The organism is Kiloniella sp. (assembly GCF_048259265.1).
Classification (GTDB): Bacteria; Pseudomonadota; Alphaproteobacteria; order Kiloniellales; family Kiloniellaceae; genus Kiloniella.
Window position 1 is genome coordinate 576,716 of sequence record NZ_JBLXHT010000001.1, and the last position, 85,217, is coordinate 661,932.

General features: G+C 45.4%; 79 protein-coding genes and 1 tRNA gene (1 of these 80 cut by a window edge). 57 read left to right on the forward strand and 23 right to left on the reverse strand.

Annotated elements, in window-relative coordinates; genetic code table 11:
• Nucleotides 1–49, forward strand: the 3' portion of a protein-coding gene (locus tag ACN0QW_RS02745; protein WP_417428560.1) for a DUF2065 domain-containing protein. Its footprint begins 140 nt before the window's first position; 49 of the gene's 189 nt are visible here — the last part of the coding sequence; the start codon falls outside the window, past its left edge; it ends in the stop codon at nucleotides 47–49.
• A gap of 178 nt (nucleotides 50–227) precedes the next feature.
• A complete protein-coding gene (locus tag ACN0QW_RS02750; protein WP_417428562.1) occupies nucleotides 228–1,766 on the forward strand; it encodes a Do family serine endopeptidase in 1,539 nt (512 codons plus the stop codon).
• A gap of 83 nt (nucleotides 1,767–1,849) precedes the next feature.
• Here the strand turns inward: ACN0QW_RS02750 and serB are convergent, their stop codons facing one another.
• Nucleotides 1,850–2,743 carry a phosphoserine phosphatase SerB gene (gene serB / locus ACN0QW_RS02755; protein WP_417428564.1) on the reverse strand — a complete coding sequence of 298 codons (894 nt, stop codon included), beginning with the start codon at nucleotides 2,741–2,743 and terminating at the stop codon, nucleotides 1,850–1,852.
• Nucleotides 2,744–2,852: 109 nt separating this feature from the next.
• On the opposite strand from serB, the gene miaA reads away from it, so the two are divergent.
• The 9 genes from miaA (at nucleotide 2,853) to rodA (ending at nucleotide 13,372) form a co-directional block, all read left to right on the forward strand.
• Nucleotides 2,853–3,803 carry a tRNA (adenosine(37)-N6)-dimethylallyltransferase MiaA gene (gene miaA, locus ACN0QW_RS02760; RefSeq protein ID WP_417428566.1) on the forward strand — a complete coding sequence of 317 codons (951 nt, stop codon included), beginning with the start codon at nucleotides 2,853–2,855 and terminating at the stop codon, nucleotides 3,801–3,803.
• Nucleotides 3,804–3,937: 134 nt separating this feature from the next.
• Nucleotides 3,938–5,701, forward strand: a complete 1,764-nt coding sequence (locus ACN0QW_RS02765) for an acetolactate synthase 3 large subunit (protein WP_417428568.1) — start codon at nucleotides 3,938–3,940, stop codon at nucleotides 5,699–5,701.
• Nucleotides 5,702–5,798: 97 nt separating this feature from the next.
• A complete protein-coding gene (gene ilvN, locus ACN0QW_RS02770; RefSeq protein WP_299379296.1) occupies nucleotides 5,799–6,305 on the forward strand; it encodes an acetolactate synthase small subunit in 507 nt (168 codons plus the stop codon).
• Nucleotides 6,306–6,373: 68 nt separating this feature from the next.
• Nucleotides 6,374–7,393, forward strand: coding sequence for a ketol-acid reductoisomerase (ilvC, locus tag ACN0QW_RS02775; protein WP_299379290.1), 1,020 nt, complete (start codon nucleotides 6,374–6,376; stop codon nucleotides 7,391–7,393).
• Between the two features lie 350 nt (nucleotides 7,394–7,743).
• Nucleotides 7,744–8,781 (forward strand): rod shape-determining protein, encoded by a 1,038-nt coding sequence (locus tag ACN0QW_RS02780; protein WP_417428570.1) that lies wholly within the window; start codon nucleotides 7,744–7,746, stop codon nucleotides 8,779–8,781.
• 131 nt (nucleotides 8,782–8,912) lie between these two features.
• Nucleotides 8,913–9,794, forward strand: a complete 882-nt coding sequence (mreC, locus tag ACN0QW_RS02785) for a rod shape-determining protein MreC (RefSeq protein WP_417428572.1) — start codon at nucleotides 8,913–8,915, stop codon at nucleotides 9,792–9,794.
• Nucleotides 9,791–10,303 carry a rod shape-determining protein MreD gene (gene mreD / locus ACN0QW_RS02790; protein WP_417428574.1) on the forward strand — a complete coding sequence of 171 codons (513 nt, stop codon included), beginning with the start codon at nucleotides 9,791–9,793 and terminating at the stop codon, nucleotides 10,301–10,303. Before mreC ends, mreD begins: the two co-directional genes overlap by 4 nt.
• Before the next feature lie 10 nt (nucleotides 10,304–10,313).
• On the forward strand, nucleotides 10,314–12,212 hold the full coding sequence (gene mrdA / locus ACN0QW_RS02795; RefSeq protein WP_417428576.1) for a penicillin-binding protein 2: 1,899 nt from the start codon (nucleotides 10,314–10,316) through the stop codon (nucleotides 12,210–12,212).
• A 2-nt stretch (nucleotides 12,213–12,214) separates the two neighbouring features.
• Nucleotides 12,215–13,372, forward strand: a complete 1,158-nt coding sequence (rodA, locus tag ACN0QW_RS02800) for a rod shape-determining protein RodA (protein ID WP_417428578.1) — start codon at nucleotides 12,215–12,217, stop codon at nucleotides 13,370–13,372.
• Nucleotides 13,373–13,463: 91 nt separating this feature from the next.
• Here rodA and ACN0QW_RS02805 read toward each other — a convergent pair whose 3' ends face one another.
• Nucleotides 13,464–14,750, reverse strand: coding sequence for a nucleotide sugar dehydrogenase (locus tag ACN0QW_RS02805; RefSeq protein ID WP_417428580.1), 1,287 nt, complete (start codon nucleotides 14,748–14,750; stop codon nucleotides 13,464–13,466).
• Between the two features lie 221 nt (nucleotides 14,751–14,971).
• On the opposite strand from ACN0QW_RS02805, the gene ACN0QW_RS02810 reads away from it, so the two are divergent.
• Nucleotides 14,972–15,424, forward strand: coding sequence for a hypothetical protein (locus ACN0QW_RS02810; protein ID WP_417428582.1), 453 nt, complete (start codon nucleotides 14,972–14,974; stop codon nucleotides 15,422–15,424).
• Complete coding sequence (locus ACN0QW_RS02815) at nucleotides 15,400–15,855, forward strand: hypothetical protein (protein ID WP_417428584.1); 456 nt, start codon at nucleotides 15,400–15,402, stop codon at nucleotides 15,853–15,855. Before ACN0QW_RS02810 ends, ACN0QW_RS02815 begins: the two co-directional genes overlap by 25 nt.
• A gap of 64 nt (nucleotides 15,856–15,919) precedes the next feature.
• On the opposite strand, the gene ACN0QW_RS02820 is transcribed toward ACN0QW_RS02815, so the two are convergent.
• Nucleotides 15,920–16,477, reverse strand: a complete 558-nt coding sequence (locus ACN0QW_RS02820; protein WP_417428586.1) for a nitroreductase — start codon at nucleotides 16,475–16,477, stop codon at nucleotides 15,920–15,922.
• Between the two features lie 164 nt (nucleotides 16,478–16,641).
• Here ACN0QW_RS02820 and ACN0QW_RS02825 point away from each other — a divergent pair, with 164 nt between their 5' ends.
• Nucleotides 16,642–16,878, forward strand: coding sequence for a (2Fe-2S)-binding protein (locus ACN0QW_RS02825; protein WP_417428588.1), 237 nt, complete (start codon nucleotides 16,642–16,644; stop codon nucleotides 16,876–16,878).
• A gap of 307 nt (nucleotides 16,879–17,185) precedes the next feature.
• Nucleotides 17,186–19,828, forward strand: a complete 2,643-nt coding sequence (gene pepN, locus ACN0QW_RS02830) for an aminopeptidase N (RefSeq protein ID WP_417428590.1) — start codon at nucleotides 17,186–17,188, stop codon at nucleotides 19,826–19,828.
• Nucleotides 19,829–19,884: 56 nt separating this feature from the next.
• Here the strand turns inward: pepN and bluB are convergent, their stop codons facing one another.
• Nucleotides 19,885–20,523, reverse strand: coding sequence for a 5,6-dimethylbenzimidazole synthase (gene bluB, locus ACN0QW_RS02835; RefSeq protein WP_417428592.1), 639 nt, complete (start codon nucleotides 20,521–20,523; stop codon nucleotides 19,885–19,887).
• 191 nt (nucleotides 20,524–20,714) lie between these two features.
• Between bluB and cobU the strand changes: the two genes are divergently transcribed.
• The 4 genes from cobU (at nucleotide 20,715) to cobO (ending at nucleotide 26,891) form a co-directional block, all read left to right on the forward strand.
• Nucleotides 20,715–21,263 carry a bifunctional adenosylcobinamide kinase/adenosylcobinamide-phosphate guanylyltransferase gene (cobU, locus tag ACN0QW_RS02840; RefSeq protein WP_417428594.1) on the forward strand — a complete coding sequence of 183 codons (549 nt, stop codon included), beginning with the start codon at nucleotides 20,715–20,717 and terminating at the stop codon, nucleotides 21,261–21,263.
• Nucleotides 21,264–21,286: 23 nt separating this feature from the next.
• Complete coding sequence (gene cobW / locus ACN0QW_RS02845; RefSeq protein ID WP_417428596.1) at nucleotides 21,287–22,321, forward strand: cobalamin biosynthesis protein CobW; 1,035 nt, start codon at nucleotides 21,287–21,289, stop codon at nucleotides 22,319–22,321.
• Between the two features lie 120 nt (nucleotides 22,322–22,441).
• A complete protein-coding gene (gene cobN / locus ACN0QW_RS02850) occupies nucleotides 22,442–26,179 on the forward strand; it encodes a cobaltochelatase subunit CobN (RefSeq protein WP_417428598.1) in 3,738 nt (1,245 codons plus the stop codon).
• A gap of 67 nt (nucleotides 26,180–26,246) precedes the next feature.
• Complete coding sequence (gene cobO, locus ACN0QW_RS02855; protein ID WP_417428600.1) at nucleotides 26,247–26,891, forward strand: cob(I)yrinic acid a,c-diamide adenosyltransferase; 645 nt, start codon at nucleotides 26,247–26,249, stop codon at nucleotides 26,889–26,891.
• Nucleotides 26,892–26,946: 55 nt separating this feature from the next.
• Here the strand turns inward: cobO and ACN0QW_RS02860 are convergent, their stop codons facing one another.
• The gene (locus ACN0QW_RS02860; RefSeq protein WP_417428602.1) at nucleotides 26,947–27,843 is read right to left on the reverse strand and encodes a decaprenyl-phosphate phosphoribosyltransferase; all 897 of its coding nucleotides are present in this window, start codon (nucleotides 27,841–27,843) and stop codon (nucleotides 26,947–26,949) included.
• 27 nt (nucleotides 27,844–27,870) lie between these two features.
• Here ACN0QW_RS02860 and ACN0QW_RS02865 point away from each other — a divergent pair, with 27 nt between their 5' ends.
• The 5 genes from ACN0QW_RS02865 (at nucleotide 27,871) to ACN0QW_RS02885 (ending at nucleotide 31,928) form a co-directional block, all read left to right on the forward strand.
• Nucleotides 27,871–28,278 (forward strand): GtrA family protein, encoded by a 408-nt coding sequence (locus ACN0QW_RS02865; protein ID WP_417428604.1) that lies wholly within the window; start codon nucleotides 27,871–27,873, stop codon nucleotides 28,276–28,278.
• Nucleotides 28,272–29,588, forward strand: coding sequence for an FAD-binding protein (locus tag ACN0QW_RS02870; RefSeq protein WP_417428606.1), 1,317 nt, complete (start codon nucleotides 28,272–28,274; stop codon nucleotides 29,586–29,588). Before ACN0QW_RS02865 ends, ACN0QW_RS02870 begins: the two co-directional genes overlap by 7 nt.
• 44 nt (nucleotides 29,589–29,632) lie before the next feature.
• A complete protein-coding gene (locus ACN0QW_RS02875; RefSeq protein WP_417428608.1) occupies nucleotides 29,633–30,370 on the forward strand; it encodes an SDR family oxidoreductase in 738 nt (245 codons plus the stop codon).
• Nucleotides 30,371–30,480: 110 nt separating this feature from the next.
• Nucleotides 30,481–31,101, forward strand: a complete 621-nt coding sequence (locus ACN0QW_RS02880) for a flavin reductase family protein (protein WP_417428610.1) — start codon at nucleotides 30,481–30,483, stop codon at nucleotides 31,099–31,101.
• Nucleotides 31,102–31,169: 68 nt separating this feature from the next.
• Entirely contained in the window at nucleotides 31,170–31,928 is a 759-nt protein-coding gene (locus ACN0QW_RS02885; RefSeq protein ID WP_417428612.1) for a sulfite exporter TauE/SafE family protein, read from the forward strand.
• A 17-nt stretch (nucleotides 31,929–31,945) separates the two neighbouring features.
• Here the strand turns inward: ACN0QW_RS02885 and cbiB are convergent, their stop codons facing one another.
• A complete protein-coding gene (gene cbiB, locus ACN0QW_RS02890; protein WP_417428614.1) occupies nucleotides 31,946–32,938 on the reverse strand; it encodes an adenosylcobinamide-phosphate synthase CbiB in 993 nt (330 codons plus the stop codon).
• 123 nt (nucleotides 32,939–33,061) lie between these two features.
• Between cbiB and ACN0QW_RS02895 the strand changes: the two genes are divergently transcribed.
• From ACN0QW_RS02895 to ACN0QW_RS02925, 7 genes are all read left to right on the forward strand, one after another.
• Nucleotides 33,062–34,150, forward strand: a complete 1,089-nt coding sequence (locus tag ACN0QW_RS02895) for a sirohydrochlorin chelatase (protein ID WP_417428616.1) — start codon at nucleotides 33,062–33,064, stop codon at nucleotides 34,148–34,150.
• Nucleotides 34,151–34,201: 51 nt separating this feature from the next.
• Nucleotides 34,202–34,837: a precorrin-8X methylmutase gene (locus ACN0QW_RS02900; RefSeq protein WP_417428618.1), complete on the forward strand. Its 636-nt coding sequence runs from the start codon at nucleotides 34,202–34,204 to the stop codon at nucleotides 34,835–34,837.
• On the forward strand, nucleotides 34,834–36,078 hold the full coding sequence (cbiE, locus tag ACN0QW_RS02905; protein ID WP_417428620.1) for a precorrin-6y C5,15-methyltransferase (decarboxylating) subunit CbiE: 1,245 nt from the start codon (nucleotides 34,834–34,836) through the stop codon (nucleotides 36,076–36,078). The genes ACN0QW_RS02900 and cbiE overlap by 4 nt, the downstream gene beginning before the upstream one ends.
• The gene (locus tag ACN0QW_RS02910; RefSeq protein WP_417428622.1) at nucleotides 36,068–36,775 is read left to right on the forward strand and encodes a precorrin-2 C(20)-methyltransferase; all 708 of its coding nucleotides are present in this window, start codon (nucleotides 36,068–36,070) and stop codon (nucleotides 36,773–36,775) included. The genes cbiE and ACN0QW_RS02910 overlap by 11 nt, the downstream gene beginning before the upstream one ends.
• On the forward strand, nucleotides 36,775–38,643 hold the full coding sequence (cobJ, locus tag ACN0QW_RS02915; RefSeq protein ID WP_417428624.1) for a precorrin-3B C(17)-methyltransferase: 1,869 nt from the start codon (nucleotides 36,775–36,777) through the stop codon (nucleotides 38,641–38,643). The genes ACN0QW_RS02910 and cobJ overlap by 1 nt, the downstream gene beginning before the upstream one ends.
• Nucleotides 38,640–39,458 carry a precorrin-4 C(11)-methyltransferase gene (cobM, locus tag ACN0QW_RS02920; RefSeq protein ID WP_299379901.1) on the forward strand — a complete coding sequence of 273 codons (819 nt, stop codon included), beginning with the start codon at nucleotides 38,640–38,642 and terminating at the stop codon, nucleotides 39,456–39,458. Before cobJ ends, cobM begins: the two co-directional genes overlap by 4 nt.
• Before the next feature lie 170 nt (nucleotides 39,459–39,628).
• The gene (locus ACN0QW_RS02925; protein ID WP_417428626.1) at nucleotides 39,629–40,891 is read left to right on the forward strand and encodes a hypothetical protein; all 1,263 of its coding nucleotides are present in this window, start codon (nucleotides 39,629–39,631) and stop codon (nucleotides 40,889–40,891) included.
• A gap of 135 nt (nucleotides 40,892–41,026) precedes the next feature.
• Here ACN0QW_RS02925 and ACN0QW_RS02930 read toward each other — a convergent pair whose 3' ends face one another.
• The 3 genes from ACN0QW_RS02930 to ACN0QW_RS02940 form a co-directional block, all read right to left on the reverse strand.
• Complete coding sequence (locus tag ACN0QW_RS02930) at nucleotides 41,027–41,200, reverse strand: hypothetical protein (protein ID WP_417428628.1); 174 nt, start codon at nucleotides 41,198–41,200, stop codon at nucleotides 41,027–41,029.
• A gap of 90 nt (nucleotides 41,201–41,290) precedes the next feature.
• Complete coding sequence (locus ACN0QW_RS02935) at nucleotides 41,291–42,082, reverse strand: hypothetical protein (protein ID WP_417428630.1); 792 nt, start codon at nucleotides 42,080–42,082, stop codon at nucleotides 41,291–41,293.
• A gap of 176 nt (nucleotides 42,083–42,258) precedes the next feature.
• Nucleotides 42,259–42,528, reverse strand: coding sequence for a hypothetical protein (locus tag ACN0QW_RS02940; RefSeq protein ID WP_417428632.1), 270 nt, complete (start codon nucleotides 42,526–42,528; stop codon nucleotides 42,259–42,261).
• Nucleotides 42,529–42,771: 243 nt separating this feature from the next.
• On the opposite strand from ACN0QW_RS02940, the gene ACN0QW_RS02945 reads away from it, so the two are divergent.
• The gene (locus ACN0QW_RS02945; RefSeq protein WP_417428634.1) at nucleotides 42,772–44,541 is read left to right on the forward strand and encodes an ATP-binding protein; all 1,770 of its coding nucleotides are present in this window, start codon (nucleotides 42,772–42,774) and stop codon (nucleotides 44,539–44,541) included.
• A 38-nt stretch (nucleotides 44,542–44,579) separates the two neighbouring features.
• On the opposite strand, the gene ACN0QW_RS02950 is transcribed toward ACN0QW_RS02945, so the two are convergent.
• The 3 genes from ACN0QW_RS02950 to ACN0QW_RS02960 form a co-directional block, all read right to left on the reverse strand.
• Nucleotides 44,580–44,813 carry a DUF2164 domain-containing protein gene (locus ACN0QW_RS02950; RefSeq protein ID WP_417428636.1) on the reverse strand — a complete coding sequence of 78 codons (234 nt, stop codon included), beginning with the start codon at nucleotides 44,811–44,813 and terminating at the stop codon, nucleotides 44,580–44,582.
• Nucleotides 44,814–44,901: 88 nt separating this feature from the next.
• Nucleotides 44,902–45,699 (reverse strand): cobalt-precorrin-6A reductase, encoded by a 798-nt coding sequence (locus ACN0QW_RS02955; protein ID WP_417428638.1) that lies wholly within the window; start codon nucleotides 45,697–45,699, stop codon nucleotides 44,902–44,904.
• The gene (locus ACN0QW_RS02960; RefSeq protein WP_417428640.1) at nucleotides 45,696–46,802 is read right to left on the reverse strand and encodes a cobalt-precorrin-5B (C(1))-methyltransferase; all 1,107 of its coding nucleotides are present in this window, start codon (nucleotides 46,800–46,802) and stop codon (nucleotides 45,696–45,698) included. The genes ACN0QW_RS02955 and ACN0QW_RS02960 overlap by 4 nt, the downstream gene beginning before the upstream one ends.
• Nucleotides 46,803–46,944: 142 nt before the next feature.
• On the opposite strand from ACN0QW_RS02960, the gene cobA reads away from it, so the two are divergent.
• The 5 genes from cobA to ACN0QW_RS02985 all read left to right on the forward strand — a co-directional run bounded on the left by cobA (nucleotide 46,945) and on the right by ACN0QW_RS02985 (nucleotide 53,404).
• Nucleotides 46,945–47,793: a uroporphyrinogen-III C-methyltransferase gene (cobA, locus tag ACN0QW_RS02965; RefSeq protein ID WP_417428642.1), complete on the forward strand. Its 849-nt coding sequence runs from the start codon at nucleotides 46,945–46,947 to the stop codon at nucleotides 47,791–47,793.
• Nucleotides 47,790–49,154, forward strand: coding sequence for a cobyrinate a,c-diamide synthase (locus tag ACN0QW_RS02970; RefSeq protein WP_417428644.1), 1,365 nt, complete (start codon nucleotides 47,790–47,792; stop codon nucleotides 49,152–49,154). The genes cobA and ACN0QW_RS02970 overlap by 4 nt, the downstream gene beginning before the upstream one ends.
• Nucleotides 49,155–49,257: 103 nt before the next feature.
• On the forward strand, nucleotides 49,258–50,646 hold the full coding sequence (locus ACN0QW_RS02975) for an alpha/beta hydrolase (protein WP_417428646.1): 1,389 nt from the start codon (nucleotides 49,258–49,260) through the stop codon (nucleotides 50,644–50,646).
• Between the two features lie 291 nt (nucleotides 50,647–50,937).
• Nucleotides 50,938–52,092: a tRNA 2-thiouridine(34) synthase MnmA gene (mnmA, locus tag ACN0QW_RS02980; RefSeq protein ID WP_417428648.1), complete on the forward strand. Its 1,155-nt coding sequence runs from the start codon at nucleotides 50,938–50,940 to the stop codon at nucleotides 52,090–52,092.
• Between the two features lie 100 nt (nucleotides 52,093–52,192).
• A complete protein-coding gene (locus tag ACN0QW_RS02985) occupies nucleotides 52,193–53,404 on the forward strand; it encodes a winged helix-turn-helix domain-containing protein (RefSeq protein ID WP_417428650.1) in 1,212 nt (403 codons plus the stop codon).
• A 39-nt stretch (nucleotides 53,405–53,443) separates the two neighbouring features.
• Here the strand turns inward: ACN0QW_RS02985 and ACN0QW_RS02990 are convergent, their stop codons facing one another.
• Nucleotides 53,444–53,947, reverse strand: coding sequence for a DUF6653 family protein (locus ACN0QW_RS02990; protein WP_417428652.1), 504 nt, complete (start codon nucleotides 53,945–53,947; stop codon nucleotides 53,444–53,446).
• A 280-nt stretch (nucleotides 53,948–54,227) separates the two neighbouring features.
• On the opposite strand from ACN0QW_RS02990, the gene ACN0QW_RS02995 reads away from it, so the two are divergent.
• A tRNA-Met gene (locus ACN0QW_RS02995) sits at nucleotides 54,228–54,304 on the forward strand.
• A 94-nt stretch (nucleotides 54,305–54,398) separates the two neighbouring features.
• Here the strand turns inward: ACN0QW_RS02995 and ACN0QW_RS03000 are convergent.
• Nucleotides 54,399–55,334, reverse strand: coding sequence for a hypothetical protein (locus ACN0QW_RS03000; protein WP_417428654.1), 936 nt, complete (start codon nucleotides 55,332–55,334; stop codon nucleotides 54,399–54,401).
• A gap of 247 nt (nucleotides 55,335–55,581) precedes the next feature.
• Here ACN0QW_RS03000 and ACN0QW_RS03005 point away from each other — a divergent pair, with 247 nt between their 5' ends.
• The 4 genes from ACN0QW_RS03005 (at nucleotide 55,582) to ACN0QW_RS03020 (ending at nucleotide 60,232) form a co-directional block, all read left to right on the forward strand.
• Nucleotides 55,582–56,547 (forward strand): Gfo/Idh/MocA family protein, encoded by a 966-nt coding sequence (locus ACN0QW_RS03005; RefSeq protein ID WP_417428656.1) that lies wholly within the window; start codon nucleotides 55,582–55,584, stop codon nucleotides 56,545–56,547.
• Nucleotides 56,548–56,586: 39 nt separating this feature from the next.
• Complete coding sequence (locus tag ACN0QW_RS03010; protein ID WP_417428658.1) at nucleotides 56,587–56,952, forward strand: hypothetical protein; 366 nt, start codon at nucleotides 56,587–56,589, stop codon at nucleotides 56,950–56,952.
• A gap of 228 nt (nucleotides 56,953–57,180) precedes the next feature.
• Nucleotides 57,181–57,972 (forward strand): DUF3142 domain-containing protein, encoded by a 792-nt coding sequence (locus ACN0QW_RS03015; RefSeq protein ID WP_417428660.1) that lies wholly within the window; start codon nucleotides 57,181–57,183, stop codon nucleotides 57,970–57,972.
• Nucleotides 57,902–60,232: a hypothetical protein gene (locus tag ACN0QW_RS03020; protein WP_417428662.1), complete on the forward strand. Its 2,331-nt coding sequence runs from the start codon at nucleotides 57,902–57,904 to the stop codon at nucleotides 60,230–60,232. The genes ACN0QW_RS03015 and ACN0QW_RS03020 overlap by 71 nt, the downstream gene beginning before the upstream one ends.
• A 70-nt stretch (nucleotides 60,233–60,302) precedes the next feature.
• On the opposite strand, the gene ACN0QW_RS03025 is transcribed toward ACN0QW_RS03020, so the two are convergent.
• The 3 genes from ACN0QW_RS03025 to ACN0QW_RS03035 are packed head-to-tail and all read right to left on the reverse strand — an operon-like array spanning nucleotide 60,303 to nucleotide 62,922.
• Complete coding sequence (locus ACN0QW_RS03025) at nucleotides 60,303–61,136, reverse strand: alkaline phosphatase family protein (RefSeq protein ID WP_417428664.1); 834 nt, start codon at nucleotides 61,134–61,136, stop codon at nucleotides 60,303–60,305.
• Nucleotides 61,137–61,162: 26 nt separating this feature from the next.
• Complete coding sequence (locus tag ACN0QW_RS03030) at nucleotides 61,163–61,759, reverse strand: HD domain-containing protein (RefSeq protein ID WP_417428666.1); 597 nt, start codon at nucleotides 61,757–61,759, stop codon at nucleotides 61,163–61,165.
• Nucleotides 61,756–62,922: a gamma-butyrobetaine dioxygenase gene (locus ACN0QW_RS03035; protein WP_417428668.1), complete on the reverse strand. Its 1,167-nt coding sequence runs from the start codon at nucleotides 62,920–62,922 to the stop codon at nucleotides 61,756–61,758. The genes ACN0QW_RS03030 and ACN0QW_RS03035 overlap by 4 nt, the downstream gene beginning before the upstream one ends.
• A 120-nt stretch (nucleotides 62,923–63,042) precedes the next feature.
• Between ACN0QW_RS03035 and ACN0QW_RS03040 the strand changes: the two genes are divergently transcribed.
• Nucleotides 63,043–63,909: a LysR family transcriptional regulator gene (locus ACN0QW_RS03040; protein ID WP_417428670.1), complete on the forward strand. Its 867-nt coding sequence runs from the start codon at nucleotides 63,043–63,045 to the stop codon at nucleotides 63,907–63,909.
• A 21-nt stretch (nucleotides 63,910–63,930) separates the two neighbouring features.
• Here ACN0QW_RS03040 and ACN0QW_RS03045 read toward each other — a convergent pair whose 3' ends face one another.
• Nucleotides 63,931–65,316, reverse strand: coding sequence for a multicopper oxidase domain-containing protein (locus ACN0QW_RS03045; RefSeq protein WP_417428672.1), 1,386 nt, complete (start codon nucleotides 65,314–65,316; stop codon nucleotides 63,931–63,933).
• Nucleotides 65,317–65,642: 326 nt separating this feature from the next.
• Here ACN0QW_RS03045 and ACN0QW_RS03050 point away from each other — a divergent pair, with 326 nt between their 5' ends.
• Together ACN0QW_RS03050 and ACN0QW_RS03055 are read left to right on the forward strand one after the other, a co-directional pair.
• On the forward strand, nucleotides 65,643–66,770 hold the full coding sequence (locus ACN0QW_RS03050) for a M24 family metallopeptidase (protein WP_417428674.1): 1,128 nt from the start codon (nucleotides 65,643–65,645) through the stop codon (nucleotides 66,768–66,770).
• Nucleotides 66,771–66,839: 69 nt separating this feature from the next.
• Nucleotides 66,840–67,604 carry an aspartate/glutamate racemase family protein gene (locus tag ACN0QW_RS03055; protein WP_417428676.1) on the forward strand — a complete coding sequence of 255 codons (765 nt, stop codon included), beginning with the start codon at nucleotides 66,840–66,842 and terminating at the stop codon, nucleotides 67,602–67,604.
• A gap of 11 nt (nucleotides 67,605–67,615) precedes the next feature.
• Here ACN0QW_RS03055 and dtd read toward each other — a convergent pair whose 3' ends face one another.
• The 3 genes from dtd to ACN0QW_RS03070 form a co-directional block, all read right to left on the reverse strand.
• On the reverse strand, nucleotides 67,616–68,065 hold the full coding sequence (gene dtd / locus ACN0QW_RS03060; protein ID WP_417428678.1) for a D-aminoacyl-tRNA deacylase: 450 nt from the start codon (nucleotides 68,063–68,065) through the stop codon (nucleotides 67,616–67,618).
• Nucleotides 68,066–68,095: 30 nt separating this feature from the next.
• The gene (locus tag ACN0QW_RS03065; protein WP_417428680.1) at nucleotides 68,096–68,509 is read right to left on the reverse strand and encodes an OsmC family protein; all 414 of its coding nucleotides are present in this window, start codon (nucleotides 68,507–68,509) and stop codon (nucleotides 68,096–68,098) included.
• Nucleotides 68,510–68,648: 139 nt separating this feature from the next.
• Entirely contained in the window at nucleotides 68,649–69,137 is a 489-nt protein-coding gene (locus ACN0QW_RS03070) for a PAS domain-containing protein (protein WP_417428682.1), read from the reverse strand.
• A gap of 176 nt (nucleotides 69,138–69,313) precedes the next feature.
• Between ACN0QW_RS03070 and ACN0QW_RS03075 the strand changes: the two genes are divergently transcribed.
• Nucleotides 69,314–69,733 carry a secondary thiamine-phosphate synthase enzyme YjbQ gene (locus ACN0QW_RS03075; RefSeq protein ID WP_417428684.1) on the forward strand — a complete coding sequence of 140 codons (420 nt, stop codon included), beginning with the start codon at nucleotides 69,314–69,316 and terminating at the stop codon, nucleotides 69,731–69,733.
• Nucleotides 69,734–69,811: 78 nt separating this feature from the next.
• Here ACN0QW_RS03075 and mog read toward each other — a convergent pair whose 3' ends face one another.
• Complete coding sequence (gene mog, locus ACN0QW_RS03080; RefSeq protein ID WP_417428686.1) at nucleotides 69,812–70,381, reverse strand: molybdopterin adenylyltransferase; 570 nt, start codon at nucleotides 70,379–70,381, stop codon at nucleotides 69,812–69,814.
• Nucleotides 70,382–70,584: 203 nt separating this feature from the next.
• Between mog and ubiT the strand changes: the two genes are divergently transcribed.
• The 9 genes from ubiT to ACN0QW_RS03125 all read left to right on the forward strand — a co-directional run bounded on the left by ubiT (nucleotide 70,585) and on the right by ACN0QW_RS03125 (nucleotide 79,503).
• Nucleotides 70,585–71,292 (forward strand): ubiquinone anaerobic biosynthesis accessory factor UbiT, encoded by a 708-nt coding sequence (ubiT, locus tag ACN0QW_RS03085; RefSeq protein ID WP_417428688.1) that lies wholly within the window; start codon nucleotides 70,585–70,587, stop codon nucleotides 71,290–71,292.
• The gene (gene ubiU, locus ACN0QW_RS03090; RefSeq protein ID WP_417428690.1) at nucleotides 71,292–72,272 is read left to right on the forward strand and encodes a ubiquinone anaerobic biosynthesis protein UbiU; all 981 of its coding nucleotides are present in this window, start codon (nucleotides 71,292–71,294) and stop codon (nucleotides 72,270–72,272) included. Before ubiT ends, ubiU begins: the two co-directional genes overlap by 1 nt.
• Before the next feature lie 6 nt (nucleotides 72,273–72,278).
• A complete protein-coding gene (ubiV, locus tag ACN0QW_RS03095) occupies nucleotides 72,279–73,208 on the forward strand; it encodes a ubiquinone anaerobic biosynthesis protein UbiV (RefSeq protein ID WP_417428692.1) in 930 nt (309 codons plus the stop codon).
• 86 nt (nucleotides 73,209–73,294) lie between these two features.
• Nucleotides 73,295–73,750: a PAS domain-containing protein gene (locus tag ACN0QW_RS03100; RefSeq protein ID WP_299373554.1), complete on the forward strand. Its 456-nt coding sequence runs from the start codon at nucleotides 73,295–73,297 to the stop codon at nucleotides 73,748–73,750.
• 85 nt (nucleotides 73,751–73,835) lie between these two features.
• On the forward strand, nucleotides 73,836–75,158 hold the full coding sequence (locus ACN0QW_RS03105) for an acetyl-CoA hydrolase/transferase family protein (RefSeq protein ID WP_417428725.1): 1,323 nt from the start codon (nucleotides 73,836–73,838) through the stop codon (nucleotides 75,156–75,158).
• Nucleotides 75,159–75,333: 175 nt separating this feature from the next.
• On the forward strand, nucleotides 75,334–76,122 hold the full coding sequence (gene panB / locus ACN0QW_RS03110; protein ID WP_417428727.1) for a 3-methyl-2-oxobutanoate hydroxymethyltransferase: 789 nt from the start codon (nucleotides 75,334–75,336) through the stop codon (nucleotides 76,120–76,122).
• Nucleotides 76,123–76,496: 374 nt separating this feature from the next.
• Nucleotides 76,497–76,718, forward strand: coding sequence for a hypothetical protein (locus ACN0QW_RS03115; protein ID WP_299373566.1), 222 nt, complete (start codon nucleotides 76,497–76,499; stop codon nucleotides 76,716–76,718).
• A gap of 51 nt (nucleotides 76,719–76,769) precedes the next feature.
• Entirely contained in the window at nucleotides 76,770–77,126 is a 357-nt protein-coding gene (locus tag ACN0QW_RS03120; protein ID WP_417428695.1) for a hypothetical protein, read from the forward strand.
• Between the two features lie 73 nt (nucleotides 77,127–77,199).
• Nucleotides 77,200–79,503: a molybdopterin-dependent oxidoreductase gene (locus ACN0QW_RS03125; RefSeq protein WP_417428697.1), complete on the forward strand. Its 2,304-nt coding sequence runs from the start codon at nucleotides 77,200–77,202 to the stop codon at nucleotides 79,501–79,503.
• A gap of 64 nt (nucleotides 79,504–79,567) precedes the next feature.
• Here the strand turns inward: ACN0QW_RS03125 and ACN0QW_RS03130 are convergent, their stop codons facing one another.
• Entirely contained in the window at nucleotides 79,568–80,428 is an 861-nt protein-coding gene (locus tag ACN0QW_RS03130; RefSeq protein ID WP_417428699.1) for a trypsin-like serine peptidase, read from the reverse strand.
• 324 nt (nucleotides 80,429–80,752) lie between these two features.
• Here ACN0QW_RS03130 and ACN0QW_RS03135 point away from each other — a divergent pair, with 324 nt between their 5' ends.
• Both ACN0QW_RS03135 and ACN0QW_RS03140 read left to right on the forward strand, forming a co-directional pair.
• Nucleotides 80,753–81,676 (forward strand): OmpA family protein, encoded by a 924-nt coding sequence (locus tag ACN0QW_RS03135; RefSeq protein ID WP_417428701.1) that lies wholly within the window; start codon nucleotides 80,753–80,755, stop codon nucleotides 81,674–81,676.
• A gap of 395 nt (nucleotides 81,677–82,071) precedes the next feature.
• The coding region (locus ACN0QW_RS03140; protein WP_417428703.1) for a DUF5801 repeats-in-toxin domain-containing protein at nucleotides 82,072–85,217 on the forward strand (3,146 nt) is incomplete at its 3' end.

The window sequence follows — 85,217 nt, forward strand, 5'->3', positions numbered from 1 at the left end:
CTGTGCGGTCATCGGTGTTTTTCTGATCTGGGTTATCAGATCGGTTTAAGTCAGTGTTTTCTGACATAGAGTACCATGAGACAATAAAGGACGAAATGTCACGCGTAAGTCACAATTACGCCCATTTCCTCCTCCATCGTCAGAAGTAACATAGCTTGAATCTACTTGGTTTAAGCATAAGTATTCGTTACTCGCTAAATGCGAAAGAATAGTTGGAGAAATCGTAAATGATAAAAGAAGCGGATCGTACAAGTAACCGCGCTGTGGCGGTGGCGAAGACCGTAACCGCCAATCAAAATTCACAAGGTTACCAGAATTTACATAAATGGCTTGTCGGGGTGACTGTTGCTATTGGTATGCTTTCTATGGCTGCTGCGGCGAAAGCCCGTTCAGCGCCCGATAGCTTTGCTGATCTAGCAGAAGAATTGTTGCCTTCGGTTGTGAATATCATTACGACGCAAACCATTGAGCCAAGTGAGCAGGCCGAGGGTGAGCAACAAATTCCTCAGGGTGAAAACTTTGAAGAATTTTTCCGTGACTTCTTCGAAAGAAGAGGGGGCCGTGGTCCTCAACAACCTCGTCGCGGTGGTGCACAAGGATCTGGGTTTATTATTGATTCTGAAGGGCTGATCGTAACCAATCATCATGTGATTGATGGGGCCGACGAAGTTGCTGTTCGTTTACAGGACGGAACCGTTCTTGATGCCGAGGTTATTGGTACAGATCAAAAAACTGACCTGGCTTTGTTAAAGGTTGCTACAAAAATCAATTTACCGGAAACCAAGTGGGGCGATTCCAATAAATCCCGGATTGGTGATTGGGTTCTAGCTATTGGAAATCCTTTTGGTCTTGGTGGGTCTGTTTCTGCTGGTATCATTTCTGCCCATTCACGCGATATTCGTTCTGGCCCTTATGATAACTTCATTCAGACTGATGCCGCGATCAACCGTGGTAACTCTGGTGGGCCACTCTTTAATATGGATGGCGAAGTTATTGGTGTTAACTCGGCAATCTATTCACCCTCAGGCGGGTCCGTTGGAATTGGTTTTTCTATTCCTTCGGCGATGGCAAAAAATATCATTGAACAGCTTGAATCGCATGGTGAAGTCAGACGTGGTTGGCTTGGGGTACACATTCAGACTGTGACGGAAGAATTGGCCGAAGGTTTACGTCTGGATGAAGCTAGTGGAGCGTTGGTTGCGTCTGTTGCCGAGGGGGGGCCTGCTGATAAAGCTGGTATCAAGCAGGGCGATGTTATTCTCGAATTTAATGGCCGCAAAGTTCTTGAAATGCGCAAGTTGCCATTAATGGTTGCTGAAACATCAATCGGCCGCGAAGTTGATGTGGTGGTGTGGCGTAAAGGAAAACGTAAAACCGTTCAGGTTGACCTTGGTCAGTTGGATGATGATGTCGTTGCCGCGGTTGCGCCTTCACAGTCAGAGAAAAAAAATGAGCGTAAAACAAGTAAAGTTGATGACCTTGGTCTCTACCTTGGGAAGCTGGATGGCGAGACCAGACAGCGCTTTAAGCTGAATGACAGCGTAAATGGTGTCGTGATCACTGATGTGGTTCCCAACAGTAGCGCTGCTGAGAAAAGCTTACGTCCTGGGGATGTTATTGTCGAAGTGGATCAAGAAGAAGTGTCTGACCCGGGGCAGGTGGCATCACTTGTGAGTAAAGCCAAAGACGCTGGTTTTAGAGTTGTTACTCTACTTGTCTTTAAACAGGGTGAATATTCTTGGGTTGCGATCAAGCTTGATTCGTAATCAGAGAAATTCTTGTTAATAAAGGGCGTCTCTTTATCGGTGACGCCCTTTTTTTATTTCAATCAATTGCTGGGAGTAGCCTTTTAAGCGAAGTCTTCTTTGCTATAGCCTTGGTAATAAAGCAGGGCGAGATGATCAGTGTGTTTTACCTGATATTCCGCAGTGTCCTGTACGATAGGCTTTGCGTGATAGCCGACCCCCATGCCAACGGCGGATAGCATTGCGAGGTCATTGGCGCCATCGCCGACAGCACAAACATCGTTCAGGGTGATCCCCAATTTCTGAATAAGATCTTCGGTTGCTTCCAGTTTTGCTTCTCTTCCCAGAATAGGCTCTGTTACTGTACCGTTCAGTTTACCGTTTTCGATGTTAAGGGTGTTTGCACGGTCTTCGTTGAACTGGCAGAGATCGCGAATCTGGGCTGTGAAAAAGGTAAATCCACCAGAAACCAGTGCCGTATAGGCCCCGTGTTTTCGCATCGTTTTGACCAGTGTATCTGCACCGGGGTTTAATTTCATAAGACTGGAAATTTCTGTGAGTTCGCTCTCGGGAATATCCTTCAGCAGAGCAACTCTTTCTCTGAGAGACTCTTCAAAATTTAACTCTCCGTGCATAGAGCGTTCGGTAATTTTAGCTATCTTGTCGCCGATTCCGTGACGAAGGGCCAATTCGTCAATCATTTCTTGGGCAATGATGGTGGATTCCATATCTGCTACGAGTAGCTTCTTGCGTCGGTTAACTGTTTCCTGAATAGCAAAGTCAAAAGAGCTTCCGAGCAATTCCTGTGTTATTAGATCCTTGGCTTCTTTGGCTGCGAGGCCAAAGAAGAAGATGTCACATGCTTCTCCGTCAGAGAGCCAGTCCTGTTCTTCCAGTGACGCGCCATGTTCTTTGAGGCATGTGGAAATTGACTGAATAGTTGCGTGATCAAGCAGGGCGCTATTCGGACGGGCAACAAGGGTGGCAACAAAACGCATTGGGACGTAACCTCGGGTCTGATTTGTGGGTTTTGATTTGTTTTTGTAGCTCTTCAGATCAGGTTATAGTAGGAACCTGATAGACCTTGTTAAAGCAGAGAAGTCAGACGTGATCAACGATAAGCCTAAAGTAATTGTCATTACGGGACCGACCGCCAGTGGGAAATCAGCTCTTGGTGTAGATGCTGCCCTTGCTCTAGATGGTGAAATTATCAACGCGGACTCTATGCAAATATACAAAGAGCTGGATGTGATCACTGCCCGCCCAGATAAGGCGGATTTGGAAAAAGTTCCTCACCATTTATATGGCACGATTCCCGGTTCAAGCAGGTGTTCGGTTGAACAGTGGCGAACTCTTGCGATTCAGGAAATTGATAAGGTCCATAAACGCGATAAAATGCCCATTCTTGTTGGTGGGACGGGGATGTATATTCGGGCTCTGGAAAAAGGAATCGCAGAGGTTCCTGATATTCCGGATGTTATTCGTGAAAGAGGGCGGACGCGGTTGGCGCAGATCGGGGGAGAAGCTTTTAAGGCAGAGCTTTCATTGCTCGATCCTGAAATGGGGGAAAAACTCAACCCAGGTGATAGTCAAAGATTAGCGCGAGCGTGGGAAGTGGTCACCCATACTGGAAAATCGCTTTTGCATTGGCAAAGAGAAGCAGAGGGGAAAGTGCCGGATTATGATTTTATCCGTTTTGCTTTGGTGCCGCCCCGTGAAGAACTCTACGATAATTGTAACAAACGATTTGAGACCATGTTGGATCAAGGCGGCTTAAAAGAAGTGGAAAATTTGCTCGCTTTATCTCTTGATTCTTCTTTGCCGATTATGAAGGCCTTGGGCGTTCCAGAACTTGCTGAATATATCCAGGGGAAGATGAGTCTGGAGGACGCAATTTCGCGTGCGCAGCAAAATACCCGTCGTTACGGGAAAAGGCAGATGACGTGGATCAGAACACAATATAATGACGCTGAAATCGTAAATGAGAAATATTCGGAAAGGTTACAGGGTCATTTTTTTAATTTTATTCGCCAAAGCGGCTTGACCCCTTCTTGCTAAGAGGCTAGTTTTCGCGCTCGCAACCAAAAAAGAAGGCTAGAGAATCTTGGCCTTTTGCTTCTTTTCTTGCTACAGGCATTGGAGCTAGGATTGCACATCATTGAAAGCCAGTTTGTTTGAGAGGAATGAAACCAATGGCGACCGAACAGTTTACCGGCGCGGAAATAGTGATCAAAGCCCTGAAAGATCAGGGTGTGGACACCGTGTTTGGCTATCCTGGCGGTGCAGTGCTACCGATTTATGATGCTATCTTCAAACAGAACGACATTAAGCATGTTCTCGTTCGTCAAGAAGGTGGTGCGGTGCACGCAGCGGAAGGATATGCACGATCTACTGGTAAAGTCGGTGTCGTCCTTGTCACATCTGGTCCCGGTGCCACAAATGCTGTTACTGGTCTGACCGATGCTCTTTTGGATTCAATTCCTTTGATTTGCCTTACTGGGCAGGTTCCAACGCATCTTATTGGTAATGATGCGTTTCAGGAAGCTGATACCACAGGTATTACACGCCCTTGTACAAAACATAACTATCTTGTTCGTGATATTGAGACATTGTCTCGTACGATGCATGAAGCTTTTTATGTTGCGCAGAACGGACGCCCCGGCCCAGTTGTGATTGATCTGCCTAAAGATGTTCAACAAGGGAAGATTGATACTTATCTAGCGCCGGAAGACGTGAAACACAGAAGCTATCGTCCGCAAGTTAATGGTGAAGCTGATCACATTAACGAAGCTGTCGAACTTATTGCGAATGCAAAGCGGCCTGTTTTTTATGTTGGTGGCGGCGTGATTAACTCTGGATCTTCTGCATCCACGGTTTTGACTGAGCTTGTTCGTTTGACGGGCGCACCTTGTACAACGACGTTGATGGGTCTTGGGGCTTATCCGGGAACAGACAAACAGTTCCTTGGTATGTTGGGTATGCATGGTACGTACGAAGCTAATCTTGCCATGTATAACTGTGATGTTATGATCAATGTCGGTGCACGGTTTGATGACCGTATTACCGGCGTTATTGATGAATTCTCACCGGATTCCAAAAAAATTCATATCGATATTGATGCCAGCTCTATCAACAAGAATGTCATGGTTGATCTTCCAATTGTTGGTGATGCCGGGCGGGTTGTGGAAGAGATACTTCGGATATGGAAAGAAAAGAAACATTCCCTCGATGCCAAATCTCTAAAGGCCTGGTGGTCTCGTATTGATGAATGGCGTGCGAAAGACTGTCTTAGCTATGTACAGGACGGCCCCATCATCAAGCCTCAACATGCGATCAAGCGTCTCTATGAACTAACGAAAGATCGTAAGCCATATATTACGACAGAAGTTGGCCAGCATCAGATGTGGGCAGCTCAGTATTTCCATTTTGAGGAACCAAAAAAGTGGATGACGTCTGGTGGTCTGGGCACAATGGGTTATGGCCTTCCAGCTGCAGTCGGAGCGCAACTTGCGCATCGCGAAGATCTGGTGATTGATATTTCGGGTGAAGCTTCTTTCATGATGAACATGCAAGAGCTGGGAACAATTGCTCAGTACAGGCTGCCTGTTAAGATTTTTATTGTGAATAATCAATGGATGGGCATGGTGCGTCAGTGGCAACAGCTGCTGCATGGTAACCGACATTCTGAAAGTTATTCTGATGCATTACCAGATTTCGTGAAACTGGCTGAATCCTTTGGATTGAAAGGGATGCGTTGTGAAAAAGCGGAAGATTTGGATCAAATGCTTCAAGAGATGATTGATTCGCCCGAGCCGGTTATCTTTGATTGTCAGGTTGCAAAAGAAGAGAATTGTTATCCGATGATTCCATCAGGCGCAGCGCATTACGAAATGTTACTTGGTCCTGAAGATTCAGCTGCGAAGCCAATTTCCGAAGAGGGAATGGTCCTCGTCTAATTCTGGATTGATTCGTTTTCCGCATTGCTTTGGATGATAGCTCTGCGGAATAGATTGTGACAAAAACTATTAGTAGGATATGCGTCCCATGGCGCCGATGGATACAAATATTGAAAGCCGCACGATAGCGGTTCTTGTTGATAACGAACCTGGCGTTCTGGCCAGAGTTATTGGCCTGTTTTCAGGCCGCGGATATAACATTGAAAGCTTGACTGTGACTGAAGTTGACGTCGCACACGGGTTCTCACGAATTACGGTTGTAACATCTGGTACGGCCCAGATTTTGGAGCAAATTAAAGCCCAATTGGGGCGTCTTGTTCCTGTTCACCGCGTCCGTGATTTGACAAAGGAAGGGACTTCTGTTGAAAGAGAGCTTGCTTTGATCAAAGTTGCTGGCGCTGGTGAAAAGCGTGTTGAGGCATTGCGGATTGCGGATATTTTCCGTGCCCGTGTTGTTGATTCCAGCCATGATCACTTTGTTTTTGAAATGACCGGGCAAAGTGACAAGTTGGATGTCTTTGTTGATCTAATGCAGCCCTTAGGATTGATTGATGTCAGTCGGACAGGTGTTGTAGCCATTTCCCGCGGGGCGAAGGCGCTCTAGGCGATACAACCCACGAGATTTTCTATTTGATTTAGCTATGAATAGCTACAGTAAGGAAGGAATAAGCGATGCGTGTCTATTATGACCGTGATGCGGATGTAAATCTGATTAAAGGTAAGAAGGTTGTAATCGTTGGTTACGGTAGCCAGGGTCATGCCCATGCTAACAACCTCAAAGACAGCGGCGTTAAAGATGTGCGTGTAGCACTTCGTCCAAGCTCAAGCTCAGTTGCAAAAGCTGAAGCGGCTGGCTTTGAAGTTATGGCACCTGCTGATGCAGCTGCTTGGGCAGATGTCGTTATGATCCTGACTCCTGATGAAAATCAGGCAGCTCTTTATAATGCTGATCTTGTTGCAAACCTCAAAGAAGGTGCCGCAATCGTCTTTGCTCACGGTTTGAATGTTCACTTCAAGCTGATTGAACCACGTGCTGATCTTGATGTTTTCATGATCGCACCTAAAGGTCCGGGGCACACTGTACGTAGCGAATACCTCAAAGGCGGCGGTGTTCCATGTTTGATTGCTGTTCATCAGAACGCTTCTGGTAACGCACAGGAAATCGCGCTTTCTTATGCTTCTGCTATCGGTGGTGGTCGTTCTGGTGTTATCGAAACAACTTTCCGTGAAGAATGTGAAACTGATCTTTTTGGTGAGCAGGTTGTTCTTTGTGGCGGTCTTTGTGATCTGATTAAAGCTGGTTTCGAGACATTGACCGAAGCGGGTTATGCACCTGAAATGGCTTACTTTGAGTGCTTGCACGAAGTGAAGCTGATTGTGGATTTGATGTACGAAGGTGGTATGGCGAACATGCGTTATTCCATCTCTAATACAGCGGAATTTGGTGACTATGTAACTGGTCCTCGCATCATCACTGACGAAACGAAAGCTGAAATGAAGCGTGTTCTTGCTGACATTCAGTCTGGCCGTTTTGTACAGAAATTTGTTTTGGACTACCAAGCAGGCCAGCCAGAGCTGAAAGCCACACGCGGTTTGAACGCTGAACATCCAATCGAGGAAGTTGGCTCTCGCCTGCGTGCGATGATGCCGTGGATTGGTGCAAACAAGCTTGTGGATAAAGAAAAGAACTAATTTTCTTTATTCTTTTAAAGAAAAAGGCGGGTTTTCCCGCCTTTTTTTGTGTTTGATAGCGTTTGTTAACCATCTTTAAAGCTCTTTCTCTGCACGATGTGTCGGTGGGGGAATAGGTGTAAATACGGGTTGATAACAAGGAAATCGTGAAAGAGTAACTAAACTGCGATTTTCGACCTTTCACAAAACGTGAAAAGTGTTATTGTACCCGACCATCGGGACATTCTGTTTCGGGGGGAATTTTGTGACTTTCTCCAAACATTACGGGGTCGTACCTTGCAAGATAGGTTTTGCAAGAGTATCCCTCGCATTATTGTGTATGACGTTTGTAAATTAGGGATAGCTAATTCATGGTCTCTTTGTTTGGCATGTTTTCTACCGATATGGCCATTGACCTCGGTACCGCCAACACCTTGGTATATGTGAAGGGACGGGGCATTGTCCTCAACGAACCTTCAGTGGTTGCAATTGGTGAGAAAAAAGGCAAGAAACAAGTTCTTGCTGTTGGTGATGAAGCCAAGTTAATGCTTGGTCGTACACCAGGTAACATCCAAGCTATTAGACCATTGCGAGATGGTGTTATTGCTGACTTTGATGTCGCAGAAGAAATGATTAAGCACTTTATACACAAAGTGCATGGCCGCCGTTCATTTGCCCGCCCAAGAATTGTTGTCTGTGTTCCTTTTGGTTCTACAGCGGTTGAGCGTCGTGCCATTCAGGAATCTGCTGAATCTGCTGGTGCTCGTGAGGTCCACCTTGTCGAAGAGCCAATGGCTGCTGCGATTGGTGCTGGATTGCCTGTGACAGAGCCAACGGGTTCTATGGTCGTTGATATTGGTGGTGGGACAACGGAAGTTGCTGTTCTCTCTCTCGGCGGAATTGTTTATTCAAGATCTGTTCGCGTTGGTGGCGACAAAATGGATGAAGCTATTATTGCTTATATCCGTCGTAACCATAACCTTCTTGTTGGTGAAGCATCAGCCGAACGTATCAAAAAGGAAATTGGATCAGCTTGCCCGCCAGAAGATGGCGAAGGCATGACAATGGAAATCAAAGGCCGTGATCTTATGAACGGCGTTCCTAAAGAGTTGATCATTTCAGAACGTCAGATTGCTGAGTCTCTTGCCGAGCCTGTAGGTGGCATTGTTGAGGCTGTTAAGGTTGCTCTTGAGCATACAGCGCCGGAACTTGCTGCTGATATCGTGGATAAGGGCATTGTCTTGACAGGTGGCGGCGGATTGTTACGTAATCTTGATTATGTTCTGCGTGCCTCTACTGGTCTGCCTGTGTCCATTGCAGACGATCCCCTTAGCTGTGTTGCTATGGGAACGGGGCGCTGCCTCGAAGATTGGAAAACACTTCAGCACGTTCTCATTCAGATGTATTAAAATAAAATTTGAAACTATTTGATGCTTTCATCATTTTAAAAGTTATTTTTTAACTTTTTAGTGTATAGTATATAGAATAGTTTCAAAGGTTTGTGGCAATTATCTCATGTTGAATGTAACAGGAGCAGGACTTGAATAAGAGGATCGGAGCCATTAGTCATGTGACGACGCCTGTTCAGGCGTGGCTTCACGGTTCTGCCTATGCTGTTTTGATTGTTGTTGCTATCGCATTGATAATTCTGGCTAAAACAGGAAATGTTGGTGTTGAACGCGTCCGTACAGCGGTTGTTGACGGCGTATCTCCCTTGATGGAAATCGCCAATCGTCCTGTTGTTATGATAAGTGATACGATTGAAACTGCCCAAAATTATGTGGCGCTAAAATCCGAAAATGAAGAACTACGTCGTCAGAATGAAAATTTACGACGTTGGCAAATTACAGCAGCTAAATTGCAGGGTGAAAACGCATCTCTACGGGGCATGTTAAATCTTGCACCGAGACGAGCGCCAAATATAACGACGGCGATGGTTGTTGCTGATCAGGGTGGATCTTTTGTCCGTTCTGTCATTGTTAATGCTGGCAGCCTAGATGGCATAACCAAAGGCCAAGCAGCGATGACAGGTCTCGGTCTTGCTGGACGTGTGGCAGAGGTCGGTCGTCATTCTTCACGTGTTATTCTGTTAACTGATTTGAGCAGCCGTATTCCGGTTTTTGTTGGATCTTCCAGATCCCGGGCCATTTTAGCTGGAGATAACTCTCCTTCTCCATCCTTATTATACTTGGATGAAGGAACAGAAGTTAAAGTTGGGGATGCGATATACACCTCTGGCCAAGGTGGCGGTTTTGTTGTGGGCTTGCCAGTTGGGGTCGTTCACTCTTTGACAGATGTTTCGATCAAAGTGAGGCCTTATGCCGATTGGGGGCATTTGGAGTTTCTTCGTCTTGAAGATTATGGGCTGAAGCAAAACCTGGATATTCTGTACTCGGATAGCGGGGCCGAGAGACAAAAGTGAACCCAACCTTTTGGCAACGTATTGATGGACTTGCTCGATCTGCCTGTCCTTTCACGATTACGCTTTTACTCACAGTTTTATTCCTAGTTCCCTTACGCATTCCAAACTTGGCAGAGGTGGTTCCCTCTGTCTTACTGATATCAGTATTCTATTGGACATTATACCGACCAGATTTGATGCCGATATGGGCTGTTTTCGGTCTGGCTTTTATTCACGACCTGTTATCCGGTATTTTGTTGGGGGTTGGAGCTTTAATTCTTTTGTTGTTTTGTTTGGCATTAAATGGGCAGCGTAAGTTTCTTGTCGGTGCATCCTTTTCTGCGCTTTGGATTAATTTCTTTATTCTCTCCAGTTTGGCTTTTCTATTTCAGTGGGTCTTAATATACTTATTGGAACCGGGTATTCCTGATTACAGGCCAGTTATTTTTCAAAACCTGACAACAGTTGCTGTATACCCTGCTTTTTCATGGATTTTTGCCTTGATTCAGCGAACGTTACTCAAGGATTAGGAATTAATTTATGCCGATGGTTCACGAAGACCAGGACCGTCATAAAGGTTTTACGCGCAGAATACTGATGCTTTCTTGCGGAAAGGCTGCATTATTATCTGCTCTTGTTGGCCGTATGTATTATTTACAGGTTATTGAGGCCGAAAAGTATAAAACTCTAGCTGAAGATAATCGTGTAAATTTACGCTTACTTCCCCCAAGACGCGGTAATATCCTTGATCGTTTTGGTGTTGAAGTTGCAAACAATCAGCAAAATTTCAGGGTTGTTGTCGTCAAAGAGCAAACGCCTGATCTTATGGCAACCTTGGATGCTCTCTCCAAGCTAATCAAACTTTCTGAACATGATTACAAACGTATTCTAAGGGATGTGAAACGTAAAAGAGGCTTTGTGCCTGTTACTGTAAAAGATAATCTGAGTTGGGATCAGGTCAGTAGTATCGAAGTGAATTCTGCCGATTTACCTGGGGCTAGCATTGAAGTTGGAGAAACTCGTTTCTATCCATATGGAGCAGATATGTCTCATATTCTCGGATATGTGGCGGCAGTCTCTGAAAAAGAGCTAACAGGAGATCCGTTGCTCGAGTTGCCTGGCTTTAGAATTGGTAAAAGCGGTATTGAAAAATATCATGATAACGATATGCGTGGGCAGGCAGGTACCAGTGAATTTGAGGTGAACGCTTATGGTCGCGTAATACGAGAGCTCGCCAGAAATGAAGGCGGTAGTGGTCGTGAGATGATCCTGACTGTTGATGCTGGGCTGCAAACTTTTGTTCAGCAGCGACTAATGAGTGAGTTGTCTGCAGCAAGTGTTGTGATTGATATTCAAAATGGGGATGTACTCGCTATGGGCTCTGTGCCGGGGTACGATCCAAGTGCTTTTAATCTTGGCCTTAGTAGTAAACAGTGGAATGGGCTAATTAACAATCCGTATACGCCGCTGTCAAATAAAGCGATTTCAGGCACCTATGCTCCGGGATCAACCTTTAAAATGATTGTGGCCTTAGCTGCAATGAAAGAAGGTATCGGTGCTTTAAGTCATACGGCCTATTGTCCTGGCTTTATGAAGCTAGGGAATGCAAGGTTCCATTGTTGGAAGCGTGGTGGTCACGGCAATGTTAATATGATCGAAGGATTACAACATTCCTGCGATGTATATTTTTACGATGTTGCCCGCCGTATTGGCGTTGATAAGATCGCAGAAATGGCAAACAAATTTGGTCTAGGAGAAAAGGTAGGTATTGATCTCCCTGGTGAACGCTCGGGCGTTATTCCGACCAAAGCTTGGAAAGAGGCAAATATCGGCGAGCCATGGCAGGGTGGAGAAACGCTTGTAACTTCTATTGGGCAGGGGTTTGTTCTGGCAACACCCCTTCAATTAGGGGTTATGGTCGCTCGGATCGCTGCAGGCGGTAAAAAAGTAATTCCCCGTCTCGCACGAGGTTATAGAGAAGGCGAGAAAACTGTTGCTTATCCTGTTCCTGAGTTTGAGGACTTGGGTATTCCCTCAGAGCACATGAAGATGATTTTTCAAGGGATGGATGCCGTTTCTAACAATCCTCGTGGTACGGCTTATAAATATCGTATTAAAGATGAAGGCTGGGAATTGGCTGGTAAAACCGGAACTGCGCAAGTACGCAGGATTACACTGGCGGAACGACAAGCAGGTGTTTTCAAAAACGAAGATTTACCTTGGCGACGTCGAGATCATGGGCTGTTTGTTGCTTATGCGCCAGTTGATAATCCTCGTTATGCCTGTGCCGTTGTTGTCGAGCATGGAAGCGGATCGAAAAGTGCTGCTCCGATTGCCAGAGATATCTTGCGGGAGACACAAAGGCGTGATCCAGCAAATACACCGGCTGTTCCTTTGCAGTATACGGCTGAAGCGACCAATATGGCTGATGAGGTGTAACTATGGGACAGCAACCACATTACCTTGGCCGACATAATCCTGAAATAACTCTTGGTCAGAAATTATGGCAATTAAATTGGGGGATGATTATTCTTATCTGTATGATTGCCTCTATTGGCTTGGGGATGCTCTATTCTGCTGCTAACGCAAGCTTTGATCCGTGGGCGTCACGGCAGGCGATCCGTTTCGCGGTAGGCTTTGTTTTTATGATTATCGTTGCTCTCGTGGATATAAGGTTTTGGTTTCGCGTTAGTTATCTTTTTTATTTTGGCGCTTTGATACTTCTCGTCGGTGTTGAGATCATGGGGAGCGTCGGAATGGGAGCTCAGAGATGGATTGATCTGAAGTTTATTCAGTTACAACCATCAGAGTTGATGAAGGTCGCTATTGTCTTTGCTCTTGCCCGATATTTCCATGGTGTATCACAAGAAGATATCGGACGAATTTCCTTCTTGATTATTCCTTTAGCGATGGTTATTGCCCCTTCTGTCCTTGTGCTGCGGCAACCCGATTTGGGGACTACAGGTATGCTGGTGATGGCATCAGGGGCGGTTTTCTTTTGTGCTGGCGTTCGTCTTTGGAAGTTTGCAATAGTTGTCTTATCGGGACTTGCTGCGATCCCGATTGGGTGGCAATTTTTACACACCTATCAAAAAAACCGGGTTTTGATCTTTCTTAATCCCGAACAGGATCCTCTTGGAACTGGATACCATATTCATCAATCCAAGATCGCTTTTGGATCTGGTGGTGTGTTTGGTAAGGGCTTTCTTCAAGGATCACAAAGCCATCTAAATTTCTTACCAGAAAAGCAAACCGACTTTATCTTTACCATGCTTGCGGAAGAGTTTGGTCTGGTGGGCGGGCTTGTTCTGTTAGGCTTATACGTTCTTTTGATGGTTTATGGTCTGGCGATTTCACTGCGTGCGAGAAATCAGTTTGGTCGGCTGTTGGCGATTGGCCTAACCTTTAACCTCTTCCTATACGTTTTCATCAACATAGCTATGATTATGGGACTGGTACCAGTCGTTGGTGTTCCATTACCCTTAATATCATATGGTGGAACAGTCATGTTAACGGTTATGGTAGGGCTTGGTCTTGTAATGTCAGTGTGGTTACATAGAGACATAAAGATTTCCCGTCATGGCGTACATGATGAATAGCTTCCCGTCATAGCGCGCTGTGGCGCGTATGATCAATAGCTTTATGTCTCTGTGCTGAATGTTTGCTCTACTGGTGTTTCTAATATCTAACTTAGAGACACCAGTAGCCATAGCCGTTATCGAAGCGACGGTCTCTCCACATTCCCTTCATGTCAGCAATTAAGCCTGCTGGCTTTATGATTTGCTGGATATTAAGGTTTGTTAGTTCTTTGTAACCACTATGAGGAACCGCACCAATGACGCAGTCATAAGGTTTATCTGTTTCAAGAGACGATTTCAGTTCAATGTCAAAGAACTCTTTAGCTTCCAGAGGATCGGCCATTGAATCGTGGACATCTACTCTGTGTCCCAGTTCTTTTAAGTCCTGAACAATATCTATTATTTTTGTGTTTCTTAAGTCTGGTACGTCTTCTTTGAACGTTAACCCGAGAATAAGAGTACGCGGCTGATGCGTACTTGGATCTCTGGCGAGTATTGTGTTGTGAATGGCATTACTTACAGCTTTGCTCATTGCTTCATTTGTTGAACGGCCTGATAATATGACCTTTGGGTCATGTCCTGTTGTTGTTGCACAATGAGCGAGATAGTAAGGGTCCACACCGATACAATGTCCGCCAACAAGACCAGGTTGGAAGTTCAAGAAATTCCACTTTGTGCCCGCAGCCTCTAAAACATCATAAACTGAAATACCAAGCTTCTGGAAAATAACCGCGATTTCATTTACGAAGGCGATATTGATATCCCTTTGAGCGTTTTCAATTACTTTTGCTGCTTCGGCTGTTTTAATATTCTTTGCTAAAAAGATTTTATCGCCGTTCATTGTGCCGTAAATACTTTTCAGTACTTGTGCGACTTCCGGGGTCTGACCGGCAACAACTTTTGTGATGTTATCTACGGTATGTACCTTATCCCCGGGGTTGATTCTCTCTGGAGAATACCCAAGAAAGAAATCTTTACCACATTCCAAGCCCGATCCATTGGCGAGAATTGGGCCGCAAATGTCTTCTGTTACGCCGGGGTACACTGTACTTTCATAAACAACAATATCCCCTTTTTTTAAGAAACGGCTCACGGTTTCAGATGCTTTTTCTACTGGGGTAAGGTCTGGCGTATTATTCTTATCTACGGGTGTTGGCACAGTTACGATATGAACGTTGTGTCCACTGAGTTCAGCTTTGTCACTTGTTAGATGAAGCGTAGAGTTTCGTAAATCGGATGTTTCGATTTCGCCAGTACGATCAAAGCCTACACATAGTTCATTTATGCGACTTTGGTTTATATCAAAGCCAGTAACTTTATAGTGTTTTGATAAATGGACTGCTAGCGGAAGGCCAACATAGCCTAGGCCAATAATACTAATTGTTGGATTTTCTGTCATAATTCCAGCTTGAATATGTCAAATCTAATCTGTGTCCGTTGTAAGTGATCATGCATACCTAGGCAATATGAATTCAAGAGAGGCAGGAGTTGTTTGCGATAAATTTCTGCGGAACATTCCAAAAGTTTAATAGCAAAAGATTGATGCTTGACTATTTGTTTACCATTTTGGTGTTACTTAAAGTAGTGCGAATATGTCATGAAATCAAAAGGTTGTCTTAAATGGCAGAATATAAAGGTATCGAACGGCGTTTGGTTTTTCGTCTGCTTGATTATTGGGAGAAGAAGAAAGACGGTCGGAAAATGCCGAGTTTGGATGATATTAAGGCTTCTGAATTGGGAGATGACTGGGATTGGTGCTTTTTAATTTTGCTGGGCGATGAAGAAGAAAGTGCAACTTTTCATCATATTGGATCTTTGATCTGGCCGAATGATCGCACGCCTTTAGTGGGAAAAGAAGTGAGCGCGAGCCCTGATGAAAGTTTAGTTAAGCAAGCGACACGTTTTATGCCCAGAGTTCTAGAGTTGGGGGTGCCTGTCAGTGTTGGAGGTGAGTGCACTGATGGAGGTGATAAGCTTCTTTATCGAAGTACCTTAATGCCTTTGTCTTCTGATGATGAATTTGTTGATGCGCTCTTTGGCGGTGCCAATTGCCGAAAAGTGATGAACAAATAGGGATTAAAGCCACGATGTCTCAGGCTGTTTCTTTTGAAGTTGATACATATCAGAATAATCGGTGGGTACTGGAGTGTGTCCTTGATGATAAAGATATGGCGCTGTCTACAGCAAAAAGGCTGTATGATTCCAAACGTTTCTCTGCTGTGAGGGTTGTGCAGGAAACTTATGATGAAAATAGTAATTCTAGCCGCGAACGGGTTATTTTTGAAACGACTGTTGCTGATCGGGATAATCGAGCTGCTAAAGTACGTCAACCAGCGACGAAAGTTGACAGATCAGAGCGTCAGTCTCTAAAAAAACGACCCCGTAAAAAAACAGAACAGAAGCCCGTTAAGAAAAGTGGCCCCAGTCTTTGGGTGTTGCTTCTTCTTTTAGCAATAATCTCGGCCGGTGGCCTCGGGCTTCTGGTTTATGTGAAAAGCCTATAGCCTTCTTTATGTATGAATCCCTCGGAATTTATCGAGGGATTTGTCTGGAATGATTTTAGATTTGTTATTTCCAGTAAGTGGTGAAATCTTCCGGATCTGGGCGTTTACGCTCTTTTACTTCTCTCTCGACGCTGCCGACATATAAGAATCCGATAATATCCATATTGTCTTCTAAACCTAGTCCGGCTTTGACATTTGGATCATACGCGGCATTTCCGGTTAACCAGATTGCTCCATAATTCCGTTCATGGGCGGCAAGCATAATGTTCTGTGCTGCGGCGCCAGCAGAGAGAACGCGTTCGTTTTTGGGAACTCCTGGTTTTTCATCCGTCATTACAGAACAGACAACAATAACTAATGGAGCTAGTTTGGGACGGCTGCCTTCTTTTTCCAGTTGTTCTGCTGTTGCGTCTGGATTTCTTTTTCTGAGTGATTCAACAAACAGATCAGATAGTTTATTTCTTGCGTCATCTTCTATAACGATAAAACGCCATGGGCGAAGCCATCCATGATCTGGTGCGGTGACGGCAGCACGAAGCATGTAGTTGATGTCTTCTTTGCTTGGGGCCGGGTCTACCATCCACTGGGTGACGATGGATTTTCGAGATAAAAGAAATGACAAGGTGTTCTCCTAATAAGCTGTATTTCTCTAAATAAATGATAATTTTAACATTTACACCCTCTTTTTATTTTTCTTCATAAGAAGATAGGAAGGATTTTTTTATTCAAAATACATCATTAATATATTTGCAATCAATTCTCATTTACATTATGTATGAGGCGTGGATGAAAATCATTCTCAATGGCGAGAAAAAAATGTACGTTTGTATATGTAATGGTTTTACAGAAAAAGATGTAAAAAACGCGGTAGGTTTAGGTGCGTCTTCTGTTGCGGGCGTATATAAAGCAATGGATTGTTCACCGCAGTGCGGAAAGTGCGGTTGTGACATCAAAGATATGCTTGATGAAGAGAAATCGTTTAATGCACAGTTTGCAAAAATGAAACATCTCGCGGCTGAATAAATCAGCAATACCAAAAAAGATTTCATCTCAGTTTCTTCTTAGTGCGTTCGTGCGGCTTATACCGTGTTTTCACTAGATTTTCCGATATGCACATTTCTTATAAGTTTTTGAGAAAAGGAAACACTAAGAGATTTTTCTTTGGTTTTTTTTGGGTCTGAACAACCCATTATTAAATGATTCCAATAATCAAATATGCTATCTAACAATTTGGAACAGTGGTTTTAACGTTGCTGTTTCTTCTTTTGCCTAATAGTGTTAGGCAAAAGATTATATTGTATAAATTAAAGTTGTTTTTTGGTGAGGGATTATGAAAAACGCACAGGTGAAAGCTACGCAGTTAAAAGATTATGTAGCCCCAGCTTTCTTAGTAGACCATGTAGACTTGGCGTTTTTCCTTAAGCCTGAAGCAACGAAAGTTCACTCAAAATTAAAAATTAAACAAAATTCAAAGAGCAAAAAGCCTCTGGTTTTGGATGGGGATGAATTGCGTTTGGATTCTGTTGCTATTGATGGACGCGTGTTAAGCACTGATGAATATCAGCTTAATGAGTTTTCTCTTACAGTTCCTGACTTTCCGGCGGAGGGTGAACTGGAGATCGTTACCTTTATTAATCCAGTCCAGAATACAAAGCTTGAAGGGCTCTACCTGTCAGGAGGGAATTTCTGCACGCAATGCGAGGCCGAGGGTTTCCGTCGTATAACATTTTATCCCGATCGTCCCGATGTTATGGCAACATATACGGTGACAGTGCATGCAGACAAAGCAAGTTATCCTATCCTGCTTTCAAATGGGAACCTGATTGATCAAGGTGTCAATGAAGATGGAAGTCATTGGGCCCGTTGGGATGATCCCTTTCCTAAGCCGAGCTATCTATTCGCCCTCGTAGCAGGGGATTTGGCTTGTCACGAAGACGTTTTCAAAACACGCTCTGGTCAAGATGTAACCCTGAAAATTTTCGTTGAGCATGGGAACGAAGATAAGTGTGCCTATGCTATGGATTCCCTTATTCGTTCAATGAAATGGGATGAAGATCGGTTTGGATTGGAATACGATCTGGATATATTCAACATTGTTGCGGTTAGTGATTTTAATATGGGGGCGATGGAGAACAAAAGTCTTAATATTTTTAACTCCAAATGCATACTTGCAAGCCCTGATACTGCGACTGATATGGAATTTGAGCGTATTGAAGCCATTGTTGCCCATGAATATTTTCACAACTGGACAGGAAATCGTGTCACCTGTCGTGATTGGTTTCAGTTGAGCTTGAAAGAAGGTTTGACGGTTTATCGTGATCAGGAATTTACAGCAGACATGCGGTCTGCCCCTGTAAAACGAATTCAGGATGTGCGTACATTACGTGCGCGACAATTTCCCGAAGACTCTGGGCCTCTTTCTCACCCGATCAGACCGGAATCTTATATCGAGATAAATAATTTCTATACTTCTACTGTGTACGAAAAAGGTGGCGAAGTTATTCGTATGATGGCTGAGCTTCTTGGGAAAGATGGATTCCGAAAGGGGCTCGATCTTTACTTTAAACGACATGATAATCAGGCTGTAACCTGTGATGATTTCGTTGCAGCAATGGAGGATGCGAACAGGGTCGATCTTAATCATTTCCGTTTGTGGTATAGTCAAGCTGGAACGCCAGAAGTGGAAGCCAGTTGGTCCTATGACGTAGAAGAAAAAAGTTTTACGTTGACGTTAGATCAGCTTACGGCACCAACTCCGGGCCAGAAAACAAAACATCCTTTGCTGATTCCATTTACTGTTGGTCTTATTGGTGAGAATGGTGAAGAGCTGCCCTTAAAACTTCAAGGCGAGAGCGATGAAGGTCCGGTAACCAACCGCCGTACACTCCGCTTTGACCAGGAACGCCAAACCTTTAAGTTTATTGATGTTCATCAATGTCCAACCCCTTCTTTGAATAGAAATTTTTCGGCACCAATTAAGCTATCGACAAAATATACAACTGAAGATCTTGGCTTTTTAATGGGCCATGATAAAGATGCATTCAGTCGATGGGATGCGGCACAAACATATGCTTCAAGATTAATTCTTAAGATGGTGCAAACCATTCAAGAAGGTGGAAGCCCGGAATTTGATGTTCAGTACGCCGAAAAAGTTGCGTTGAATATTGCTGATAAGTCTCTTGACCCTGCGTTTTTGGCTCAGATGTTAACCTTACCCTCTGTGGATTATGTTACTGAACAAATGGAAGTCGCTGATTTCGCCGCAGTAGAGAAAGCCAAGTCTGTTTTCAAAGTGGGTATAGCACAGGCTTTGCTTGAACAGTTTAAAGGCCTGTATTTGGTTGCTAATGACAGCATACCTTATAGCCCGGATTCCATATCTGCGGGGCGTCGTGCACTTCGTAATGCAGCCCTTGGGTACTTGTCAGTTATTGACGATCCCGAGTGTTTAAAGCTTGTTGTCGAGCAATTTGATGCCTCTGACAATATGACGGACCGAATGGCTGCATTATCCTTACTTGCAGATATCCCTGGTCAGGAAAGAGAAAGGGCACTAAGCGCGTTTGAGGGGCGTTATGCTGATAATACTCTGGTGATGGACAAATGGTTTGCTGTTCAGGCTACATCAACAATACCAAGCGCCTTGGACGAAGTGAAGAAACTGCTCTCGCATTCAGCCTTCTCTTATAAGAACCCGAATAAAGTCAGAGCCCTTATCGGAGCATTTTCTGGTGCAAACCCTGCTCGTTTTCATGCTGAAGATGGTGAAGGTTACCGTTTCTTGGCCGATAGCATTGTTCGCCTCAATAGCATCAATCCACAGGTTGCCTCAAAAATTCTGGCACCATTGGGAAGCTGGCGACGGATGAATGCGACACACCAAAAAATGATGAAAATGGAGCTGCAGCGCATTCTGGATACAGAAAATCTCTCTAATGATGTTTATGAGATTGTGTCCAAATCTCTTTCCTAGATTTAGATAGTGTTTCGGTTTCGAATAGTAAAAATGCCTGCTTAAGCGGGCATTTTTTATTTGATAAGAAGTTTCCGGCAATCACCTAATCTGTCCTGCCAACCAAGAGTTACCAGCTCGGGCGTATCTTTTTCTTCGGTTGGGTAGCCTATGCAGCAATAGGCTACTAGTACCCATTTGTCGGGTACTTCCAGTGTTTTATTTACGGCATCTGGATCTATGATCGAGACCCAACCAAGGCCGATGCCTTTTGCGCGTGCAGCAAGCCAGAGAGTGTGGACCGATAAAACAGCTGAGTATCGTAACATCTCAGGCATGGACTGGTGTCCAAGCCCATGGCCTTGGTCGGTTTCTTCATGAGCGAAAACTGCCAGCTGTATTGGGGCGCGATCCATGCCTGATAATTTAAGGCTGGCGTATAACTGTGCTTTTTCTCCGTCATAACCTTCAAGAGCCTGTGCATTGGTGCGTTCAAAGTTTTCTTTGATTTCTTTTTTCTTAGCGTCGCTTTCGACCAAGACATAGCGCCAGGGTTGGCTGTTTCCCACCGATGGAGCAAGACAGGCGAGATCCAGTAGCTCATCCAGTGTGCCGTCAGGTAGCGGATCAGTTTTAAATTGGCGCACATCCCTGCGCCATTCGAGCAGCTCGGTTAATTTGTTGCAAAAATTATCGTTGAAATCTGGTTTGTTCATTGCACTTAAAGCCAATCGTCACTGGATGTTGCTGATAGAAAATGCATGGAATGTCGGGAACTGTCGATGGTTTTATTCATATTAACCGTTTTTGATATTTGCCTTGCAACAACTTTATGTCCAAGAGAAAAGAATAGATGATAATTTTTAGAAAGCGGTATGTTTCCTGTAAAGATTGAGAGTTCCAAGTGATGGTAGAAAAAAATACTGCACCTGCTCATTCGTTGATTTTGGGCGGGGCCCGTTCAGGAAAGAGCAGCTATGCCGAACAGATGGTTGAGGGGCAGGGTGGCCCCTGTCTTTACGTTGCGACTGCGAGGGTCTGGGATGATGAGATGGGGGACCGGATTGATGAACATAAAGAGCGTCGAGGCGAACAGTGGACGACCTTTGAAGAGCCACTGGATTTAGTGCAATGCCTGAAACGTATACAGAGGCCAGATGCAACTATTCTCGTCGATTGCCTAACTCTTTGGGTGACAAACCTGATGATGGAAGGTCGTGATCCTGACGTAGAAGGTGCACAATTGGTCGCGTCTTTGGCCGAGTTGTCTTGCCCTGTTGTGTTAGTTTCAAATGAAGTCGGGTTAGGAATTGTTCCCATGGACAAGATGTCCAGAGATTTCAGGGACTATGCGGGACGTTTACATCAGCGTCTTGCCGCAATAGTTCCTTCCGTAACATTTATGGTGTCAGGATTGCCAATGCAGGTGAAACCATCTGCGGTATGTGTTGACTAAATTTTAAAGCAGGATTTTAAAGTATGTCTCAAGCAGCAAAAATTCCAGCCACTGTTATTACAGGTTTTTTGGGTGCTGGTAAAACTTCGACAATACAGCATCTTTTGAAGACGGCTGGTGGTAAACGAATTGCGCTTATTATTAATGAATTTGGTGACCTTGGTGTTGATAGCGACATTGTTAAAGGTTGTGGCATCGAAGGGTGCAATGATGATGATGTTCTCGAACTTGCTAATGGATGTATTTGTTGTACCGTTGCGGACGATTTTATTCCTACGATTGAAAAGCTTTTAAATCGCGAAACACCCCCGGATCATATTATTATTGAAACATCAGGGCTTGCCTTGCCCAAGCCATTGGTCAAAGCTTTTAACTGGCCGGAAATTCGTACCCGCGTAACCGTTGATGGTGTCATTACGTTGGTTGATGGTCGAGCTGTCGCCGATGGTCTGTTTGCAACGAACCCTGAAGCAATTGCGCAGCAGCGTGAAGCGGATGAAAATCTTGATCACGAAAGCCCTTTGGAAGAACTTTTCGAAGAACAGCTCGCCTGTGCTGACATGGTTGTTGTGAACAAGCTAGATCTGCTCAACGAAGATGATATGGATACCGTCCTTGCGGCAATCCGGAAAGAAATTCGCCCTGAAGTTAAGATCGTGAAAATATCTCATGGTGAGATTAATGCGTCTGTTCTGCTTGGTCTGGAAGCTGCAGCTGAGGATGATTTGGATTCTCGGCCTTCACATCATGATGATGGGCACGAACATGACCATGATGATTTCGAAAGCTTTGCGGTTGAGTTGGGCGAGATTGCAAATCCTGAAGCCTTGATTGAAAAGCTGCTTCCGATTGTGGCAGAGCACGACATTCTTCGTGTGAAGGGTTTTGCTGCTGTGGCTGATAAAGATATGCGCCTTGTCATTCAGGGCGTGGGCAGTCGTTTCCAGCATTATTTTGATCAGGAATGGTCAGAAGGCGTTGAGCGCCGTTCTCGTTTAGTGATCATTGGTGATCATGATATGGATGAAGCGGCTATTCGTGCTGAGATCGCGGCCTAAATAATATAACACCGGGGCGGGATATAACTCTTCCGGTTCCGGTGTTGCATAACATAAGTATCAATCCAAAACTTAGAGATAAGTCAGGATTACGAGAACCCGAACCAAGAGAAATACTCTATGCATCTGTTACAAGCCCAACCCGGGGCAATCGCTGATGGATCCGAAGCAATCGACCTGGGGCAAACGCCGGGAGATATTGTTATTGTATCTGCGGCAGATACCGAACTGGCTAGTCTGGTTCAGGCGAGGCAGGTAATTGGCGATACTTACCCGTCTCTTCGGTTGGCAAATTTGATGCAGTTATCTCATAACATGTCAGTCGATCTGTATGTTGATGATATTATAGCCAATGCCAAGGTTGTTGTGGCGCGGATACTTGGCGGTGCGGGGTATTGGCCGTATGGTGTTGAGCAGCTCAGGGTAATTTGTAAGCAAAAGAAAATTCCGCTTGTGTTGTTACCGGGTGATGATCAACCCGATGCAGAACTTGCTGCTCATTCAACAGTATCGCGGGATGTTTATCACCGCGTTTGGCAATACCTCATTCACGGTGGGCCGGATAATTCTCGTAATCTTTTGTGCTATCTTGCGGGGTTGATTGATCTCGATTTTGATTGGGTGGAGCCCAAGCCATTATTGCGATCCGGTATTTACTGGCCCGGACGTGACAATCCTGAATTGGATAATTTGCGAAATGATTGGATAGCGGATGCACCTGTCGCAGCGATTGTTTTTTATCGCGCGCTTTTACAGGCCGCAAATCTGACGCCGGTTGATGCCTTGATCAAATCTTTACGGGAAAAGGGCATTAATCCCTTACCCATCTATTGCGCCTCGCTAAAAGAACCGATTTCGGCTGGTATCGTCAGTACACTGTTAAAAGATGCAGATACTGGGCTCATTCTGAATGCGACGGGTTTTGCGATTTCAACCCCCGGCGCGGCTCGAAAAGAGACGCCTTTCGATGTTGTTGATGCCCCTATTTTGCAGGTGATTTTCTCTGGTGGGAACGAGGCAGGGTGGCGAGAAGGCTTAAGTGGCCTTTCTGCTCGAGACATCGCAATGAATGTTGCATTGCCAGAGGTTGATGGACGTATCCTTTCCCGTGCTGTTTCATTCAAGTCAGAAGCCCGTTATGACGAGGTCACTCAAAGCTCTGTTGTCAGCTATCAGGAAGTAACGGACCGTATTGGTTTTGTTGCTGATTTAGCTGGGGCATGGTTGCTGCTCAGGAACAAAGAGGTTTCTGAACGCAAAGTTGCGGTGATTATGGCCAATTACCCCAACAGAGATGGCCGTATGGGGAACGGTGTTGGTCTTGATACACCTGCGGGCACAATACAGCTTCTACAGGCAATGCTTGATGCTGGTTATAATGTTTCTGATATTCCTGCGGATGGGAATGCGTTGGTTGAACGGATGGCAGAGGGGCCAACCAATGCGGCAATTGATGGTCGTGTCATTCGATCAAAGATTTCATTGACCTCTTATAAACAGTTTTGGGACACGCTACCCACTGCCGTAAAAACAGCCATCGAAGAAAGATGGGGCGCTTTTGAAAACGATCCTTTTTTTATGCCGGATGCTGATGCTTTTGCTGTCTCTGCATTTCATTGTGGCGAGATCATTATCTGTCTTCAACCCGCGCGTGGATATAATATCAATCCGGTAGAAACCTATCATGATCCCGATTTGGTCCCGCCTCATGGGTATCTGGCTTTTTATGCGTGGCTGCGACAGGAAGAAAAGGTTGATGCCATCATCCATATGGGCAAACACGGAAATATGGAGTGGTTGCCCGGGAAGTCGTTGGCGCTTTCTGAGGAGTGTTTTCCGGAAGCTGTGTTTGGGCCAACGCCGCATCTGTATCCCTTTATCGTGAATGACCCCGGGGAAGGCACACAAGCAAAACGACGTGCCCAAGCGGTAATTATTGACCATCTGACACCTCCGTTAACGCGGGCTGAATCTTACGGTCCCTTGGCTGACCTAGAGCAGCTTTGTGATGAATACTACGAAGCCGCAGGGGTTGATCCTCGCCGTCTGAAAGTTTTGCGAGACGAGATTCTCAAAATCACACAGCGGATCGGTCTGGACAAGGATTGTGGTATTGATCAGTCTGATGATGAAGATGCTGCGCTTTCAAAGCTGGATAATTATCTTTGCGAATTGAAAGAAATGCAGATCCGAGATGGCTTGCATATCTTTGGTCTGGCCCCGGAAGGGCGTCTTCTGGATGATTTGCTGGTTGCTTTGACTCGTTTGCCGCGGGGGGAAGGGAAAGAGGGCGATGCCTCTTTGATTCGCTCCTTGGCAAAAGACTTCAACTTTCCGATTGAATTTGATCCTTTGGATTGCCGTTTCGGTGATCTTTGGTCTGGGCCAAAACCTGATATTCTAACAGCAGAAGGCAGTTGGCGCACCAATGGAGATACCGTTGAGCGCTTGGAAATCTTGGCACAAAAGCTGGTGTCGGGAGAAGTAAGCGCTTTTGATGAGTGGGAGAATACGCGTCCCGTTCTTGTGGAGATCAAAAACTCAATCGGACCGATTGTAACATCTTGTGGTGTCGAAGAAATCAAGGGGACTCTTAGGGGGCTAAACGGACAGTTTGTTGAGCCCGGTCCTTCCGGTGCGCCGACACGGGGCCGACCGGATGTTTTGCCAACAGGACGTAATTTTTATTCTGTAGATTCCCGTGTTGTGCCAACTCCCGCAGCTTGGCACTTGGGTTGGAAGTCGGCAAATCTGATGATTGAACGCTATCGTCAGGAAAATGGATCTTGGCCTAAACGAATGGCGCTTTCGGCCTGGGGAACGTCTAACATGCGAACTGGTGGGGATGATATCGCGCAAGGCCTCGCTCTGATGGGGGTACAACCAAAGTGGGAACCAACCTCTCGGCGTGTTGTTGGGTTTGACATTTTACCTTTGTCGGTTCTTGATCGCCCACGTGTTGATGTAACCTTGCGTGTTTCTGGCTTTTTCCGTGATGCTTTCCCTGCGCAGATTGACCTGTTTGATTCAGCTTGTCGCGCGGTAGCAGCCTTGGATGAAGAAACCGAGAAAATGAATCCTCTGGCAGCGCGAGTATCTGCTGAATCAGCAGATCTGATTGCTAAGGGGCTAGACGAAAAGACAGCGATTAAACGTGCGGGATATCGTGTTTTTGGTTCTAAGCCCGGTGCTTATGGCGCTGGATTACAGGCATTGATAGATGAACGTGGTTGGGAAACCGAAGCGGATCTTGCTAAAGCCTATATCGGATGGGGTGGTTATGCCTATGGTAGCGGTGGCGCAGGAGAGGCGGAGCATGGTCTGTTCGAAAGTCGCCTGCGAGATGTGGAAGCGGTTATTCATAATCAGGATAATCGAGAGCATGACTTGCTGGATTCCGACGATTATTACCAGTTTGAAGGTGGCATAACTGCGGCCATTCGCCATCTTTCAGGCGAGCAGCCAACAGTATACCACAATGATCACTCGCGCCCGGAAAGTCCGCAGATTAGAACACTCCAAGAAGAAATCGGACGGGTCGTCAGAGCGCGTGTTGTTAATCCCAAGTGGATTGATGGTGTTAGGCGCCATGGCTACAAGGGCGCTTTTGAAATGGCGGCGACGGTTGATTATCTTTTTGCCTTTGCTGCGACAGCAAAAGTGGTTGAAGATCATCATTTTGATGCTGTTTTTGATGCTTATTTGGATGATGCGGATGTCCGCGAGTTTTTGGAGCAAAATAACCCCGCAGCTTTACGGGAAATGGCCGAGCGTATGATCGAAGCGCAGGATAGAAATTTGTGGAAAGCGCGATCTAACTCAGCACGCGCTCTTTTGGAAAAAATCGTTACCAGCTGAACAAGTAGAATTAAATAAACTGGTTTTTGGATTGTATAATGAGAGAAGATATTGGGGAGAAGATTAAATGAGTGATACAGAAAATAAACAGAGTGTGGAAGATTTTGACCGCGCGAATGAGAAGTCTAAAAAACGTAAGGCCGCCCGGGACAAAATGCTGTCGAACAAGGTCAACGAAAAGGGCTTGATTATTGTTCATACTGGTAAGGGTAAGGGTAAATCGACCGCTGCTTTTGGGTTGGCGACACGTGCCGTTGGTAATGGTATGAAAATAGGTGTTGTGCAGTTTGTAAAAGGGAAGTGGGAAACGGGCGAAAAATACGTTCTGGAAAAATTCCCTGATCAAGTTGAAATGTATGCACTTGGCGAGGGGTTTACTTGGGACACGCAAGATAGAGAACGTGATATTGCCGCAGCTGAAAAAGCATGGGCTAAGTCCAAAGAAATGATTGATGCTTGCCGCGGTGATAACCCGAAATACGACATGATTGTTTTGGACGAACTGAATATAACGCTGCGTTATGATCATCTTGTTCTGGAAGAGGTTATTGATTTTCTCGAAAACAAACCAGAAAATTTACACGTTGTCATTACAGGACGTAATGCCAAGGAAGAGATGATCGAAATCGCTGATCTGGTTACTGAAATGACTTTGGTGAAACACCCCTTTAGAGATCAAAACATCAAAGCCCAACGTGGTATCGAATTCTAAGAGATTTATTCAATCTTTTTGTTGTAATAAAGAGGCCCGATTATGGCCTCTTTTTTTATAAAGGTGCCTGCCCAGTAATGATCGTGTAGGCCGAAGCCCCGACCCATATGGCGATTGTAATCATAAGCTGAGGATCAGAAAAGAGAGCTTCTGTGGGGGACTCCCCTGCATTCGTTATTTCGACAATGTACCAATATCGGTAAATGCCAAACAGAACGATGGGAATTGTGATTGCGAGTTCCGGACGTGTGGTGACAACAAAAAGGCTATAGAATACCAACGCGCCGGTAGCTGCCATTTCTGCAAAACGATTAACGAGCGATATTGAATACGATTCCAAAACTTCCCGACCAGAAGTTCCGCTGTCCTGTAGTTCCTGTCGTCTTTTGATCGCCGCGAGAAAAAGCGCGAGGCAAAGAGTAGTGACAAACATCCAAGCTGAAACAGGAACATTCAATACGGTGGCCCCGGCAAAAACGCGGAGCACAAAACCTATGGCGATGGTAAAGATATCCAGTACGGGTTGGTGTTTAAGGTAAAAACTATATCCAATATTCAGAATGATATAGCCACAGAGAACAAGTGTTGCCCCGGGTAAATAGAAATAACCGGCGATTAGAATGCTATATAGGCAGACAAGCAGGATAAAAGCCTGTGGAATAGAAATCGCGCCAGATGCCAAGGGGCGTGTTTGCGATTTCTTAGGATGTTTTCGATCATTATCAATATCTTTTATATCATTAAGAACATAGACAGCAGACGATGCAATGCAGAATAAGAACGTGATAATGAGTGTGTTGGTTACGGCATTGGGGTTGGTGAATAACCCCGTAAACATTAACGGAGCCAAAACAAAGCCGTTTTTAACCCAGTGCTTGGGTCGCATTAATTTTGCAATGCTTAATCCGATATAGGGGTGACTTTTGTTTTGTTCTTGGTTCTTATTGTTCATATCTAATTTTCAAAACCGAAGTCTTCGATGAACCTTTTGTTGAGTTATTGTCTTTTTGCTGTTTTTGCGACGATCGCTAACATCGTCTCTCAGGATGTGACTTTGAGATTTTATTCCGGCCCCTTTGCCCTGATCATGTCTGTTGGTGTGGGGACGGCGATTGGTCTCGTCACTAAGTATTTGCTAGATAAAAGGTATATATTTCGTTACCGAACGAGTGGTATCGGGCATGAAAGTAAAATTTTTATGCTTTATGCGGTGATGGGTGTTTTCACGACATCTGTATTTTGGGCATTTGAGTTTGGGTTTCATTTTATTTTTGATGATAAAATGATGCGCTATCTCGGCGGTATAATCGGTTTGGCTATCGGGTATTGGATTAAATACCAGTTGGACAAGAAGTATGTGTTTATCATAAAGGGAATAAAATGCTGATCGGTGGTTGGGGGCAATATCCACTTGTTGAGGCAAAAGTATCAAGTCCCTTGTCTGGGGATGATTTACAGCGAACAATAAAAACAAGAGAAGATAAGGCCTATATCGCCCGGGGGCTTGGGCGTAGTTACGGAGATAGTTCTCTTTCTTCAACAATTATCTCGACCAGATATTTAAATAGGTTTCATTCCTTTAATGAAAAAACAGGCGTTCTTACCTGCGATGCTGGTGTTAGCCTTGATGAAGTTCTGGATACCTTTGTGCACAGAGGTTGGTTTCCATCTGTAACGCCGGGTACACGGTTTGTAACTATTGGTGGGGCAATCGCCAGTGATGTTCATGGCAAGAACCATCATACTGTGGGGGCTTTTTGCGACCATGTTCTGTCATTTCGAATTTTGATCGCCAACGGGGATATTCTCAATTGTTCACCATCTGAAAACAGAGATTTGTTTTTGGCAACTTGTGGCGGGATGGGATTAACAGGCCTGATTACCGACGCAACGATAAAACTATTAAAGGTTGAGAGTAGCTTTATTGAAGAAACGACCTGTAAAGCAAGGAACCTGAAAGAATGTCTAGAGCTTTTTGATGCACATAACTCCACCCCTTATTCGGTCGCTTGGATCGATTGCCTTAAACAGGGGAAAGATCTTGGTCGCTCTTTGCTGATGCTGGGAAGGCATAGTGGACAAGGTGGATATGATGATCTGAAAAAGACAGCACTTTCCATTCCCTTTAACCTGCCGGAAGTTTGTCTGAACAAATTGACGGTGGGAGCCTTTAATGCCCTGTATTATGGGCGAGTTCGAAAACCAATTCAGGAACACCATGTACATTATGGTCCCTATTTTTATCCCTTGGACGGTATAGGAAACTGGACGCGGCTTTATGGCGCTAAAGGTTTTGTGCAGTATCAGTTTGTTATTCCAAAGGATGCTGGTCTAGAGGGTATGACACGTGTTCTCGATAAAATCGCGAAATCCGGTGCAGGGTCTTTCTTGTCGGTCCTGAAGGTTTTTGGCAAAGGAAATGATAACCTTCTTTCTTTCCCTTTTGAAGGGTATACGCTGGCGTTGGATTTCAAAGTTAGCGCACAAACATTTGAATTGCTGGATCAGTTGGATGCAATTGTTCATGACTATGGGGGCAGGGTATATCTGACAAAAGATGCCCGCATGAGTGACCAGGTATTCAAAGCAGGATATCCCCAGTGGGAAGCATTTCAGTCTGTCAGGGAAAAGTACGGTGCTATAGGTACCTTTGCCTCATTACAATCAAGGCGGTTGGGTTTGGATGCCGGACGTTAGTATCCGGGCATTAGGATCAGGACATATAAGATATTGAGACGTATATGAAAAAAGTACTTATAATTGGCGCGACGTCAGCAATTGCAGAGGCAACGGCAAGGCTTTTTGCAAAACGTGGTGATCAGCTGTTTTTATTGGCTCGTGATCAGAAAAAACTGTCCGTTATTGCCGATGATCTGAAGGTTCGGGGTGCGCAGAATATTCACACGGGTGTGTATGATGCTACCGGGCAGCAAAGCAGTGAAGACATCTTTGATAAAGCCATAAAGCAACTTGATGGGATTGATATACTTCTCGTCGCACATGGCATTCTTCCTGATCAAAAGGCCTGTGAAATTTCTGTGGGAGACACGCTGAAGGCTTTTGAGGTCAATGCGACCAGTGTTGTGGCAATATTGACGTACTTTGCCAATGTTTTTGAAGCCCAAAAAAAAGGTTCAATTGCTGTTATCTCTTCTGTTGCAGGGGATCGGGGGCGACAGTCAAATTATGTCTATGGTGCTGCAAAGGGTGCGGTCTCAATCTTCTTGCAAGGTCTACGTCATCGTCTTGCCAAGTCTGGGGTTCAGGTTTTGACGATTAAACCGGGCTTTGTTGATACCCCGATGACAGCCGCTTTCGACAAAGGGGCGTTATGGGCGCAACCTGAACAGATCGCCAAGCTAATTATCAAGGCATTGGATCGGGAAAAGTCCGTTGTTTACACACCTTGGTTTTGGGGTGTCATTATGTTGATTATACGCTTTGTTCCGGATTGGATTTTTCACAAAACCCGTCTTTAGATTTTCTGGATTTTAAATTTTATGGACTTTAGATTTTTATAGGAACGTCCTAAGCTCCGTTACTTTCTTTATTACAGCTTTTAATCGCTGCTATTCATTCGGAGACATAGATGTTTTTTGTTCCCGGCAAACATAAAGACCATGGTTTGCCTTATAATCCTTTTAAAGCTTGTGTCCTACCGCGTCCAATTGCCTGGCTCTCAACGCAGTCAGCCGCGGGTGTTTGTAATCTTGCTCCCTATAGCTTCTTCAATGCTTTTGCTGACGCGCCGCCAATTATTGGTGTGGGCATAGCGCCGGATAATCGGGAAGAAGGCATAAAGGATACGCTGCGGAATATCATCGAAACGGAAGAATTTGTTTTTAATCTTGTTTCCTGGGAGCAGCGGACAGCAATGAACGAAAGCTCAAAACCTGCCCCAGCAGATGTGGATGAGTTTGAAGCGGCAGGTCTTGAGAAGCTTCCTTCTCAGGTGATCAAGCCTCCTCGTGTGAAAGGCGCACCAGTTCATTTTGAGTGTAAGTTGTTCAAGACTATGGACTTGCCGAAAGACGATGGTGGTAAGCACTATACTTTGGTGCTTGGGGAAGTGGTCGGAATGCACATCGATGAAGCTTATCTCACGGATGGTCTGGTTGATGCGGCCAAAATGAAGCCTTTGGCTCGGTTGGGGTATCAGGATTATTCAGTGGTAAATGAAGTTGTGCAGTTGGTGCGCCCTTCTGCGTAGGTTTAGCCTGTAATCGCTGGGCATCATCGTAATCGCGAGACGAGTTCAAATATAGGCAGGGTAGGGTGATGGCGTTTTTATTAGCACAAGTTCAGTTAGATGCTCTTGATCTGTTGTATGTACTGATTTGTGGTTCTATTGCTGGACTTTGTCGTGGATTTGCAGGTTTTGGCTTATCAGCGTTGGTGGTTACGTCCTTGACCCTTGTGCTCTTGCCTGTTGAGGTCGTGCCGATTGCGTTGTTGCTTGAGATGATCTCAAGTCTGGTGATGGCTCGGATGACGTGGACTGCCATCCATTGGGGGCTGTTGCGGTGGCTTTGTGTTGGGGCTGCGATTGGGGTGCCTGCAGGTGTTTTTTTGTTAAAAATAATACCTGCTGATCCGTTGCGTATTGCGATTTCATTAGGCGTTTTGATCGCAAGTTTTTTATTGTTTTTGGGCGCGCGCTTTAAAGTGAAAGAAAGCGGTGCTAAAAATCTATCCGTTGGCTTAATTTCAGGGTTTGCTAATGGTGCGGCTTCTCTAGGGGGATTACCTGTCGCTATCTATATGATGGCTGCAGCAATTCCTGCTGAGGCTGTCCGAGCGACGCTGAATTTGTATTTTCTGATACTTGATGCTTATGGAACAGGTACTTTGTTCTTCGCAGGGCTTTTAGATCAAGTCACCATTGCACGGGCGCTTCTTCTTGTCGTTCCTGTCACGCTGGGTATTTACCTTGGCAATTATATATTCCAACGGAGTTCAGCAACTCATTATCGTTATGTGGTTTTAGTGCTGTTGATGGCGCTGTCCATTTCTGGACTGATCAAATCTTTCATTTGATTTCTTGATAAACAGAATTAGAAGAGCAGAATTCCCAAACAAATGCCCAAAGAGAATATCATCCAAAAGCCCGCGCCGATGTAGAGTTTCAGGGCTAGCTTTATGTCTGCTGCTGTAAGGTCACTTCGTCCACCGTCCCCCATCCAGGGATCGTCAACAACATAGCCCGGATACTTCCGAGGGCCAGCAAGGGCAAAGCCAAGTGCACCGGCAACGGCTGCTTCCTGCCATCCTGCATTTGGGGATCTGTGCTTTCCCGCGTCACGGATCATCACCTTAAAGCCTCTGATCGCAGATGCTTTATGAATAAAAATCCCTGCAAGTACATAGAATAATCCAGCCAGTCTTGCTGGAATTAAGTTCACCAAATCGTCTAAACGGGCGGCAAATTTCCCAAAGGCTTCAAAGCGTTCGTTCTTATGTCCAATCATACTATCCAGAGTATTGATTGCCTTGTAGGCGCAAAGTCCGGGAAGGCCAAAAAGCGCGAACCAGAAAACGGGGGCAACAACGCCGTCAGAAAAATTTTCAGCCATGCTTTCGATGGCGGCGCGGCTAATCCCCGCCTCATTCAGGCTCTTGGGATCTCGTCCGACCAGATGGCTGATGGCTTTTCTACCTTCGTCCACGTCTTGTGAAAGTGCCGTCGCGACATTGTGAACGGCTGTTCCCAGACCTCTATAGGCAATAAGGCTGGACGCAAGGATGGATTCGATAATCCAGCCATGAGATACTTGCCCCAACGTACGGGAGAGTATAAGACCGATAGCAATGGTCAGAGCAATGATTCCGATAGAGAGTAAGGTGCCAAGAAGGATGCCGGTGATCCGGCTGTTCTTGGGGTGATTCATTCGGTGTTCACTGATTTCTATGGCCTTTCCGGTAATAACAACGGGGTGAGGAACATAGCGATACAACCAAGCAGGATCACCGATTAAGATATCTATGAAAATAGCTGTAATCAGGATCAGGATTGGTAAAAAAAGTGGTTCTTGGACCAAATACGACATTAACATGGCGCGAGAATGTTAGCAGTCTTGTTACAGGTCAAGTAGTCGTGTGTCATAATTTGATAAAAGTGTATCGCAGCAACGCCCCCTTGTTGCTAAAAAATAATGGATGAGGTGAGTATAATGACCGAAAACGGTCCTAAAATTGGTGTAATGGTTTGCGGACATGGCAGCCGTGATGAAGGCGCCGTCCGTGAGTTTGAATCCGTTGCCCGTGGAATTCGTGAACGCTTGCCTCAATACGAAGTCGATAGTGGGTTTTTGGAATTCGCGACGCCAATTATTCGCACTGGGTTAGATAATTTGCGCGAAGCCGGACATGATCTGGTCTTGGCTATTCCGGGCATGCTCTTTGCCGCTGGTCATGCCAAGAACGACATCCCGTCTGTGTTGCGGACTTACGAAGCACAGAACCCTGAAATGAAAATTGAATATGGGCGCGAGTTGGGCATTGATACCAAATTGATCAAAGCTGCTGCTGACCGCATTCAAGAAGCCGTTGATCAAGCGAACAAAGAAAACGGCGAAATGCCGATCAGCGAGACCATGCTGATGGTTGTTGGCCGCGGAGCATCAGACCCGGATGCAAATTCCAACGTCAACAAAGTAATGCGCCTTCTCTGGGAAGGGTTTGGCTTTGGTTGGGGCGAAGTTTGTTATTCCGGCGTGACTTTTCCGTTGGTTCAGCCGGGTCTGGAACATGCAGCAAAGCTTGGATACAAACGTATTATTGTTTTCCCTTACTTCCTCTTCACAGGCATTTTGGTTAAACGCATTTACGATTACACAGATACAGTGGCTGTAGCACATCCGGATATTGATTTTGTGAAAGCGCCTTATCTGTCTGACCACCCGCAGGTTCTTGATGCCTTTGCTGATCGCGTTCAGGAAATTCTGGACGGTGCTAATGTGATGAACTGCAAACTCTGCAAATACAGAGAACAGGTTCTGGGCTTTGAAGCCGAAATTGGCCTGCCGCAAGAAAGCCATCATCATCATGTTGAAGGTATCGGTACAGGCACAGCCGACGATCATTCACATGATCATGACCACTCTCACGGGCATTCCCACGATCACGACCACAGTCATTCTCATGGACACGGTCATAGTCACGACCATGGGCATGATCATGATCACCACCACCATCCTTATCCACATGCGGATCATCCTCTTGGCCCTGTGACCATGACGAAAGATGAAAAGAACTCCTGATTTAAAGGAATATTTGGGGAATTAAGGTTTTTAGGATCAAGGTTTTAAAGTATGCCGATTGAATATGACTATATCCGGGACCCACAAGAAATCTATCGTGAGTCATTTGCCCAGATAGAAGTTGCTGCTGATTTTGGTGGAATTCCTACGGATGTTGCTGATGTGGCTGTGCGTATTATTCATGCCTGTGGCATGCCGGAAGTAATTGACGATCTGGCCTGGAGCGATGATGTTGCGGCAAAAGGACGTGCTGCTTTGAAAGCGGGTGCGCCCATCATTGTTGATTGCCGCATGGCCCGGGACGGTATTATTCAAAGCAGGCTTCCGGCGGACAACCAGATCTTATGCCCCTTGATTGATGAACGTGTGCCACAAATTGCGAAAGAGATCGGTAACACGCGATCCGCTGCGGCTGTCGAGTTATGGAAAGAACATCTTGAAGGTGCTGTTGTCGTCATCGGAAATGCACCAACTGCGCTGTTCCGGTTATTGGAAGTTTTGCAAGATGGTGCGCCAAAGCCCGCTGCGATACTTGGATTTCCTGTTGGGTTCGTCGGGGCTGCTGAATCGAAGGATGCCTTGATTGCTGCCAAGATTGACGTACCTTACATGACTTTACGTGGTCGTCGCGGCGGAAGCGCTATCGCATCTGCTGCATTGAACGCAGTAGCAAAGGACAACAAATGATCTCAAAAACAAACACGGGTGCTTGGCTCACAGTATTGGGCATCGGGGAGGAAGGCTTGGATAGCCTGACGCCTGTCGCACGTCGTTTGCTTGATCAGGCAAAGGTGCTGGTTGGCGGAGAGCGTCATTTGGCAATGTTGGGCGAAGATCCGCGAGAACAAATAGTGTGGGGATCGCCTTTTTCAACAATGGTTGAGAAAATACTCGATCGCAGAGGCGAAGATATTTGTATCCTCGCGTCGGGTGATCCGATGTGCTTCGGTGTCGGTGCTACTTTCTCCAAACGCATTCCTGTTGATGAAATGCGGGTCGTTCCCGGTATCTCATCCTACTCACTTGCCTGCTCCAGACTTGGTTGGGCTATGATGGATGTTGATATGCTGACGTTGCATGGTCGCCCTTTGAGCCTGCTTCATCCTCACGTTCAGCCCGGTGCACAGTTGCTCATGCTGAGTGAAAATGGAACCACGCCAGCCGAAGTTGCCTCTTTGCTGACAGACCGTGGTTTTGGCGATAGTAAGATTACCGTTCTTGAGCATATGGGTGGAGAGAAAGAACAGGTACTGGACGGTGTTGCGCACTGCTGGTCCTATCCGGCCTGTGCTGATCTAAACACGATTGCTGTCGAGTGTATTGCAACACATCGTGCCGAAGTTTTGCCAACTGTTCCGGGATTGCCTGATGATGCCTTTGTGCACGATGGGCAGTTGACGAAAAAGATTGTGCGCTCATCGACCCTATCAGCCCTGATGCCGATGGCGGGGCAAGTTCTTTGGGATCTGGGCGCTGGTTGTGGATCCATCTCCATCGAATGGATGCGTGCCGCACGTGGAACGAAAGCTGTTGCGATCGAACGCGATCAAGATCGTCTTTCAAGTATTGCAGCGAATGCACAGGCTTTGGGAACGCCTTTTTTGTCTATCAAAGAAGGTGAACTGCTTTCTGTTCTTGGTGATTTGATGAAAGAAGAGCAACGCCCTGATGCCATTTTTGTTGGCGGAGGAGCCACATCCGAAGGACTGTTTGATATTTGCTGGAAAGCTTTAAAACCCGGCGGTCGCTTTGTTGCTAATGTTGTGACGCTGGAAGGCGAAATGAAACTCTTTGAATGGCATAAAAAAGTAGGGGGAGAGCTCAATCGTATTTCGATTAGTCAGGCATCCCCCATTGGACCTTATCATGGCTGGCGGGCAGCGATGCCTGTAACCCAGTTTGCAGTGACGAAAAGATATGACGGGTAAACTTTATGGCGTCGGCATTGGGCCCGGCGATCCAGAGCTTTTAACATTAAAAGCCTTGCGCTTGATCCAGAAGACTAAGGTGTTGGCCTATCCGGCACCTGATGTGGGCGATAGTCTGGCGCGAACAATCGTGGGGGAACATCTACCCGGTGGACAGACAGAATACCCGATCCGGATACCGATGGTGACGGAACGTTTTCCGGCACAGGATGTCTATGACAAAGCGGCTAAAGATATAGCCGAGTTTCTTGATGCTGGTCAGGACGTCGTGGTGCTATGTGAGGGCGATCCCTTCTTTTATGGCTCTTTCATGTATCTCTTCGGACGTATGATGGAGCGTTTCGAGGTTGAAGTTGTGCCCGGTGTTTCTTCTCTCATGGCTTGTTCGGCGATGGTTGGCGCCCCCTTGGCCGCACGCAATGATGTGATGACGATCATTCCCGGACCTGTTGACGAAGATATCATGAAACAGCGTCTACGTAATGTGCAGGCTGCCGCGATTATCAAGGTCGGTCGTCACTTTGAAAAAATTCGCAACATCTTAGAAGAACTCAATTTGCTTGATTGTGCTCGCTATGTGGAACGCGCGACCATGGAAAATCAGAAAATTATGCCACTCAGCGAAGTTGGTGAAGCTAAAGCCCCTTATTTCTCAATGATATTGGTCCACAAACGTGGTGAGGCCTGGACACTGTAATGACTCAAAAATTTGATCACTCTCCTGCTTTTGTGGCGCTTACTGGCGAAGGAGCCAAACTAGCCACTAGATTACGCGATGCCTTTGGCGCGGGTGAAGTTCACGGCCGTACAGGTCGTGTAGAAGGCGCTGATGTTTCTTTTGATGAAACCATTGCGCACCTGCAATCCCTGTTTCGTGAAGGGCGCGCGATTGTGGGTATCTGTGCTGCCGGTGTTTTGATCCGCGGTTTGTCACCGCTATTGGCTGATAAACGTGCAGAACCGCCCGTCATTGCTGTTGCTGAAAATGGCTCTGCTGTTGTACCACTTTTGGGCGGACATCACGGGGCCAATGATCTTGCAAAGACTTTGAGTGACAAGCTTCAGGTTTCAGCTTCGATTACAACGGCCTCTGACAATCGTTTTGGCATTGCACTTGATAACCCACCTGCGGGATGGAAACTTGGCAACCCCGGTGATTACAAAGCCTTTATCGCGGCCGTACTGGCAGGAGCATCTGTGAAGCTGAATGGCGAAGCGGATTGGGTGAGAGCGGGTAGTCTGCCGATTTCTGACGATGGTGATCTAACAATTACCGTCACAGAGAAAGCTGTTGCTGGTTCCGAGACTGAACTTGTTCTCCACCCTGCGACGCTCTCTCTTGGTGTTGGTTGTGAGCGTAATGCCGACGCAGAAGAACTGTCCGGATTGGTACATGAAACTCTGAAAGCTGAAGGATTGTCGCCTAAAGCTGTTGCTGGTGTGTTCTCCATCGATGTTAAAGCCGACGAAACCGCGGTACAGGCTTTGGCTGCTGAACTCGATGTTCCTGCACGTTTCTTCCCGGCTGAAGAACTCGAAAAGCAAACCCCGCGTTTGAAAACACCCTCCGATATCGTCTTCGCTGAAGTGGGGTGCCATGGTGTTTCCGAAGGGTCTGCCTTGGCAGCTGTTGGTTCTGAAGGCCAACTTCTAGTCGCGAAAAACAAATCCAAACGGGCAACCTGTGCTGTTGGCCAAGCATCAGATGTGATTGAAACATCTACGCTTGGACAGGCACGCGGAAAGCTCTTTGTTGTGGGGCTTGGCCCGGGCGATCAAAGCTGGCGTGCGCCAGAAGTTGATCGCGTTGTGCGTGGTGTAACCGATCTGGTTGGCTACCATCTCTATCTCGATCTGCTTGGCCCCTTGGCCGAAGGTAAAGACCGTCACGGGTATGAACTCGGTGAAGAAGAAATGCGGGTTCGTATCGCGTTGAACCTTGCCGCAGAAGGTCGCTCTGTGGCGCTGGTCTGTTCTGGTGACCCCGGTATCTATGCGATGGCTGCGTTGACATTTGAGCTTCTTGATCGTGGTGAACGCGCCGACTGGAACCGGGTTGATATTCAGGTCACCCCGGGTATTTCGGCCCTGCAAGGAGCTTCTGCACGTATTGGAGCACCATTGGGTCATGACTTCTGCACGATTTCTCTCTCTGATCTTTTGACCCCATGGGAAGCCATTGAAAAGCGTTTGAACGCCGCAGCGCAGGGCGACTTTGTCATTGCCTTCTATAATCCTGTTTCCAGACGTCGTACCAAACAGCTTGCAACAGCGGTTGAAATTCTTCTCAAGCATCGCCCGGCAGACACGCCGGTTATGCTGGGCCGTAACCTTGGTCGCGAAGGCGAGAGCATGACTGTTCTCCGCCTTGATGAGTTGACCCCCGATCAGGTCGATATGTTGACAGTTGTCCTTGTCGGGTCATCTACCTCGCGCAAGATTGAAAAATCCGATGGTTCATGCTGGGTATACACACCACGTGGCTATGAGAAGAAAGCCCATCTCTATGAAAACTTTGACGAGACGGGTGAAGTGAAAACGATCACAGAAGGATCAGCAGCATGACGGTTTATTTCATTGGTGCTGGTCCGGGTGCGCCTGATCTTATTACTATTCGGGGACGTGACCTGATTGCCAAGTGTCCCGTGTGTCTCTATGCAGGGTCACTGGTTCCGGAAGGTGTTATTGCCTTTGCTCCAGAAGGTGCCTTGATTAAAGACACCGCCCCTATGAACCTTGATGAGATCATCGAAGACATCAACACGGCGCATAAAGACGGCAAAGATGTTGCCCGGGTGCATTCTGGTGACCCCTGTCTTTATGGGTCTGTTGCTGAGCAGATGCGCCGCCTCGATCAACTGGATATTGATTACGAAGTTGTCCCCGGTGTTTCAGCCTATGCGGCGGCTTCTGCGGTTATCCAAAAGGAATTGACGCTACCGGAAGTCAGTCAGTCTATTATTTTGACCCGGACAGCCATGAAATCTTCGGCAATGCCCAATAACGAAGATCTGGATACCTTTGGTAAATCAGGGGCTACACTTGCCATCCACTTGTCCGTGCGTAATTTGAAACATCTGCAGGAAACACTGATCCCGCATTACGGCGAAGACTGCCCAGTAGTGATTGCTTACCGAGTTACTTGGCCGGATGAATTGATTATTCGCTGTACGCTCAAAGACGTGCGCGAAAAAGCACGTGAAGCCAAAATCACTCGCACGGCGCTGATCCTTGTCGGTCACGTGCTTGCAGATGACAAAGACTTCATTGACAGCAAACTCTATGACCCAGACTTTGTCCACGTCCTGCGCCTTGGTAAAAACAAGAAAAAAGCCGCAGAAGTCGAACGTGAAGCCAATGTGCCAGGTGGTTTGGGCTAGCGATTACTCGAATATTATTGGAAGAATGAGTAGGAGAGGGGCTTTGGAGCCCCTCTTTTTTTGTTTGTATGTGAAGAGTATAATTTTTTTTGAACCTTTCAAGCTTTCACAACGGCCTATCCCTCAAGTGCAGTAGGTAACTATTGATGAAATAATTTGAGGAGATGGTAATGAAAAAGCTTATTTTAACGACAAGCCTTTTGGCCCTGACTGCGACGGCATTGAATCCTGTTGTTTACGCAAACTCAGCTCGTAATAATTCTGATTACGTCAAAGACGTCACTCTTTCTATGGACGGGATCAATCTCAACATGATTGAGCTGAAAAACATGTCTGGCTCAAAATTGGTGAGCAAAGTGGATATCCAGCCTGTTAACTCTGTCATGAACATCCCGCTAAAAGGGTTTGTGCAGTGTAGTAAAAGCAAGAAGGTCGATTTTGATAAAGCCACAATGTATTTTGGCTCTGTACAAAGACAGGGTGATACAATTCTTCCCGTTAATGCGCTTTATGAAGATGGTTACCATCCTACTTTCAAGGTTTGGACAGGTTATTTGGGGGGATGGATTGCCGAGGCAGGAAATTATGAACCTTTTAAAGTGCCGCTTTCTAATATCAAAAATGGGCATCCGTCTGTTCGTGTTGATCCTGTTGAGGAATTCAATAAAAAACTTGAAGATCATGTGAACGGTGGTGGTGATGAACTTGAGTTTCTCAAGCAAGATCAATACCTGACGATTTTACGCCCAGTCTCTCTCGCAGGGTATTGTAATAAAGGTGCTGATCGTAAAGGCGGGTATGAGACGTCAATGTTACCAATTAGTATCAAATTTAAAGGTGATCCAAATCTCGTGAAATCATCGCCAGCTAAAATGACCAAGAATGATCTGGTAGCAAAGTTTGCATTAACTGAAGTAAAAGTTTCACCGCATATCAAAGATTATTATGGTCAATGCCCTGCTGATCTTGGTTTTCGTCTTAGCTTTAAAGCACAGGGTACAGGAACTGTTAAATATCGGTTGGTTAATGAGTTAGGGGCCAAAGGGCCAATTAACAATATTGAGTTTAATAATGATGGCCTGAAGATTAAAGACTTTACTCGTCATATTGGTGAGGCATCTGATGGTAAGATTAATAAGTTTGCGATTAAGAACCCTCAACAAAATGGTAATATTAATAATATACAGAATACACCAAGTGATAAAAAGAATGGATCTTGGCGAGTCGAAGTTATTGAGCCGGTTAGCAGTAGCTCTAATGAGAGTTTTTATACTTGGAAATGTAAACCTGAACCCAAGTTTGGTTCGCCAACAAATTTGAAACAAAATTCGGGGAAGAAAATTAAAATAGATAAGATCAAAGCACTCCCTGTTGAACCTGAGCCTCAGCCCAAACCAGTTCTACAGTTAAAAATGACGGCTCCATCAAACTAAGAATCGAGAATGAATTTAAAGCAAAAGAGAGAGGCTGTTTGCCTCTCTCTTTTGCTATGGGAGTCGTTTAGTGCAGAGCTCATATTTATCTTTGGAACCTCGACCGTATATCTTCGAACGCAGATGTCAAATATATCAACTTGTTTCTTTGCATTCCCAAATCGTTTGATAACCTTCGGGCGAGTTTTGCGCCACAAACTCGGCAGAGGCTTTGCAGCTTTCGTAAGTGGTGTAGGTTTCTGATCCCCCAATAGTCATTTCCTGTTGCCCACTCAACAACGATACGAGGAAAAATGTAATTTTAAACATGGGAACGATCCTTCCTATGCTTAAAGTACATTCAATGTTTATGCCAAGGTGATGACGAGACTTGGGAAAAATTTTGACAGTAAAAGAAGATTAGTTGGTTTCAACGGGGGCCTTATAGCGCGATTTAATCGCGATCCATTCCGGATCGGTGTTCATTTTCAGTATCATATCATCAAGAAATAGATGTACCTGTGGCAGATAACCACTTATGGGCAAACGTCGGAGAAAGGCACTGTGTTTATAGGGACTGATATATATATATTGATCCAGTTTTCCTTCCCAAACCAGATACCGTGCGGAACTTTCTACCATTATTGCAATGTCGGCACGTTCACCAAGTAGCATTTTAATCAGGTTCCGTTTGTGTGGGGCGTTGATTCTAGCAAGCCTTCCTTTGGCGACTTCTTGTTCAATAGTTGCATAACGATGCCCAAGAACACCGCCGAGCATTAGATTCTTTAAATCGGGAATTGCTTTAATATCAATAGGATTGTTTTTTCGGGAAAAATAGATATTACCGTCCGATAGCAATGGCTCTGTCCAAAGGAAGCGTGATCTGGCGTTTATGCCAAACCATTCTGGTGAGACCCAGGGAACAATAAGGTCGCTGTTGGCGCCGAGTAACTTGCCCAAACGTTTGCGAGGTATAATGTTAAGTTTAAACTGAAACTTGTTATCACCGTGCTTGTTCAAATAGCGAACTAGATCGTAACTAAGACCTTCGTTCTCACTTGTAATGAAGGGAGGGACGTTATGATAACTATAAATTTCATACTCTGCTGCACATGTAACTTTTAGAGAAAGAATTGAGACGAACGTGCAGGTCAGTAGGACTAGGAAATAAATACTTGTACGTGATGTTCTATTAAGATTAACGAGCATGGTTATAACCTTTGGGGGTTATAATCTTAAATGTGGACCAATATATACTGGCAGCATATCATATAATTTGTATTTATAATTATTTTTTCTACTTTTGAGAGTGTTTGTGTGCTGAAAGTCTTATAGACACAGTCTTTCTATATGTATTGTGGAAGAGTTGATCTGTCGATAGCGATTTATTTCAGTGTCAGATGAGTATGAAGTTCTTGCCATATGGCCTTGACGCTGGGAAGCTCGGACGACATGATTTCTCTCACCTTTTGAAGGCTTTCTTCCGAAAAATTTGCACTTCTGAGTTTATCAATATGAACTTTGATAAACTGTCCGTTCTGGGCACAAGAAAATAATTCAGAGCTTACAGCAATATGGCCGTCATCGGCCATCAGTATCAAGGGACCATTAACCTGAATTTCATCTCCGCTTTGAAGAACTGCTTTAATTGTCATTTTGGTACTCAGAATTGATGAGCAAGTGCACGAGGTGGGCAATAATATAAACTGGGATATGAATATTTTATAAACATTTAATCATATTCAGTTTTAAGTGTGAAAACCATAAAGTGTAAAAATAAAAAAGCAAGCTTCTGGTCAAACCAATCTTGTTTTGCCGGATATAAGGGGGTAAAAGCTGAAAAAATAAGTTTTCAAAGAATCTCCTAATATAGCTCTTTTTACAGGAACGACTTCAATATGCGCTGGTGGAATAACCCTCACTCGGTTCGTGCCCCGCTTATCCTGACGATCGGTTTCGTATTGATGGCGGGTTTTTTGATCACCAACTTCCTCAACTATCAAATTTCACGAAACAGCTTACGTGAAGCCCTGATTAATAATGAACTCCCCCTGACGAGTAATAATATTTATTCAGAAATTCAGCAGGATTTGTTGCAGCCTGTCTTTGTGGCCTCTCTTATGGCGAACGATATTTTTGTTAAAGACTGGTTGATTGAGGGGGAGAAAGACGTTGATAAAATTGCCCAGTATCTGGATGAAATCAGAACAGAATATGGTCTTTTTACAAGCTTCTTAGTTTCTGAGAAAACCCGTAATTATTATCATTTCAAAGGCTTAACGCAATCAATCTCTAAAGATGATCAGAATGATACTTGGTTCTTTCGGGTAAAAGATGGAGCATTAGAATACGAACTAAACGTTGATTTGAACGAAGCTCAAAATAATACGACAACTATTTTTATTAATCATAAAATTTTTGATTATAATGACAATTTTCTGGCAGCTGTTGGTGTAGGACTCAAGCTGGATACTGTGGCGGAAATCGTCGGGTATTACGAAAAAGTTTATGGCCGTCATGTTTATTTTGTCGATGATGCGGGGAATATCCTGATTCGGTCTGAAGGGGCAACGATCGAAGACGATAATATATACTCTGCTGATGGGGTATCTGTCGTTGCAAAGGATATAATGGCAGCTGATAGTGGGTTCTTTGAGTATGAAAAAGCCGGAGAAGCCATGTTGTTAAATACGCGCTTCATTCCACAGCTGGGATGGCATGTTATTGTGGAACAGGAAGAGGCTCTGGCTTTAAGCGCTATTAAGGATGGCCTTTTGACCAACTCGTTGATTGGTCTGGCAGTTATTGTGCTGACTTTGATTATTGTTTTCTACGCTACCAATGCATTTCACTCTCGTCTGGAAATGATGTTGATTGAGGCCAAGATGGCCCGTAGACAACAAGAAGTGCAATCGAGCGAACTCGCGGCTTTGGCTGAACAAGAAGCTGTTTTGAATGAGCAGCTTAAGTACGAGGTTGGGATTAAAAACAAGTTCTTTTCCATTATTGCTCATGATTTAAGAAGCCCTTTTACTTCGCTATTGGGGATGACCCAAATGATGTCTCAAATGGCAGATAAGATGAGCAAAGAGAAGCTGGTCGACTATGCTCGCGATGTAAATGAAACAGGTAACCGCGTGTTTGATCTTCTACAAAATCTGTTGGACTGGTCGCGTCTTCAGATGATGGAAGATACTCTGGAAAAGCAATCCGTGGATCTGAGACAAGTTACGCAGGAAAATCTGGATGTTCTGGATCCTATTGCAGGAGAAAAAGGGATACTCCTTATAAATGAAGTAGAGAACATTGAGGCTTTCTGCGATCGCAATATGGTTTCGACGGTGCTGCGTAACTTACTCGCCAATGCTTTGAAGTTTTCGGCGAAAGGAGATAGCGTTTCTGTTTCTGCACAAAAAATTGCCGATATGATTGAGGTTAAGGTCTCTGATCATGGTGTTGGTATGTCTGAAGAACAAGTTAAGAAGATTTTTGCTTTGGGTGAAAAGGCATCGACAATCGGTACAGGGGGAGAACACGGGACTGGATTAGGATTGCCTTTATGTAAGGATCTACTCAGTCGTAACAAAGGCCGGATATGGGTGGATAGCACCCCTGGTAATGGATCAAATTTTTACTTCTCTTTACCAGCAGAACGTGGCCGCGATTAAGAGAAAACGGAATTTGTATTGAGTGATCCCAACTCGGGTTATTCTTCTGGTTCGTAAAACTCTGTATCAAGATCATCAAGTTTCTCGGCAAAATATTTTCGGGCGTCGGCGATACCTTGATTGTATTGTGACGGGCCAATTTTCTTCAGAAGGAAATCCACGATTTCTGCAGCACGGAACTCACTGATATTTTCATCAAACTCTGAGAAGTGAAAATTGATCAAAGCTTCGATAATGCCGGTTCTTCGTTCATCTTCAAGTTTGATCCGCATGATGTCAGCGCTTTCATTATCAGGTGGTGTTAAAAAATTGGGATAGATTTTTTATGGACGCTTAAGCTTACTGTCGAGAAGGTAAAAGTTACTCGACTGAATAGCGATTATCTAACCATTCGAGACAACCTTCCACAGTGGAGATTACCATAGCTGATGGCTGGGGCGGGCGGGCTATCATCAAAACAGGAATATGATGTTTTCTGGCGGCAATAAGCTTGGCACTGGTTGCGGTGCCCCCTGAGTTTTTGCTGATCAGCAGGTCAATCTTTTCTTCTTTTATAAGCTGGATTTCTTCATTAAGCGAGAAGGGGCCACGTTGCAGTATAATTTTTAAATTTTGCTTTTCTACTTCTGGGGCGGGCGGTTCAATCATTCGTGCGACGAAACGATGTTTTATTATGGAGGTGAAGCCGTCGAGTTCTTTTTGGCCAGTTGTTAAGAAAATGGTTAAAGAAGTGTCCTGAGACTGCAAATAATCTTGTGCAGCCTGCATATCAGGTACATCAACCCATTCATCATTTTCTTCTTTTTTCCAAGCCGGACGCTGGAGAACAAGATGAGGAATTTCAAGTTTTTGACAGGCTGTCCAGGCATGATCGCTAATTGTTGTAGCAAAGGGGTGTGTGGCATCTATAACGATGTCTATTGCGTTTGTTTCCAGATAATCCACGAGCCCGTCGATACCACCAAAGCCACCAAGTCTTTCGTTGCCGGATACTTGTTTACGGTTTGTTGTGACGCCTGCGCGTGACGTCGTGACATCAAAGGTCGGGTTTTTCGACAGTTGTTCTGCAAGTTGATTGGCTTCGGTGGTGCCACCCAGAATCAAAATGCGTGCTTGATCCAGGTGATGATTTATTTCGCCTAGTTCTCTAGAAGTCATTTTAAAAAGCCGGTTTTAGCCACAATAGTTCCGGGACGATCAATGATGATGATCTCTACTTCGGTGATATTATCTCGGGAAGTTCCCTTTAAAATTTTCAAGGCTTCTGCTTGGGCGAGAAAAGCAATTTTTTCAGCCAGAGGAATACCCTCGGCAAGACAACGCACAAGAACCTGATTGGCTGTATTCGCTATTTGTGCTTCCTCAATGATATCTTTGGGGGCAGATATTTCTCGTAGTCTATCGGCCAGCCAGAACATATCAACCTGACTACGCCCAGAGTGGAGATCCATATGGCCCATCGCTAGTTTTGTCAGCTTACCAAAGCCGCCGCCAATGGTGAGTTTGGGAACGGGGTGACCACGCAGATATTTGAGCATACCCCCAGCAAAATCCCCCATATCAAGCATATCTGTATCTTCAAGACCATAAAGATCCATGACCGCTTTTTCCGATGTAGATCCAGTGCAACCCGCGACATGCGGACGGCTGGTTGCTATAGCAACGTCGATACCGCGATGTATGGAATGGATCCAGGATGAACAGGAAAAGGGAATAACAACGCCTGTGGTGCCAAGGATGGACAAACCACCAAGAATGCCCAGTCGTGGATTCCATGTTTTCTGGGCAAGCTCTTTGCCATTAGGAATGGATATTTCAATTTCAGCATCGCCGGGCAGATTGTGCTCGTTGGCAATTTCCGTGATGACCTCGGTCATCATCTTTCTGGGAACCGGGTTAATCGCGGGTTCACCTGCGGGAATAGGCAAGCCGGGCTTTGTAACCATACCGACCCCTTCGCCAGCGTGAAAGACTATGCCGCTTCCAGGCAGGCCATGGCGCACTCGAGAGATTATCGTGGCATGATGGGTGACATCCGGATCGTCGCCCGCATCCTTTATAATTGCTGCCATGGCCGAGCAATCGTCTTTTTCTTCTCTGCAAAGAGCAAAAGCGGGTTGCTCTCCTTTTGGGAGAGTTATAGTAACGGGATCAGGAAATTGATTTGTTAGAAGAGCTGTATAAGCCGCTTTGGTTGCCGCAGTGGCACAGGCACCGGTGGTCCAGCCTCTTTTCAATTTTCCTTCGGGTTTTCGTGCCATGACAGTATAATGCTAAACCGTTATTCTATTGATCGTTCGGTTTTACTTCTGAAAGAGAAACAGAAAGTAACACCAGTTTGGGGTATCTTTCCAAATTGAGATACCTGCAAAGTGAAGCTACACGAGAAGGACAGTGTGATAAATGGATAAACTGCCTCTAGACCTTCCAAATTTTGAACCCGGCTGGGTTTGGCTTGTTGGTGGTGGACCGGGTGATGCTGGCCTTTTGACACTTTATGGGTTGCATGCCCTGCGATCTGCCGATGTTCTGATATATGATGCGCTGGTCGGCGAAGATATCCTGAAGATGGCTCGTGAAGGCTGTGAGCTTGAATATGCTGGTAAACGGGGCGGTAAACCATCATCAAAACAGGCTGACATTTCGCAACGTCTTATCCAGTTGGCAAAAGAAGGTAAAAGAGTTCTGCGCCTGAAAGGTGGCGATCCATTCGTATTCGGCAGAGGGGGCGAGGAAGCTCTGGCGCTGGTAGAAGCAAATGTTCCTTTTCGTGTTGTTCCGGGTATATCTAGCGGTATTGGCGGTCTGGCTTATGCTGGGATTCCTGTTACTCACCGCGATTGCAATTCTGCGGTTACTTTTCTAACTGGACATAATGCAAGCGGTATTGTGCCGGATAACATTAATTGGGAAGGGCTCGCGAAGGGATCACCCGTTATTGTGATCTATATGGCCATTAAACATCTGGGTGATATTGCACAAAAATTAATGGCTCATGGCCGATCCCCCGATGAACCCGTTGGTATCGTCAGCCGAGCGTCGACCCCGTCACAGGAAGTTTTGGAAACGAGTCTGGGAAGTTGTGTGGAAGATGTCGCCAAAAGTGGCATTGAACCGCCAGCCCTTGTCGTGATTGGTGAAGTTGTGCGTTTACGTTCAGGCCTTGATTGGATGGGGGCAATGAACGGTAGAGTTCTGACATCTGATCCTCTTAATTTGTCTGCAAATGTCGATAAGGTTGCGAACGCTTGATATCCAAAGACAGCGCAGAAAGTCTGGAGCAGCCGGGTGCCTCTCTAAATTCAGAGGAACCTAGAGGCTTGATTATTGCGGCCCCTTCTTCTGGAAGTGGCAAGACAACTCTAACCTTGGCCTTGTTGCGTTATTTCAAGAATAACAATATACGTGTTAGCCCGGCAAAGGTTGGGCCGGATTATATCGACCCAGCTTATCACACGGCAGCAGCGGGACACCCCTGTTTCAATCTTGACCCCTGGGCGATGAGGCAAGAGAGTCTTGCCGCTATCATTACCCATAGCGGTCAAGATGCTGATGTGATCCTGACCGAAGGTGTGATGGGGCTTTTTGACGGAGCGGCCGGTGGGGCAGGATCAACCGCCGAACTGGCAAAGAAAACCGGATGGCCTGTTATTCTCGTGATTGATGTGAAGGGAATGTCTGCTTCGGCGGCAGCCATTTTGCATGGGTTTGCCTCTTTTGACCCTGAGATCACTGTTGGCGGGGTCATTTTTAACAGAGTCGGTTCGCCGCGACATGCAGAGTTGTTGAAAGAAGCTTGTGAGCCGCTTGGAATTCCGGTCCTCGGATATTTGAAGCGGCAGGATGATCTGGTTTTGCCAAACAGGCATCTTGGCTTGGTGCAGGCAATTGAGCATAGCAAGCTTGATGGCTATCTTGACAAAGCGGCAGAGCAGGTTGGATGGGATGTGCGTTGTGAAGAGCTACTAAAGCAGGCTCGCCCATCAATACTTTCACATAATGATCTACACAGTTTTGTACCACCTATAGGGCAAAGAATCGCAATCGCACAGGATGTTGCTTTTTCTTTTATCTATCCGGCTCTTCTGGAAGGTTGGAAAAAAGTAGGTGCTGAGCTGAGCTTTTTCTCCCCCTTGGCTGATGAAAAACCATCTACTGAAGCTGATGCGATTTATCTACCCGGTGGGTACCCCGAACTACATGTGGGTCAGCTGGGCGCAAACCAGATTTTCTTAAAAAGTCTTCGTCAGGCTGCAAATAATAGCAAAACGATTTATGGGGAATGTGGCGGTTACATGGTTCTCGGCATGGGACTTATTGATAACCGTGGGGATCATCACGAACTTGCGGGACTTTTGCCTGTCGAGACGTCTTTTGCTGTACGGCGACGGTCGCTGGGATATCGAGATGTTACAACCCTCAAAAACACAGCTCTTGGTGATAAAGGTTCAACCTTTAAGGCCCATGAGTTTCACTATTCTACTGTTGTTGGGGATGAAGGTGATACCCCCTTGTTTGATGTCAGGGATGCGGCGGGTCAAAAAAAGGGGCAGGTTGGCTGTGTAAGCGGATCTGTTATGGGATCTTATATCCATCTCATTGATCAATACTGAGTGAGTAGGGTTTAAGTTCTGAATAGAAGGTAAAACTGTGTTATTATGCTTCTGAGGGGGATGTGTGCTTACCAAAGCCACAAGCTCGAGAGGAATGTACTAAGTGCAAATAAACAGAGAACGTTTTCATAGTTCTGCTCAGTGTTTGCCCCCACCCCAGACTTACCCGATGATCAGAGGGACTATCGGTCGATACCTTGCTCGTCCTTGGTTCGACGCTTTGGCGCTTCGCTTGATTGTTAAATACCTTTTCCCTCTTACCCGTGTTTTACAAACCGCGATCACAAGCGATGGGGATGCCAGCAGGCTGGTCGATGAACTGGACTTAAAGCAGGCATTACCTGATGACTGTGACAGGGCGCTAACCGAAGTATGCATTCGTCATCACGTCGCCAATTCAGCGTTTGAACGATGGAAAATTGTTATGTTTGGCGATGGCCTGAGTATCGCAGGGCGTGTTTTTGCAGAACGGCGACGACAGGAAACACAACAAAGGTTGTTAGAGGCATCCCTGTTTTTTAAGGAAATTCGCAAAGAAGTTGCGCCTGTACGATGGCAACTGCCAACCCCAAAAGAGTTCTTTGGGGCCTTTGGAGATTATCTCGATGATTTAGAACATTTTTATCGGCCGCCCCAAAAATTACCTGCTGTTCGCTCTTCACATTCTATTCATGGTGTTTATGGTCGTGAATACTGGTTGCGTTATGATTCAGAATTTGGTGCTGAAAACTGGGTGCGGTGCTATGAACCTCTAAGGGGGTTAAATCCGTCGGCACCGACGATTATTTTTTTGCAAGGTTTGGGTGTCGAGCAGGATTGCTTTCAAGATCGGGAAGATCCTGTTTGTGCGCTGACAGAGGCAGGGTTTCGCGTTTTACGTATTCAACAACCCGGTCATGGGTTTCGCAAAACACCCGGATTTTATGCCGGAGAACAGATTTTCAGTGAAGGCCCTATGGGGCTGATCAAGCTCTACAGGCAATGGATCTCAGATATTTCTGTGTTAATGAACTGGGTGCGCCAGCAACTCGGCGGGCCAGTTGTTCTGGGTGGCGTAAGTCTGGGGGCGTTGACAGCACAGCTTTATTCAAGTGTTGCCTGGAATTGGCATAATGATTTGAAACCTGATGCATTACTCTTAATTGGCACCAGTGGAAATGTTCTGGATGTATTTCTCAAGGGATGTTTGACACAGGCGCTGGGCATACCCAAAAAACTTCATGAACTTGGTTGGCGTGAATCTGACTATGTGAAATGCTTGCCATTTGTGCAGCCAACAGGTCACTCGGTTGTTCCGCCGGAAAAAGTAATCTTTATGCTTGGGCAGGCAGATAAACTAACCCCTTATAAAGGGGGGCTGGATCTTGCCAACCGCTGGCGGGTTCCTCCGGAAAACAGATTTCTCAGAAGTGATAAGGGCCATTTTTCCCTGTTGATAGACCTTATTCGCGATCCTATTGTCTTGAGGCGTTTGTGTGAAGTCACGTCGTAGTTAACGCGTGGATCGGCTTAATTTGTGGTTCAATTACACATGCAATTCCGACACAGGTGGTCTGTGAGGCGGGGCATTAACAAATTCATTGTTATCTGTTATGTTGCCTGAAATTTGTACTGTAGTTGAACTTTTCAAATTTTATCGATGATGGTTGCGGGTAATAAGTACTGACTAATTCAGGCTTGATTACCTTCCGGGATGGTCTTACATAGCCATTAAACAAACAGGCTTTGGCGGCTGGCGTCAAAGTAAGTTTACTGAAGTAAGTTATACGAGATAAGCGAACCCATGAATTCTCTTGGTATAGATAAAGAACCTAAAGATACACGCGTAGTCGTTGCCATGTCTGGTGGTGTCGATAGTTCTGTTGTTGCGTGTATATTGAAAGAAGAAGGTTATGACGTTATCGGCGTTACCCTTCAACTCTATGACCATGGAATTGCGTTGGAAAAAAGCGGTGCCTGTTGTGCCGGGCAAGATATCTATGATGCCCGTACGGTGGCTGATCGTTATGGCTTCCCACACTATATTCTCGATTACGAATCACGTTTTAAACAGGATGTAATGGAAGATTTCGCCGACAGCTATATGCGCGGCGAAACGCCCATTCCCTGTGTGCGTTGTAATCAGAAAGTCAAGTTTAAAGACATGCTGGCGATGGCCAAGGACCTCGGCGCGGATGTGATGGCAACGGGCCATTATGTTCAGCGGATCGAAGGTCCCAATGGTCCTGAACTTCATCGGGCTTTTGACGATACAAAAGACCAAACCTATTTCCTGTTCACAACAACCGAAGATCAGCTGGATTTCCTCAGGTTCCCTTTGGGGGGCTTACCGAAAACGGAAACCCGGAAAATTGCAGAACGTATGGGGCTATCCGTTGCCGATAAGCCCGATAGTCAGGATATTTGCTTTGTGCCGGATGGATCTTATGCCCGTGTGGTAGAACGTCTGCGTCCCGGTGCTTTGGACAAGGGGGATATCGTTCACCTTGATGGCACTGTTCTGGGGCAGCATGACGGAATTATCAACTATACGGTCGGGCAACGTCGCGGTATCGGTGTTGGTGGTACCAGTGATCCAATTTATGTTATTCGTCTGGACGCTGAGAAGAAGCAGGTTATCGTTGGCCCCAAAGAAGCGCTTTCCCGTGATGTTGTTCTTGTGAATGAGCTAAACTGGTTGGCAGAACCTCTGAACGACCGGGGGCGCGAAGTCACTGTTAAGCTTCGGTCGGCATCAAAGCCAACCTCTGCTACGGTTTACCCGGAAGGGCAGGGGCTAGGTATGGGCGGGGCCCGTGTTGTATTGCATGATCCGCTTTATGGTATTTCGCCGGGACAGGCTGCTGTTTTTTATGATGGTGATCGTGTTCTGGGCGGTGGCTGGATCGTTTCTACCGAAAAGCAGATTATGGACGAAGAAGCGCAGGGTGCAGCATAAGGCCAAAATCCGGTAAGTTTATTTCTTTCTGGAATTGCGATTTTGTTCCTGTTACGTTCTGTGAGGTGTTTCTTTTCACATTTCACAGAAATAGCAGCGCATGGTCCCTCAGATAAGTAATTCTCAAGCCCGACGGTTGTTTATGAAGCAGCAGGGTTTATGCGATAACCCTGCCACGAAACAAACGAAAACTCAGTTACTCGACCTGATAGAGCGTATGGGGTTTGTGCAGATCGACAGTATCAATACCGTTGAGCGTGCGCATCATATGATCCTCTTTTCCCGAAATCAGACCTATCAGAAAAAGTATTTTGATCTGCTCTTGGAAAATGACCGTTCCCTGTTTGAAAACTGGACACACGATGCATCGGTAATTCCAATGCTTTATTATCCCTATTGGAAGTATCGCTTTCGCCTTACAGAGGCTTACTTGTTGGAAAGATGGCGCAAGTGGCGACGGGAAGGCTTTGAAGAAAATTTCAGGGCGGTTCTGGAACATATTCGCGAGCACGGGCCGACGCGTTCCCGGGATATGAAGAAACCGGATAGCGGTCCGGGTAAGGGAGATGCGAAAAAGAAAAATCAGGGTTGGTGGGACTGGCATCCATCCAAGACTGCTTTAGAATTCCTGTGGCGTACGGGGGCATTATCTGTTGATCGTCGTGATGGATTTCAAAAGGTTTATGACGTTACAGATAGAGTTATTCCATCAGAAGTTCTTTGCCAAGATATTGACCATGAAAGCTTTGTCGACTGGTCGTGCCGTTCAGCAATGGAAAAACTTGGTTTTGCGACGCCGGGTGAACTCGCTGCTTTTTGGGATGGGATAAAACCAGCCGAAGCCAAAGTCTGGTGCGAAGAGAAGCTTGGTAAGGAACTTGTCGAGGTTGAGGTATTATCTGCTGATGGTAGTAAACCACGTAAAGTCTATGCTTTTGAGGGCATCTTAGGCCAGCTAGATGATTTGCCGACAGTCCCAAAACGTGTGAGAGTACTTAGTCCTTTTGATCCGTTGATCCGCGATAGAAAACGCACCGAACGTCTTTTCGATTTCCATTATCGTATCGAGGTTTTTGTCCCCGAAGCAAAACGTCAATATGGATACTATGTTTTCCCTTTGCTTGAAGGTGAAAACCTTATTGGGCGTATTGATATGAAACGACAGGGAACGGAACTGTTTATCAAAGGCCTATGGTTTGAGCCCAAAGTGCGAGCCAGCAAAGGACGCCTCAACGCGCTAACATCTGAACTGGAGCGGATCAAACGCTTTGTTGGCTGCGAGAGTTTGGTTTTTGCAGATGATTACCTGTAGTCAGGATAGTGGGTTATAATTGAGGACGAACAAACTGTTTTAATGAATCCATTCTGCAAGCTTTGGGTTTATTTCTATGGCGTCATTAAAAAGCCAGACCATACGATCACAGAGCCACATTTTTCCAATGGTCATGGCAAAGCCAAAAAACATGGTTGGCCAGAATAAATTCAAGTAGGCGGTGATAAGGCCGCCGAAAAATCCAACCCCTGCCATGATGCTTAACGCGCGTGTTTGCGATCTGTGCATGTCGAGTAACTCGTCCAGCCCATCAAAGGGTACTTCCTTTAGCCATATACGTTCGCCAAAGGTGACTTGCGATGCCCAAAAATCAGTGTGCCGGGGTTTGGGAAATATACGGGGGTTGAGATACATCCAAAAGGCGAAGAGAAATAAAAGAAAGCCGGCCACGGGCCACCCCCATGCTTCATGAGACCATATTGCCGGAAATATCAGCCACCCTGTAGCAACACGCGTCCACCCTGACATCGGATGAGCGTGGTGTTCCCAGGTATTTTGCGACATTTTAAAGATGTTTCGCATGGTATGGCTCAGCTATGGCTTTATTCTTTATCTCAGAAAGGGCGATAGGTGAGATTAGTGGGCTGTGAAGCCTGATACAAGCCAATATTATACCGACTTTCATCCGTTATCTTTTAGGTTCAACACAGATTGAGAGTGGGGAAGGGGAGATGAATTTTCAAAAAAAAGAAAAAGCGGATGACTCCGCTATTGACAGTTTTGTGTCATGGCATTATCACCCCTCTTACAGCGTGGATGGTTGACGAATCAGTTATTCGTTACAGCACTGTAAAAGCCTTATGGCGGAGTAGCTCAGCTGGTTAGAGCAGCGGAATCATAATCCGCGTGTCGGGGGTTCAAGTCCCTCCTCCGCTACCAATTCAAAAAGCCTCAGCAAACGCTGGGGCTTTTTTGTTTTTATAACAAATTATTTTCGAATCCTGTTTCTCTAATTATCAGCTTATTATTATTCTCAGGCTCGTCCCCATGTTTGGTCACTATAAATACTGTCATAATCATGAACCTCATAGGGTGTGATTCCAACCCCTTCTAAAAACATGCGCTTTCCATTAGTGAGTTTTTCATTAGATGGATAAACATACCATGCTTTTTTAGATTGATTGGGAAACTTATTAAAATATCGTGCTCTTTCAAGTAGTAACCATCGTAGAAAAACTTCGTTTTCTTCAAGTGCAAGGCCAAATATGAGGAGAGGTTTATTAAATATGATATTTAGCCATGTTTGAGAACCTTTCCAAGTGCTCATACTTTTTCCACTAAATAGCCTTGAATTTTTGCCTTTATGAAACCAAGCTCTCGCTCGCTCAACTGATCCCATATAATGCGTTAACCCCAAGCGTATACTGCGAGGATAGTATTCCATTCCATTCATGTGCCAGATACCAAACCCATCGATCGGGTTGGATAGTTTGCCTGTTCCGTAATAACTACTCCAAGGATAATAATCAGTAAAATTCTTACGTGCTATTCCGGGTATAGAGTCAATTTTCGAGAGCTTACATGCTGTTGACTTTCCCAATGTATTTTCAAAGTTTGTCGTAAGGATAGGGCTACTGTTATGTTGTGCCCAATTCGCAATTGAGAAATGATGATTTTTTGGTGGCCAATCCTTCATTAATGAACAAAATTCCTGTTGGAAACTTGTTGATCTATTAAGTTGATTGGCTTTCATGTCAACAATGTCATAAAACTCTGTGAGGGATAATCCCTTAATAAGCTCAGAGAATTTCAACTTATTATTTTTATTTGGGAAGAGCCTATATCCTAGAGCAAGCTCTTCAAGCAAACTCTCCCAAGATGAATTGTTGTTCTCAGGCCCATATCGGTTAATACCATTACCGATAATAAGCGCAATTTTGTCAAAGTACTCGTTCAGTATTTTTTTCAAGAATAAATTACTTTCTGTAAGTTTAAAATCTAGTGAGATCTAAAGTTATAAGAAGAGTAGTAGGCTGAGCAATATCATTGATCTCAAAAGTTTGGCTGTAACTATTAACCGGTGGTGTATGTCTTTTAATTTAACAAACTTAAAACTGGTCAAACCAATTTTTGTGGCGCATTATCTATCTTCTTTCAAACATGAGCTCTAGGGGTTCAGATTAACACTTGGTTTCGGATTACAGCGGGATATAGAGATGGCGTTGGGTATTGGTTTTATTGGTTTGGGCATTATGGGAAACCGCATGCTGACAAATATGTCGGTGCATGGTGAATTTAACTTGGCAGCTGCTTGGGATCCTAATGAATCTGCACGCTCTGATGCTCAGAAAAATTATCCTTCTCTGGATGTTGTTGGAACTGTCGAAGAAGTTATCAAACACAGAGATGTTGATGTGGTTTATATTGCCAGTCCACCTGCATCCCACCGGGATTATGCTTTGGCTGCGGCGGCGGCTGGAAAAGCGGTTTTCTGTGAAAAGCCACTTGGGATCGACGTGGAACAGTCACAGGAAATGGTTGCGGCTTTTGAAGAAAAGGCTGTTTTAAATGCTGTTAATTACCCACTGGCGAACTCTCCGGCCACTGATTTGATCAAGGCTGATATTGACGCTGGTAAGTTAGGGACGATTACGTCTGTCGATATTCGTCTGCATTTTGCTCCTTGGCCACGTGAATGGCAGCAGGATGCAACCTGGTTGTCGCAACGAACAGAAGGTGGTTTTGTTAGGGAAGTAGGATCGCATTTTATTTATTTAACCGAACGTCTTTTGGGGACTGCTGAGTTATTGAATACCTGTGCAATCTATCCAGAAGATGATATTTCTTGCGAGACAAATGTACAGGCCCAACTGGCCTGCGATAACGTACCTGTTTCCTTTCACGCCAGTGCAGGCGGGGTTGGCCCCGATGTTGTCGAGTTTACTGTTTGGGCAGAGAAAAAATCCTATCGATTGACGATGTGGGATCAGCTCTATTCAACAACGGGCGACGAATGGAAACGAGAGCTTTCTGAAATCGATGACGCAAGACAACACGGTTATATGCGTGGACTGGATAATCTTGTTGCATGGAAAGAAGACAGACAGTATTCAATGGCAAGCTTTGCTGATGCTCTTTCAGTTCAGGAAAAGGTGGAAGCAATTCTGTCGGGTGAATTTTAAGAAGGCCTGATACAATGGTCTGTTGTTGAGTGTAGATGGATGTCTGATTATACTTTTTATGTAGGTCATTTACGTTTTATTGCCAATCGGACCGGACGAGTGAATGAAGAGGTCAGCAGGATGATGGATATTCTGGATGATATCGCTACCCAAGTTGAAGTAACATCGGCTTTTAAACTCAAGGCGCAGGATCTCCGTTTGGGATCTCGTGCTTTGGCGGGGGTTGCTGGATTTCTTCAGAAACAAATTTTGCCAGAAGTTGTTGCTGCTCAGAATGAAGTCGGCGAAAAGCAGGTGCGATGGGTCATTGATACGTCGATGGCTTTTACATCGAAAATTCTGATGCATGCTGAAATTACCAGTGACAAGGATGATCTTGAACTGGATCTTCCAAAAGCGCCCTAAAGGGGCACCTGCCAAATTAATCAATTGACGAGAAAAAAATTAGAGCTAAAGGGGCCTTCGTTCTTTTACTATAAAAATGTTGTCGGATGACATGAAAATAATTGTATTTATTTTGTGTTTTCTTTGTGAGGTGACGGCCCAGGTCGTTTCATAAGCTTGTCTAGCCATATGCCTTTTGTGTTAATCTGGCATGGAGTGGTGAATAGCAAGTGATAGGCTGATAGTTTTATGGGGCTGATAGGTTGGGGCAAAACAAGGGGAATACAGTCAGGTATATTCCTCCTTTGGGTCTTCTTGGCTTTATCGCCTGTACACGCACAAAATTTGATTGTCGATCACTGGGTTTGGGCAGGTCAGTCGCTGAGCGATAGAGATAAGCATCAACAAAAATTTATAAGCGATTGTGCGATGTTGAGGCTATCTTGCGAAGCAGGCGGGGCCAGGGTTCTTGTTCGTTCCTGGGGGCATGACGCTGATCAAAAATCAACGCTACATCAAAGCCCAAAATACTTTCAGGACACTGAAAAGCTAATTCTGACATATCGTATGGAAAACCATGTGAATAGCAGGGAAGTGTCCGCTTTTATAAATCGTGATGTGAATATTTGGAAACGTGCAGGTCGAAACATTATCGGGGTTGAAATTGACTATGACAGCCCATCTTCCAAACTTGATGAATATCGGATTTGGTTATTGGATATTAAAAAAAGAATTCCTGCTGATATATCCGTTCGGATAACAGGTTTACCCACCTGGTTTGAAGATAATCGACAAGGTGCAAGAACGTTGGCAACGGCAGTATCGGAAATTTCTTTGATGTTTTATCGTCAAAAACAAACACCGATAACAGGTCATCTTCTTGATGCCATAAAAAAAGTTAATAACATCAGATACGGTTTTCTCTGTGATGATAACAGATGGCTAAGTCTTTATAAGGAGCAAAAGAAATATGGGACGTTTCGCATGGCAATTTTCATTACTGCTGAGTGTTATGTTGATCGCGATCTTGCTCCCTCGTGAACTTGAGGCTGGTGGTGGTCCTCCTTGTCAGCAGCCCATAGCATCGCGTTATTGTTCATCAACACAACTTGATATGCTTGTCCCTCAAGAAGGCCGTGCGAAGGTATTTCTGGAACAACTGATCCGGGGCTATCGCCCTGAGTTACTTGAGAGTATTGACGGGTCTGATGACGAACTTGAAATTTCCAAGGGTATTCGAGATTTCCACAAAATTTATCGTATTGAGGAACTTACATCGAAAGAACTGGGTGCCTTTGTTCGTAAAGAGAATGAAGAGCTTTTTGCCAAAGGGGACTATCTTACCCAGGCTTATTGTTACAGCGGGGGCAATTTCTCAAACCTTCATAGCTATTATATGGGCTTGAAAAGTAGCGATCTGGATCAAGATGAAATCAGACATCTCGCTATGATGCGTCTGGCCCTTGTACAAGATTGCCTTTTCAATCTTGATGACTACTTGAAAACCTCTCAGACATTTCTGGGGCATATAAGAAAAGAACAGGGCTTATATAAAAACTGGGCCCAATACATCGAAGCCGCCGCTTTTTATCACGATGGCTTTTTTCCAGAAGCAGCAGAGCTTTTTGCAATGATCGCGCTAGAGGAAAAGAACAGAGGTCGTGAGACCGGATGGTTAATTGAAACCGCGCGCTATATGGAAGTTCTGGCCCTGTTTCACAATGGCAGAGAGGGGCAGGAAAAGGTTTTCTTACCTGCGATCTTCAATAGTTTTACCGAAGCGTTCCTGACCGATTTTCCTCAATCAGAATACCGACGTCATGTCGAAGATATGGAAATTGGCATTTGGTTACATTACGGAGATCGGGATCGTTATTACACAAAATTTCTGGACGAAATTGCGGGCAAGCAGTTACTGACAAGTGATGAGGATCAAACAGATCAACTTGATCATCTCGCGATAAATGCCTTGCGCTCCAATATTGATGAAATCGCAATACGGCCACTGAAACACCGTAATGGTATCACGCTTTTAGCTTCACTTCTTTCAAAGTCGCAAGATGCTTCCAAATCAGAAGAACTGGAGGGACTGTGTTCTCAGATAGAGATGGTTACTTCTGGTGAGTATGATGAAATTGAAACCTATAGCGAGATGGTTTGCGATTATTTACTCAAAGGAAAAGAACCTTCGAGTAATGCGTATAAAAACACACCACTTTACAGTCATGCTCAAGCCTTTGAGGCTGTGGTTAACTTGGAAGGAGGAAAGTTTGAGAGCGCTGGAATGCAAATCAACGATATCGCCGCAGGTAACGCGACCTCGCTTGAAGATCTTTTTGCTCTACGAAGTAAACAGCTTGAAGTGCGGCTAAAGGACAAAACACCGCTGGCTTTTATTCTGGAGGATGCCATTCAGAATGATAACTTTAATGATGATGGGCAGTTTTCGGAACTTACCATATTGGACACTGTCCTTTATGAGCAGATATCCCGTTATTTCCTAAGTACAAATGATTTTATCTCTGCTCTATCAGGTACAGATAATCCCTTGTTGAAGTTTGCTCTGATCCGTCCACATTTGGACGAGGCAATGATTCAAGAAGATTGGCAAGGGGCAGCCCTGCTTTCCAAAAGATTGGATTGGGAAGCTGTTTTAAAGGCTGGAGCACTGGATAAATCAAGCAAGCTACGGGACGAAGTACAGCTCTATGCCGATCTTGAACAAGACTTGGAAACACTTTCTTTGGGACAGGATAGAGGGCAGGAGCGGGCCAAAGCGTTGTCTGACGTTGCCTATTTTCTATATAAGAATCATATCGCGCCGCGCTGTAGCTATGCACGTAGCAAGCTGATCAATCGTTATCTTGAAAACTGCCAACCTGTTTATGTGCACTTAGCTGGGGAAGGTGTCTGGGCGGAAAATAAAACGACTGATCAGCCAAGAGCACCAATTGAAATGTTTACAGAGGCCCTTGATCTCTATGGTAAGGAAAAAGAAACGATTACTGAGCAAGCCCGGTTACTTCGGATCATGATATTCTGTGCCAAGGGTGCAAACAACGTTAGCTATTGTTTACGCTGGAAGGGCATCCCCAAGAAGCAATTTCAGAACTGGTTTGAAACGCTGGCTGTGAACTATCCAAAATCGGAACGTGTTAAATACTGGTATTATGATCTGCCGTTTTATTCTGGTGTTTATACGAACAGTGATGGAGAAAAGCTGGATCAGGAGTATTGGTACGAAGAAGATGCTTATCTTGGTTATCTGGATGGTGGTCCTTACGGTTTGAATACTCATTAAATCTGGTCATTAATACTAGCTATTAATTGGGACCATTAATCTTGAATAAGCATCTTCTTTATAAAATTCGTTATCCCTGTAGGAGAGGTCTGTGCTTCATACTATCGGGAATATCGGCACCAATCCGTGAAAGAATACTCGGGGCTATGGCCAACTGATCGAATAGCTGATCTTTTTCTGGAACCTTTGCGGCACCAAAATAGTAAAAGGGAACATGGCGCATGATTTCCTCGTTACCGCCGTGATGACCATCAGCATTCATACCATGATCGGCTGTAACGAAAATATCGTATCCTGCTTCTAACCAGATCGGTATTGTCCGGGCCAGCGCGTTATCAATATGCCAAGTTTGAATGCGGTATTGCGCAGAGTCCGCGGTATATTTATGACCAAGACTGTCAACCGATGAGCTATGTAACAGGACATAATCCGGCGTATGACAGCGAACGAGGCGGGTTGCCTGTGCACAGAGATCAATTTCTGCGGGGGCACAGATGTTTGCGGCAGAATAACCTTCCATTGAATAGAAGCGCCCATACTGGATTGCCTTTGTCTGATCCTCCACTTCAACATGCTCAATAGGATCATAAGGTCCGTTATAGAGTGTATGGAAATAGGAATGGGCAACAGCAGCTGTGCTATGTCCGGCCTGATGTAATTGGTCAAAGACATTTGGAACGATTGAACGTCGTAGAGCTTCGTTACCGCTGACGCCATGATCAAGCGGCGACAGGCCGGTGTGAATAGTTTCATACATGGCTGCTGAAATAGTTGGTAAAGCTGTGTGCATTTTCCAGCGATGCGCTCTACCCAATTCAACCATTCCCTCCAGATAACCACACTGGGAAAGGGAGGTGTCGTAACTAACACCGTCCATGATGACAAGAATTACCTTATTGGACATATCGTTTTAACCTGTTTGGGGCTTCGTCACTTTGCAGCAGCACAAAAGCTATCAACAACGCGCTGAAGAATAGGTGCGTAGTGTTCATAGGGCGGTGTTGTGACGGCAGGGTTTTTACCCTCATCATCCCAATAGCGCACTTGAATGATTTCTTTCAGATGTGGATTTTTCTCAAGCTCTTGCATCTCAGCCTCACTCATTGGTCCTCCCTGAAGATTAAGAGTGTGGATAGAGGCGTCTGACAGGCGTGAAAAATAAGCTTCGTCTTTTGCACAGAGGTACCTTTTGGCCGCCACGTGTTGGCGAACACATTCAGTGATCACGGCTGGAAAGAATTTTTCCAATACGGCAGCACCGGCTTCGTCGTGATGATTGTTGATACCTTTTTCGAGGGCATCGTCAGGAAACTCGTTGGTGTAATGTCCGATATCATGCAACAGCGCGGCGGCTATCAAAGCATCGTTCGCCCCTGCTTTTTCTGCGAGCTGCGCACCTTGAAGCATGTGTTCGGACATTGTCACATCTTCACCTAGATAGGAGTCTGCGCCACGGCGATGGAAAATGTCACCGATAAAATCAACAATGTTTTCATTCGTCAGTGTCTGGAATTTATCGGCACTCATTGGGCGGCCTCCTGCGTTTTTATTTTGGCTTTTATCGATGCGCGTGTTGATAACAGACCATCTTTGTCTGCGTAGCATCCTTGCAGCCATCGGGTCCCTGCGCCTGAAAAGCCTTTTCTTGCATGCATAACACGGGTGTTATCTACGATGAAAAGATCCCCCGGTTTCATCATAAAGCTGACTTCCATTTCTGGGCGTTCGATTATCTCAGCATATTTACGATAGGCAGTGTAGAACGCATCCATCTGTTCAAACGGAATATCGGTAAAGGGGGCAGAAGAGCGGTTATTGAAGCGGATCGACAGCATTTCTCCGTCCGGGCCAAGCTCAATTGTCGGGCGCTTTGATTGCAGTTTTACATCGTCACTTCCGGCGTATTCAAAGCGTACAGGAAAACTGGCGAGTAGCTCAAAGCTTTCAGGTGATTCCTGGCGCAGGACTTCAGCAGCTTTGAAGCCGTCAACGACAATAGAATCTCCTCCATCAGCGGAGTTTTCCATACAAGAGAGTAATTGAAGTGTTGGAACCGGATCGCGATAGGGGTTGTCGGTATGGGCCTGCAATCCCAATCCTGTGTAGGCAAGGTTCACAGGGTTCACTTCTGATCTGACTTCAAAGAAACGACCATAATTTGTTTCTCTTACGTAGCCAAAAAGCTCTGCAACATCGCAAAGGGTGCCACTTTCAAGCGGCAGATCAGTCATAATGGCAAATCCATAGGCTTCCACAGCTTCGAGCCAATTGCCAAATTCAGTTCCCTTCTGTTGGGCTGTGGTATAATCAACAGTTGGAATTCCGAAAGAATTGGTGAGACTGGAATTCCATGTTTTAACGCGGTTGCTGACCCACCCCTTATTTGTGGAATGAGTACGGTCGTAGGCATGTTCTTTTAACCAATCCCCAGGGAAAACAACGGTTTTGTTCTCGGGGTGAAAAGTGATCTCAAGAGAGCCTTGGTCATCTATCGATGCGTCAGAAACATAGGTTTCAATAGGCAGATCCAGAATGGTGATTAGCCTTTGGCCGTTCCCTTCTGATCGTGTGGCGGCATCCAGGGCATTATCCCTGAGCCAGAGCGCATGAAAACGGGCAGACGATCCGTCATGCCAGATTGCTTGCAAGACCTTGCCGTCATTCAGAATGACTGTGGTATCCAATTTCATTTTATCTCTCCAAGACAGAATTTTTATAATTGACTGGATTAGTCCAGTTATAAGGAATAAAAACAATCAATATAATACGACCCTATGACCTAATTATTTTTATGGCTATGGAGTAAGCTATTGGCATCATTGCCTCCTTTGGATTGGTTGCGAACATTCGAAACCTCGGCCCGTCATGAAAATTTCACAGAAGCTGGTGTTGAACTCGGCTTGACACAAGCAGCCGTTAGCCAACAGATCAGAAAGCTCGAAGCTCATCTTGGCGTGATTTTGTTTCATCGTTTGGCAAGGGGCGTTGAATTGACGGCAGAGGGAGATGCCTACCTTCCATCCGTTCGATCATCACTCCACGCACTGGCGAGATCGACTGAAGATCTGTTTGGTCAAAAGGGCGCGAAAGTTATTACAATTGCTTGCCCAGCATCAATCGCGTCTTTGTGGTTGGTGCCTCGCTTGCCCTGGATCAGAGAAGCGCGACCCAATGTTACTCTTTCCATTGCGTCTATTCATAGACCTGCAGACTATGAAGCAATCAATGCTGATATTGAGATACGGTTTGGGGCTGGGAACTGGGATGGGAAAGTTGCAACGCACCTTTTTTCCGAGGTCTTGTCCCCAATATGCGCACCCCAACTGTTAGAAAGCTCCACGAATGATGCGTGGCAGAGTTTGCCATGCATCCGGCTGGCGGGGCGTCGGAGTGGTTGGTCTGAATGGGCGATTGAAGCAAAAATTTCTCCGCCTCGGAAAACAGCCATTCGGTTTGATAGCTTTATTACTGCATTGGATGCGGCAAAAGCAGGTGTTGGTGTGTTACTGGCATCACTCCCGTTAAGTGAGGGGGCTTTATCCCGAGGCGAAGTGGTTCGCTTGTCCCCCATAGAACTTGCGATGCCCAGTGGAAACTGGCTTGTTAGAAAGGAAGTAGGGCAAATGAGAGCTGATGTTGAAGAAGTCTGTCGGCTTATTTCTCATGCTGTTCCCTGAGGGTTAATTTCTTGTTTCGATTTAAGTTATTCGGATAAAACTACTCATTCCTGTCTTTTGATGTTCGATAATATGGCAGTGCAGAAGCCAGTCACCTAGATTGTCGGCGACAAAAGCGACGTCCATACGTTCATCGGGTAGGACGAGGGCTGTATCCGTGACAAAGGGATCAATTTGTCGTTTGTTGGAATTGAGCAGGGTGAAGGAAAGTCCATGCAGATGGATCGGATGTGTATGGGGTGTTCTGTTTCTAAAGCTAAAGATATAACTTTTCCCCAGTTTTAAATCGGCCAATGGTTCCATTGGATCAGGGGAAACACCCAGCCATGCTTTTCGGTTGATGGCCCAAAAGGAAAAGCCGATTGTGCCACAAAATCCATTTTTCGGGGCTGATTCTGCAGTTGCCGTAAACTCGAAAGGAATGTGCTCTGCATTTTTAAGATCAGGAGTTGGCACAGGGTTGCGTGGCAGCGACTTGAGGTCACGTATATCGCGTTTCAAGGATGATCCCTGTGACCGTAAAGTCGCAACCGTCCAAGCTTTTGATGAAGAGGCATTGATAAGCTTGACTTCTTTACCTTCTTCGTCGGGCATTCTAATGGCGATATCAATGCGCTGCCCCGGACCAACAGCCTGATGATCTAGTGGGAAATGTTTTGGTATAGGATAACCATCAAGAGCAATAACTGTGGCATCTGCGCCCTCTGTTTTTAGTTTGAATATCCGGGTTACATCGCTGACCACTGCCCGTAAGCGGATAATCCCGCCGCTGGGAACATTGTAAACCGGGTTTTCTTCCCAGTTGGTGGTTTTTACTGTCCCGAAGGTACCGGCCCGGGCACTTTTTCTGGCTTTGTAAAGGTTAATGAACTGACCATCTGACCCCAGACGCCAATCTCGCAAGTTTAGGGTTACATCAGCGTCAAAATTGGGTGTCTCTTTTTCATCAACGATCAATATCCCTGTTAGCCCATAGCTCATTTGTTCCAAGGTGTTACAATGAGGGTGATACCAATAGGTTCCTGCATCAGGTGGCGTGAAGATATAGTCAAATGTTTCATTTTCATAAACGTAAGGCTGGGTCACAAAAGGCACGCCGTCCATGGCATTGGGTAATCGCAAACCATGCCAGTGAATTGTTGTCGGTTCCGGTAATTTATTTTCAAGACGTACATGGAAAGGTTGGCCCTGTTTCGCGCGAAGTATGGGGGCAGGACCGGATGCATTATATGAAAACACATTTTTTGTTGGATGGTGTCCCAGAATATTCTGTTCGATTATTCTCGGTTTTAAAACGAGATCGGGTGTCGCGTTTGCCTGTGATGTTAACACTCCAAATGATCCGCCGCCAATGACCGCGGAACCTGTGGCTAAACCAGCTTTTAAAAAATGTCTTCTGTTCAGCATTGTATTCTTAAATCTTTAAAAGAGATGGTATGTGAATAGGAATTAATATCAATTAAGCAGTAATCCCATACGAACGGGAAGTCAAAGGGCCTGAATGTCGCATTTGAGAGGCTGTCTATGTCAGGCTCAGTTATCAGCTTTGTGTTTGTCCTGAAATATGAGGGGTGATTAAATTCAGGCATTAGTATGTGTAATAGTATTATATTCTTCATAATTTTGTTCAAAGATGAGTAAATTAGTATCTGAGCAATTACTAAACTGTGATTTCTGAATTGTTTCTTTGCTTAAGAACATATTCAAAAGACCTCTCGTTTCAGGAAATCTACATGAGTGATTTTGATTTAGTTGAGTACCAGACACGCCTGTCTCTTGCTCAAAAGGCAATGTCTGAAAATAAGCTTGATGCACTGGTTTTTTGTACAGAAGCAGAGATTCGATATTTCTCAGGATTCCGAACGCTTTTCTGGCAAAGCCCAACGCGACCTTGGTTCCTCGTGCTACCTCAAAAGGGTGAACCAATTGCTGTTATCCCCGCAATTGGGGCGGACTTGATGCAAAAGACATGGGTGAAAGATATTCGAACATGGTCTTCACCCCATCCCACGGATGATGGCATTAGTCTTTTGACGAAAGCCCTGAGCAATTATTCTCGTATTGGCTGGCCGATGGGGTCTGAGACCAGTTTGCGTATGCCTGTCCGTGATTTTGATGAGCTACGTTCATCCTGTGGGGCAGAATTTATTGACTGCACCGATCTTCTTAAAGCTTTGCGAATGGTGAAATCAAAGGCTGAACTTAAGATTATTCAGGAGATCTGTGAAATTGGTAGCTCTGCTTTCGCCAGAGCAGGGGCGCTTTTCTCTCCGGGACAGGCGCTTGATGATGCTTTTCGACAATTTAAAATAGCCCTTTTACAAGAAGGGGCCGAGGATGTTCCCTATCTTGTCGGTGCGGCAAGTCAAGGTGGGTATGGTGATGTTATCTCTCCGCCAACCAATACACAGTTGAGAGACGGTGACGTTCTAATGTTGGATACGGGGGCAACATTAAAGGGGTATTTCTGTGATTTTGATCGAAATTTTGCCATTACCCGTGCTGATGATCGGGCAAAGCGTAGCTATGAGAAGCTGTGGCACGCAACAGAAGCGGGACTAAAATATGCCAGGTCAGGAACACGTTGTTCTGATTTGTTTAACGTGATGCACCAATCTATGGGCGGAGGTTCTTCTGATGTCGGGCGTTATGGTCATGGACTTGGTTTGCAGCTGACAGAGTGGCCGTCTATTTATGCTCATGATCATACAGTTCTGAAGCCCGGAATGGTCATGACATTAGAACCTAGTCTGGAAGTTTCGGATGGAAAAATTATGGTTCATGAAGAAAATATTCTGATTACTGAAGATGCGCCTGTGTTGTTAACGCAACGTGCCGCTCCTGAGTTGCCTATTATCTAAGGAAGTAGGCTACATTTTTCAGGATATTTAAAACATAAATATCTGGAAAAAGAGGTTTAGGATTGAATAATGAAACTGGATTTTACGCTAGATCAAGGGAATGAAGCCAAAGCTTGCCTTGGTCTGATCGTTCTGCAGGCAGATGAAACACTTGAGAATGAGTTCCGGCATGCTATTCGAGATTTCGATGTTTTCCTGCTCCATTCTCGTATACCGAGCCATCCTTCAGTAACCAAAGACACCTTGATTAAAATGGCAGAGGATATGCCTACTGCAGCGGGGTTGCTTCCCCAGAGTACAAGGTTTGACGCAATGGCCTATGCTTGTACATCCGGGACAACAATTATTGGGCCAGAACAGGTGGCAGCTAAAATACATACACAACATCCGGGAGTACCTGTAACGGAACCTATTACGGCAGCTGTAGCGGCTTGCCGGGCGCTGGAGATAAAGAGAGTCGGTTTTTTAACGCCTTATGTTCCCGAAGTATCGAATGCGATGAGGGCATTGTTAGAGGAATACGGGCTTGAAATTGTAAGTTTTGGGTCCTTCGAACAGGATCAGGAGAAGGTTGTTTCTAAAATATCTGAAGTGTCTACGTTGGATGCTATTGTGCGGCTTGGGGAAAAGCCTGAATGTGAGGGCGTTTTTGTTTCCTGCACCAATCTACGTACATTCGGGATATTGGAAGAAGCAGAACAAATACTCGGTAAACCTGTTTTTTCAAGTAATCTTGCTCTTGTTTGGCATATGTTGAGGCTCGCTGGCGTTAAAGGACAAGGTACTGCGCCCGGGAAGCTGTTTGCGAAAGACCTTTCCTCAGCCTTGGAGTAAGACTTTTTAATTCAGGCGCTGTCTTTTGAGTCCATAACAATTGTCACAGGACCGTCGTTAAGTAGCCTGACATCCATATGCGCGCCAAAAATTCCCTTTTCTACGGTAAGGCCTTCATTTTTTAGGGCATGACAGAAGAATTTATAAAGTCGCTCGCCTTCCGCAGGTGTGGCGGCTGCAGAGAAGCCTGGTCGATTTCCTTTTTTCCAGTTCGCGGCAAGAGTAAACTGGCTAACAACCAAGACTGAACCATCTATATCTAGAATAGAGCGGTTCATCTTCCCTTCATCATCTGTAAAAATCCGCATCTTACTGATTTTCCTGGCGAAATAAACTGCCTCATCATTGATGTCGCCATGCTCTGCGCAAAAGAGGACGAGCAGTCCTTGTTCAATGGCACCAGCGATATTACCATCGACGGTGACAGACGCTTCACTTACCCGTTGTAGAACTGCTCTCATTGCTGGTTTCCTGAATTTTTGGGGCTAGATTTATTCAATAAGCTCAAAGCTGTGAGTGATTTCAGCTGCTTTACCAAGCATGATAGACGCAGAGCAGTATTTATCGGCTGAAAGTTCAACGGCGCGTTCTACCTTTTGCTCATTAAGGCCTTCACCTTTGACCCGAAAGTGCATATGGATTTTTGTGAAAACTTTAGGGTCCGTGTCTGCGCGTTCAGCTTCAACATCAACATCGACATCTTCTACGTTTTCGCGCCCGCGTTTTAATATGTAAACAACATCGTAAGCCGAACAGCCCCCCATTCCCATCAGAAGCATTTCCATTGGGCGAGGTCCCAAATTTCGTCCTCCACCTTCGACGGCACCATCCATGACAACGGCGTGCCCAGAGCCACTTTCAGCTATGAAGGCGACGTTCTCGATCCATTTTACACGTGTTTTCATATTCAGGTTCCTTAAGTGTCAAAAAGAATTGGCAAAGTAGCTACTGTTCTTCCGTCGACACAAGAAGAAATGTATTGAGATCACGCATTAATGACAAAGGCATAAAATGCTGGAGGGCAGAAAGAACTAACAGAGAGACTTAAGAGAAGTAGATTGAATTCAGTATCTTCAATTTGATTGTGTCATGCTCAACATTAAAAGGGAGAAACAGTACAGTGTAAGACTGTTGTTGTAGCTCTCTTTTTACTGCTGATTCCCATGTCATCTGTTTGGTAACTAGGTGTGGCTTTTTGGTGTTATAGACATGGGCCAAACGAGATTTGGCATCTGCAACGGCATTTTCTGGTAATGCTTCTTCTATGGGAGATCGACTGGCTTTTATGCCAAAGTTTTCCCGGCAGTGATCACCTGTAATAGACACAAAGAAACTGGTTTCTTTCAGAGCATCGAAGAGCATAATATCGGGGAGGGCTTCACGTACAATACCAGGATTGAAATCAGACCAGACGGGCAGTATTTTATCAGCTTTCAATTCTAGCCAATAGCGATAGAGATTGGTTTGAGCGACAGATTTTAAATTCTGTTCGCTCACTTCCAAAACTTTAACTATATCAAACGTTTTTGCCATGGTTACAGTACTGTTCAATACTCTTTTGTTAAGACTCGATCGCGGCAAGGCCACCGTATTTAACACGTTTCATTCTAACATGGGTTAATATCCGGCAAAAATATGGTTATTATCTGTCTAATGATAATTTTCACACTTTTGAAGGCTGGTAGGGGCTGAAACTGCCGAGGTATTGAATGAAACAGGTGCAGACGATATTTGATATTCGTACAGAAGGGCAAGGCCTTTATGATTTTACCCACGAAGTTTCTCTTTGGGCAGAGCAACAGCATTTTGTTTGTGGGCTCTTAACCCTTTTTATTCGGCATACTTCGGCTTCTTTGACGATTCAAGAGAATGCTGATCCCGATGTACAGTTTGATCTGAATAATTTTTTTCGTCGATTCGTTGAGGAAAATCCATCCCTTTATCGTCATACTTGCGAGGGGCCAGATGATATGCCTGCCCACATTCGCTCTGCCCTGACTGACGTACAGCTTAGTATTCCTATCGTTCATGGGGCATTGGCGCTGGGTACCTGGCAAGGAATTTATCTTTTTGAGCACCGTGCGATGGCACATGAACGTCAGGTTGTTGCCCATCTGATCGGCGAATAGACCGCCTTTTTTTATCTTATTTTAACTCAGCACTATAATTACAGCACTGACTTACTGTGTTGTTTTCGCCGCGGATGATTATTTGTTTTTGGGGCGGAAGGCTTTGCAATAGCTGTTGTTCGTTTCTAAAAACGGCCCGCCGATAAGATCAATGCAATAGGGGATAGCGGGGAAAACAGCGTCCAGACAGTCTTTAATTGCGGATGGTTTTCCGGGAAGGTTAACCATCAGGGTCTTTCCCCGAATACCTGCGGTTTGGCGAGAGAGAATAGCAGTTGGCACAAAATTCAGGCTTACCTGTCGCATCAATTCGCCAAAACCGGGCATGAGTTTTTCACTCACAGCTTCTGTTGCTTCGGGGGTGACATCTCTGGGCGCAGGGCCTGTACCGCCAGTCGTCACGATCAAGGCGCATTTTTCTGTATCGGCCAGTTCAATTAAGGTCTGTTTGATAAGATCCTGATTATCCTCTATGATCCGCGTGACAGGTTTCCAAGGGGATGAGAGAATTTGCGATAGTTCCTTGTGTATTGCTGGCCCGCCAAGATCTTCGTATTCACCACGACTGGCGCGATCAGAAACGGTGACAATACCGATTTTCGCAATAACGGATTGGGCAATAGGTGATGACGTTGTGGCGATACTCATAAAGTGCTCCTGAGGGCGTCGTGTTGTATCTCTTTCGAGTGCGTGATTTTTCTGACGATGAGGTCAACGTTATAGGGGAACCGTTCTGATATCTGAATAGTAAATTAAACATGTGGTGTATTTGATGAAGATCAAGGCACTGTTGGCTTGGGCTCAGCATTATCCATGGAATAATTACGAGATTTATTTCAGAGATTTTCCAGATGCATGACAAAAATGCACCCTCCAGTGTGCCGCCTTTTACACCAATGCTGTTTGCCGGGTTTATAATGCGGCCCGTTCCTGCATTCTCTCTCAATCCTGTTGCCAAGTATGTTCTGGCAAGAATGAAAAAATTATATCCGGAAATTTTCTCTCGTCTGGCTATCTTGGAAAACGTCAGCTTTCTTATCAATCCAACAGACCTGCATTACCGGTTTTATCTGTCTGTTAAAGAAAGAGAAACCCATATTGATATTCTGGACAACGATGCAGAGCACCCAGAGGCTCAGGCTGCAATTTCTGGCCCGATGGTTGATTTGTTGAAGCTGATGGAAGGTCGTGTCGACGGGGATGCTCTCTTTTTTTCAAGAACCTTGAATATCGAGGGAGATACCGAAGCCGTCCTTACCCTTCGTAATGCTGTTGATAGCGCGGATGTCAGGCTTGTCGATGTATTAGGTGGTCCGATTCCCTTTATAAAACCAGATTTTACGAAGTTTTTTTCAAAGGTGAATTCCCTTGGTGAAAGCCTTGAGAAAGACTTTCGGACTGCGCAACGGTCTATCCTGCTTCCAATTATGCGACATGTAAGTGAAATAGATAAAGAGATGGACAGGTCCGAGGATCGGATGAGGAAAATGGATAAGGAACTCGTCAGAATCAAAACGTCTTTGAAAAAATTACAACAGCCTGCCGGAGGGGTAAGGTAATGGAGCTTGTTTGTCCTGCTGGAACGCCAGCTTCTTTACGTGCAGCTTTGGATGCCGGGGCCGATGTCGTTTATGTCGGCTTTAGGGATGAGACTAATGCGCGTAATTTTCCGGGCTTGAATTTTAGTCCTGAAGAGCTTGAGGAAGGGGTGAAAAAAGCCCATGACATGGGAAGACAGGTATATGTTGCGATCAATACCTATCCTCAGGCCGGAAATTTGGAGCCATGGTATAGAGCTGTTGATGCCGCTGCCAGAATAGGCGTTGATGCTGTTATTCTCGCAGATGTTGGCTTGTTGGACTATGCCAAAAGGCATCACCCTAGCTTGCGACGTCATTTATCTGTGCAGGCCTCGGCATCCAATCCTGAAGCAATTAACTTTTATCGCTCTGCTTTTGATGTTCAGCGTGTTGTTCTCCCCCGCGTTTTAACGGTTCGTGAGATTGCAGAGCTGATAACAGAGATTGATGTTGAGACCGAGGTTTTTGCCTTTGGCGGGATGTGTGTCATGGCAGAAGGACGGTGTTCTCTTTCTTCCTATGCTACTGGAAAATCCCCCAACATGAATGGTGTGTGTTCGCCGGCCAGTCATGTTGAATATGAACACCGTCGCGGAAAACTTGTTTCCAGGCTAGGGGAATTCACGATCAATTCTTTTCCAAACGAAGAGGCGGCTGGTTATCCCACTTTATGCAAGGGAAGGTTTATCGGACATACGGGCGATCCGTCGTATCTTTTTGAAGAACCGACCTCGTTGAATGTCATGATGATGTTGCCTGAACTCATTCAGGCAGGCGTGAAAGCACTGAAAATAGAAGGACGCCAACGGGGAAAGGCTTATGTTCATCAGGTAGTCTCTGGTTATCGGCATGCCATTGATGCAGCAATGAAGGGGGAACCGGTTCCATTTATGGATATGGGAAATATTACCGAAGGAACTCGGTCTACCGCGGGTGCTTACGAAAAGAATTGGAGATAAGGTTTAATGAGTTCACAGGTAATCAGTTCACAGGCGAAACTTACGCTTGGCCCTGTTCTTTATAATTGGCCTGCAGAACAAAGGCGGGATTTCTACTTCAAGATCGCAGATGAAGCCCCTGTTGATGTTGTTTATATCGGAGAGGTCACCTGTTCCAAGAGAACACCGTTTTTAACACCTTTTATCCCTGAAATTTGTGATCGTCTCGAACAGGCCGGCAAAGAAGTTGTGATCTCAACTCTTTCGCTTGTGATGTCAAAGCGCGAAAGAAAGGAACTGCATGAAGTTGTTCAGGATAGTCCTTGGATTTTAGAGGCGAATGATCTTTCAGCCATTGGATTACTTGAGGGGAGGGAACATATCGTTGGCCCTTTTGTGAATGTTTATAACGAAGATACGTTGGGCTATTTTTATCAAAACGGTGCCCGGCGAATTGTTTTGCCGTGTGAGCTATCAGGAAAGGCTATCGAACGGCTTTTAGCGTCCAATAAGGATCGAGAAATTGAAATTCAGGCGTTTGGTCGGGTGCCCTTGGCGTTGTCTGCACGTTGTTATCATGCAAGGTCGCACGGGTTGAGTAAGGATGGCTGTTTGTATGTGTGTGAACAAGATCCCGACGGTATGAATGTGGAGACGTTGGACGGGGAACCATTCCTTGCCGTGAACGGAACACAGACAATGTCGTATACAGTCACTAATTTATTGCATGAACTTGATGATCTTGTGCAGTTCGGGGCAACACATTTCAGGTTGTGGCCACAAGATCTGGATATGGTGAAAGTGATTCAAACTTTCAGAGAGCGGCTAGATGGAAGTTTAGAGGAAAGGGCAGCACAGGAAATATTATCAGATCTTGTCAAGTTTGCTCCGTTTTCTAACGGTTTTTATCATGGAGTGGAAGGAAATCATTTGGTTGAAATGAGAGAGAAAATCTAACGGATTTTAAGTCTGGAAGCTATCGTGTATGATGTTTTTCCCTTGGGGAAGATTCTCTCGACATTTTAGCTTCGCAGGTTATTGGATTGAAATTATACTCGGAACAAGAGCGTCAGTTATGGGGCAAGAAAAACCGGGCTCTGTACGAATATTGGTTATCTATTCATCCTGATCAGAATACGCTTCCCGGTCGGCAACATCTTGATCCGATGGATATTCCTTTGCTCTTACCAAACATCTGGCTGGTTGATGTAAAACAAAACCCCATAAGGTTCCGGTTTCGTCTGTTTGGAACAGCACATTATGCGGCTATGAATCGGGATTGCACGGGGATGTGGATTGACGAAGCCTTTCCGGATTTTACCCGTTCCGGCTTTGACGAAGATTATGTGAATATTGTCGAAACAAAAATGCCCGACTATCGCAAAGGCCCCGCTTCGTATCACATTCCGAACTATAAAACGATTGAACGGATAATGTTACCGCTTGCAGAAAATGGTTCTGATGTGAATATGATTCTTGCCCTAACAGTATATTTTTAATTTCATTTGATTGTCTGCGATTTGTGATTTTTATCGAATACTCTCTGACTTAAAATATTTTGATGACACGTTTTTTGGGGGAATGATGACCTCGTCACAGGAACTTTACTTAGAAAAATTAATGTCTGCCTCAAAAGCAGCACAACAAATCAAAGACAATAGTAATCTTATGATTTCCATGGGGGTCTCAATGCCCCCGGCTTTGATGCAGGCGGTTGCGGATCGTGCATTGGGCGGAGATCTTACCTGTCTGAAAACCTATTATATGCACGCCAGTTCGCATGCCGGAACAACAATTCTCAATCCCAAAGTTATGTCTGTTATCAAGCCACATTCACTTTTTATGAGTAGTCATGATCGTTTAATTGAAAAACTGGGGCTGGAACAAGGTAAACGCTGGTTGGAATACATTCCCAGTACTTTTCATCAAGTTGGGCGCCTCATGAGTGAAACATTGGGTGCTGATTGTTTTATTGCAACCGTTTCCCCCATGGATCGACACGGATATTTTAGTCTGGGAACCAACAGTGATTATGGCACCACGGTTGCTCGCAATTGTGGAAAGCTGATTGTCGAGGTTAATGAGGAAATGCCAAGGGTTTTTGGCGAAGCCCTCATTCATATATCAGAAGTTGATGCCATCGTTGAAAATAATGCGCCGCTTCAAGAGGTTTTACCGTCAGCACCGCAACAGGTGGATGAGGTTATTGCCAAACAAATAGTCGAGTTAATTCCTGATGGTGCGACAATCCAAATGGGGGTTGGGGGCGTGCCGAATGCTGTGGCCAGTTATCTGGTAGGACACAACGATTTGGGCCTGCATAGCGAGTTGTTGTCACCGGGCATCATGGACTTGATAAAAAGCGGTGTTATCAATGGTCGACGCAAAACGTTACACAGATTGAAACACCTGTTCACTCTGGCTTTGGGTAATAAAGAACTTTATGACTTTATGGACGATAACCCATCACTTGCGGGATATCCTGCGTCCTATATTAATGACCCGACAATTATTGCTCAAAACGAGAATATGATTTCGGTTAATTCAGCGTTACAAGTTGATTTAACGGGGCAAATTAATGCCGAGTATCTAAGGGGCCGAGAATTTAGTGGTCCGGGTGGACAGCTTGATTTCGTTCGCGGGGCTTATGCGTCTCGCGGGGGGAAGTCATTTGTTGCCCTGCACTCAACGGCAAAGGCGGATACTGTCTCTCGAATTGTATCTCAACTGGATGGCCCGGCTACGGACCCCCGTATGGATACGCACCATGTAGTGACAGAATATGGCATGGTTGATTTGAAGGGGTTGTCACTCTCTCAAAGAGCAGAGTCTCTGATCGCGATTGCCCACCCGGATTTTCGCGATGAATTAAAAGAGTCCGCTCAAGAACGGGGGTTGTTGAGTTAATTGTACTGTCACAATAAAGGCATGTTAGAATAATTTGACTAGCTTTGTTGCGGTGCACAATTGATCTGGCTATAGTACCTTTGATTCGTAAAACGAAGTCCGAGTATGGCTGCGTTTTATCTTAAGTATTACCCAGACGATTATCCAAAGTATTACCCAAAGTATTACCCAAAGTATTACAGAGACCAAGATAATGGCTAAACGCACGACAATCCCACAGATTATGCGCCTTAAGGGGCAACGCCCTATTGTGAGTCTGACGGCTTATACGGCCTCATTGGCTAATTTGCTGGACGAGCATGTCGATTTTCTGTTGGTTGGCGATAGTATGGGTATGGTTATCTATGGAATGCCAAATACCCTGAGTGTCACGTTGGATATGATGATTGCGCATGGTGCCGCGGTTGTCCGTGGCAGCAAGAAAGCATGCGTGATTGTGGATATGCCCTTTGGTAGCTACCAAGCATCACCGTCACAGGCTTTTGAAAATGCGGCACGTATAATGTCAGAGACTGGCTGTGCTGGAATTAAACTTGAAGGTGGTCAGGAAATGGCCGAAACCATCGCGTTTCTTGTTGAACGCGGAGTACCCGTTTTGGCTCATGTGGGGCTGTTGCCACAACATGCCAATCAAGTTGGTGGTTTTCTGACACAGCGCGATGAAGAAAAAATCCTCGCTGATGCCCACGCGGTTACTAAGGCGGGGGCGTTTGCGACGGTTATCGAATGTACCGAACCCGAAATTTCACGCCGGATTAGTGAAGAGATTACAATCCCGACAATCGGCATTGGTGCAGGAGCTGATTGTGATGGTCAGATTCTGGTGACCGAAGATATGATTGGTCAAGGTACGGGGTATGTTCCTTCTTTTGTTAAGCGCTATGCGCAGGTCCACGAAGACATCACAAAGGCTGTTCAGAACTATGCCAATGATGTTCGTAACCGGGATTTTCCCAGCAAATAGCCCGTAAATTGTCTGTAAATACTTCGTGATCACTAGATGGTTATCATGGACTAATTGAGTCTAGGATTTCATGAGTGTGGTCTCTGGTAAATGGTTGCTTCTGATCTTTAGTTTGGAGGCTGTAGTCTCCTGACAAAGGGCCTTGTGATGTGCTTGTGTTAAAAAAAAACGAGTGTTTCCTGAATAGAATATTCCCCTCATAAGTCCTAAAGCTATTCTTGGAAGTAAAATTTCGTTAAACGCATTTATTTAGTGATCCAGAGTGGTCGAATTTTCTTTTATGAACCTTATGGCTCTGACATAAGGGAAACAAGAATAAGGCGCCTGTTTATGGCTGCTTTTTTACAATCGGGATAATAGATGAGGATATTGACGTGAGCGAAAAAAATACAGAGAGCGATGAGCTCCTTGATGGACTGAGAGACGAATTGGTCGAATTCGGTGCTGAAGACCTGATCGTTTTTGGTTTGCGCTATACCGATGACGACGAAATTGATCTGTCTATTTGGGATTCTCTTGGTGACCCAGAGCTTGTTGCCGATCTTTTGGAGGATTATGTGAAAGCTTATCGTCGCGAAAATAAGCCCAAAAAATAACCGACCCAATTAGAACCTAAGTGACAAGTTGATAGCTGAGAAGATAAATATATGAGCGATACTGAAACCAAAGACGATGAGTTTTCTTGGGATACAACTGTTACCTTACGTGGCAGCGAAATTGTTATACCGCTTAAGGCTTCTGTAATTAAGCAGGAAATTGAAGACCAAATTTCGATCAAAGGATCGCATCGAAAAGCGATTTTGCGGTCAACCGTGAAGAAATTCTCTGCTGGCTTGAAAAAAGGAGCAGAAAATCTTCAAGGGGATGCGTTGCAGGAATTTCAGTGGAATGCCTTTATCCTTTTGATTGATGACATTATTGCCAATCGGCATATGGCAATGCGATCAGATGCATCTTTGGTCGAAGAAGCGATCGCCGATCCCAGGTTACAGGCACCAAGATAATTTGTTTAGATGCCGGCCCTAGAAGTTTTGGATGTGCTTCATACGGTATTAAGTAAAGCAAGAGTGTTGTAAGATGGAAAAGAGATTAACGGCGTCCCATTGGGGGGCATATTATCTTTCTGTTGATCAGGGAAAAATAACGGATGTTGCCCCTCATGAAATGGATCCGGATCCATCTGCAATCGGACAATCATTTGTTGATGGCATACAACACCCTTGTCGGGTGAAACGCCCTGCCATTCGTAAAAGTTACCTAGAAAAGGGGCCCGGTGCGGCAACGGATAAACGTGGCGCGGAACCTTTTATTGAGGTTGAATGGGATACGGCTTTCGATCTGGTCGCCAAAGAGCTGGATCGTGTTCGAAATGATTTTGGCAATCAATCTATCTTTGCAGGGTCCTATGGGTGGGCCAGTGCTGGGCGCTTTCACCATGCGCCTAGTCAAATTCATCGTTTCATGAATTCTATTGGTGGTTACACCAAATCTGTGAATACCTACAGCTATGCTGCATCTGAAGTGATTCTGCCTCATGTTGTTGGCTCTATGGCCTGGCTGTTGTCACAACATACATCTTGGCCTGTATTGGAAAAACATTGCCAATTAATCGTGATGTTTGGAGGGGTTGCCCTCAAAAATGGGCAGATAAACGCAGGCGGAGTTGGGCGCCATTCGGCAAAGAAAGGCCTGCTCGCTTGTAAAAAGGCTGGAACAAAGTTTGTTAATTTTGGCCCGATCCGGGATGATGTCGATGATGCTTTAGACGCGGTTCATCACCAATTGCTGCCGAATAGTGATGTTGCTGTTATGCTTGCGTTGGCATACCAGCTTTATGATGGCGGGCTGCACGATCAAGGTTTCTTGAATAAATACTGCGTTGGGTTTGAGCAGTTTAAGCCATATTTACTCGGGGAAAGTGACGGGCAGCCAAAGGACGCTGTCTGGGCCGAGAAGATTTCCGGGGTTGACGCGTCGGTCATCCGCAGTCTTGCAAAGGAAATGGCAAGAAAGCGGACGATGATTACGGCCAGTTGGTCCCTGCAACGTGCTGACCACGGTGAGCAAACGCATTGGATGACGATTGTTCTGGCGGCAATGCTGGGGCAAATCGGCTTGCCCGGCGGCGGCTTTGGCCTTGGCTATGCTGGTGTAAATGGTGTGGGGCATCAATTCAATAACTTTACGTGGGCGTCGCTGGACCAAGGCGTTAATAAAGTGCGGGACTTTATTCCAGTCGCGCGGATCAGTGACCTGCTGTTAAATCCTGGTGGCCGCTTTACCTATAATGGACAGAGCTATACTTACCCAGATACAAAGGTGGTGTATTGGGCAGGGGGCAACCCGTTCCATCACCACCAGGATTTGAACCGTCTGCTGAAGGCATGGCAAAAACCGGACAGCATCATTGTGCACGAGCAGACGTGGAATGCACTATCCCGTCACGCAGACATCGTTTTGCCCGCAACAATGACAGCCGAGCGCAATGATATCGTTTGTGCAAAGCGCGATGATGATATTTTTGCGGTAAAACAAGTTGTTGAACCAGTTGGTCAGGCTAAAAACGATTATGATATTTTTTGCGGTATCGCTCGATCTATTGGCGTTCTGGACCGCTTCAGCGAAGACCGGAATGAAATGGATTGGTTCAGGCTGTTTCATGCTAAAAATCGCCAGCGAGCGGCCAGTTTTGGTATTGATATGCCGGATTTTGACAGTTTTTGGGAGGCTGGTGAATATTCATTGCCCGCGAGTAAGGATCTAGTCTTGATGGAAGATTTTCGCAAAGATCCTGAGGGGCATAAGCTCAGAACACCATCTGGATTGATTGAGATTTATTCCAAGACCGTTGCCTCTTTTGAGTTGGAAAGCTGCAAGGGGCATCCAATGTGGCTGGAGCCCAAAGAGTGGTTACGGTCACCATCTGCGCAGCAATACTCTTTGCATCTCATCTCAAATCAACCGGCAACGCGCCTACATAGCCAGCTTGACCATGGGAAAACCAGCCAGCAAAGCAAGGTGTCGGGCCGGGAAGCTATAACGATGCACCCTGATGATGCGCAAGCGAGAAATCTAAAAGTTGGTGATGTGGTTCGGGTTTATAATGATCGTGGCGCTACTCTTGCCGGATTGATTATCAGTGCAACGGTGCAGCCCGGTGTTGTCCAGCTACCCACAGGGGCGTGGTACGATCCGCTTGAGCCTGGGGTTATTGGAAGTCTGGATAAAGCCGGGAACCCTAATGTTCTAACCAGAGACGAAGGAACGTCAGAACTGGGGCAGGGGCCAACAGCTCATTCAACGTTGGTTGAAGTCGAGAAGTTCGTCGGTCCTGTCCCTGAGGTAACTGTTTATAGCCCTCCTGAAATACAATCCCTTTAGAGGGGCTAATAGAATGGGATGGAAGACTTTATTTAGTGCTCTATTCTTTCTCGTTTCTGGAAAATTAAGGGCGATGACTATTGCCCCATTTTGAGCCTGCGGTTTTCAGGCTTGCAAATACCCAGCTATCATTCTTTCTTGGGGAATCATTTTTACTAAAAGCCGCTGAAGAAACAAGGTGGTATGATCCATTTTGGTAGATGAAGGTTGGTAATGACCTTTGTGCCACATTCGTGCCTCGGCAGGGTATGGCTCCGACGTTTGGAATTCGTTGTTTAGAGAGCCGTTGCACGCATCCGCTGGAAAGGCGAACAGCATGCTCCCAACCGTTGTGATAGCCAGCATTAAACATTTTTGCTGTCCCGGTTCTTAATTGGTGACGCATATTTTTGTTGAGGCTTTTTAAGCCTAACCAGCCAGTATGCTGGCCTAAAGGTCTTTTTAAAGTAACAAGTGCCCAATCACCAGCAATGCTGGCCAAGCTGTCTGGCGATTTCGGGTTATAGTTATCTGAAATTTCTACACGGGCAATATTTGATGATGCCATGTGCTTGTCGTGTTGATAGGCTGCGCGATAGTGGAGCTCATTTTTGTTCCACCATCTCTTTTCTGCTTTGTTGTAAAGACAGTTTGCCTGAGTAATGAGGTGCCTTTTGCCAATCATGACGCCAGTACAGTGGCTTTTGCCCCCAATATTAAGGCGACCAATGGTGCTCCAGGGGTAAGTCTGTGCATCAACAGTGCCGTTGTTATCCGGTTTCCGGTGCAAAGGCATTGTACTTTCTTTTGCATAGAGGGAGGATGCCTGAGCTCCTGATGGATGAGCTAGTGTTGATAGAATTACAACGGATACGAACAAAGAGGACATTCCCAAGGCAAGAGATTTTGATGCAAGGGCGGCAGACTTGGATATAACAGCAAGCAAAATATAAAACTCTTTAACTAATCTACGAGAGAAGCTGTGAGAAAACGCAGCGTTGAAAATGAAGGTAGCAAGTCGGCTATTAAAAGGGTGTGACCATTTTGGGATTCTTTTTTTAACCGATTCTTAATAATTTCAATCCTCTATGGAGGTATAGTTGTAAGTAGAAAAAGGTATTTTTTCCTTATAATTACGTAATTTGAGCGTGTTCAAACGTGGAAGTAGAGAAAAATGTACACAATGGCTTGCTCTTAATCGTATGAAACGGTATAGATATCTCTGAATTTATTTCTGCTGTGGGTTGCAGCACTCATTAAGGGGTGGACAATGAAAACAAAAAGTTTTCTGTTCGGGGCTGTTGCGGCTGTGATCGCTGCTGCACCGGCAAATGCTGGACCGCTGGACGCAATGTTCGGTGGGTTATTTGATACTGATACTGCTCAAGGGCTTGAAGTAGAAGGCGTTCAGTTCAGTAATGCTTTGTACGACGGGTATCTTGCGCTTTCTGCTGAGCGTGATGACAATTGGGACTTGGTTGATGCCGAGCACTTCAATCACAAAGCGCGTACTGCTGCACGTCGTTCTTCTGTTGTGCCAGATGCGCCAGATGATCGCTGGTTGAGAGATGACCAAAAACCTGAATTTGCTGATGCTCTTTTGCGTATGCGCAAGGCATTTGACCGTGGTGGTCGTGTTATTGCTCCTCAGCTTGCTGCTAAAGCTCAAGTTAATTATGACTGCTGGATTGAAGCAACTGAAGCTGGACGTTCTGTTCAGTATCAACCTTCAACCCGTGGTGCCGAGTGTAAAGAAGCTTTCGATGCTGCGATGAACGGCCTTGATGCTCTTGCAACTTTCAAACTTACAGACTTCCAGCCTTATATTTCTCCTGCGCCAGCAGCAGACGAGGCTCCGTTGGCTAGCTCATTCCTTGTTTACTTCAACTTTGATAGCACAGTAGCTACAGATGCTGGTCGTCAGTCTCTGGAAGAAGCTCTTTCAGCTGCGCAGGGTAACGATGCGTCAACAGTACGTATGGTTGCGCACGCTGACCGTTCTGGTGCTGTTGATTACAACCAGGCACTTTCTCAACGTCGTCTTTCAGTAGTGATGGAAGCAATGGCGCGTGCAGGTGTTGATGTGGGACGTATCGTTCCGGATGCTGTTGGTGAGACACAGTCTCTTGTTCCAACCGAAGATGGTGTACGTGAGCCAGGTAACCGCGTTGTGGAGATCGATCTGGTTCAATAATCTGATCTGACAATACTAAAATTTGGCCTTATGGCCATTTAAAAGCCCTGCCGATTCGGTAGGGCTTTTTTTTTATGAAATAATCCAGACGCATTAAGTTGGTAATATTTTGGAAAGGATTCTTTAGCTCTTTGTTAGCTCAAGTGTCCTATAAGTTTGTCTGTACGGGTTATTACGTAGTGTTTTCAACCTCAAAAAAAGGTTAAAATAAAATTAACAATTAAAACTCATATATATTGATGTAGGTTTTTGAAATGAATCACTTGAGTTGAAAATAGTCTATAGTAATATTAACCCAAAGTTTAATGGGCGTCGTACGCCTGCCAAAAATATGTGCCGTACAATATTGTACATACAGGGGCACAAAGACATAGGAACCTTAAGGGGGATTCCAAATGACTGATGATGTAAAACAAAACGGTGGTGAAGCAATGGTTGATACAAATGATGTGAATGTCGTTGGGGAAACTGGGCGTGAGACCCTTGTCGGGCAGGCTGCGGGGGCAGTTGATGTTTCGGCGCCAGCCGCAGGTGAAACCGTTAATGTTACTCTCGTTAAGGGGCAGACTGCCAATCTTACCTTTGATGCGACTGCTGCAACGCCAATCGTTGAGGGCAATGATTTTGTTCTAACGTTCGATACTAATGGTGATGGGGACGCAGATAGCCGAATTGTTTTCCAGAACCTAGTCGAAGAATCACAGGGTGCTGATGCGCCTGTTCTTGTTATTGGTGGTATTGAACTTTCTGCTGGGCTTCTTATTGGTCAGGCACAGGCTCTTGCCGAAGGTGAAACGCTTGAAACAGCAGCCGGTGCGGGTGCCGGCCCAACTGGCGGCGGCGGAAGCACGTATAGTGATGATCTCGGTAGTGCGATTGATCTCCTAAATGCGCAGGGCGTTATTGACCCAACAGAACTTCAGTTTGGTTTACTTAGCAGCTTGGATGAAATTACAGATCCGGCGCAGGGAACTCTATTGATCAGCTTCCTGACGACTATTACGGAAGTTGAAGAAGGTCCTGATGGTGGTATTACGGGTTCCTTCGGTGGTGGTTTTGAAGACTGGCTACCTAATCATCATTTAACAGATGGTGATGCTGGTGAAGATAGCAGCCCATTCTTAGGGGATGGTTCGCGGGAAGCCTTTTCAGCGCCGATGCGTATGGTGTTGACCTTTGTTCCATCTGATAATGAGACACTTGATACCGTTGTTATTAACGAGCTGCCAGAAGGCGTACGCCTGTTTATCGGCGGAAGTGAAGAAGGCGATGAATATACAGGCGGATTCCCTGTAACGGTTTCTCCTTCTGACTTTGAAGACATCTATGTGCTGCCTCCGCAACATTCTGACGCTGATATCACGATTACAGGTTCAGCAACGATTTCCGATCCAGATTCTGGTGAGAGCGCGACGCTTGGTTACACAACTGTTGCTGTAATTGACGCTGTTGCTGATCTTCCTGATGGCCTAAATATTGGTGATGATGGTGGTCAAAATGGACTGCAAACGGCAACATTTAGTGAAACGGCAAGGGCCGTTTCACCGAGTGGTGGTGTTGTTAATTCTGGTGATGAAGAAGACGTCGTTACGATCCCTGTAACTGTCGAATTCTCTGATTTTGCAGATGATTCAGAAGCACATGAACTTGTGATTGATGGCGTTCCAGAGGGATGGGATATTCGTCCAGTTCCTGGTGCAGAAATCTGGCAAATGGACGGAGATAACGTTTATCAGGTAACGTTTGGTACTGATGGTAAGCCTGTACTTACTCTCGTTACCGATACTTCTGATCTTCCTGCCTCTCTTCAGCACCAGATTGCCTTGGCAGCTGGAGTGACTCCTTCTCCAGATGCTTTAAGCACGCTTGAAAATACAATCGGCGACGAAGTCGCAGATGATGGCTATGTCCGCTATTTCATCGATGTTTCAGAAAATGTTGATGACGCAAACGGCGGTAATACAGCCGATACATCTGACGATGGGTCGGGAAGCCTGACCACGAATATTTCCTTTAATCCTAATGACTGGACGAATGATCGTTTACCTGATGGTACGCCACGTGGCGGTGAAGGTGCCGAGGGTGATGAGGGGCCTGCGACAATTACGGTCCATGCTGTTGCAACTGAAACCGTACCGGAAGGTTCTGGTTCAGAATTGACAGACGCTGATGGAACGCCGGTTGACGAGAATAATCAGTCTGTAGCTGGTCCCGTGTCTGTTGATATTTCTATTAATGAAGATATTCCAGAGTTCACGTCTTCAATTACGTTGATCCACGATGAGACGCAACGTACGGTTAGTGTTGAAGGTGCTGGTGTTGACCCTGATTCAAATGATATTCCTGATGTTCCCGCGCCTGTACAAGCTGTTTTAGACGCAAGATATAAAGCTTTAAAAGGTGATGATGGGGCTGAGTTGGGCGATGCCGTCGGTCAAGCTCAGAACACCTTTACCTATGATCTGAAGACCGATGGTTCTAATGACGAAACGGATGGTTCTGATGGTCCAACAGATACTGATGCACCTCTGAACACAAACCCATCTACTCCAGATGATCTGGAAGCTATTACTTTCGATCTGTCTGGTGACGTCGATAGCCTGTTAACTTCTGGTGGGTCTGTTATTACACTTCATCAGGATTCTGATCAGCCACAAGTGGTCTGGGGTATTGATGAATCCGGCAATGTTATTTTTGCGGTTCATATCGATGGAACCCTTAACAATGACGGTAACACGGGTAATCTTACCTTTGTTCAGTATGGTCCGATTGATCATAATCAGCCGGGTGATGGCGGTGAGGGATCGCACGACGAAAATGCCTCTTTTGATCTTCCAATCAGATTAACTGACGATGAAGGCGATAGCGTTACTGCAACAGCCACGATCAACATCGAAGATGACGGCCCTGTTATCACGAAGTTTGAAACCAATGATGGCGCTGATATACGTCTTGACGAATCAGTTGGTACTGATGATGGCGATAGCAATGCAGATGATGAAACATCTGCACCAACAGCCGGAGCAATTGGCTTTGCCACGATTGATGCTTCAAGCCTGATTACCTACGAATACGATGCTGGAACAGATGGTGAGAAATCGTCTGTATTCTCGTTAACTCTTGATAACAGTGCTTCTGGACTGTTTGATACTGCTTCAGGTGAAGCCGTTGTTTTAATACAAAACGGCAATGTCATTACAGGTACTGCTGGTAATGGCGGGGCGGCTGTCTTCACTATTACTGTTGATCCTGCCACAGGCGGGGTGACTGTCGAACAATTCCGTGCGTTGAAACATAGTGATACAGATGATCACGATGAAGCGACTGATCCGTTGGAAATTGCGGCTGGTGCTATCAAACTAACAGTCACGCTAACGGATGGTGACGATGATACAGATAGCGAGTCAGTTGAACTTGGTAGTTTGATCAAGTTTGAAGATGATGGTCCTACGGCGGATCTATCCTCTAAGCAAGATGCCGAGATCCGTCTGGACGAGACAGATAACGACAGTGATGATAATGATGTTGGCGGTCTGCTTGC

Coding starts and splice junctions, on each gene's coding strand:
- ACN0QW_RS02750 (WP_417428562.1), top strand. CDS start 228: ATGATAAAAGAAGCGGATCGTACAAGTAACCGCGCTGTGGCGGTGGCG.
- serB (WP_417428564.1), bottom strand. CDS start 2,743: ATGCGTTTTGTTGCCACCCTTGTTGCCCGTCCGAATAGCGCCCTGCTT.
- ACN0QW_RS02765 (WP_417428568.1), top strand. CDS start 3,938: ATGGCGACCGAACAGTTTACCGGCGCGGAAATAGTGATCAAAGCCCTG.
- ilvN (WP_299379296.1), top strand. CDS start 5,799: ATGGATACAAATATTGAAAGCCGCACGATAGCGGTTCTTGTTGATAAC.
- ilvC (WP_299379290.1), top strand. CDS start 6,374: ATGCGTGTCTATTATGACCGTGATGCGGATGTAAATCTGATTAAAGGT.
- ACN0QW_RS02780 (WP_417428570.1), top strand. CDS start 7,744: ATGGTCTCTTTGTTTGGCATGTTTTCTACCGATATGGCCATTGACCTC.
- mrdA (WP_417428576.1), top strand. CDS start 10,314: ATGCCGATGGTTCACGAAGACCAGGACCGTCATAAAGGTTTTACGCGC.
- rodA (WP_417428578.1), top strand. CDS start 12,215: ATGGGACAGCAACCACATTACCTTGGCCGACATAATCCTGAAATAACT.
- ACN0QW_RS02805 (WP_417428580.1), bottom strand. CDS start 14,750: ATGACAGAAAATCCAACAATTAGTATTATTGGCCTAGGCTATGTTGGC.
- ACN0QW_RS02810 (WP_417428582.1), top strand. CDS start 14,972: ATGGCAGAATATAAAGGTATCGAACGGCGTTTGGTTTTTCGTCTGCTT.
- ACN0QW_RS02825 (WP_417428588.1), top strand. CDS start 16,642: ATGAAAATCATTCTCAATGGCGAGAAAAAAATGTACGTTTGTATATGT.
- pepN (WP_417428590.1), top strand. CDS start 17,186: ATGAAAAACGCACAGGTGAAAGCTACGCAGTTAAAAGATTATGTAGCC.
- bluB (WP_417428592.1), bottom strand. CDS start 20,523: ATGAACAAACCAGATTTCAACGATAATTTTTGCAACAAATTAACCGAG.
- cobU (WP_417428594.1), top strand. CDS start 20,715: ATGGTAGAAAAAAATACTGCACCTGCTCATTCGTTGATTTTGGGCGGG.
- cobW (WP_417428596.1), top strand. CDS start 21,287: ATGTCTCAAGCAGCAAAAATTCCAGCCACTGTTATTACAGGTTTTTTG.
- cobN (WP_417428598.1), top strand. CDS start 22,442: ATGCATCTGTTACAAGCCCAACCCGGGGCAATCGCTGATGGATCCGAA.
- cobO (WP_417428600.1), top strand. CDS start 26,247: ATGAGTGATACAGAAAATAAACAGAGTGTGGAAGATTTTGACCGCGCG.
- ACN0QW_RS02860 (WP_417428602.1), bottom strand. CDS start 27,843: ATGAACAATAAGAACCAAGAACAAAACAAAAGTCACCCCTATATCGGA.
- ACN0QW_RS02865 (WP_417428604.1), top strand. CDS start 27,871: ATGAACCTTTTGTTGAGTTATTGTCTTTTTGCTGTTTTTGCGACGATC.
- ACN0QW_RS02870 (WP_417428606.1), top strand. CDS start 28,272: ATGCTGATCGGTGGTTGGGGGCAATATCCACTTGTTGAGGCAAAAGTA.
- ACN0QW_RS02875 (WP_417428608.1), top strand. CDS start 29,633: ATGAAAAAAGTACTTATAATTGGCGCGACGTCAGCAATTGCAGAGGCA.
- ACN0QW_RS02880 (WP_417428610.1), top strand. CDS start 30,481: ATGTTTTTTGTTCCCGGCAAACATAAAGACCATGGTTTGCCTTATAAT.
- ACN0QW_RS02885 (WP_417428612.1), top strand. CDS start 31,170: ATGGCGTTTTTATTAGCACAAGTTCAGTTAGATGCTCTTGATCTGTTG.
- cbiB (WP_417428614.1), bottom strand. CDS start 32,938: ATGTCGTATTTGGTCCAAGAACCACTTTTTTTACCAATCCTGATCCTG.
- ACN0QW_RS02895 (WP_417428616.1), top strand. CDS start 33,062: ATGACCGAAAACGGTCCTAAAATTGGTGTAATGGTTTGCGGACATGGC.
- ACN0QW_RS02900 (WP_417428618.1), top strand. CDS start 34,202: ATGCCGATTGAATATGACTATATCCGGGACCCACAAGAAATCTATCGT.
- cbiE (WP_417428620.1), top strand. CDS start 34,834: ATGATCTCAAAAACAAACACGGGTGCTTGGCTCACAGTATTGGGCATC.
- ACN0QW_RS02910 (WP_417428622.1), top strand. CDS start 36,068: ATGACGGGTAAACTTTATGGCGTCGGCATTGGGCCCGGCGATCCAGAG.
- cobJ (WP_417428624.1), top strand. CDS start 36,775: ATGACTCAAAAATTTGATCACTCTCCTGCTTTTGTGGCGCTTACTGGC.
- cobM (WP_299379901.1), top strand. CDS start 38,640: ATGACGGTTTATTTCATTGGTGCTGGTCCGGGTGCGCCTGATCTTATT.
- ACN0QW_RS02925 (WP_417428626.1), top strand. CDS start 39,629: ATGAAAAAGCTTATTTTAACGACAAGCCTTTTGGCCCTGACTGCGACG.
- ACN0QW_RS02930 (WP_417428628.1), bottom strand. CDS start 41,200: ATGTTTAAAATTACATTTTTCCTCGTATCGTTGTTGAGTGGGCAACAG.
- ACN0QW_RS02935 (WP_417428630.1), bottom strand. CDS start 42,082: ATGCTCGTTAATCTTAATAGAACATCACGTACAAGTATTTATTTCCTA.
- ACN0QW_RS02940 (WP_417428632.1), bottom strand. CDS start 42,528: ATGACAATTAAAGCAGTTCTTCAAAGCGGAGATGAAATTCAGGTTAAT.
- ACN0QW_RS02945 (WP_417428634.1), top strand. CDS start 42,772: ATGCGCTGGTGGAATAACCCTCACTCGGTTCGTGCCCCGCTTATCCTG.
- ACN0QW_RS02950 (WP_417428636.1), bottom strand. CDS start 44,813: ATGCGGATCAAACTTGAAGATGAACGAAGAACCGGCATTATCGAAGCT.
- ACN0QW_RS02955 (WP_417428638.1), bottom strand. CDS start 45,699: ATGACTTCTAGAGAACTAGGCGAAATAAATCATCACCTGGATCAAGCA.
- ACN0QW_RS02960 (WP_417428640.1), bottom strand. CDS start 46,802: ATGGCACGAAAACCCGAAGGAAAATTGAAAAGAGGCTGGACCACCGGT.
- cobA (WP_417428642.1), top strand. CDS start 46,945: ATGGATAAACTGCCTCTAGACCTTCCAAATTTTGAACCCGGCTGGGTT.
- mnmA (WP_417428648.1), top strand. CDS start 50,938: ATGAATTCTCTTGGTATAGATAAAGAACCTAAAGATACACGCGTAGTC.
- ACN0QW_RS02985 (WP_417428650.1), top strand. CDS start 52,193: ATGGTCCCTCAGATAAGTAATTCTCAAGCCCGACGGTTGTTTATGAAG.
- ACN0QW_RS02990 (WP_417428652.1), bottom strand. CDS start 53,947: ATGCGAAACATCTTTAAAATGTCGCAAAATACCTGGGAACACCACGCT.
- ACN0QW_RS03005 (WP_417428656.1), top strand. CDS start 55,582: ATGGCGTTGGGTATTGGTTTTATTGGTTTGGGCATTATGGGAAACCGC.
- ACN0QW_RS03010 (WP_417428658.1), top strand. CDS start 56,587: ATGTCTGATTATACTTTTTATGTAGGTCATTTACGTTTTATTGCCAAT.
- ACN0QW_RS03015 (WP_417428660.1), top strand. CDS start 57,181: ATGGGGCTGATAGGTTGGGGCAAAACAAGGGGAATACAGTCAGGTATA.
- ACN0QW_RS03020 (WP_417428662.1), top strand. CDS start 57,902: ATGGGACGTTTCGCATGGCAATTTTCATTACTGCTGAGTGTTATGTTG.
- ACN0QW_RS03025 (WP_417428664.1), bottom strand. CDS start 61,136: ATGTCCAATAAGGTAATTCTTGTCATCATGGACGGTGTTAGTTACGAC.
- ACN0QW_RS03030 (WP_417428666.1), bottom strand. CDS start 61,759: ATGAGTGCCGATAAATTCCAGACACTGACGAATGAAAACATTGTTGAT.
- ACN0QW_RS03035 (WP_417428668.1), bottom strand. CDS start 62,922: ATGAAATTGGATACCACAGTCATTCTGAATGACGGCAAGGTCTTGCAA.
- ACN0QW_RS03045 (WP_417428672.1), bottom strand. CDS start 65,316: ATGCTGAACAGAAGACATTTTTTAAAAGCTGGTTTAGCCACAGGTTCC.
- ACN0QW_RS03050 (WP_417428674.1), top strand. CDS start 65,643: ATGAGTGATTTTGATTTAGTTGAGTACCAGACACGCCTGTCTCTTGCT.
- ACN0QW_RS03055 (WP_417428676.1), top strand. CDS start 66,840: ATGAAACTGGATTTTACGCTAGATCAAGGGAATGAAGCCAAAGCTTGC.
- dtd (WP_417428678.1), bottom strand. CDS start 68,065: ATGAGAGCAGTTCTACAACGGGTAAGTGAAGCGTCTGTCACCGTCGAT.
- ACN0QW_RS03065 (WP_417428680.1), bottom strand. CDS start 68,509: ATGAAAACACGTGTAAAATGGATCGAGAACGTCGCCTTCATAGCTGAA.
- ACN0QW_RS03070 (WP_417428682.1), bottom strand. CDS start 69,137: ATGGCAAAAACGTTTGATATAGTTAAAGTTTTGGAAGTGAGCGAACAG.
- ACN0QW_RS03075 (WP_417428684.1), top strand. CDS start 69,314: ATGAAACAGGTGCAGACGATATTTGATATTCGTACAGAAGGGCAAGGC.
- mog (WP_417428686.1), bottom strand. CDS start 70,381: ATGAGTATCGCCACAACGTCATCACCTATTGCCCAATCCGTTATTGCG.
- ubiT (WP_417428688.1), top strand. CDS start 70,585: ATGCATGACAAAAATGCACCCTCCAGTGTGCCGCCTTTTACACCAATG.
- ubiU (WP_417428690.1), top strand. CDS start 71,292: ATGGAGCTTGTTTGTCCTGCTGGAACGCCAGCTTCTTTACGTGCAGCT.
- ubiV (WP_417428692.1), top strand. CDS start 72,279: ATGAGTTCACAGGTAATCAGTTCACAGGCGAAACTTACGCTTGGCCCT.
- ACN0QW_RS03105 (WP_417428725.1), top strand. CDS start 73,836: ATGACCTCGTCACAGGAACTTTACTTAGAAAAATTAATGTCTGCCTCA.
- ACN0QW_RS03120 (WP_417428695.1), top strand. CDS start 76,770: ATGAGCGATACTGAAACCAAAGACGATGAGTTTTCTTGGGATACAACT.
- ACN0QW_RS03125 (WP_417428697.1), top strand. CDS start 77,200: ATGGAAAAGAGATTAACGGCGTCCCATTGGGGGGCATATTATCTTTCT.
- ACN0QW_RS03135 (WP_417428701.1), top strand. CDS start 80,753: ATGAAAACAAAAAGTTTTCTGTTCGGGGCTGTTGCGGCTGTGATCGCT.